We start from the raw sequence: 115,343 nt of genomic DNA, 5'->3' as shown, positions 1-115,343 counted from the left end.
CCAGCTCCTGCTGCAGCTCACCCGGGAATGGGCCGACGAGTTCGACGCCGGGCGCGACCAGGACATTCGTCAGGAACACACCAAGCTCGGCCTCGCCCTTGGCAACGGCCGGCGCGATCAGGGCCGGTGCCGCCTGCACCTTGGTCTTGGCCTTCATTTCTTCCGCGATGCCAAGACGCTCAAACACCTTTGTTACATAGGCGCCGGCGGCGCTTGCGGGCAGGAAGGCGATGGACGGCGCTGCGAGCAGGGCCTTCTTGAAGGCATCGGGCGTCGAAATGTCGGGCTTTGGCGCGCCCGCGCGAACGATGACGCCATAGCCGACGCGGGCAATATCGACGGTCGGCCCGGGCGCAAAGCGCGCTTTGGCCGCGATGTCCTTGAAGACGTCGACGGGAACGACGACCACGTCGAACGGCGTGCCGGAGTTTACCCGGGCGATGATGTTGGGCGTGGAATCGAAATGGATCGACAGCTTATGGCCGGACGCCTTCTCGAACGGCGCGGCAAGGGCATTCATGGACGTGGTCATCGATCCACCGGCGATAACCTTGAGTTCGGCGGCTTGAAGCGAGGAAGTGTGGGTCATGATGAACGCAGCAGACAGCAGGATTGCGACGGATTTCGGCGACGACTTGCTCATAACGTCCTCCCGGTTGTTTCCGGCCCGATGCTAATCCGCAATCGTGACGTCGGCGACAAAGGCTGGCTCGCGCACGGCCTGCCCGGTGAAGGGCGTACCCTCCTCGAACCAGGAGCGCGGCGCGGGCGCGCCCCACAGCGTCTGCCGGCGCGGGTCCTTCAGCGACCAGCGCAGCGGTTCGTGGTCGTGATCGCCCGTAAAATAGTCGCTGGTGTAGAGCTCGAGGCGATGGCCGTCGGGGTCGCGGACATAGAGAAAGAACGCGTTCGAGATGCCGTGGCGGCCCGGGCCGCGCTCGATGTTCTTCAGATAGCCGCTCGAGGCCATGACGTCGCAGAGATGCAGGATGTTCATCGCGGTCGGCGTCCAATAGGCAATATGGTGCAGGCGAGGGCCACGGCCATTGGTGATGGCGAAGTCATGGACATTGCCCTTGCGGTGCATCCAGGCCGCCGCGATCCGCCCGTTCGGCCCGTCTTCCTCGCCATATTCGGTCAGCCGGAAGCCGAGCCGGGCGTAGAAGTCGACCGTGTTCTGCACCTCGGGCGCAAAGACGTTGAAATGGTCGAGCCGCTGCGGATGGCAGCCTTTATATAGGTCGTAGCGCCTGAGCAGATGCGGGCGCTTGTCCATCGTCGCATAGAGTTCGAGCTGGAAGCCGGCCGGGTCGGTGAACTGCAGCGTGCGGCCCTGGAACGGCTGCTCGGCGAAGGCGTAGGCAATGCCGTTCTCGGAAAAGAAGCTGGCGGCCTTGTCGAGATCGCCGTCATTGCCGACCTTGAAGCCGAGCCGGCTGCAGGCCGCAACAGGGGCCTTCTTCAAGACCAGCGAGTGATGCTGATGCTCCTCGCTGCCGCGCAGGTACACCGCCTTGTCGTCGCTGTCCTCGACATGGAGGCCGACGGTGTTCTCGTAGAAGGCGCGGCTCTTGGCGAGGTCCGTCACGTCGAGCACGGCGTGGCTGCAGCGGATGATGTTGAAGGGCGGGTCGAAGATATGTGTCGGCACCGGCATGAGCGTTCCCTTGGTTGGTTCGTTATTCCGGGGCGATGCGCAGGACCGAACCCGGAATCTCGAGGTTCTCAGGTGCGCGAAGCGCACCATAGTTCGCTTCGCGCCCCGGAACGACGGTGATTGCTAGATTCCCAGCTTCTGAATCTTATGCGTCCCACGCGCGAGCGAGACGTGCTTGGTCTCCATGTAGAAGTCGAACGAGTAGTCGCCGCCGTCGCGGCCGATGCCTGACGATTTCATGCCGCCGAACGGCGTCGGCAGATGGCGGACGTTTTCGGAGTTGAGCCAGATCATGCCGGCCTCCAGCGCGTCGGCGACGCGCAGCGCGCGGCCCATGTCGCCGGTCCAGACATAGCCGGTCAGGCCGTATTGGACGCCGTTGGCGATCTCGATCGCGTCCTTCTCGTCCTTGAACGGGATCACGGTCAGGAACGGGCCGAACACTTCCTCCTGCGCCACCCGCATTTTTGAATGCGCTGACGTGACCAGCGTCGGCTGCACGTAATGCCCGCCGCCGGGGCCGTCATGCGGCTTGCCGCCGACCGCAATGGTGGCGCCGTCCTTTTTCGCCACGTCGAAATAGCTGCAGACTTTGGCGAGGTGCCGTTCATGGATCAGCGGCCCGATTTCGGTGGCGGGGTCGAGGGGGTGGCCGACCTTCAGGGCCTTCACACGCGCCGTGAGCTTCTCGATGAACTTGTCGGCAATGCCTTGCTGGACCAATAGCCGGCTCGACGAGGTGCAGCGCTCGCCGTTGAGCGAGTAGATCATGAAGACCACCGCATCCAGCGCCCGGTCGAGATCGGCGTCGTCGAACACGATCACTGGGTTCTTGCCGCCGAGCTCGAAATGCACGCGCTTCAGGGTGGGCGCGCCCTGCGCCATGATCGCGGAGCCGGTCGCGCTCTCGCCGACAAAGCCGATCGCCTTGATCGCGGGATGCTCGGTCAGCGCCTTGCCGGCCTCCTCGCCCATGCCGTGCACGGTGTTGAGCACGCCGTCGGGCAGGCCGGCCTGTTTCGCGAGCTTTGCCAGCAGGTCCGCCGTGACGGGGGACCACTCAGCCGGCTTGTGGACGACGGTGCAGCCCGCGGCCAGCGCCGGGGCAATCTTCCAGGTCGACAGCATAAAGGGCGTGTTCCACGGCGTGATCACGCCGACCGGGCCGATCGGCACCCGGGTCGAGATGTTCCAGTGCTCCTCGCTGGGCGTGTTGAGGCCGTCTCTTGCCTCCGCGCATTTGTCGGCAAAGAAGCGGAAATTCTCGGCGGCCCGGATCGCGGCCTTGGCCATGAATCGATGCGCCTGGCCGGTGTCGACGCATTCCAGCACGGCGATGTCGTCGGCGTTGTCCTCGATCGCGTCGGCGACACGATGCAGCAATTTCTTCCGCGCCGCCGCCGGCATGTCGCGCCAGGATTTGAACGCCGTCGCCGCTGCGGTTGCGGCGCGGTCGATGTCCTCGGCATGACCGCGGGCGACGGATGCCAACACTTCGCCGTCCACCGGGGACTTGGTTTCAAAGGTCTGGCCGGAGATCGACGGTACGGTCTTGCCGTCGATCATGTGGCCGATGCCTTCGGCTTTCAGTTTGGCGAGCAGGGGAGCTGCGCGGTCGCGGTTGGCCTGAAAGACGTCCTTCGGTGTCGCCTTATCCATGGGTAGCCTCCACCTTCAGAGCTTCGTGGATGTTGTTGCGTTTCCAGCTGGTTTCCTTGTCGTTGATCTGCATGTCGAACGACAGCGCGAACTTTTGGTTCGCAAATACCGGATCGAGATAGGCCGACAAGGCCTTGAATATATGTTCGCCCGCCTTCTTCCGGGTGGCGAGGTCGCGGCCTTCGCCGAGCCGCAGCACCATGTCGAGAAAGCTGTAGTTCTGGCGGCCGTCGGCGATCGCATAGTGCTCGCATCTGACGGCGCGGACACGAATACCTCCGAGCGGGAAGATGCCGGTCTCGACCGCGGCTTTCCGAACCAGCTCGACGACCGCGCCCATGTCGACGCGTCCATCGAGATTGCCTGAATATTCAATCGTGAAGTGCGGCATGTTGCGATGACTCCCGTCTTCCCTAACGCATCAGGCGAAATAGCAGCTCACGGAACCGTAAGGTCCGTAGTCGGCCTGGATCGTGTCGCCCTTGCGGGTTTCGATCGGGCGGATGAACGATCCCGCCAGCACCACTTGTCCGGCTTCCAGTGCCAGCCCGTTCGGCGCGATCTTGTTGGCAAGCCAGGCCACTGACGTCGCCGGATGGTTGAGAACGCCGGCTGCAAGCCCGGTCTCCTCGAGCTGGCTGTTGCGGAAACACAGCGCGCCGATCCAGCGCAGGTCGGCGTCCATCGGCCGGATCGGGCGGCCGCCGAGGACGATACCGGCATTGGCGGCATTGTCAGCGATGGTGTCGAAGATCTTGCGGGTTGCCTTGGTTTGCGGATCGACTCGCTCGACCCGGGTATCCAGAATCTCCCTCCAGCGCGGGCACCACAAAATCGGTGGCGTTGAGCACGTCGAACATCGTGCAATCAGGCCCCGAAAGCCGCGACTTCATCACGAAGGCGAGCTCGGCCTCGATGCGGGTCGCGATGAAACGGTCCGACGGCACCAGCCCGCCATCGGCAAAAAACATGTCGTCGAGCAGGATGCCGGAGTCGGGCTCGTCGATGTTGAGCGCGCTCTGCATCGCCTTCGAGGTCAGGCCGATCTTGTGGCCTTTGACGACACGCCCCCCTGCTACTTTCATCTCGACCCAGGCTTTCTGAATGGCGTAGGCATCTTCAATCGTTATGCCGGGGTGTTCGAGCGAAAGCTGCCGGATCTGCGTGCGGGTCTTTTCGGCTTGATCGAGCCGTTCGGCGGCGCTTCGGATGTCGTCTCTGGAAAGGGCCATGGGCGTCCGGCATGCATAAAAAGCGGGTGCTGAAATTTGTTTAACATGTTAAGTTATCCGGCGCAAACTGATTTGGTGCTTGTTGCGCCGCAAAACTTTATCCTTTGCGCAATCGACGATTCCTGATGGCGGACCACTGAAGATGGCAGGCAAGAAATCGCCGAACGGATCGCGTTCGGACCAGGAGGAAACGACTGAGGCCCGCCGCGCACCGATGCGTGAATTCTCCCGGTCGCTGCCGATGTCGCTGCTGCGCGCCCGTGAAGCGGTCATGCGCCAGTTCCGTCCCTCCTTGCGCAATCATGGGCTGACCGAGCAGCAGTGGCGGATCCTGCGCGCGCTGACGGCCGTGGACACCATCGAGGTGACAGAGCTGGCGCGCGTCGCCTTTTTGCTGGGGCCGAGCCTGTCGCGAATCCTGCGTGACCTCGAAGCGCGCGACCTGATCGAGCGGCGGATCGCCAAGGCCGATCTGCGCCGCGGCGAGGTGTCGATCTCGTCCAAGGGGTTGAAGCTGATCGAGGCGGTCGCGCCGACATCGGAAGCGATCTATGCCGAGATCACCAGTCGCTATGGTGCGCGCAAGCTAGCCGAGTTGCAGGACATGCTGGGCGAACTCGAACGCGGCCTTGCCGCGATGGAAGTGGCCGGTGATGGCGACGCCGAGCCCGACGAGTAAGCACAAATTTGCATGATGCTACCGGCCCGATGCATAGCGGGCGGGCAAATGATTGCAATCATTTGGCTAATGCGACTGAGGCGGTAGACACGCGCGCGATTTTTCGCTCAAAGTGCCCGTCAAGCCGGTCATCAAAACCGGTGTGGGAGTTCTCGGGATTCGCCGCTGATATGCAAGGCTTCCCCGATGCAAGGACAGGCTGAAATCCGGATATGGTCACCATACAAGTCAACAATCTGATCGATTTCGTCGCTGAGGTTTTTTCCCATTCGGAATCCACGCCCGAGGAAGCCCGGCGCATCGCGACCTATCTGACGACCGCCAATCTTACCGGCCATGACAGCCACGGCGTGATCCGGGTTCCGGTCTATATCCGCTGGAAGAAGACGGGCAACGTCGTTCCCAACCAGACCCCCGAGATTGTCGTCGATACACCGTCGCTCGCCGTGGTCGATGGCAAGTTCGGCTATGGCCAGACCGTGACGCCATTCGCGGTGCGGACCGGCATCGAGAAGTGCAAGAAGGCAGGGCTTGCTGCAATCGCGCTACGCAATGCCGGGCACGTCGGCCGTGTCGGCGACTGGGCCGAGATGGCCGCTGCCGAAGGGCTGGTGTCGGTCCACTTCGTCAACGCCGCGGGCTCGCTATTGGTGGCGCCGTTCGGCGGCGTGCAGAAGCGGCTCTCGACCGCGCCCTATTGCGTCGGCATTCCGCGCCAGGGGCAGGATCCGATTGTGCTCGATTTTGCCACCTCGATCGTCGCCGAAGGCAAGGTGCTGGTGGCGAGCCGTGGCGGCAAGAAGCTGCCGACCGGCGCGTTGGTCGATGCCGACGGCACGCTGAGCGAGGAGCCGTCCGTGCTCTACGGTCCCTACACGCCGGACGGGCCGCGCGACCATACCAAGGGGACGGGGGCGATCCGCGCGTTCGGCGAGCACAAGGGCTCGGGGCTTGCCTTCATCTGCGAGCTGCTCGGCGGCGCGCTGACCGGCACCGGCGCCACCTCGGGCGGCCGCCAGTTCGCCAACGGCATGCTCGCCTTCTATGTCGATCCCAAGGTGATCGACACCAGCAACTATTTCGACGACGAAATCTCGCGCTACACCGACTTCATCCGGGAGACCAAGCCGATCACCGGCGTCGAGAGCGTGCTGGTCCCCGGAGACCCCGAACGCAAGATGCGCGCCGAGCGCACCAAAAACGGCGTACCACTGCCCGACGACACCTGGGCTGCGATCGTCAACACCGCCCGCGAGGTCGGCGTCAGCGAGGCCAGCATCCAGCGCGCCGCCAGCTAATCAAACTCCGTAAACTCCAACAATCGTAACGATCACAAAGGGAAAGCGATCAATGGCAACCAACAACGTCAAGAAAGTATGGGCCTCCGGTAAGGCCGTAGTGAACGCGTGGCTCGCGATTCCGTCCGGCTTCTCGGCCGAAGTGATCGCACAATGCGGCTTCGACAGCGTCACCGTCGACATGCAGCACGGCGTGCAGGATTACCTCTCGATGGTGCAATGCTTTCAGGCGATGAACGGCCACCCGGTCACCCCCATGGTCCGCGTGCCCTGGAACGAGCCCGGCATCATCGGCAAGGTGCTCGACGGCGGCGCCTATGGCGTGATCTGCCCGATGATCAACACCCCGCAGGAAGCGAAGGATCTGGTTCAGTTCGCCAAGTATCCGCCGAAGGGCACACGCTCCAACGGCCCGATCCGCGCCGGTCTGTACGGTACCGCTGGTTCCTATCAGAAGACCGCGAATGACGAGATCGTGCTGCTGCCGATGATGGAGACCAAGACCGCGGTCGAGAACATGGAAGCGATTCTCGACGTCGAGGGCATCGACGGCGTCTATATCGGCCCGTCCGATCTCGGCTTCTCCTACGGCCTGGTGCCGAAGCTCGACCGCGACGAGCCGGAGATCCTCAAGATCTACGAGAAAATCATCAAGGAATGCGGCAAGCGCGGCCTCAATCCCGGCATCCACTGCTCCGGCGCCGAGGGCGCGGTCCGCGCCATCAACATGGGCTTCAAGCTAGTGACGCTGTCGAACGAAGTCGGGCTGATGTCGACCTACGCCAGGATGCAGGTTAACCAGACCCGGAAGGATTCGGCCGGCAAGGCGTAAGAAGCGATACGCGAATAGGGAGTGGCGAGTAGGGGATCGTTCAATCCGCCACTCGCCGCTCGCCAACCCTGAGGAGGTACCCAAATGACCCCGGCACCGGTGATCCGCCTGCACCCTGACGACGGCGTGCTGATCGCGCGCTCAAGCCTGCCGCCCGGCATGGTGGTGGCCGATGGGGTCACGACAGCCGAGCGGATTCCGGCGGGGCACAAGGTAGCGATCAAGCCGATTGCCGTAGGCGAACCGGTACGCCGCTACGGCCAGATCATCGGCTTTGCCACCGCGCCGATTGCGCCGGGCCAGCATGTTCACACGCAAAACTGCGGCATGGGCGATTTCGCCAAGGACTATGCCTATGGCGTCGACGTCAAGCCGGTGCCCAACTTCGATCTGCCCGCGACCTTCGACGGTATCCGCCGTGCCGACGGCCGGGTGGCGACGCGCAACTATATCGGCATCCTCACTTCGGTGAATTGCAGCGCCCATGTCGCCGGCATCGTCGCCGACATGTTCAAGAAGAATCCATTTACCGGCGATAATCCGCTGGCCGATTTTCCGAATGTCGACGGCGTGGTGGCGCTGACCCACAAGACCGGCTGCGGCATGACGCAGGACGAGCCGCTGGCGCTCTTGCGGCGAACGCTCGGCGGCTACGCGCGGCATGTGAATTTCTCTGCCGTGATCGTGCTGGGTCTCGGCTGCGAGGTCAACCAGATCGGCGGCCTGATGCAGGAGCAGAAGCTCGCCGGCCGCCTGCGCGCGATGGACATCCAGGAAGTCGGCGGCACCCGCAAGACGGTGGAAGCCGGCATCGCCTTCGTGAAGGAGGCGCTGACGGACGCCAATAAAGTGAAGCGCGAACCGGTGCCGGCCAGCGAATTGACGGTGGCGCTGCAGTGCGGCGGCTCCGATGGTTACTCCGGCGTGTCCGCGAACCCGGCGCTCGGCGCGGCGAGCGATCTCCTGGTTGCCCACGGCGGCACCGTGATCCTCTCCGAAACGCCGGAGACCTATGGCGCCGAGCACCTTCTGACGCGCCGCGCGGTTAGCCGCGAAGTCGGCGAAAAGCTCGTCGGCCTGATGCGCTGGTGGGAGGAGTACACCAAACGCGAAGGCGCCGAGATGAACGCCAACCCGAGCCCCGGCAACAAGGCCGGCGGCCTCACCACGATTCTTGAGAAGTCATTGGGCGCAATGGCCAAGGCCGGCAGCACCAATCTGGTCGACGTGCTCAATTACGCCGAACCCATCACCAAGAAGGGTTTTGTCTTCATGGACACGCCCGGCTACGATCCGGTCGCGGCGACCGGGCAGGTGGCCGGCGGCGCCAACATGGTCTGCTTCACGACGGGACGCGGCAGCGTATTCGGCTGCAAGCCCGCGCCCTCGATCAAGCTTGCCACCAACACGCTGATGTACAAGCGCATGGAAGACGACATGGACGTCAATTGCGGCACCATCCTCGACGGCGAGGAAACCGTGCAGCAATGCGGCCAGCGTATCTTCGAGCTGATGCTGAAAACGGCATCGGGCCAGCCGACCAAGAGCGAGAACTTTGACTTCGGCGGCGCGGAATTCGCGCCGTGGGTGCTTGGGGCTACGATGTGAGTGGCGCTATCTAAAGCGTTATCGACAACGCGTGGAAATAGCTCGCCGGGACATGGTCGCTCACCAGATCCGGGATCGCCTCGATTTCGTCGAAGGTGCGAGGATCTATCTTCTCCAGTTCTTGAATGTCGGGCAGGCCGAAATCGAAATCCGGAAATGCCCTCAAGACGGTCAGGATGGGGTGGGGATCGTTGCCGGCGTTCGACGGCGATGGGCTTCCTTGGAAGGTCAAGCCGTGCGGACAATGCAGTATTCGTCCGACGTGGCGGAAGTCGCCCAAGAGGCTCGGCGGGACGGTCGGGACGATATCGTGACCACGGACAAGCCGGAACGTGCGGTCGCCGAGTTTCGGCGTGTATCTGTCGAAGAAGTCCTGACCGCCGGCTCGCGGTCCGCCGAACGTGTAAACGGCGGTCGCTTGGACATCTGCCTCCAGCGCGCGCAACGCTGCGATATTTGCCAGCGCGCCGCCCATGCTGTGCCCGGTAAAGAAGAGTGTTTGTTCGTCGGCGCTGCGGTTTGCGATAACAGATTGGATGTCATGCATGACGGAGTCGACAGCCTCGGCGAATCCCTCGTGAAGAACATTGGGCACAAGCGCGAGCTTGAAATCCGCGAACCAATCCCCGATCTTCAGAGGATCGGTACCGGCAAACATGACAAAGGTCGCGCCGTGCCCGGCAGCGACGATGAAACTGGCCTTTCGCTGCAGCAAGCCTGTGATGGGGCCATTGCTGCCGAGCAGACGCTTCTTCAACTGGAATTTCGCCAGGACGTCGTCAACGTTGCGTTCAATGTCGGTCTCGTAAGCCAGCTGTGACAACCACATCATGGCTCGCGCGTTTCCGGGAGTGAATTGCTGGGTGGCCGTGAAACCATTCAGCGCGTCGTCGCGATAGATCTCCGGCTTGAGGCTGACCAGAACGCTCATGACGATACTCCCTGCACCGGCAGTACACGCAGGGGAAATCAATCACGGGTTGAAGGGATGAGCAAGGTAAAACGCGGTTTTCCGCCTGTCGTCTGGGCAACCGCTGCCCGTTGTTAGTGCTTGATCCGACCCGGAACCGGTGTTCTGCTTAAAAAAGCCGCTGGAGTCTCCGGTCCGTGTCGATCTACGTCGCACTGCATCACGTCACGCACTACAAATACGACCGACCGATCGATCTCGGCCCGCAAACCGTTCGCCTGCGCCCGGCGCCGCATACGCGCACGCCGATCCTGAGCTATTCGCTCAAGGTCACGCCGACAAATCATTTCGTGAACTGGCAGCAGGATCCACAAGGCAACTGGCTGGCGCGATTCGTGTTTCCGGAGAAGGCGTCTGAGCTGAAGATCGAAGTCGACTTCACCGCGCAGATGACGGTCGTCAATCCCTTCGACTTCTTTGTCGAGGGTTACGCCACCGCTTTTCCGTTTCAATACACCAACGATCTGAAGACCGAGCTTGCGCCGTATCTCGCCACGTCAGAGCAGGGGCCGCTGTTTGCGGCGTACTTGAAAGAGATTCCGCGCGAGGCCGACAGCACCGTCAATTTCCTGGTCGAACTCAACGCGCAGCTGCAGAAAAAGATCAGCTATGTCATCCGGATGGAGCCGGGCATTCAGACGCCGGAAGAGACGCTGGCTTCTGGCTCCGGGTCGTGCCGCGACTCGGCATGGCTGTTGATCCATATCTTCCGCCACCTCGGCCTCGCGGCGCGCTTTGTGTCCGGCTATCTCATGCAATTGCGGCCCGATATCGATCCGATCGAAGGCCCGCGCGAGGTCGAAAGCGATTTTACCGACCTGCACGCCTGGGCCGAAGTCTATCTGCCCGGCGCCGGCTGGATCGGGTTCGACGTCACCTCCGGCATGCTGACGGGCGAGGGCCACATCCCCGTCGCCGCCACGCCGCATTATCGCTCGGCGGCGCCGATCTCGGGCACCGCCGGCTTTGCCAATGTCGAATTCGGTTTCGAGATGAGCGTCAAGCGCATCCGCGAGGCGCCACGGATCACGCGGCCGTTTTCAGATGAATCCTGGGCGCGTCTCGATGCGCTCGGTGAACAGGTCGATGCCGATCTCAAAGCGGATGACGTGCGGCTGACCATGGGCGGCGAGCCGACCTTCGTCTCCATCGACGATCTGGAATCGCCGGAATGGAATATCGCCGCCGTCGGCCCGACCAAGCAGGCACTGGCCGACGATCTGATCCGCAAGCTGCACGCGCGCTTTGCGCCGGGTGGATTGCTGCATTACGGGCAGGGCAAGTGGTATCCGGGCGAAAGCCTGCCGCGCTGGGCCTTCGGCCTGTATTGGCGCAAGGACGGCGTGCCGATCTGGAAGAATGCCGATCTGATCGCTGGTATCGACGACCCGCGCAAGGCCGGTATCGCGGACGCTCAAAAGCTGACGGAAGGCATCGCAAGGCGGCTTGGTCTTGCTGCCGAATACGTAATGCCGGCTTATGAGGACCCCGTGCATTGGCTGCAGAAGGAAACCGCGCTGCCCGTCAACGTTGATCCCGGCGACTCCAAGCTCGCCGATCCGGAAGAGCGCTCGCGCATGGCGCGGGTGTTCGATGAAGGGCTGAACAAGCCCAAGGGGTTCGTGTTGCCGGTCCAGTACGCGGGCGTCGATGCCAAGGGATCGATGAAGGGCTGGATGAGCGAGCGATGGCAGCTTCGGCGCAGTCACCTGTTCCTGATACCCGGCGATTCCCCGCTCGGGCTGCGGCTGCCGATGGCATCGCTGCCGCATGTCCCGCCGGAAGAATACCCGTATGTCGTCGAGCAGGATCCGATGGAGCCGCGGCTCGAACTCGCGGCCGAAGACAAGGACGCTGTAGCAGCCGGCGTGCCGGCGAAGCCGGCGCAGAAGCCCAAACCAAAACCGAAGCCGGTTCGCACGGCGACCTCAGTTGAGGTTCGTGACGATGTCTTGTGCGCGTTCATGCCGCCGGTGGAGAAGCTGGAGGATTATCTCGAACTGATCGCGGCGGTGGAGGCGACCGCCGAGGAGATGCAGATCCCGGTCCATGTCGAGGGCTATGGGCCGCCCTACGATCCACGTGTCGAAGTCATCAAGGTGACGCCCGATCCCGGCGTCATCGAAATCAACGTTCAGCCGGCGCAAAACTGGCGCGAGGCGGTCGACATCACCTTTGGCTTGTATGAAGACGCCGCCAAAGTCCGGCTCGGCGCCAACCGTTTTCTGGTCGACGGCCGCCACACCGGCACCGGCGGCGGCAATCATGTCGTGGTCGGTGGCGGCACGCCGCAGGATTCGCCGTTCCTGCGCCGCCCCGATCTGCTGAAGAGCCTCGTTCTGTACTGGCAGCGGCATCCGTCGTTGTCCTACCTGTTCTCCGGCATGTTCATCGGCCCGACCAGCCAGGCTCCGCGCATCGACGAGGCGCGGCACGACGGGCTCTATGAACTGGAAATCGCGCTCTCGCATGTGCCGCCGCCTGGTGTCGAGGCCCCGCTATGGCTGGTCGACCGCCTGTTCCGGCATATCCTGGTCGACATAACCGGCAATACCCATCGCGCCGAAATCTGCATCGACAAGCTCTATTCGCCCGACGGCCCGACCGGCCGCCTCGGGCTGGTCGAATTCCGGGCGCTCGAAATGCCGCCCGATCCCAGGATGTCGCTGGCGCAGCAATTGCTGATCCGCGCGCTGATCGCAAAGCTCTGGCTCGAACCGCAGCAGGGCAAGTTCGTGCGCTGGGGCACGGCGCTGCACGATCGCTTCATGCTGCCGCATTTCCTCTGGGAGGATTTTCTCGGCGTGCTCGATGAGCTCAAGCAGTCCGGCTACGAATTCTCGCCGGAATGGTATTCGGCACAGCTCGAGTTTCGTTTTCCGGTGTTCGGCCGCGTCCATCATGGCGGCGTCGCGCTCGAATTGCGGCAGGCGCTGGAGCCCTGGCATGTGCTTGGCGAGGAGGGATCTGCAGGCGGCACCGTGCGCTATGTCGATAGTTCGGTGGAGCGCCTGCAGGTCAAGGCGACCGGCTTCGTCGAAGGCCGTCACGTCGTCACCTGCAATGGCAGGCGGATGCCGATGACGCCGACCGGCCGCTCCGGCGAGGCGGTCGCCGCGGTCCGCTTCAAGGCGTGGCAGCCGGCTTCGGGATTGCACCCGACCATCCCGGTCCACGCTCCCCTTACATTTGACTTGATTGATACCTGGAACGGTCGCTCGCTCGGCGGCTGCGTCTACCACGTCGCCCATCCCGGCGGGCGCAGCTACGATACCAAGCCGGTCAATTCCTATGAGGCGGAAGCCCGCCGGCTGGCCCGGTTTCAGGACCACGGCCATACCCCGGGCAGGATCGAGCCGCCGCCCGAGGAACGCACAATTGAATTCCCTTTGACGCTCGACTTGAGGACGCCGCTCCTGATCTAATCGGGAGCGACGGTCTCGGGGAATCGGAATGTCAGGCCAAGGCAGCAGTCAAGGCAGCAGTCAGGAAATCAAGGCCCGTCCAGGCCAGCGCCGGATCGCGCAATGGACGCGCGACTATGCGCGGCTGCCCGGCATTCCCGACGAATATATCGGTCAGGACGGCGCGCCCCGCGCGGCGTGGAGCCGTTTTTTCGATGCCTTCGCCGCACTTTCGCCTGCCGATATCGAGCGCCGCTTTGCCTCCGCCGACCGCCATTTGCGCGAGGCCGGCGTAACCTATCGCGCACCCGGCGAGACCGCCGACCGGCTGTGGCCGCTCAGCCATCTGCCGCTGATCATCGACGAGGCCGACTGGCAGCAACTGACCACGGGCATCGCGCAACGCGCCCAATTGTTCGAAATGGTGCTGCGCGATCTCTATGGCGAGGGCCGGCTGGTCGCCGATGGCGCGGTGCCCGCGGCCGCGATTGCCGGCAGCAGCGAATATCTGCGCGCAGTTTGCGGCGTCAAACCGCCGGGCAACCGCTATTTGCATTTCTATGCGGCCGATGTCGGCCGCGGTCCCGACGGCCGCTGGTGGGTGCTTAATGATCGCACCCAGGCGCCATCGGGTGCCGGCTACGCGCTGGAAAACCGCCTGGTGCTGTCGCGCGCCTTTTCCAGTCTCTACAAGTCGATGAATGTCGAGCGTGTCGCGCCGTTCTTCGAGGCGTTCCGCGATTCACTGCGCGCCAGTGCCGACCGCGACGAGCCGCGGATCGGGCTGCTGACGCCGGGCGCCTTCAGTGAAACCTATTTCGAACACGCCACCCTGGCGCGCTATCTCGGCTTTCTGCTGGTCGAGGGCGACGATCTCGCCGTCAGCGGCGACCGCATCTACATCCGCACCGTCGCCGGGTTGAAACGGCTCGACGTGCTGCTGCGCCGGGTCGATTCCAATTTTCTCGATCCGCTCGAACTCGATGCGTCGTCGCATCTCGGCGTGCCCGGCCTGATCGACGTGCTGCGCAAGAACGGCGTCGTCGTCGCCAACATGCCGGGCTCCGGCGTATTGGAGGCGAGGGCGCTGCTCGGGTTCCTGCCGAGCCTGTGCCGGCGGCTGCTCAGCGAGAATCTGATCATGCCGCACATCGCGACATGGTGGTGCGGCCAGAAAGCCGCGCGCGAGGAAGTGCTGTCGCGGCTGGAGGATTTTGCGATCGAGGGCGCCTACGGCCGGGCTGTTCCCGGCTTTTCCAGCCACGGGCCGGTGCTCGCCGCGGAGCTGGCGCCCGCCGAGCGCGACCGGTTGAGAAGCGCGATCACCGATCGCGGTATCGATTATGTCGGCCAGGAAATGGTGCGGCTGTCGACGACGCCGGTGTGGGAGCAGGGCCAGATCACGCCGCGCCCGTTCGTGCTTCGGGTGTTCGCCGCAGCAACGCCGAATGGCTGGACCATCCTGCCCGGCGGCTTTTGCCGGATCGCCGAACAGGCGGATGCCCGTGCGGTGTCGATGGGCGATGGCGCGCGCTCGGCGGACGTCTGGGTGGTGTCCGACAAGGCGGTATCATCGGCGACGCTGCTGCCGGGGGCTGACGCCGTGCGGATCAGGCGGATCGCCGGGGTGGTGCCCAGCCGCGCCGCGGATAACCTGTTCTGGCTCGGCCGCTACCTCGAGCGCGCCGAGGCGACGCTGCGGCTGATCCGTGCGCTCGGAACGTCGACGCGCGACCCGGCCAAGGGGACTTCGACCGGGACTTCGACGGGGGTTTCCACCGCGCTGCATTCGGTCGAGCGCATCCAGCGAATTCTCGTGACCTGGGGCGCCACCTCGCAGGCGACGCGGACGAATCCGGCGCGGGTGATCGCCGAGGCGCTGCAAAGCGAGGAGAAATTCGGCTCGGCGCTGTCGCTGGTCCGGTCCGCCCAACGGACCGCGACCTCGTTGCGTGAGCGGCTTTCGCCGGATGCCTGGCAGATCATCACCGAGATGGTAGACCGCCTCGCTCTGCAGGTCGACGACGACGATAGCATCGTCAGCGCCGCCGAATTGACGCTGCAGGAACTGGCGAGCCTTGCCGGCCTGGCGCAGGAGAACATGAACCGGGCCGCCGGCTGGCGCTTTCTCGAGATGGGCCGCCGCGCCGAGCGCGCCATCAACACCGTGCGGTTCGCGCGGCAGTTCGCCTATGACGAAGCGGGCGAGGATGACCTCGACGTTCTGCTGACGCTGGTGGATTGCCAGATCACCTATCGTTCGCGCTATCTGGTTGGCCCGGCGCTGGCGCCGGTGCGCGATCTCGCGGTGCTCGATCCCTATAATCCGCGCTCGGTCGCGTTTCAGGTGACGACGCTGAACGATCACATCGCCGCGCTGCCGACCCTGAAGGAGCACGGTTTGATCGAGCGGCCGCAGCGTCTTGCTGTCGCCTTGCAGGCCACGCTGGCGACGGCGGAGGCCGCGGCGCTTGACGTCAAAACCCTGTTCGCGATGGAGCAGGACCTGCTCAATCTGGCCGATGCCATCGGCCTGCATTACTTCCCGCACGGACCCAATGCGAGCCGGCCGGAGAAGCTGACGGGCCTCGCGTGATCTACGACATCCGTCACGTCACGACATATAGTTACGAAAGCCCGGTGAGTTTTGCGCGGTGCTCGCTGCGGCTGGAGCCGAAGTCCGGCGACGGGCAGCAATTGATTTCCCACTCGGTCGAGATCCGGCCGCGGCCTGCGGACCGCGCCGTGCGGCGCGATTTCTTCGGCACCCATACCGAGAGCATCCTGATCGAAACCGCGCATCGCAATTTGCGGATCGATTCCCGCTCGCGCGTTTCGGTGTCGCGCAAGGCGCTCGACCGGGCTGCGCCGAGCCCGTCATGGGATGATATCCGCGACGTGGCGTTCGAGGCCACCAGTCTGGGCCCCGTTTCGCCGGTCGGCTATGTCTTTGCGAGTTCGCTGGTGCCGGTGCTGGCGCCGGTCACCGCCTATGCCGTGGCGAGCTTCCCGCCGGGCGGTGGCATTCTTTCAGGTGCCGCCGATTTGATGCGCCGCATCCGCAACAATTTCAGGTACGACCCGAAGGCCACGGTGATCTCGACGCCGCTCCGGGAGGTGTTCGAGAAGCGCCACGGCGTGTGCCAGGATTTTGCCCATGTGATGATTGCGGGTTTGCGCGGGCTGGGTCTGCCCGCGGCCTATGTCAGCGGATACTTGCGCACCATTCCGCCGCCCGGGAAGCCGCGCCTGCAGGGCGCCGACGCCACCCACGCCTGGGTTTCAGTTTGGTGCGGCGCCGAGCTCGGCTGGGTCGGGTTCGATCCGACCAACGACATCATGATCGAGAACGATCACATCATTCTGGCAATCGGGCGCGACTTCTCCGATGTCTCGCCGGTCGACGGCATCATTGTCGGCTCGCGCAAGCAGAAGCTTGGCGTGGCCGTGGACGTGATCCCGGTGGAGTAGTCCAAGACTTGAGCCGCACTTACTGTGATCCGTCATCCTGAGGCGCGAGCGCAGCGAGCCTCGAAGGATGAGCGGCCCGGCCGGTGGCCGTCGCCCTTCGAGACGGCCGCGTTGCGGCCTCCTCAGGGTGACGGATTACGGTTGGGTGCTCTGCATCGGTGAATAGAGCAGGCCTTACGTGCCGGTCTTCCGCACCTGCTCGGACGAATCCGCGCGCAAATCGCGGAAGAATTTTTCGACTTCACGGGACAGCGTCTCGGCGGTGGCCGTCAGTTCGCTGGATGCGGTGAGGACGGAAGCCGCGGCCGTGCTCGTCGTGCCGATGGCGTCGCTGAGCGAGCCGATGTTGACGACCAGCGTTCCGTTGCCTTGCGCTGCCAATTGCGCGTTCGACGATATTTCGCGGGTCGCTGCATCCTGCTGCTCGATCGCGCTGGCGATGATCGAGGTCACCTCGTTGATCTCGCGCACGGCGTTGCCGATTTCGCGGACCGCCTCGACGGAGGTTTTGGTCGACGTCTGGATCAAGCCGACGTTCTGGCCGATCTCGGCGGTCGCTTTCGCGGTCTGCTCGGCCAGCGCCTTGACCTCGTGGGCAACGACCGCAAAACCGCGGCCGGCGTCGCCGGCGCGGGCGGCTTCGATCGTCGCATTGAGCGCCAGAAGATTGGTTTGCTCGGCGATCGCCTGGATCAGGCTGAGCACGCCGTCGATGCGCTGGGTCGCGGCTGCAAGCCCTTCGATTTCCGCGACCGATCTCTCGGTGCGCTGGCCCGCCTGCTCGACGGCGCTGGCCGACTGGCGCACCTGGCGGCCGATTTCCTCGACCGAGGCTGAGAGCTCTTCGGCCGCGCTGGCGACGGCGGAAACGTTGCTGGAGGCCTGCTCGGTCGCGCCGGAGGCAGCCACCGCGCGCCCGCTGGCATCTGACGAGACGCTGGCAATGGTCTGGGCGGTGCCACGCATCGAGGTCGCATTGTCGGTGACGGCGCGCAGCACGCCGCCGATCGCTTCCCGGAAGGCGTCGACCGAGGCTTCGATATGGCGGGTGCGCTCGCCGCGCGCTTTCGAATCCTCCAATACCTGCGAATTGAGGTTGCGGTTGCGGTCCATCGCCTCCTGGAAGATCTTGATGGCGCGGGCGAGCGCGCCGATTTCGTCGGTGCGGCCGGTGTGCGGAACCTCGACGCCTTCAGCGCCGTCGGCGACCTGCTTGATGGTTGCGGTGATGACCGAGAGCGGGCGGGCGATCGAACGGGCGATGATCAGCACGCCCAGCACGACCACGACGAGCGCGAGTACGCCGAGGCAGGTCAGCACAAAGGCCATGGTGTGGTTGGTGTCGGTCTGTTGCGCCAGTCGCTTGCTGCGTTCGGCATAGACCTTGGACAGCGCTTCCAGATCCTTGTTCAGCGCCGTCCGCACTTCGCGGTTGGCGTCATTGTCGCCCCATTCGCGGCCTGCTGCCGCATTGATCTCGACACCGCGGCGAACGAGCTCCTTGCGGAAGTCGACAAACTGTTCGATGCGCTTCTTGAAGGTGGCGAACTGCTGGGCGTCGTCTGCCTGCACCAGCGTCTCCCAGTTCTTGACGACCTCGAGAATGCGTTGGTTGAACTTGAGCAAGCCGTCGCCGTATTTTTTCACTACCGCCGGATCAGTCGACATGTAGACGCCGCGCGATTCCATCACGACGGCATAGACCAGCGAATTGATGCGCTCGACGTTGAGCGCGGCACGGCTGGCGGTCGAGACCGCTTCGGTAAGTTCGGCATTCTGGCGCGTGTTGTAGTCGGACAAGGCGGTGATGGCGGCGACCAGCACCGCGAACAGCGCGAAGACCGAGTACAATTTGGCTGCGAGCGAAAACCGGGATGCCATGGCGCCACCAAAAACAAACTAAGGATTGGACAATTCGGCCGTAACGGCACGCCGGAATGGTTTCCGGCGATTGCCTTCGGCATAGGCAAGTGTGCTCAATTTTGATGGAGATTGTCTTAACGCGCGAAATTCCATGAATTGCAACTAAGCAAAATAATCGAGTAATTTCAGACAATTACAACGCTGTGGCAAGTTGCCTCGCCGGGAAGATTCGGCAGCCGCCCGCGACTGTAACGGGCCCTGATATGCCGGTGCAATTGGAGGTCGCTGTCCTGGCGGCCGGCGCGCGAGGGCCGCGCCTGCCTGCCGCCTGCAAGCGGGAACCTCTTCTGAAGCGGAGTTGGCGTTGGCAAGACAATTGTTGATCGAATCAAGCTAGACAACGAGCACGAGGACGGAACGTGTCGATTTCGTCCTGCCCGGGGCGGCAGGCGCGCAATCCATAAGGCCATCGCCGGAATCGTCGCGACGCCTGTTGAAGGCGCGGCGCTGGTTCGATGATGCCTCAGAGCGGGGACTTGATGGTTCAAAGTGCTGCCTTGCCGGCCAACGCCGATCTCTACCTTCACGTCCGCGTATTGATTGCCATTATCCTCGGGCTCAGCGTCACGCGGTTGATCAGCGGCGTCGCGGCATTGATCCAGCATCCCGGCCGAACCCCGGTCTGGTCTGTTCATCTGGGCTGGGTCGCCTGGGCGCTTCTGAACGTGGTGACGTTCTGGTGGTGGGAGTTTCGCCTGAGCTACGTCCAGCACTGGACGTTTGCCCTGTACATCTTCGTCTGCGTTTACGCGTCGATGTACTATTTCCTGAGCGCACTGCTTTTCCCTCAGGATCTCGACGAATATCAGGGCTTTCAGGACTACTTTCTTTCCCGCCGCCGCTGGTTCTTTGGCTTTGTGGCCCTGACAGAAGCGCTCGATGTGGTCGACACCTTGATAAAGGGCGATGGCCATTTGCAATCGCTGGGGCTGGAATATCTGCCGCGGATCGGAATATTCATCCTGTTATGCGCGGTGGCCGCGACAACACGTAATCTCAGGTTTCATGCGCTGTTCGTGTTCGGCGCGTTCGCTTATGAGCTAAGCTTTTTCGGTCGCTACTACGCGACGCTGAACTAGGCGGCGGCGGTTGGCGGGAGCGGCCAGGCCGCACTTGAAAAAACCTCTTCCGTGCTGCCGCCCGTGTGATGATAGGGTAGCCGAGGCAACGAAGCGGATCCCGCGCGCGGGGAAAGTCAGCATGGTCCATCGCCAGGTCATCGGCGCCACCTCCTACGTATTCGGCGACTTGCGCGAACTGCTCGCCAAGGCGACGCCACCGCGGTCCGGCGACCGTCTTGCCGGCGTCGCGGCCGAAAGCGCGGAACAAATGATCGCGGCGCGGATGGCGCTCGCGGACGTGCCGCTCAAGCAATTCCTCAACGAGGCGGTGATCCCTTATGAGGACGACGAGGTCACCCGGTTGATCCTCGATAGCCATGCGGCGCAGGCGTTTGCGCCCATCGCCTCGCTGACCGTCGGCGGTTTCCGTGACTGGCTGTTGTCCGATGCCGCAACCGGCGAAACGCTGGCGAAGGTCTCGCGCGGCATCACGCCGGAAATGGCCGCCGGCGTCTCGAAGCTGATGCGCAACCAGGATCTGATCCTGGTCGCGAAGAAGTGCGTCGTGACCTCGGCGTTCCGCAACACGATCGGCCTGAAGGGACGGATGAGCGTGCGGCTGCAGCCCAATCATCCCTTCGACAACGCCAGGGGCATTACCGCTTCGATCCTCGACGGCATCCTGCTTGGATCGGGCGATGCCTGCATCGGCATCAATCCCGCCAGCGACGATCCGGCCGTGATCGGAGAGCTGCTGCGGCTGCTCGACGGCATCATCGCGCGGCTGCAGATCCCGACGCAAAGCTGCGTGCTCACCCACGTGACCACGACGCTCGGATTGATCGGGCAGGGCGCCCCGGTCGATCTGGTGTTCCAGTCGATCGCGGGAACGGAAGCCGCCAACCGTAGTTTTGGCGTCAATCTCGCGTTGTTGCGCGAGGCGCGTGAGGCGGGGCTGTCGCTTCGCCGCGGCACGGTTGGCGATCATCTGATGTATTTTGAGACCGGGCAGGGCTCAGCGCTGTCGGCCAACGCGCATCACAATGTCGATCAGCAGACCTGCGAAGCGCGGGCCTATGCGGTGGCGCGCGCGTTCGATCCGCTGCTCGTCAACAGCGTCGTCGGCTTCATCGGTCCGGAATATCTCTACGACGGCAAGGAAATCATCCGCGCCGGCCTGGAGGATCATTTTTGCGGCAAGCTGCTCGGCCTGCCGCTTGGTGTCGATGTCTGCTACACCAACCATGCCGAAGCCGACCAGGACGACATGGACAATTTGCTGACGCTGTTGGCCGCCGCCGGCGTCACCTTCATCATGGGCGTGCCGGGCGCCGACGACGTCATGCTGAACTATCAGTCGACCTCGTTCCACGACGCGCTGTATATCCGCGACCTGTTCGGCTTGAAGCGGGCGCCAGAGTTCGACGATTGGCTATTGCGCACCGGCCTTGCCGATACCAATTTCCGGCTTGCGGGCGACGCGGGCCTGCTGCCCGAATTTGCTTCGCGGCTGATCGCCTGAAGGGGCCACCGACCGCCGGTTTTGATGCAACCATTGGACCTTGCGCGGGTTAGAACCGACTGGTGCACGTGCGAAGGTCGCCACAATCTTGAAGAAATTCTGGCCCAGCTTTCAATGTCGTGCTTAGATTTGTGAAAGCTTTGTCTGAGGAAGTCTGATGAGAGCTGAAGGCATCGGAACGGTACGGCGTATCCTGTGCGTCTTCCCGCGCTATACGTCTTCTTTCGGTACATTCGAGTACGCCTATCCCCTGACCGACGGCGTGCAGGCATTCATGCCGCCGCAAGGCCTGTTGCTGATCGCGGCCTATCTCCCGGAGAACTGGCCGGTCCGTTTCATCGACGAAAACATTCGTCCCGCCACCAAGGAAGATTTCGAATGGGCCGAGGCGGTGTTCGTCAGCGGCATGCACATCCAGCGCCAGCAGATGAACGACATCTGCCGACGCGCTCATGCCCTCGATCTTGCGGTAGCGATCGGCGGGCCGTCGGTGAGCGCGTGCCCGGATTACTATCCCTCGTTCGACTATCTGCATGTCGGCGAACTCGGCGACGCCACCAATGAGCTGATCGCGCGGCTGGCGCGCGACCCGTCGCGCCCCGGGCAGCAGGTGGTGCTGAAGACCAACGATCGCGTGCCGATGACCGAGTTTCCGATCCCGGCCTACCAACTGGCGGAGGTGAAGAAATACTTCCTCGGCAGCATCCAGTATTCGAGCGGCTGTCCCTATCAGTGTGAATTCTGCGACATCCCCGGTCTTTACGGCCGTAACCCGCGCCTGAAGACGCCGGAGCAGATCATCGCCGAACTCGACAAATTACGCGAATGCGGCGTCACCGGCTCGGTGTATTTCGTCGACGACAATTTCATCGGCAACCGCAAGGCGGCGCTGGATCTGTTGCCGCATCTGGTCGAGTGGCAGAAGCGGACCGGCTACGTGATGCGGCTCGCCTGCGAGGCGACGCTGAACATCGCCAAGCGACCCGAGATTCTGGAGAAGATGCGCGAGGCGTTCTTCGTCACCGTGTTCTGCGGCATCGAGACGCCCGATCCCGACGCGCTGAAGGCGATGCACAAGGACCACAACATGATGGTCCCGATCCTCGAAGGCATCCAGACCATCAATTCCTACGGTATGGAAGTCGTCTCCGGCATCATCATGGGGCTCGACACCGACAAGCCGGAAACCGGCGATGCGCTGCTGCAGTTCGTCGAGGAGTCGCAGATTCCGCTGCTCACGATCAATCTGCTGCAGGCGCTGCCGAAGACGCCGCTGTGGGACCGGCTGGAGAAGGAAGGCCGGCTCGTCAATGACGACGACGGCCGCGACTCCAATGTCGAGTTCCTGCTGCCCTACGATCAGGTCGTCGATTCCTGGCGTAAATGCATGGAAGTCGCCTACGAGCCGGCAAGGCTGTTTGAGCGCTACCAGCATCAATGCGACTACACCTATTCGCGGCGGATCAAGGTGCCGGTCAGCCCCGAGCAGAAAAGCTGGGCCAATATCAAGCGCGGCCTGATCATGCTCCGGAACATCTTCTGGAAAGTCGGCGTGCTCGGCGACTACAAAAAAGTGTTCTGGAAGTTCGCTCTGGGCCGGCTCCGCCGCGGCGATATCGAGGGCCTGATCGGTCCGGCGATGATCGGACATCATCTGATCATGTTTGCGCGTGCCGCCTCAGTCGGCCAGCAGAACGCGTCGAACTACTCGATCCGGCTGCGCGAGGCCTCGGTTCCTGCCGAGTAAAAGCCAATGAAAACGCCAGCGCCGCCGTCCCGCCCGCTCGAAGCCCTGCGGGAGTTGACGCCCGCGCGTGTCGGGCTCGGCCGCGCCGGCGCCAGCCTGCCGACCGACGCATTGCTTGCCTTCACGCTCGACCACGCCCGTGCGCGCGATGCCGTTCATGCCGCTTTCGATGCGCCGCATCTGGCTGCCGGATTGGCCGGTCTCGGCCTGCGGGTCGGCGAGGTTTCCAGCCAGGCGCAGAACCGGCGCGACTATCTGCGCCGTCCTGATCTCGGACGCATGCTGGATGCGGATTCACGGCACGCGCTGGAAAAGCAAAACGGCAGCGCGAGCGAGATTGTGATCGTGATCGGCGACGGGCTGTCGCCGGCGGCCGTCAACGTCCACGCGGTCGAACTGGTTCGCCATCTGGCGCCGCGCCTGACGGAGGCGGGAATCTCGCTGGGCCATGTCGTGGTCGCGTCGGGCGCGCGCGTGGCGCTGGGCGACGAGATCGGCGCCGTGCTCGGCGCGCGAATGGTGGTGATGCTGATTGGGGAGCGGCCCGGCCTGTCGGCGCCCGACAGCCTCGGCGCGTATCTCACCTTTGCGCCGCGCATCGGCCTCACCGACGAGAAGCGCAATTGCGTGTCCAACATCCACGGCACGGGCCTGAGCTACGATGAAGCCGCCTTCAAGATCGCGTGGCTGGTGCGTGAAGGCATCACACGCCAGGTCACCGGCGTGGCGCTGAAGGACGAAAGCGGAACCGCGCTGATCGCCGCCAGGCCGATCGACTGAACTCGAAAACGTTTCGACCTGTGGCCGCGCTGCCGTTGTGAGCCAACTCCCGCCTGATATAAGCGGCATGGGGAGCGGGCTGAGACAGGCTATGGGGAAGGCGGGGGCGGTGCCAGGCGCGGCAGGCAAGCATGCGAGCCCGGACGGGTTCCGGCTGGATATCAATGCCCTCCGGGCGCTTTCGGTAATTGCCGTCGTCGGCTTTCACTTCCAGATACCTGGATTTGCCGGAGGCTTCGTCGGTGTCGACGTCTTCCTGGTGATCACCGGCTACCTCATGACGGCGAAGGTTTTGAACGAGCTGAAGCTCGGTCGGTTTTCGCCATGGACTTTCTGGATGATGCGCATGCGCAGGATCTATCCTGCGCTTGCGGTGCTCACCATCGCGTCCGTCATCGCCGGCTGGTTCGTGACCTTGCCGGCCGAATATACACGGCATTTGCTCCAGGCGCTGTCGGCGCTGACCTTCTTGTCGAACTTCGCCTTCAAGAGCGACAGCGGCTATTTCGCCATGGCGGCCCAGACCAAACCACTGCTGCACACCTGGTCGCTGTCGCTGGAGTGGCAGTTCTATTTCTTCATGCCACTGATCGTTGGCCTGGTCTGGCGGCTTGCTTTGCGCGCCATGTCAGGGATCGATGCGGTGGTCGTTGCGCTACAGGTCTTCGCGGCCCTGTCATTGGCGTGGTGTCTGTGGGCAAGCCAGCAAGATGCGACGGGATCGTCCTTCTTCTCCCTGCAGGCGAGAGCCTGGGAGCCATTGGCTGGCGGATTGATCGCTGCAGCAGAGATCCGGCGCCGATCCGAAGGAATCGCCGATCCCTCCTGGCTGCAATCGCCGATGGTTGCTGTCGCAGGCTGGGTGCTGGTCGCCGGCTGCGTCGTCTATCCCTTGCCCGAAGCGCGATGGCCCGGCGTGCTCACGATCCTGCCGATTCTGGGCTCGGCCATCATCATTGCAGCGCGACAGGGGAGCCGCGAAGGCGGCCTGCTGGGGGCGTCTGCGATCCAGCGCGTGGGCGACTGGTCCTACTCGATCTATCTTTGGCATTGGCCGGTCTGGGTCTTTGCCCTGAGCTGGCTATCTGTGCGCGGGTATGGTGTGGACGCCACGCAGAAGACGTTGATGGTACTCGTCTCGCTGGCGCTCGGCGCGATTTCCTACCGCTATGTCGAACAGCCCTTCAGAATTCGCCGAGATTTCTGGACGCCGCGCAGGCTGCTTGGGAGCTCCGCCGTCTCGTTCGCGCTGTTGGCGGGGTTCGTATCGCTGACTTTTCTCAACAAGGGTTTTCCAGGCAGGCTGCCGGAATATCTATTGCCCGCCGAACTGGCGAGAAGAACCAGCACGCCACGGGACGAGTGCTTCAGAAACGCGAACTCCACCAAGAAGGCGACGGAGACCCATTGCCGCTTCGGCAGCGAGCAGGCCGCAGACAGGCCTTCAGCAATCCTGTGGGGCGATTCGTTTGCCAACCAGTATCTCGACCCTGTTTCTTCGGCGGCGCTCGCCCATGGGATACATGGCCTGATTGCGACGCAAAACGGGTGCAGGGCGTTCATCGACGATGCGGCAAGGAACGCCGGTGATGAGCGGCCGTGCCGGGAGTTCAACCGAAGCACGCTGGACTTCGTGCTCGGGCGGACCGAGCCGAGCATCGTGGTGCTCGGAGGTAACTGGGTGGAAGCGACCGAGATCTCCGTGCTCGTAGACAGGCTGCTTTCTGCAGGCAAGACCGTGGTCCTGATTCTGCCGCTACTGCACTTGGGCTTCGACCTGCCGCAGCGTTGGGTCGAAAACCAGATCCGTGCCGGCAGGGCTATCGACGAATGGAAGGTCGAGGCCGGTCCCGTCCTGACGAGGAGCGGCTTGCGGAACGAGATCGCTCGCGTGCTCGACAAGCACGGAGGCAATCTGCGCCTCGTGACGGTGGATCCGTTATCCGTCGTCTGCGAGCACGGCTATTGCCATCTGGTCCGCAACGGGCAGGCCAATTTCCGCGACGCCGCGCACATTTCCAATGTCAATGCGAGCCAGTACAACGGCGTGTTCGGCGCTGCATTCGGAGCCGCGCTGCACGCCGGAACGGAAGCGGACAAGAGGACAGATTGAGCGCCACGTCTCGGCATCCCGCCTCCCTAAAATTTGACCAGTACCGTTGCACCGCTGATTGCAGCCGATGTGGGCGATTTCCGACAGGACACCCCGGGAAGGCGCTTATGGGGTGTGGCAAATCAGAGACTTAACGGGCATTTTCGTCACCTTCGTGCCGATTTGCCCCGCCGCGCGTGCTTGCCGGACGGGGTTCGGCCCTGTAAAACGGCGCCGATTAATTTACCGCGTGATTTCAATGGCTAGCGCCGATCGGATGGGGGCTGGCAAAGCCGCATTCACGCCACCAAACTGCATAAAACCAAGCTGCACAAACAGGCCGACGTGAGAACTGGACAGGGTATGCTCGACAAGAACTCCGAAAGTCGCGTCCACGTCGAAGCCATCGAGGAGCCGCCGCCGGGCAAGAGCATCGCCTTCGGGATCGAGCGCATGGGCCTGATCGCGGTCAAGGCGCCGATCCTCTCCATGATCATTCTCGCCGCGTTGATGGTGGCTGCTCTCTTCGGCATCGAGCGGATCAAGATCGACGACTCGCTGAGCCAGCTGTTCCGTTCCGATTCCAAGGACTACAAGCAATACGAGGCCGTGACCAAGCGCTTCCCGGCGACCGAATTCGACGTGCTGGTCGTGGTCGAGGGCAAGACGCTCCTGGCCCGCGAGAACCTCGAAAAGATCCGCGACATGGTCACCGACCTGCAGCTGGTCGAGGGCGTGCGTGGTCTGGTGTCGCTGTTTTCGGCGCGTCAGGCGCCGGAGCCCGGCAAGCTGCCGGCCGCGCTGTTCCCGCCCGAACTGCCACAGGGCGCCGCCTACGAGAAATTCGCCGAGACCGTCAAATCCAACGAGATCATTCGCGGCAAGCTGTTGTCGGAGGATGGCACGCTGGCGCTGATCGTATTGTCGCTGGAGCCGAAGGTCGTTTCCTCAAACGATCTCGGCAAGGTGGTCGGCGAAATACGGAAGATCATGGCCGAGGATCTCGCCGGCAGCGGTCTCAACGCCCAGCTCTCCGGCGTTCCCGTGATGCAGCTTGAGATCCGCAACGCGGTCAAGCGCGACGGGCTGACCTACAACATCCTCGGCATTCTGGCCGGCTGCATCATCGCGATCATCTTCTTCCGCAAGATATCGTTCATGGTGGTCGCCGCGTTCCCGCCGATCATCGCGATCCTGCTCGCGCTCGGTGGCCTCGGCTGGGCCGGTTTCAACCTCAACATGTTCCTGAACGTGATGACGCCGCTCATCATGGTGATCAGCTTCTCGGACTCGATGCAGCTGACGTTTGCCGCGCGCGATCGCCTGATCGCGGGACAGGACAAGCTCACGGCGTTCACCAACGCCGTGCTGGTGGTGGGGCCGGCCTGCGTGCTGACCCACGGCACCGCCGGCATTTCGTTCATCGCTTTGCAATTCTCCGATTCCGAACTGATCCGAAAGTTCGGCGAGGCCGGACTTGCCGCCACCATCATCGCGCTGATTGCGGTGCTGTCGCTGGTGCCGGTGTTCGGCGTCCTGTTCGTCCGCAACGAAAAGATTTTCGCGGTAAAATTCCAGAGCGCGGATGCCGGCGTGCAGGCGCTGCGCAATTTCTGCTACTGGATCGCGGTGCGCATGGTGGGCCGCCCCGGGCTGTTCAGCCTGCTTGCGTTGGTCCTCGTCGCCGGCCTCGGCTACATCTACGCCACGCTGGAGCCGCGCTACCGGCTTGCCGACCAGGTGCCGGACAAGCGGCAGGCCGTGGCGGCGTCCAGCCGTCTCGACGCCAAGCTCACCGGCGCCAATCCGATCGACGTGCTGATCGAATTCCCCAAGGGCGCCTCGCTCTATGCGCCGGATACCTTGAAGACGATCGCCGAGGTTCACGCGATGGTCGAGAAATCGGCCGGCGTCGGCAACGTCTGGTCGCTCGAAACCCTGCGCCGCTGGCTCGCCGAGAAGGCGGGGAGCAACGATGTCGCGACACTGAAGGAATATGTCAGCGTTATCCCGGAACATCTGGTCCGCCGCTTCATCTCGGCTGATCAGGATGCAGTGGTGGTTTCGGGGCGCGTGCCCGATCTTGATTCCAGCGAAATCCTTCCTGTGATCGACAAGCTCGACAAGGCGCTCGACACGGTGAGGGCCGAGCATCCCGGCTTCGAAATCGCGGTCACCGGCCTGTCGGCGATCGCCGCGCGCAACAGCGCCAACATGATCTCGAAACTCAACCACGGCCTGACGGTGGAATTCCTGCTGGTCGCGATCTTTATCGGCTTGGCATTCCGCTCGGTCGTGGTGATGTTCTCCTGCATCCTGCCCGGCATTTTCCCGGTCGTGGCATCGGGTACGGTGCTGTGGATATTGGGCGAGGGGCTGCAATTCGCCAGCGTGGTCGCGCTGACGGTGTCGTTCGGCCTCGGATTGAGCGCCACCATCCACTTCCTCAACCGGTTGCGGCTGGAGAGCAAGCCGGGCGTCACGCCGGAACTGGCGGTCGAGCGCGCCACCGTGCTGGTCGGTCCGGCGCTGATCCTGACCACGGTGGTGCTGGCCTGCGGCCTCGTCGTCACCGTGTTCTCCGACCTGCCGTCGCTGCGGCTGTTCGGCTGGCTCAGCGCGTTCTCGATGATCGCAGCCCTGGTCGCGGATCTCTTCATCCTGCGGCCGACGTCGATGTTCCTGATCAACCTGTCGAACAGGATTCGCGGCGCCAGTCACGCCAAGCCTGTGGAATAGCGGCCTGCCGAAAAACAGCCGCTACCATAGCGTTTTCGAGCGAAGTGGATCCCGGTTCGCGTAAAGAAAACGCGTCAAACAAGAAGCGAGCGCTCGGTTCTGATGCAGTCAGTCAGAACCGTTAATGCCCGAGCACAACAAAGGGCTGCCGGCTAACGGCAGCCGAGGAGGGGTCGAGGAATGACGTCTGCGGGATTAGCGGCTCGCCCTGCGGCCGATGCTGCCGCCTACCGTGCGGTCGAACACATCTATCATTCCTATCTCACCGGGCTGATCCTGATGCTGGCCTCGCGGGCAGGCGCACCGCGCGCGGCCGAGGTGGTGTTTCGCACCTTTCGGCGGCAGCAACTGGCGCGCTTTCTTCCCGGATTGAAGAAGCTCGGCCTCGACCAACTCCCGCATGCGGTTGCATGCGCCCAGTATCATTATCTGTCGAACCAGGTCGGCGGCGTGAAGGTCGAGTATGTCTATGAGAGCGACACCAAGGCCTGGGTGCGCTATCCGCCGCCGCGCTGGATCTGGTCCGGCACCGCGATCTGCGGCATCCCCTCGGAAGTGTCGCGGGCGATGCTGCGCGGATGGCACGCCAACAACGGCGTCGTGCTCGGCAATCCCAGGCTCGGCTTCGTCTGCACCGGGCAGACCGTCGACGGCCAGCCGGGGCTGGAGGGGTACTACAAGGAGTGGGATCGCGATCTCGCGCCGGAGGAGCGGTTGCAGTTTTCGCCCGGCGAGCGCTGTCCGCCGTTCTGCGCCGATCTCGCGCCGCGCCTGCCCGGGAACACATGGCCGGAAGAGCGGCTGCAAAAGGTGCTTCGCAATTATGCGATGGAATACGTCACCTCGATCGTGCCGGAGACGATCGCCGTGCTCGGCCCGGAAGAGGGCGGCCATCTCGCCGGCGCCGCGGCGCGGCTCGTCGGGATGCACACCTTCGACGAAGTCGCTGCGCTATTGGGCGGCGTGGAAGCGGGGGCGGCGGGTTTCGCCAAAGCCTTCGCCCGGCTTGCCCGCGGACAGGACGACGATGCGGAATTGCAGCTGGAAGGCTCGACCGCAACCGTGCGCCAGACGTCGTGGCGCCTGATGGCGGAACGTGAAGCGCCGTCGCCTGCCGTGTTCGATGCCTGGAACGAATTGTGGGTGGGGGCGGCGCTTGCGCATGACCGCTTCATGCGCGTCGAAGTGACGCAACGCCGTGACCGTGGCGACCCGTGTTGGCGCTGGAAATTCAGCTGAGCGAGCTCATAGCGTTTTCAAGCGAAGTGGACGCCGGTTCGTGTCAAGAAAACGCGTCAAAACGAAAAGCTAGAGCCCGGTTCTGATCCAATCAGAACCGAAATGGCTCTGGTGGCTGTAAAATGAAAAGGCAGCGCCGGGGCGCTGCCATTCACATTGATTCAAGGGGCCGCGTCAGGTCTTCGTCATCGTGATCTTGACGCCGCGGATTTCGCCCTTGGAGTCGATCTGCACGGACTGCTTGTTGCCTGTGGTCCGCAAGTTCAGGTTCGCTGCAAATCCGGAAGCCTCGACGAACACTTCGATCTGGCCGCCGCCTGCGGTGCCCTGCAGATTGCCGAAGATATTCCGGCTTTTCTCGCTCCAGTTTCCGGAGATGCGTTCGCCCTGGCTGGTGACGTCGCTCGACAGGTCGAATTTATAGCTGTCGCTGGCGCAGTGCAGATTTTGCTTCAGGCCGAGCCCGCTGGCGTTGACCTTGTAGTCGGCTTTGCAGCGGATGTTCTCGGTGGTGCCGTTGGAGAGCGCGACCGTGCCGGTGCCGCTCCAGTTTCCGTCAAAGCCGGCAAACGGGCCTCCCGCCTGGGCATGGCTTGCGGTGATCGACAACATGAGCGCGGCGCCGACGCCGGCTGCTGCGAGAGCCTGACCGAACAAGCTGGAACCAAACCGTTTCATTGTGAGTTTTCCCATAAAATAGACGCTTCTCTTGCAAGATACGTCTCGCCGCATCGAAGATTTAGTGTTCTCGCAGTATCTTAGGTTCAAATGACGGGATGTTGTTTCCGGCGATGGCGCCAGGCAAATGGCCGCAGATCGCCGAATAGAATCAAACATTCACATCAGTCCCGTCAGCGCAGCATCTAGCTGTGCGCGGCATCGTCCGCAACAGCCAATTGTCGGGAAAGTGTTGCAGAAATACACATTAAATATCAGTCGGTTATCTAACGTGCTGAGATCGTCGTAAAGATCGCCGCAAATTTGGCCGCATTTGCCATGCTTGTCCTTTATTCATGCTGCGTTACGCGGCGCCTGCCCATCCAGACAGATCCGTTCCGGCAATGCCGAAGTGCAAATCGGGAACAGGATTTCTTGCTGCCGAAATGAAGGAACACGATGCGTAAATTTCTCCTCGCACTCACTCTGTTGTCACTCTCGGCTTCGTCCGGAGCCTTCGCCCAGCAGCAACGCAGCGGAACGGCGGAGGAGCAGAAGGCCTGCACCCGTGACGTGCAGAAGTTCTGCCGTCCGGTCATCGATCAGGGCGATTTCACCATCCTGGCCTGCCTCAAGGAGCATCGTTCCAAGATCAGTGCCGCCTGCGACCAGGTTCTGAAGAACAACGGGCAATAAGCCGCGGCTCGCGTCCGTTAACCCGCGCGGAAAAGCTGTTTTTGGCTCTATGACGCGCGTCACGGGCGGGGCTAGTCAGCCCATATAGCATTGGTTTTGGTGTCGTATTCCCCTATATGGGGCACGCGATCTCCTAGCATGCGCCGAGCATCGGCGCATGCCGCCAATTCCTATTGATGTAGCCAGTTGTTGATGACCAGTGCGAGCGACCTGCGATCCGGAAAGACCCACCGCGACGAGAATTTTCCTGTCGCGTCGTGGATCATTCATCCGCGTCACCGGGCGCTGATCCTTTCATTCTATAATTTCGTCCGGACGGCTGACGACATCGCAGATCATGCGACGCTCAACGCGGACGAGAAGCTGCGCTATCTCGACCTGCTCGAAGCCGAGTTGCTGGGCAAGGGCGACACGCAACCGGAGGCGGTCAGCCTGCGCCGCGCTTTTGCCGAGCGCGCGATGGCGCCGCGCCATGCGCTCGACGTGCTGGTCGCGTTCCGGATGGACGTCACCAAGCTGCGCTACGAGAACTGGGACGACGTCATTCACTATTGCCGCTATTCGGCCATGCCGGTCGGGCGCTTCATGCTCGACGTCCATGGCGAAAGCACCTCGACCTGGGCTGCATCCGACGCGTTGTGCGCGGGGCTGCAGATCAACAACCATTTGCAGGATTGCGCCAAGGACTACAAAAACCTCAACCGGGTCTACCTGCCGCGCGATGCGCTGGCCGCCAGCGGCGCCACCGTCGAGATGCTGGGCGAGGCGAAGTCGCAGCCGGCGCTGTTGCAATGTCTGCAGGCGCTCGCGGCGCGCACCGAGACGCTGCTCGATGAAAGCAAGTCGCTCAGCGCCGAGGTAAAGGATTTCCGACTCGGGCTCGAGATTGCCGTGATCCAGGCCTTTGCCGACAAGATCGTCGGCCTGCTGAAGGTGCGCGATCCGCTCAGCGAACGCGTGCACCTGAGCAAGCCCGAATTGCTAGTGCAGAGCCTCGGCGGCATGGTCAGCGAAATGATCAGGCGCGCCGCGGGACGCAATCCCCTGACAAAACCGGCGGCCGGCGCATGACGTTGCAGACGGCGGCGGCCAACGCAGATTACGGCACCACCGCTTCCGGCAGTTCATTCTACGCCGCGATGCGCGTCCTGCCGCGCAACCAGCGCGAGGCGATGTTCCAGATCTACAGCTTCTGCCGGCAGGTCGACGACATCGCCGATTCAGACGGGCCGCGGCCCGAGCGGCTGGCCGCCCTGCAGCAATGGCGCGACGACATCGATGCGCTATATCACGGTCATCCGCCGCCGCGCCTGCAAGATTACGCCGCCTCGGTGAAAACCTTCGGCCTCAAGCGAGAGGATTTTCTCGCCATCGTCGACGGCATGGAGATGGATGTGCCCCAGGACATTCGTGCGCCGGATCTTGCCACGCTCGATCTCTATTGCGATCGCGTTGCCAGCGCCGTCGGGCGTCTGTCGGTCAGGGTGTTCGGCATGCCGGAGGAAGACGGCATCCTGCTCGCCCACCATCTCGGCCGCGCGCTGCAATTGACCAATATCCTGCGTGACATCGACGAAGACGCCGGCCTCGGCCGCCTCTATCTGCCGCGCGAAAGCCTGCTGCTTGCCGGCATCACCAGTGACAATCCGCAGAAGGTGACCGCCGATCGCGCACTTCCCAAGGTTTGCCTGCCGCTGGCCGAGCGGGCGAAAAAGCATTTCGAAAAGTCCGACGAGATCATGAAACGCAATTCGCGTCGCGTGGTGCGCGCGCCGCGGATCATGTCGAAATATTACCGTGCGATCCTGGACCTGCTGCTGGCCCGGGGCTTTTCCGCTCCGCGCGAGCCGGTCCGCGTCCATAAATGGGCGAAGATCGCCATCCTTCTCCGTTACGCGATCATCTGATGCAGAAAAACGCTCATATTATCGGCGCCGGCATTTCCGGCCTCTCGGCCGCCGTACGGCTGGCCAACGCCAATTACCGGGTGCATGTCCACGAGGCCACGCAGCAGGCCGGCGGCCGATGCCGGTCCTATTTCGACGCCGCCACCAATCTCACCATCGACAACGGCAACCATTTGCTGTTGTCCGGCAACCGCCATGCGCTGGCCTACGCCAGATCGATCGGCACCGAGGCCGGGCTGGTCGGGCCGAAGGTTGCGCAGTTTCCCTTCGTCGACATCATGACCGGCCAGCGCTGGCAACTCGACCTCGGCGACGGCAAATTGCCGCTATGGGTGTTCGACGAGGCGCGCCGCGTCCCCGATACGAAACTGCTCGATTATCTTGCATTGGCGCCGCTGATCTGGGCAGGCACCGGCAAACTGGTCGGCGATACGATCCCCTGCAAGGGCACGCTGTACCAGCGGCTGGTGCAGCCGCTGCTGCTTGCCGCGCTCAATGTCGACCCGCCCGAGGGTTCGGCGGGCCTGGCCGGCGCGATCGTGCGGGAAACGCTGCTGGCGGGTGGGCAGGCCTGCCGGCCGCTGATCGCACGCGATGGCCTCAGCGCAGTGCTGGTCGAGCCGGCGATCAAGCTGTTGCAGGACAAGGGCGCCTCGATCCAGTTCGGCCATGAGCTGCGCGAATTCGCGATGACGGGCGGCAATGTCGGCGAACTGAAATTCGGCAGCGACGCGATTGCGCTCGGCCCCGACGACGTCGTGGTGCTCGCGGTGCCGCCGCGCCCGGCGGCGGCGTTGCTGCCGGGCCTGAAGACGCCGTCGAAATTCCGCGCCATCGTCAATGCGCATTTCCGCTTCGATCCGCCCCGCGATGCCGTGCCCATCCTCGGCGTGGTCGGTGGTCTCGTGGAGTGGCTGTTCGCATTCCCGCAGCGGCTGTCGGTCACCATCAGCAATGGCGACCGACTTGTCGACATGCCACGCGAAGAACTCGCGCTGGCGATCTGGCGGGATGTCTGCAAGGCCGCGGGCCTGCAGGGTGATTTGCCGTTGCCGCCCTGGCAGATCGTGCGCGAGCGCCGCGCGACGTTCGAGGCCACGCCGGAGCAGAACGCGCTGCGCCCGGGGGCGGTGACATCATTCAAAAACCTGTTTCTCGCCGGCGACTGGACTGATACGGGATTGCCGGCAACCATCGAAGGATCGATACGGTCGGGCGACCGCGCCGCCGATCTGGTGCTGGCCAGGCCTTAAGGCCGGACAGGACTTGTTGCGTGACCGGCTTCACAGAGCCCGCGCGCGAATAGAGGGATGTCTAGCGAATGCTTTCCGTAGACAAAACAATTGCAGTCGATCCCGTCGCGACAGTCGACTCCGTCGCGACAGTCGACCCCGTCGCGCTGGAGAAGAGCATCTCGTCCGCGACCGAAGCGCTGCTCGGCTACCGGCAATCCGATGGACACTTTGTGTTCGAGCTGGAAGCCGACAGCACCATTCCGGCGGAATACATCCTGCTGCGCCACTATCTCGGCGAGCCCGTCGACAGCGCGCTGGAAGCCAAGATCGCGAACTATCTGCGCCGCACGCAAGGCAATCACGGCGGCTGGCCGCTGGTGCAGGACGGTCCGTTCGACATGAGCGCCAGCGTCAAATCCTATTTCGCGCTGAAGATGATCGGCGATTCCGTCGATGCGCCGCATATGGTCCGCGCGCGCGAGGCGATCCACAGCCACGGCGGCGCTGCCCGCGTCAACGTCTTCACGCGATTCCTGCTGGCTTTCTACGGGGTGCTGAGCTGGCGCGCGGTGCCGGTGCTGCCGGTCGAGATCATGCTGCTGCCGATGTGGTCGCCGTTCCACATCAACAAGATTTCCTATTGGGCGCGCACCACGATCGTGCCGCTGATGGTGATGGCGGCGCTGAAGCCTTTGGCGAAAAATCCCAAGGGCGTCGGTATCGACGAGTTGTTTCTGCAGGACCCCAAGTCGGTCGGGATGAACGCGAAGGCGCCGCATCAAAGCTGGGGCTGGTTCACGCTGTTCAGCACGCTCGACAAGATCCTGCGGGTCATTGAGCCGTTGTTTCCGAAGAAGCTGCGCCAGCGCGCGATCGACGCCGCGCTGGCTTTCACCGAAGAGCGGCTCAACGGCGAGGACGGCATGGGCGCGATCTATCCGCCGATGGCCAACATCGTCATGATGTATGAGGCGCTCGGCAAGGGACCGGATTTTCCGCCGCGTGCGGTCACCCGCAGGGGCATCGACAAGCTTCTGGTGATCGGCGAGCACGAGGCCTATTGCCAGCCCTGTGTCTCGCCGGTGTGGGACACCGCGCTGACCTGCCACGCGCTGGCGGAAGCCGGCGGCGAAGATACGATCAAGAAGATGGAGCAGGGCCTCGACTGGCTGAAGCCGAGGCAGGTGCTTGACCTCAAGGGGGACTGGGCGGTGAAGGCGCCCGATGTCCGTCCGGGCGGCTGGGCGTTCCAGTACAACAATGACTATTACCCCGATCTCGACGACACCGCCGTGGTGGTGATGGCGATGGACCGTGCGCGCCGGGCCTCGGGCAGCAAGGAATACGACCAGGCGATCTCGCGCGGCCGCGAGTGGATCGAGGGCTTGCAGAGCCGCGACGGCGGCTGGGCCGCCTTCGACGTCAACAACCTCGAATACTACCTCAACAACATCCCGTTCTCCGACCACGGCGCGCTGCTCGATCCGCCGACCGAGGACGTCACCGCGCGCTGTATCTCGATGCTGGCGCAGCTTGGCGAGACCGCAGAGACCAGCAAGGCGGTGGCGGACGGGATCGCCTATCTTCGCCGCACGCAGCTCCCGGAGGGCTCGTGGTATGGCCGCTGGGGCCTGAATTATGTCTACGGAACCTGGTCGGTGCTCTGTGCGCTAAATGCCGCAGGGGTGAGCCACCAGGACCCGATGATTCGCAAGGCGGCGGATTGGCTGCTCTCTATCCAGAATGGGGACGGTGGCTGGGGCGAAGATGCGGTCAGCTACCGACTCGATTACAAGGGATTTGAGGGCGCCCCATCGACCTCCTCGCAAACGGCATGGGCCTTGCTTGGACTGATGGCGGCAGGAGAGGTCGAAAACCCGGCCATTGTGCAGGGTGTGGAGTACCTAAAAGCCACACAGACCGAGAAAGGGCTGTGGGATGAGGCGCGATACACGGCAACAGGCTTTCCGCGGGTGTTTTACTTGCGTTATCATGGCTACTCGAAGTTCTTTCCGCTCTGGGCGCTGGCGCGGTACCGAAATTTGAGAAGCACCAACAGCAGGGTGGTAGGGGTCGGGATGTGACTTGGAGGGCGGGGGCCGCCGCGATCGTGGACAGTTCGGTTGATCGCAATTCGAATGATCCGCGGCCGGTTTTGATCGTAACAGGATTGGTGCAGGAGGCCCGCATCGCGGCCGGGCCCGGCATGATTGTCATCTGCAGTTCCAGCGACCCGCAGCAATTGCGTGCACTGCTGGCAACGCTGGATTCCACCACTTTCAGGGGTGTCATCTCGTTCGGCGTCGCTGGCGGGCTCGATCCGTCTTTGAAATCGGGCGACGTGGTGGTGGCGACCGAGGTGCTGGCCGGCGATACCCGATTTCTGGCAGGTCTGGCGCTGAACGAGGAAATGATCGCCCGTGCCGCGCTGCACCGCCGGCGCGTGGTCCGCGGCGGCCTGGCCGGCGTGGAGCAGGTGATTGCGGCGACCGCCTGCAAGGCCGCGCTGCATTCGGAGACGGGCGCAGCGGCGGTTGATATGGAGAGCCATATTGCCGCAGCCTATGCGGCCGAGGCCGGCCTGCCGTTCGCGGCGCTGCGGGTCATCTCCGATCCCGCCAGCCGGGCGCTTCCGGCACTGGCCAAGAGCGCCATCAAGCCGAACGGCGACATCGACCTCCGCAAGGTGCTGCGCGGGGTGGCGCGCAATCCGAGGTCGCTGCGCGCGCTGGTCTCGACCGGAATCGATTTCAATCGTGCGCTGCGCTCCCTGCGCGGCTGCCGCGGCTTCCTGCACGGCGAAGAGGGGCTTGCCACCGCGGAGATCTGATCCGCGCCGGCTCTTGAATTCAGAAAGCACCAAACAAAGAGAAGGGCTTCGGTTCGTCGAACCGGGGCTTGAAAATAGCTGCCTTGCCCTGAGGCGCGGATGGGCGGCCGGCTCCGATGACGTTCCTCATTCCATTGCACCGGTGATCGTCGGCCGTCGGCTGGCGCTGAACTAGAGCATTATCGGTTCTGATTGAAGCAGAACCGAAAGCTCCAGATTCTGCGTTTTGACGCGTTTTCTTCACGCGAACCGGTATCCACTCCCGGATCAAGTCCGAGGGCATGCTTCGCTCGAAAACGCTATGGTTCACCGTATTCAGGTGGGGGCTTGGTATGCGCGTTCCTGTCCCTGGGGCTTCTGAGCGTGGCCTTGGTCTCAGGCACGCATTGATCTCGGGCGACACGTCGCAGCTTTCCTGGCAACTGGCGTCGTTTTGCAGACCGCAGGACCTGCCAGATACTTGACAAGCGCCGGCATTCGACCAAAAATGAATAGTGATCCTGTATTCATGAATTAAGGTTCATTATGGCAATAGCCGCTATTCGCCTCAATCAACTCGTTGAAACCAAAGCGCGCATTCTGGATGCCGCACGAGACGCCGTGGCGCTGAGTGGGTGGAAGGATGCCCAGATCGCCCTGATCGCCGCACGGGCAGGGGTGGCAACAGGCAGCGTGTACCGCTACTTCGACTCCAAGGCGGATCTGTACGCGCAAGTGCTCGGGCTGGTCTCCGAGCGCGAGGTGGCCGTGGTCGCCGCGATCGTCGACGCGGAGGGATCTGCGTCCCAATGTCTGGTGGACGCGATTTACACCTTCTCGATACGGGCGATGCGCGGCCGCCGTCTGGCCTACGCGCTGATCGCCGAACCATGCGAGCCGGAGATCGACGCCGCACGCCTGAAATACCGGGCGGCCCTGGCCGATCAAATCGCCAGGCTCGTCCGGCGCGGCATCGCCAGCGGCGAATTCGTCCAGATCGACGCGAACGTCGCGGCATCGTGCGTGACCGGCGCTTTCATGGAGGCCCTGGTCGGTCCTCTGGCGCCGGAAGCGGCCCCCGATTCCGACGCAGCGAAGGCGATCGCACAGGCGATCGCAGGGCTTTCCGCGCGCATGCTGTTTCGGCGCGCCACGCCTGAATTGACATTCGTATCGAAAGTCTCCGCATGAACGTGCGCGTCCAGCCGGTTGCTATCGTGGAAGCGAAAACCACTCCGATTGCGACCCACGAAGTCCGCAATCAGGCGCGGCCACCCCTCGGTTTCAACGCGTTCGATGGCGACCGGGCGCTGAGCAGCCTGATCGCAAAGATCGCGCCGTGGGCGAAGGACAAGCTTTCCGCGCTCGGAGCCCACGCCGGCTGCGAATCCGTGCAGGAGGCCGCGCGACTTGCCAACGAGCACGAACCGAAACTTGTGACCCATGACCGGTATGGCAACCGTAATGATTGGGTCGAGTTTCATCCGGCCTGGCATCAACTGATGGCGCTGGCGTTCCAAAGCGAGGTCCATAGTCTGGCGTGGTCGACGAGCGAGCCGAATGGACATTTGGCGCGCGCGGCGCTGAGTTACCTCTGGAATCAGATCGAGAACGGCGTCGGTTGCCCCACCGGGATGGCTTACGCCGCAATCGCCGGATTTTCCGGCAAGCCGCAATTTGCGATGTGGCGGGAGCGAACGCTGGTGGCGGACTACGATCCGCGTCGTCTTCCGATCGACGCCAAGCGTGCGGCGGTCATCGGCTATGCGATGACCGAGAAGCAGGGCGGCTCCGATCTGCGTGAAACCCAGACGACAGCACATTTCATCGAACGCGGCGCTCACGGCGAGATCTATTCGCTCACCGGCCACAAATGGTTTTTCTCGGTGCCGGTGGCCGACGGGTTCTACACGCTGGCGCGAACCGAATCCGGCGTAAGCTGTCTGTTCGTGCCGCGCCTGCTGCCCGATGGCAGCGCCAACCGCATCTTCATTCAGCGTTTGAAGGACAAGTGCGGCAACCGTTCAAACGCTTCGAGCGAGATCGAGTACCACGACACGTGGTCGATCCTTGTCGGCGAAGAAGGGCGCGGCATCAGGGAAATCCTTTCGCATGCTCATCTGACCAGGCTGGATTTTGCGGTCGGCTCCGCCGGACTTATGCGGCAGGCCTTGAGCCTGGCATTGAACCACGCGCAAACGCGAACGGCGTTTGGCAAGCCCATGTCCGAGCTTCCCATGCAACGCAATGTGCTCGCCGACCTCGCACTCGAGAGCGAGGCGGCGATGCTTGGCGCACTTCGGATCGCGCGTGCGACTGACGGCCTGCAGATCAGCGAACACGAACGGCTCCTGGCGCGGGTTGCCACGCCCGTGGTGAAGTTCTGGAATTGTCAGCGCGCGCCGTCTTTCAGCTACGAGTGCCTGCAGGTGCACGGCGGCAATGGCTTCATCATGGAGAACGCGATGGCGCGCCTTTACCGCGAGGCGCCGCTGAATTCGATATGGGAGGGCACCTCGAACATGATGTGCATGGATGTTCTGCGGGCAATGCAACGGGATGCACGCTGCCGGGACGCATTTGTCGACGAACTGCGTGCGAGCAGGGGTGTCAGCCGGATATACGACAGGAGCACGGAAGATCTCGCCGATCGATTGCGTGCACGATACCCGGATGATGGGCATGCGAGGGCGCTGGTCACCCGAATGTCGCATGCGTTGCAGGCTGCCGAGATGTTGCAGCATGGCGATGCCGATGCCGCCGATCTCTTCGTGAAATCCAGGCTGGACATGGATGGGATGCACGTATTCGGCGCTCTTCCGTCGTCGGAAGGTCTTGCCCGGATCGTGGAGCGCGCCTCCGTCATCCGTCACTAATAAGAGGGGCCGCGGTTGCGGCCAGGTAACATGCATCAAACCGAAATTCGCTCCGTCAACGACATCCGGGCCGCCGTGGGGGAAGAGGAGTGGGCGACCCGCGTCGATCTCGCGGCGTGTTACCGATTGGTGGCGCTCTATGGAATGACCGACCTGATCTACAACCACATCAGTGCACAGGTCCCGGCGCATGACGACCAATATCTGATCAATCCATATGGCATGCTGTACGAGGAAATCACCGCGTCGAGCCTCGTCAAGATCGATATCGATGGCCGGACCTTGCTGCAGCCCGATCACGGCTACAATGTCAACGTGGCCGGATTCTATCTGCATGCCCCAATCCACCGGGCGCGGCCCGACGTAAAATGCGTTCTCCATACTCACACCAGGGCCGGCACGGCCGTCAGTGCGCTCGCCGAAGGGCTGCTTCCGCTGTCCCAGACGGCGATGCGGTTTCACGGGCGGATCGGCTATCACGACTTCGAGGGACCGGCGATCGATCGGGACGAATGCGACCGGGTTGTCGCCGATCTCGGCCGAAACAACGTGCTGGTTCTACGCAATCATGGCCTGCTGGCCTGCGGCAACACGATTCCGCAGGCGTTCAATGCCATCTATTGGCTGGAGCAGGCTTGCCGGATACAGGTCGACGCGCTCGGCTGCGGACGGCCGCTTCACGCGCCGACCGAAACGGCGATCGACAACACCGTGACCTGCTTCGCGGGCACCGAGATCACGCTGGACAACGAGCGCGATACCAATCCGGTATTGAACGAAGCGGCGCAAAATCTGCAAGCCGGCTACGGCCTGCTGGAATGGCCGGCGCTGTTACGAAGGCTCGATCGCATCGACGGGAGCTATGCTCAATGAGCACGGCGCTGGCGGCGTTGAGAATCGGCTTCATCGGCGCCGGTCGTGTGGCGCAAACGCTCGCGCCGGCGTTTGACCGCGCCAACCTGAACATCACGGCTTTTTACAACCGTGGCCCCGATGCGGCGCGTCGCCTGGGATCCCGGGTACCGTCAGCCCGGCCGATGACCCATGCGCAAGAGGTCGTGGACATCTGCGATGTGGTCTTCCTGGCGGTGAGCGACGACGCGATCCTGCCGGTCTGCCGCGATTTGCGGTGGGAGGCGCGTCACCGCGTCGTCCATTGCAGCGGAGCGACCGAACTGGCGGCGCTGGATCACGCGAAATCCGCAGGCGCCCTAACCGGCGGATTTCATCCGATGCAGATGTTTGCAAATCCCGACGTCGCGCTCGAGGGGTTGCGCGGATGCACCGTCGGCATCGAAGCAGAACCCGATTTCAGGCGTGAGCTGGAAATGCTCGCGACCAGCATCGGGTGCGAACCGCTGGCGCTGCCGGCTGGCGTGCGAGCGCTTTATCATGCCTCGGCCTACTATGTCGGTCCGTTCCTGATCGCTCTGCTCAAGGAAGGCGTCGAACTCTGGAAGAGTTTTGGCGCCAGCGAGGCAGACGCGCTGCGTGCCATGATGCCGCTGCTGCGGGGGACGGTCGCAGCCGTTCTTGACGGCGGACTGGCCAACGGCATGGGCGGGTGCGTGGCGCGCGGGGACGTTGGAACGATCCTCAAGCACCTCGAAGCATTGGACGCGCGCTTTCCTTCCTCGGGCGCGTTGTACCGCGAACTGGCTCTCCGCAATGTCCCGCTCGGAGTCGAGCGCGGCACACTCAGCTCCCGGCGCGCGGCAGAGATCGAGAATCTGCTTCTGCGGACTCGGACGAATTAGCGGCGTTCCACGACGGTCCGAGAAACACGAAAAAGAAAGGGCCCGGTTCGCTGAGAACCGGGCCCTAATCTTTTCTCCGCCCCGCTCAGGCGGCGGTGGAGGCTTTTTCTTCTTTCGCTTGCTGCTTGGCGGCGGCAGCCGCCGCCTCGTCGCGGCGGATCTCGGACAGGCGCTTCTGCACCTCAGCCGAGAAGATGTACTGCGCCGGGCGCTGCTTGGAGAGATCGATTTCGGGTGCCATCGGCCCCGTGGTGCGGACGCCGCGGAGCGCGACCCACATCGCTTTCAACGGATTGACCAGGGCGGCGTTGGCAGCCGTCGGCTCGTAGCCGCAATGCGCCATGCAATCGGCGCACTTCTCGTACTTGCCGGTGCCGTAGGTGTTCCAGTCCGTCGTCTCCATCAGCTCCTTGAAGGTCTTGGTGTAGCCTTCACCGAGCAGATAGCAGGGTTTCTGCCAGCCGAAGATGTTGCGGGCCGGCATGCCCCACGGCGTGCATTCGTAGCTCTGGTTACCTGCGAGGAAGTCCAGGAACAGGCCGGAATGCATGAAGTTCCACTTCTTGCCCTTGCCGAGCGCGAACACGTCGCGGAACAGTTTCTTGGTCTTGGTGCGGTTGAGGAAGTGCTCCTGGTCCGGGGCGCGCTCATAGGCGTAGCCCGGCGACATCGAGACGCCGACGCCGAGTTCGGTCGTGAAGTCGAGGAACTTGGCGATCTCTTCAGCCGGATGGCCGTCGAAGATCGTGGCGTTGACGTTGACGGTGAAGCCGCGCGCTTTCGCGGCCTTGATCGCGGAGACGGCGCGATCGAACACGCCCTTCTGCGACACCGCCTTGTCGTGGTGGTCCTTCAGGCCGTCGAGATGCACCGAAAAGAACAGATAGGGCGAGGGCTCGAACAGATCGAGCTTCTTTTCCAGGAGCAGCGCGTTGGTGCACAGCGAGACGAACTTCTTGCGCGCCACGAGGCCGCGCACGATCTCGCCGATCTCCTTGTGAATCAGCGGCTCGCCGCCGGGGATTGCCACCATCGGCGCACCGCATTCGTCGGCCGCGTCCCAGCACTCCTGCGCCGACATGCGGCGGTTGAGGATCGCGTCGGGATAGTCGATCTTGCCGCAGCCGACACAAGCGAGGTTGCAGCGGAACAACGGTTCCAGCATCAGCACGAGCGGATAACGTTTCCGGCCAAGCAGCTTCTGCTTGATCAGATAGCCGCCGATACGCATTTCCTTGAAGAATGGTATTGCCATTTGAGAGATTTTCTTTCTGGACCTGGGTCTGGGCCTGGGGCCCAGACTTGGAATCTTGAAGTGGATCAACCCGCAGTCAGTTCGGCCGGAAGCCGGAACTCGATGTTCTCCTCTCGGCCCGGAAGCACCGACACCTTGACGGGTCCGATACGCCTCAAAGCCTCGATCACGTCATCGACCAAAACTTCGGGCGCCGAGGCGCCCGCCGTAATGCCGACGGCTTTCGCATCCTTCAGCCAATCGGGATTCAACTCGCTCCCGTCGGCAATGAGATAACTCGCGACGCCGACCTCGGTGCCGATTTCGCGAAGCCTGTTTGAGTTGGAACTATTGGCGGCGCCCACCACCAAAATGACGTCCACTAGCTTACTTAGGTCCCTTACCGCAGATTGCCGGTTCTGTGTCGCATAGCAGATATCCCGGATGTCGGGGCCTTGAATATCTGTAAATTTGGCTTGAAGGGCCGCAATTATGTCCTTTGTGTCATCCACGCTAAGGGTGGTCTGGGTGATATAGGCCACCGGGGCGTCGGTCGGCAGCGGCAGGACCGCCACGTCGTCGACGTTCTGGACCAGCAGAACCGGCCCCGGAACCTGGCCCATGGTGCCCTCGACTTCGGGATGGCCGGCATGGCCGATCAGTACCAGGGTACGGCCTTTGGACATATACCGCTTGCCCTGATTATGGACCTTGGTGACCAGCGGGCAGGTGGCATTGAGGACGGGCAGGCCGCGGGCGGCGGCCTCTTCCTCGACGCTGCGGGCCACGCCATGGGCGCTGAAGACGGTTACCGCGCGCGGCGGAACCTCCGACAGATCTTCGACGAAGATCGCGCCCTTGGCCTTGAGGCTTTCGACCACGTATTTGTTATGCACGATCTCGTGCCGGACATAGACCGGCGGACCGTATTTCTCGAGCGCGCGCTCAACGATTTCGATGGCACGCACGACGCCCGCACAAAATCCGCGGGGCTGCGCTAGATACACTTCCATGGGATTATCCATCACGATAGTTGCACTAGGTACTGAATTCGCAAATTCACCCGAAGGTCTCCGTGCAGCCGGTCACATCCGGATATTTGCAATATCCGCACCACGACCGGAACCCGCAGGTAATCCCCACCCAAGTAGATGGAAGCGCAGGACTATGTGTCAAAAATTGTGTGGCTAGAAAAGGTGCATCGCGCAATGGTTACCGGGCAATAGGTAATAAAATACCTAAAAGCGCGCTGGACAACCATTGCTCCTCACCGGTTCGTCACTTTATCGCCCATTCGGACGGGGTATACCGGCCCCGAACACCCGTTCCGGTCGGTTTTGGCGGCTTCGCTTGAACCCTCGGGCAAGTAACCAAAACAACATTAGATCGGCTTCGGGAACTCCGCTAGACAGCGGGCGTTTTCGCCCAGCTCTCCTTTGAGATTTAGAAAGAAACGAAGTGCTGACCAGTATTGTTGTCTCCGTTGTCAGAACCTGTACGCGGTTTGCCACTCTCGTCGTCATCGTCGCCCTGCTTCTGGCAGTTGGAGCGAGCTACTATGCCGCCCGGCATTTCGCCATCAACACCGACATCAACACGCTGATTTCGCCCGACCTCGACTGGCGCAAGCGCGACAACCAGTTCGAGCAGGCGTTCGACCGCGAAAAACTGATTCTTGCCGTCGTCGAGGCGCCGACGCCCGAACTCGCCAGCGCCGCGAGCAAGGCGCTGGCCGCAAAACTCACCGGCGACACCAAGCATTTCGAATCGGTGCAGCCGCTGGGTTCCGGCGAGTTCTTCGAAAAGAACGGGCTGTTGTTCCTGCCGGTGGAAGAAGTCGGCAAGGTCACCGGCCAGCTCGAAGCCGCAGCCCCCCTGATCGAGATCATGGCCGGCGATCCCTCGATCCGCGGCCTGACCGGTGCGCTGGAGACCGGGCTTGCCGGCGTCAAGCGCGGGCAGGTCAAGCTGGACAATACCGAACGGCCCTTCAACCTGATCAGCCAGACGGTCGAGGACATCCTGAACAAGGGGACGGCGACGTTCTCCTGGCGCGAACTTACCAGCGACAAGCCTTTGACCGATGCCGACCGCCGCGCCTTCATCGAGTTCAAGCCGAAGCTCGACTACAGCGAGTTGGAACCCGGCAAGAGTGCGACCGATGCGATCCGGCAGGCCGCGACCGATCTCAATTTCGCGGACCAGTACAAAGCGCGCGTGCGGTTGACCGGTCCGGTTCCGATCGCGAATGAGGAATATTCGACCGTGCAGGACGGCGCGATCCTCAACGGTATCGTAACCGTCCTCATCGTCCTCGTAATTCTCTGGATGGCGCTGCATTCCGCGAAGATCATCTTCGCGGTGTTCGTAAACCTGTTCATCGGCCTTTCGCTGACGACCGCGGTCGGTCTGATGATGGTGGGGTCGCTGAACCTGCTGTCGATCGCCTTTGCCGTGCTGTTCGTCGGCCTCGGCGTCGATTTCGGCATCCAGTTCAGCGTCCGCTACCGTTCCGAGCGTTTCAAGAACGAGGATCTGGCGCTCGCGCTGGAGAGCGCGGCCAGACGTTGCGCGGTCCCGCTATCGCTCGCCGCGATGGCGACCGCCGCCGGCTTCCTGTGTTTCCTGCCGACCGACTACAAGGGTATTTCCGAACTCGGCAAGATTGCCGGCGCAGGCATGCTGATCGCGTTCATCACCAGCATCACGGCGCTGCCTGCCATGCTGAAGCTGCTTCACCCGCCCGGCGAAAGCGAGCCGGTCGGTTACGCGTTTCTGGCGCCGGTGGACGAATTCCTCGAAAGGCATCGCGTCATCATCGTCGTTGGCACGCTGCTTCTCGTCGTGGCCGGTCTGCCGCTGCTCTATTTCATGAAATTCGACTTCAACCCGATCAACCTGCGCAATCCGAAGGCTGAATCGATCGCGACCTTCCTCGACCTGCGCAAGGACCCCAACACCGGCGCCAATGCCATCAACGTGCTGACCACGTCGGAAGCGGAAGCGAAGAAGATCGAGGCGCGGCTGGAAAAGCTGCCGGAAGTCCTGCGCGTGATGTCGATCGACAGTTTCGTGCCTGAGGATCAGCCGGCCAAGCTGCAGTTGATCGCGAAGGCGGCGAGGGTGGTGGGGCCCGCGCTCAATCCCGATTCCGTCGATGCGGCGCCCACCGATCAGGAGAACGTGGAGGCGCTGAAGAGTTCCGTCGACAGCCTGCGCAGGACCGCCGGCGACGGCAAGGGGCCGGGCGCGGTTGCCTCGCGAAGGCTGGCGGATGCGCTGTCGAAATTGGCCGGCAGCAACCAGGCGACGCGCGACAAGGCGCAGAACATTTTCGTCACCCCGCTCAAGATCGTATTCGATCAGCTCAAGAACACGATGCAGGCAGGCCCCGTCACGCTGAAGACGCTGCCGCCGGAACTGTTGAACAGCTGGAAATCCAGGGACGGGTTGATTCGCGTCGAGGCGTTGCCGAAGGGCGATCCCAACGACAACGAAAACCTGCGCCGATTTGCCGATGCGGTGCTGGCGGCCGAGCCGAATGCGATCGGCGGGCCGGTGTCGATTCTCAAATCCGGCGACACCATCGTGAAGGCGTTCATCCATGCCGGCATCTGGGCGCTGCTGGTGATCAGCCTGTTGCTCTATTTGACGCTGCGGCGGGTCAGCGACGTGCTGATGACGATGGTGCCGCTGCTGGTGGCCGGTGCCGTGACGCTGGAACTTTGCGTGCTGATCGAGCTGCCGCTCAACTTCGCCAATATCGTCGCGTTGCCGCTGCTGCTCGGCGTCGGCGTCGCCTTCAAGATCTACTACGTCACGGCCTGGCGCGAGGGGAGGACGAATCTGCTGCAGTCGAGCCTGACGCGCGCGATCTTTTTCTCGGCGCTGACGACCGCGACCGCGTTCGGAAGCCTGTGGCTATCCAGTCATCCCGGCACCGCCAGCATGGGTAAACTGCTGGTGCTGTCGTTCATCATCACGCTGGCCGCGGTGCTGTTGTTCCAGCCTGCCCTAATGGGCAAACCGCGCGATGTCGGGGAGTAGGCAGATATCGCCGATATCGGCGGGCTGACCCGGCTGGCCGGCCGCCTGCTTCTGAGCGGGCGCGGCTTTCGGCGCGGGCGCAGGGCTGGCAGGTGCGGGATTCGCTGCACCCGTGGTCTTCGGTGCCGCCGGTGCAGGAGCCGGTGCTGCGGTCTTGGGCGCCGCGCCGGGCGCTCCCTTCGGCGCACCCTTGGCCATGCTGTTGGTGGGGCTCGAGGGAATCGGCGGTCCGGCACGGGTCCAGGTTTCACCGCCGCAAAGGAAGCCGAGCACGCAGCCCTGAATCTCAAGCTGGTCGGCGCCGACCGGCTTGATCGTCGAGCTGTAGAGCTGTCCGTCCTTGGCGTTATAAACTTGGCCTTCCCAGGCATCGACGCCGGGCTTTTTCTTCATGTCGATCAGGATCGGCATGCCCAAGGTCGGCCGGCTCTGCTTGGCGACATCCGGATTATTCTTGTCCTTGCCGCCCGGCACCTTTTCCCAGGCGACGACGCCCCACATATTGCCGCTACATTGGGCGACGCGAATATTGGCCACACCATCGGCTACTTTCCAGTCCCCGGTGGGATCGGCGGCAAGCGCAGCATTAAGACCTGTGGCTAAAAAAACTCCCGAATAAACTATTGTACGCGCGATGGTTCTTGGGCAGTGCAACATGGTTCAAACCTATGTTTAAGTAGCTGATCCAAAGCGGCGGTCAAAACGCCGCATTGAGTGTTTTCAGTTGACGAAATGGCCATCAACCGACGTATGTAGCGAATGCCAAGTTCATATCTAGACGTTTCCGAGATGTTTGTGGAGCGGCAGGCGCAGCGCAGTTCCCTGCATGCACGCCATCTGAATGAGCAGCTCGTCAGGGTGCTCAAGACCATCGGCTACGATGTGGGCTTTCAGAAGGGTCAAGGTCAATACCTGTTCGATCGTGACGGGGCGCGCTACCTTGATCTACTGAGCGGATTTGGCGTTTTTGCGATTGGCCGGAATCATCCGGTGCTGCGTCAGGCGCTGAAAGGCGTCCTCGACAGCGATTTTCCCAATCTGGTTCAACTTGATGTGTCCACGCTCGCCGGCGTGCTGGCGGAACGCCTGCTGGAACATGTGCCATATCTGGACAAGGTGTTCTTTGCCAATTCCGGCGCCGAGACCGTCGAGGCCGCGATCAAGTTCGCGCGTGGCGCGACCGGCCGTCCGGGAATCGTCTCCTGTTCCCATTCCTTCCACGGCCTGTCTTACGGCGCACTCTCGCTGATGGACGACGCGAACTTCCGCTCCGGATTCGAGCCGCTGCTGCCGGGCTGCACGCAAATTCCTTTCAATGATCTTGCCGCCCTCGAGCAGGCGCTGTCGTCGCGCCAGGTCGCCGCCTTCATCGTCGAGCCGATCCAGGGCAAGGGCGTCAACTTGCCGTCGGATGAATTTTTGCCGGGCGCCGCCGCGCTGTGCAAGAAATATGGCACCATCTTCATCGCCGACGAAATCCAGACCGGCATCGGCCGCACCGGAAAATTCCTCGCGGTCGAGCACTGGAATGTCGAGCCCGACATGGTGCTGCTGGCCAAGGCATTGTCCGGTGGTCACGTGCCGGTCGGCGCGCTGCTGACGCGCAAGAGCATCTTCGACAAGATCTTCAACCAGATGGACCGCGCGGTCGTGCACGGCTCGACCTTTGCGAAGAACGATCTGGCGATGGCCGCCGGCATCGCAACCCTTGACGTGATCAAGCATGAAAAGCTGGTCGAGCAGGCCGCCAAGCGCGGCGCCGAACTTCGCCTCGCGCTCACGCGCATGGTGCCGGGCTATGAATTGCTGAAGGAAGTGCGCGGCAAGGGATTGATGATTGGCATCGAGTTCGGTCCGCCGAAATCGCTGCGGCTGAAGGCTTCCTGGAATCTCTTGGAGACTGCCAACAAGGGCCTGTTCTGCCAGCTCATCACCGTGCCGCTGTTCAAGGATCACAAGATCCTGACGCAGGTCTCCGGCCACGGCAGCCACACCATCAAGCTGCTGCCGCCGCTCGTGATCACGGAAGAAGATTGCAACTGGATCGAAAAGTCGTTCGACGACGTCATCGCCGCCAGCCACAAGGTCCCCGGCGCGATCTGGTCGCTCGGCAAGACGCTGGTCGACAACGCGGTGCGGAAGTCGGCGTAAGGCGAGAAGTCAATCACCTTAGCCCGCAATAGCGAAGCCGGTTGCACCAAGCAACGGCTCCAGCCTATGCGCCTTTGCCCTTGAAATTAGGGTAACATATGTGTTACTAACAGCGTATGCTGGAAATCCGCTACTACATCTCCGCGAGTGGAAAGAGTCCGTTCGCCGAGTGGTTCGCGGAACTGGACGCGACGGCTGGCGCCAAGATCGCCCGCGCAGTTGTCCGCATGGAGCAGGGCAATTTCTCCAATGTCAAAAGCGTCGGAGAGGGCGTGCTCGAGTATCGGATCGATTTTGGTCCTGGCTATCGGATTTATTTCGGACGGGATGGCGAGACGTTGGTCATTCTGCTGACTGATGGCACCAAGAAGCGACAGCAGCGCGATATCGATGCGGCGCATGCTTACTGGCGAGACTACAAGCGCGGTCGTAGTTGAACGGAGACAAGGCAATGGCGAAAACCAAGAATTTCAAGGATTTGGTGCAAGGCCGGGTCAAAACCGATAAGAAATTCGCCGAGGCGCTTCTTCGCGAAGGCATTGATGCGTTGTTGAGTGGCGATGTCGATACCGGCAAGACGATCCTGCGCGACTACATCAAGGCGACTGTCGGCTTTGAAGAGCTAGGCGAAGCAACCGGCGCGCCTCCCAAGAGCTTGATCCGCATGTTCGGGCCGCGCGGTAACCCGCAAGCCAAGAATCTGTTCAGCGTGATCGGTTATCTGCAAAAGCGTGCAGGCCTTAGCCTGCACGTCGCAGGCTGATCTATCGTCCCGCGTTTCAACGGTGCATTGACTGCCTCGCTCACGGCGCTGATCCCTGCGCATTATCCGACCACCCGTCAGGCTCGCATTGGCCCAGGCGTTCTGGATCGTACGGCGGCCAGGTCCCGGCGATCTGGCCGCGGCAAGACGCTGGTCGACAACGCGGTGCGGAAGTCCGCTTAGTCACGCGACAGTAAGACGCAATGGCAAGGCCATTGCGCCGTTGAATCGCCAATCTCCGAGCCTATCTCCGACGCAAGCGGCAACAGCCGCATCGATCGGGGAGAGAAGCATGAGCAACATCGCTGGCGGCTGTCATTGCGGCGCCATCCGCTACCAGATCGAAGGCAAACCCATCGTGCATGCGCTGTGTCACTGCGCGGATTGCCGCCGCCACGCCGGTGCGCCGATGGTCGGATGGACGATGTACACGGAGGACGCGCTCAAGGTGACGAAGGGGACGCCCAAAGTGTACGAGTCCTCCGAACACGGCCGGCGGCAGTTTTGTGCCGACTGCGGCACGGGTCTCTTCTACACCAACGCGAATGTACTGCCCGGCATCGTCGACATTCAGAGCGGCACCTACGACGACCCCGACGCCGTGCCGGCGATGGTGCATATCCAGACGGCAGAGCGGCTTGGCTGGATGGAGCGTGCCCACGAACTGCCGAGCTTCGAGCGCTATCCGCCGCAGACATAGCAGCGCTGCAAGTTCAGATGCCGTAGCCCGGGTGAGCGAAACGATATCCGGGATCGTGCGACGGCTCGAGCCGAGTTCGCTTCTGCCGCAGGCGGCAAATAGCGAAAGGCGTTGCTGCCGGTCGTTTCATTTGTAGACGAATATTCTGCGCATTTGCCGGTGAGAATATTCTGCGCGTTCACGCCATCGGACGTTTTCAAACGGTGCCTTTCAAATCGCGGTGAGAGCCGTCGCACGGCTATCGGCTTTTGCGGTGCGATACCCAATTGAGCGAGGAGACTTCATCACCACCGAGAGGATCTTTCCGATGACCAAATCCATCCCGACACTCGCGGCCGCGTTTCTGATGACGGCGATCGCAACGCCCGTGTTTGCACAGGCCGCGATCCAGGAGCCCGGCGCTTTCGCGTTCTATCATCCCAACGCTGACGTGCTCGGCGGCAGGCCGGCCTATCGACCGTTCGATCAATCGAATGCCTACTATTATGGTCAATCGAACGCCTATTACGACGGGGCTGTGCCGGCACGTCATCAACAGCAGATTGCGCCGCGACGTCATCGCAAGGCGCGATAAGGAACACGGCTTGATGCCTGTTGCGCGGGGCCGGGTGCGTCAGCGTGCCCGCGCGCCCTGCGATTTTTATCCTGGTGCGCGTATCGCGCTCTCGAATTTCTCGCCGAAATCCGCAAGCTCGTCCTTTGCGAGATCGCTGACCGCCCAGTAGTTCAGCCCGCGATCGCTCCAGTGCCGGATGTTGAAGCCCTGGATCGTGTCGATCTTCGCGGGGCGCCGTTCGGTGCTCGACGTCTGCGACACGAACAGGTTGATGACGTGCTGGCGCCGCTTGTAAACCACGGCGCCGATGGCGCGGGCATCGACATAATCGAGCCGGCCGCCGATCAGCGTAAAGCCCTGCGCGGTGAGATCGATCACCGGCGGGGAGACGTCGAGCTTGCCGTTGAACCATGGTTTGACCGTGTGCTGGTCGGTGGAGATCACGTCGGTGAGATGTCCGGCCTGCAGCGAACGCAAATGCGCCGAGACCACTTCGGACTGGATGCGCTCGACATCGTCATTGCGCAGCACGATCGCGACCAGGCCGGTTGCCGCCAGCGCCGATACCGCCGAGCCCATCGCAAAGCCGCGCAGCACGGCGCGGCGATTTGGCACCCGGCGCGGCTGCGGCAGCGCAGCCTCGATGCGCCGACGCAACGCTGCGGGCGCGGTGTAGCCCACGCCGGCTTCCGCAATTGCCTTGCTCATCGTGCGATAATCCCGTAGCGCTGCCGCGCAGCGCGGGCAGCCGGCGATATGGTTTTCCACCTCGCGCGCGTGCCCGGCGTCGAGCTCGCCGTCGATCAATGCGTGAAGCAGCACTTCGGCTTCGTCGCAGGTCATTTTTGTTGCTCCTCTTCCGCCAGCCACGCCGATCGCAGCATGGCGCGGGCGCGGGCGAGACGTGACATCACGGTGCCGACGGGCACTGCCGCGACATCGGCAATCTCGCGGTACGACAGGTTCTGAATTTCACGCAGCACAAAGGTCTCGCGGAACGGTTCGGCCAGCGCCGCCACCAGCCGGCGGATGGTGTCGGCGTCCCAGCGGCGCTGTAGCTGCACCTCCGGTGTTTCCTCGGCCTCATGCCACAGCGGCGCCTGCTCGGCGCTTTCGGGCACGTCGTCGATCGCGCTGGTCGGCGTGGTGGCACGACGGGCATATTCGGCGCGGCAGACATTGCGCAGGATCGCGAACAGCCACGGCTTCATCGCCGGCCCGCGATAGCTGTCGAAATGCCTGAACGCACGCAGATAGCATTCCTGCACCGCGTCCTCCGCATCGGCGGCATTGCGAAGCAGGTAGCGCGCCAGCGTGTAGGCGTCGTCCAGGTACGGCAGCGCGGCCTCGCGAAACCGTCGGGCCTTTTCGGGATCGTGGTCGGATGCTTTGATCGGCATCGCCTTTCGTCCGGCTGCTGCAGAACAGGATTCCGCCCGGCCGGGTTCGGTCCACCGGCCGGGCAGGGTTGTGATGCCTTGCTTTGGCGCGCTACTCAACCTTGACCATCCCCGTCATATGCGGATGCAGCGAACAAAAATACTTGTAGTCGCCCGGTGCCGCGAACGTGAACGAGAAGGTGCCGTCGGTATCCATCGTCTTTGACCTGAACTTGCCGGCGCATACCACGGTGTGGGGAATGTCGTCGCGGTTGGTCCAGGTCACGGTCTGGCCGACCTTCACCGTGAGTTGCGCCGGCTCGAACACGAAATTGTCGATGTGAACAGCCACATCCTCGGCGCGGGCGGTGGCGATCGGCAGGAGCATGGTCGCGACCACGGCGATGCCGAAGTCGCGGCGATTGATCGAACTCATCGTAGTATTCCCTACCTTAGCCCTGCAGCGGCGTGTCGATGATCGCCAAGGGTTGATTGTTCTGCTTGAAGTTGATGCTGGCGACGCCGAGCAGGCTGCGGAGCTTGCTGTCTTCCACTTTCATCGGGCCGGGGGAGGGGGCCGAGCCCGGCGCCGGCTGCGGGAAAGCCGTCGAGCGCGCGGTGTGGAAGGTGACGTTGCCTTCGACCTTCTGCATCACCTGGTGGATGTGGCCGTTCAGCACCGTGACCGAGCCGAATCCTTTGACGTATTCGAGCGCCCGCGCGCCGTCCTCGGTGCCCCAGCCCCATTGCGGATAGACCGTCCACAGCGGGATGTGCGCGAACAGCACGACCGGCGTGGATTTCGAACGGCCCTTCAGGTCGTTCTCCAGCCATTCAAGCTGTTCGTTGCCGAGATTGCCGAGGCCGCCGCCCTTGAGGTCGACCACATTGACGAGGCCGACGAAATGCACGCCGCCGGCGTCGAACGAATACCAGCCGGCGCCCTTGGTGCCGCGGCCGTAGCGTTCCTTGTAGAGCTTGACCTCCTCGTCGATGAAATCGTGCTCGCCCGGCACATAATGCACGTCGAGCTTGGCCTGCGAGATGATGCGGTCGGCGTCGTCGAACTCGGATGCCTTCGACAGATGCGTGATGTCGCCGGTGTGGATCATGAACGACGGCTTCTTCGGCATCGCGTTGATCTTGTTGATGGCTTCCTCCAGCGTCCCGAGCGCATTGGGATTGGCCGGCTTGTCGAAGCCGACATGGCTGTCGCTGATCTGCAGGAACGTCATCCCGGCGGGTTCGGCGGCCAGCGCCGAGTCGACAATGCCGAGCGAACGCGGCACCCCGCCGGTAATGGTCCAGAGCACGCCGGTGCCTGCCCAGGTCATGCATTCCAGCACGCGGCGGCGGCTGACACCGTCACCGTGGTGATCGTGATCGCTCATGGCAAATCTCCCTGAGCCCTTGATTGGGCTTGCAGGGACGTGATCGGGTGGGGGCGGGGTTTATTCCCGGAAGTCCCGCGTCAGTGGCCGGAACAGATGACGTTTTCGTGAGGGAGCGGCCATGGCCTGTCTCCAGGCATTCCCTTGCAACGAAGGAGTGCCTTGCTTGAAATTCTTGGTGCCTATGTTCGAGGTCATCTAGGAAAAATATGGCGGAGGAGCCATCGAGGTTCGTGACTGCGACTCGAGATGGCCTGTGCTGTTTAAAGAGGAACGCGCGCGCCCGCGGGATGTATTCGGTCCGATCGTCGCGATCGAGCACATCGGAAGTACGTCGGTGCTAGGTTGGCGGCCAAGCCGATCATCGATCTGTTGGTCGGCGTGCGGAGCCTCACTGAAGCAAAGTCTGCTTGCGTGCAGCCTCCTGGGCTACACCTTACATACCGGAGTATGAAGCGTGGCTACCGGCCGAAGTTTTCTTCCGCAAGGGAATACCCAGATCTGGACGCATCAGGTCCAAGTCATGGATCCGTTCAATCTGCGTTGGCAGGACTTTCATCTGCTTTCGAGATTATCTGCGTTTGCATCCGAAGACGGCGAGCGCCTACAGCGGTTTGAAGAAGTCGCTTGCACTGCTTTCAAGACGACATCGAAGCATTTCGTAACGGGAAGCATCAATTCGTCGAGACTGAAACTGAGAAGGCACGCACTGAACCCTAGAGTGCTTTGACCAGATCGTCGATGCCTTGCTTCACCTTGGCTCTATTCTCTTTTGACGCCGCGTTCAGCACGGTCTGGGCAAATCCCATGATCTCTACGGCCTTGTCCCAGAGTTCTTTCGTTGTAGCCGGCGGCACCTTGTCGTTGGCGATCTGATCCAGCTTTCCAGTGATCGCCTTCAGCTTTTCACCGGTCACATCCGGTGGAGCGTCGGCAAGCTGGTCATAGTCATCGGCAGTCTTGAGCAGCGATGCGATCTTGTCCGCATAGAACGCGGACGTCACCGACATGCATTTGATGAAGTTGTCGGACGGCCGGCCATCGTTGACGATGAGCTTGTCGTCCTTGAATGAAGACTTGCAGGCTGGTTCCTTGTTGAGGTCGAGCGTGTCGCCGCGCAGGATGACGACCTGCTCCACAAATTGCCCGACCTTCTGATAACGATATGCATTCAGCGAACTCGAGAGCTCGGAGTCGACGGCTTGAGCGGCAGCGGTGATGTTCTTGATGGTTCCCGGCTTCTTCAGGTAAGCGAGAATCGCCGCCTTGCGCGCTTCGGCGTCGACAAGCTTCGCGCCAGCCTCCGCGACTGGGGTTACGATGTCGATGACAAGTTTGACAAGCGAAGAAAACGGAGAGAAAATGTCTTCGATTGCAACGGTGCTGCCCGCAAAGGCGTAGTTATAGTAGCTCTTCGGAAATTTCTGATAGTCTATTTGACAGTTTCCGAGCGCGAGCTCCTGAGCCTTCTTTAGTTTTCCGTCCACCGTCGCAACATCTACCGAATATGTCTTGAAGAGCGTCGTGATTGCCGCCGTCAGGCCGTCGATTTTTGCGGTCGTCGCGGTCTTCTTCAATTCGGAAGATACGGCGGTCAGGTAGTTTTGAGAGGCCGAAACCTTGATGAAGTCTTTGCGCGGGTTGCAGAGCAGCGCTTTGACGGCGTTGTCGTCCAGTGCGACGCTGGCGGCGTCTCCCTTTGAGCTGATGACCGATTGGACCAGGGCTGCGCGAATGGTGCCGTAGCGGTTCTCGGATCGCCAAAGACCGATGCGCTTGTCCTCAGCATTGGTCAACGCGGCGATGGCGCCGACCAGGGCGTCGGCTCCGGCAGGGTACGCGGTCGGGGCTGGGTCGTCGGCGCGTGCCGCTGTAAAACTCACGCAGGCAAACAGGATAACCGTCAGATGACGCATCATAAATGTGTCCCCGCAGTAATATCATTGGTAAATATGAGCCAACTTGACTCGCAATACTCGCTCGGTCAAGCTCTGGATGCATTTTTTTTAAAGACAATTTCTTGTTTATGAAGGCGGATCGCGCATGTTTCGCACCCGCGTATTGCTTACGGTAAAGCTGTGGCTTTGTTCTTCCCAGTTTTTGATTGGTTGGCTGTCAACAACTTGCGCTCAGGCCGGGTCTTTGGACTTTCATCCAGTGTCGAAGCATCGGCAGTCCGGACAACGGCCCTTCATCGTTGATGGAATAACGATCGTCGACACCGACAACTGGAAGGCTTCGCTCCGTGCCAACGCCAACGGGCTCAACTGCACCGCCACCGCCATCGCGCCGTATGCGATATTGACTGCCGCGCACTGCCTGCAGAGGGGAAGCCGTATCACCTTCGAGTTCGGTGGGCACGCCGGCAGCGCCGATTGCACGGCTGCGCCCAAATATCTGGATGGAAGCAGGCTGGATTCCGATTATGCACTGTGCAAGCCGACAGCCGCGCTGACCAACGTCCCGTTCGAACTCTTAGCGTTCAACCCGAAAGACATCACGCGCGTTAAGCAATTGACGTTAGCCGGATTCGGCTGCGTGAATTTTATCAGCGAAAAGGTGCTCGGATTCGGCATCGGCGATGCGGACGTATGGAAGTTGCCCGGGGAGATTCCTGGTGCGCCCAACACCGTGAAGACAAAGGGGGGCGCATCGTTGTGCCTCGGCGACAGCGGCGGAGGGGCCTATATCGTCAAACCGCCGTCGGGCCGGCGGTTTCTGGCGGCCGTGAATGCACGGTTGGACTTTATGGATGGCGCGTCCCAGATCCCGGTATCGAGCTTCTCAAGTATCAGCACCCCCGACTTCCTGTGTTTTGCTAGCGCGTGGTCGAAGAAGAATCGTGCGCCCATTGCGGACCTTCCGAAACAAGAGTGCCCCGACTGATGGCATGGCGGAGTTCAATCGCGATCCTGCTTGCGGCTATATCGCATTGCACCCCTGCGTTTTGTCTCGACGACATCGTGATACGCGCAAACTCGTCGCTACCTGATGCTCTTATTGCCTATATCGCCGACATCGCGGTCCCTTCGTCGTATGAGCGTAAGGGATTGCCGATCGATGTGATTACCCGAACGGTCTGCGGTTTCTGGAATGGCAAACTCGATGAGAAGGTGAGGGAGCTCAATCCGCTTGCTCAAGGCGATAGCTTTCCGAACAAGATTCTGCTGCCCGCCTGTGTCTATTCCAAACGGAACGCGGCCGTGAGCGTGATCGAGGAGGACAATCTCGATGTCTTGCTCCGCCGCGAATCCAACGTTTGGCCTACATTTGGGTTGAAATGCAGCAAGGAAGTGAGTAGTCCGCGTTGCGGTGAGGCGATCGAGAAGCTGGTCGGTGAATTGAATCCGGGCATCGATCTTGCGAAGCTGAAGGTCAACTCCACGATAGTCATCCCGTTTCGAACACGGGAATCGTCGATCAAGTTGAAACCTGGTCTCGAACCTAATATCGTCCTCAAGACAATCCGGACTCTCGCCGAAGGTACGGCAATTGCAAGATTGTCATCGGCGCCGGCGCTGGTCACGCCGATGAACAAGGACAACGTTACGGATCCCGACTGCAATGCCGCGAGCGCGCGCTCCTACTGTCCCTGGCCGTTTGATGTCAACGTCCTCAGTGCCATTCTCGCGCGCAATGTCAAGACGGCGGAGAAGCGGAAGCTCAAGCTGGTGCCGTCCGTGGTTGCCGTTCTCGATACCGGTATCGTTGGCAAGGGAGATTTCCTGCCCAACAGATACTTCGCCATCAACTTCAGGGAACGCGAAAGTCCTCTCAAGGATTGGGACCGCAACGGATACGATAATGATGTAATTGGTACCGATGTGGCGGCGCGCTATGGCGATGTAACCGCCTATAACGACGATCCGTACAAGGAGCATGGCTCTGAAGTTGCGAACCTTGTGCTCGGCGGAAGGATGTTTCGTACCCAATTTACCGATCTTGAGAAACTGATTCAGCTCAAGATCGTAAAAATCGTTAAGAAATCGAAAGAGCAGGATCAGAATCAATTCGACATTCCCGAAACTGCGATTCATGCCGGGCTCAAATACGCCAAACGTGTGGGGGCATCGGTAGCAAATATCAGCGCAGGTGGGAGCCGCAAGAACACGGAAATTTTGCCGCTTTTGGAGTCGTCCGGCATCGTGGCTGTCGTTGCCGCGGGGAACAGTCCTCAGCCACTCGACGACGATCCCAAATATCCGGCGAATTTTGGCGGTTTCGTTGGCAGGATCCGTAACGTAATAACGGTGGCCGCCCACGACAGTTCGGGTAAGCGGGCCTCGTTCACCAACTATGGATCGCACTTTGCGGACATTGCCGCCCCGGGCTGTGATCTTCCCTACAAGGGCACGGGCTCCGTTTTTGGCACGTCTTTCGCCACTCCGCTCGTGAGTTTCACGGTTGCGCTTATGCGCTCGTTCTGGAATTTCGACAGCGCGAACAGTCCATCAATCAAGGAGCGACTCGAGGTCTCCGTCGATTTCGACAAGAAGCTCCGAGATGATGTGGCGTTTTCGGGTCGCCTCAACGTCATCAAGGCGGTGAGCGTCTTCGACGACGTCGTCAAATTCAATGATGAGACTGTACCGGCCAAGGTTGAAGGAGGGCCCTCGCAGGTCGTGCCCGGGAAGTATCTGTTTGGGACCTGGAACGCCGGGCTGGAGCTGTGCGAGGAAGTCTCCGATTTCGGCCTCCACATGATCGACGTCAAGAAGATCACGCCCACGGACAACGGAGCCCAGCTAAGGGTCCTCTACCACGCGCCGGCCGGAAACCTGAACGAGAAGATTTGTAAGCCGGCCAGTCCGACGTTCGAGTTTTCTGATGAAAACCAGCGTGCCACGATATTGAAATGGTCGAGTGTCGCTGACCTCGTACCGAGAATGCGAAAGGACGTCCTGGTGCAAGGTGCTGGAAGCACAAATACGCTCCAGTAATCCGACCGCTGTCGGTCGAGTAGCCGTGTCGGATGCCGCCGTGAACGCAGACCCGCCTCTGGACGATGATCTGTTTCGTCGCGACCTATCTGCTATCCTCCAGAATCATCGCAGCACCTTTTTCCGCGATCATCGCCGTCGGCGTGTTGGTATTCCCTGACGTAATCGTCGGCATCACGGAAGCGTCGGCCACACGTAGCCCAGCGATCCCGTGAAAGCGCAGGCGTTCGTCAACCACGGCAAGCGGATCGGAAGCCGTTCCCATCTTCGCGGTCCCCACCGGATGGAAGATCGTGGTGCCGATATCGCCGGCGGCTTTTGCCAGCGAGGCGTCGTCGTCGCCGACGCCGGGGCCGGGCAGGTACTCCTGCGGGCGATAGCGTTCGAGCTGCGTCTGCTTCATCAGCCGCCGCGTGGTGCGGATGGCATCGGCCGCCACCTGGCGGTCGTCGTCGGTGGACAGATAATTCGGCGCGATCGATGGCGCCTCGTCGGGTCGCGCCGAGCGGATGCGCACGGTGCCGCGCGAGGTCGGCTGCAGATTGCAGGCGCTCACCGTGATCGCGGGAAAACGGTGCAGGGGGTCGCCGAACTTGTCGAGCGACAGCGGCTGCACGTGGAACTGGATGTTGGCGCGTTCGCGCCGCGGATCGGAACGGGTGAAGATGCCGAGCTGCGACGGCGCCATGGTCAGCGGCCCGCGACGGCGGAAGGCATAATCGAGCCCCATCATGCCGCGCCGGACCAGATTGTAATAGGTTTCGTTCAGCGTACGCACGCCAAAAACCTTGTAGATCGCGCGCTGCTGCAGATGGTCCTGCAGATTCCGCCCCACGCCCTGCTTGTCGAGCGCGACATCGATGCCGAGCGGCGACAGCCAGTCGGCGGGGCCGATGCCGGACCGGTGCAGGACCTGCGTCGATCCGATTGACCCCGCACACAGAATGACTTCGCCTTTGGTGCGGGCCTCGACCATTTCGCCACCTTGCATGAAGCGCACGCCGACGGCGCGGCCATTCTCGATGATCAGGCGGTCGACCAGCACGTTCTTTTCCAGCCGCAGATTGGCGCGGTTCAGCACCGGCTTGAGGAAGCCGCGCGCCGAAGACCAGCGTCGGCCGCGCTTCTGGTTGACGTGGAAATAGCTCGTGCCCTCATTGTCGCCGGTGTTGAAATCGGCAATGCGCCTGATGCCCATTTCCTCGGCGGCGTCGCCGACCGCGTCCAGAACCTCCCACGACAGCCGCGGCGCCTCGATCCGCCAGCCGCCACCGGTGCCGTGATGTTCGCTCTCGCCCAGAAAATGGTCTTCGAGCCGTTTGAACAGTGGCAGCACGTCGTCATAGCCCCAGCCGGTGAGGCCAAGCTGGCGCCAGTGGTCGTAATCGGCGGCCTGTCCCCGCATCGAGATCATGGCGTTGATGGCGGAGGAGCCGCCGATCACCTTGCCGCGGGGATAGGCGAGGGAGCGGCCATTGAGCCCGGGCTCCGGCTCGGTTTTGAACATCCAGTCCGAGCGGGGATTGCCGATCGCGAAGAGGTAGCCGACCGGGATGTGAAACCAGATCCAGTTGTCGTTGCCGCCGGCTTCGAGGATCAGCACGCGGTTTTTCGGATCGGCCGACAGCCGGTTGGCCATGATGCAGCCGGCGGTACCCGCACCGACGACGATGTAGTCGAAATCGCCTTCAAGGCTTCGCGGCATCTTTGGTTTCGACCCTTAACGTCCTTTCCGTCCTAATAGTCAGACGAGGATGGCCGGGACAAGCCCGGCCATGACGGCCGGGAATGGGCGGCGTCTCCGGAGGCCGCTGGGTGGACCGCCCCTTGCATGCTACAGGGGCAGAAGCGCTCAAATCCGGAAGGCTTGCTATCTCCATGCCCATCGTCAATCGCGTCGCCGAGTTTCAACCCGACATCCAGGCCTGGCGCCGGGATATTCATGAACACCCGGAACTGCTGTACGACGTGCACCGCACTGCGGCATTGGTGGCGGACCGTTTGCGGGAATTCGGCTGCGACGAGGTCATTACCGGTCTCGGCCGCACCGGTGTCGTCGGCGTCATCAAGGGCGACAAGCCCGCCGGCAAGGGTGACGTGAAGGTCATCGGGCTGCGGGCGGATATGGACGCGCTGCCGATCGAGGAGGCGACCAATCTGCCTTACGCTTCCCGGACGAAGGGCTTGATGCACGCCTGCGGCCATGACGGCCACACCGCCATGCTGCTGGGTGCGGCGCGCTATCTCGCCGAGACCCGCAATTTTGCCGGCGATGCGGTCGTGATCTTCCAGCCGGCCGAAGAGGGCGGCGCGGGCGCGGTCGCGATGATCAAGGACGGGCTGATGGACCGTTTCGGTATCGAGCAGGTCTACGGCATGCATAACGGTCCGGGCATTCCGGTCGGCTCGTTCGCGCTTCGGCCCGGTCCGATCATGGCCGGAGGCGATGCCGTCGTCATCAGGATCGAGGGGCGGGGTGGGCACGCCGCGCATCCGAACGATTGCATCGATTCCGTCCTTGTCGGCGCGCAGTTGATCACGGCGCTGCAGTCGATCGTGTCGCGCAGCGTCGATCCGCTGGAATCGGCTGTCATTTCGATGTGCCAGTTTCACGCCGGCAACGCCCGCAATGTGATCCCGCAAACCGCTGAGCTGCAGGGCACCGTCCGTACCCTGAACGGCGACGTGCGAAAAATGGTGGAAAGGCGGGTCCGCGAGGTCGTTGACGGCGTGGCGCAGGTCACCGGCGCCAGGATCGATCTGACGTACGATCGCGGCTATCCCGTAACGGTCAACCATATCGGGCAGACGGAAGTCGCGACGCGGGCAGCCAGAGAAATCGCCGGCGATGCCAATGTGCATGTGATGCCGCCGCTGATGGCCGGCGAAGATTTCGCCTTCATGCTGGAGCAGCGGCCGGGTGCGCTGATCTTCTGCGGCAACGGCGACAGCGCGGGGCTCCATCACCCCGCCTACAATTTCAACGACGAGGCGATCGTGTTCGGCACCTCCTACTGGATCAAGCTGGTCGAGAACACGCTGGCCGCGTGAGGCCCACCTTACGGACATTGCCGTTCGGCGGCGCGTCAAAGCTAGCACTTGATTTCCTGGTGCGACGGGCGACAATGACGTCGCGCCAGCTTCCGGTACCGAGCTTCATATAAGACGGGGAAAACCCGCTTGGCCACGGCAAGACCGTCGCTGCGCGGGAGGGACCGTTATGACGGTAGGGTTCATGCGCGGGCAGCAGCGCCGACGCGATCCAGGCCGCCGGTGGTATCGCCGTTACGACGGGGAGCGATGTAATCGCGCCGTTGTTCTGCAAATAATTCGCCCTGTTTCGCGGCGAACTCGCCACCACGGCGCTGCAAGTGGAACACCAACAAATGACCATCGAGCCAACGTATTGCGCACGCGTGCGCATGCGTTGAACCACGGAGGCGCGATAGACTGAAAGGGACTCCAAGCCGGCGTAAGACTGGCCAAAGGGCGTCAGCTCAGACACACCGAGGGAGGAATGCATGACGACAGTAACCCGACGTCACGTCCTCAAGAGCGGTACCGCGCTCGTGGGCGGCATGGCCGGCATCCTGGCCACCGGCCGCGCGCCCGCTTTTGCACAGGGCACCACGGTACACTGGCTGCGCTGGACCGACTTCGTTCCGGCGTCAGATCAGCTTCTGCGCAACGAAATCGCCAAGGAGGGCGAGAAGGCGCTCGGCATAAAGCTCAATATCGAGACCATCAATGCCAACGACATCCAGGCCCGCGTCACCTCGGCGATCCAGTCGGGGTCAGGCCCCGACGTCGTCTGCGTCCTCAACAATTGGGGGCAACTTTACGGCGAGAGCGTCATAGACGTCAGCGACATCGCTGAGGAACTCGGCAAGGGCCAGGGCGGCTTCTACGAAACATCCCGCGCTGTCGCCAATGACGGCAAGAAATGGATCGCCGTGCCGTGGTGCATCGTCGGCCTGCAGATCGCATACCGAAAGTCCTGGTTCGCCGAGATCGGCTACGCGGACGGAAAATTTCCCCAGACGTGGGAAGAGTATCGCGAGGCCGGCAAGAAGCTGAAGGCAAAGGGACGGCCCATCGGCCAAACGCTGGGTCACACCTTCGGCGATGCGCCCGCCTTCACTTACCCCTACCTGTGGTCCTGGGGCGGCAAGGAGGTCGAAGCAGACGGCAAGACGGTTGTGCTGAACAGCCCAGCAACGGTCGAGTCGGTGAAGTTCATGGTGGCCTTCTGGAAGGATGCCCACGATGAAGGCGGGCTCGCCTGGGACGATTCCAACAACAACCGCGCTTTTCTGTCCGGGACGTGCAGCGCCACGCTCAATGGCGCCTCGATCTACATCGAGGCTCTGCGCAAGCCGGATACCTACAAGACGGAGGCTGGCGGGCAACTGAAGGACGACATCCTGCACGCCGCGCTGCCCAAAGGCCCCGGCGGGCAGTTCAGCTATCACGTCCCGTTCTCGAACCTCCTGATGCGTTATTCGAAGAACCAGGATGCGGCGAAGAAATTCCTTGGCTGGATTCACTCCAGGGACGTCTACGACAAGTGGTTCGTCTCCCAGAAGGGCTTCTCGGTCGGCCCGACCACGGATTGGGAAAAGCACAAGCTGTGGGGCGACGACCCGATCATGCTGCCCTACAAGCAAGCGGCGCGCACAGGGCGCTTCGCTGGCTACCAGGGGCCCTCTACGCGCAAGGCAGCCGAGGTCGTAACCAAGTACATCATCATTGATATGTACGCAAAGGCCGTCCAAGGCATGCCCGCCGAGGATGCCGTGAAGTGGGCAGAGGCTGAGCTCACGAAGGTCTACGTCTGAGGTTAAGCCGTCCCTCTCCCCATTTTTCGTGGGGAGCAAGGGAATCTTCCGGCCGGCGAGGATCGAACATGGCGATAAGCGCGGTTTCCGCCACCACGCTCCGCGAGGCGCCCCCGCCGCGGCGACAGCGGCTGCTCGAGGACGAGCGCTGGCTGGCGTTCGTGCTGCTGGTGCCGACCATGGTGCTGCTCGGCATGTTCATTGCCTATCCCTTTATTCGAGGGATATTGCTGTCGGTCACCAGCTCGCGCGTCGGTATGCCCGGCGACTTCGTCGGCCTCGCTAACTTCTACAAGATATTCAATGACGGGATCTTTCGCACCTCCGTTTACAACACCTTCGTCTATACGGGCGTGACCACCGTCTTCAAGCTGGCGCTCGGGCTGTGGCTGGCCATGCTGCTCAACCGTAATTTCCGCGGCAAGGCTTTTACCCGTGCTTTCATCCTACTGCCTTTCATTATCCCGACCGTGCTCTCGACTTTCGCCTGGAAGTGGATGTTCGACCCGACGTTCAGCGTTCTCAATTGGCTCCTCTACCATTTCGGCTTGATCACCGGTCGGATCAACTGGCTGGGCGATCCCGACCTCGCCATGATCTCGATTATCATCGTCAACATCTGGCGCGGGGTGCCGTTCTTCGCCATCAGCCTGCTCGCCGGCCTGCAGACCATCAGTCCCGAACTCAACGAGGCCGCCGCCATCGACGGTGCCAAGCCGTGGCAGCGGTTCTGGCACATCACCTGGCCGCTGCTGCTGCCCGTGACCATGGTCGTGGTGCTGTTCTCGGTGATTCAGACGTTCGCCGACTTCCAGATCGTCTATGTGATGACGGGCGGCGGACCAGCCAACGCAACGCACCTGTTCGCCACCTACGCCTATCAGATCGCCATCGGCACCGGCCTGCTGAGCGAGGGCGCCGCCATCGCGCTCGCAATGTTTCCAGTCTTGTTTCTGGTCGTCATCATCCAACTTCTCTACATCCGCCGCGTGGAGGTCCGCTGAGCCATGATCGAAGGTGCAATCTGGCGAAAGTGGGTGTTCTTCTACGTCCCCATGGCGCTGTTCCTGCTTTTCCTGCTGTTCCCGTTCTACTGGATGGTGATCACTTCGGTGCGGCCGGACGGCGAGCTTTACCGGCCCTGGAATTCGATCAACTACAATCCGTTCTGGACCTGGAAACCGACCTGGGACCATGTCAGGTACCTGTTCGAGGAGACGCTGTTCGCATCGTGGCTGTGGAACACGACGTTCATCGCGCTCGCGTCAACCGCTATCTCGCTCGTGTGCGGCGTGTTCGCCGGCTATGCCCTGTCGCGGCTGAACTTTCCATTTGCCGGCAGCCTGGGTACCGGCATCTTCATCACCTATCTGGTGCCCCAGACGCTGCTGTTCATTCCGCTGGCCGAGATGATCCGCAACTATCGGCTGGGTGATACGCCCTGGGCACTGATTCTAACCTATCCGACCTTTCTTATTCCGTTCTGCACCTGGCTCATGATGGGCTACTTCAAGGCTGTGCCCAGGGAGCTCGAGGAATGCGCGCGCATTGACGGCGCCTCGCGCTGGCAGGCCATGCTCTACATCATCATCCCGGTGGCGATCCCGGGCATCCTCTCGGCCGGCATCTTCGCTTTCACGCTGTCGTGGAACGAGTTCATCTATGCGCTTGTCTTCCTGTCCTCGCCTGAGCAGAAGACTGTGCCGGTCGGCGTCACATCGGAGCTGATCCGCGGCGATGTATTCTACTGGGGACCGCTGATGGCTGGGGCCCTGCTTGGATCGGTACCGGTTGCTATCGCCTATTCGTTTTTCGTCGAACACTACGTCGCAGGATTGACCGGATCGGTGAAGGGCTGACAGCACCACGGATCAAGGGGATTCGAAAGCGCGCATGCAGATCGCGCATAGGCCGTTGGGAGGCAGGTGGAAGCGAATGGGCCAGGTCGTCCTCAAGGGGATCAACAAGTTCTTTGACAGCGTGCACGCTGTCAAAGACGTCAATCTGCAGATCCGCGACAAGGAGTTCGTGGTGTTCGTCGGACCGTCCGGCTGCGGCAAGACCACGACGCTCAGGATGATCGCCGGGCTGGAAGCAATCAGCTCCGGCGATATCTCAATCGACGGCAACGTGATCAACGCACTTGCGCCCATGGATCGCGACATCGCCATGGTGTTCCAGAACTACGCGCTCTATCCGCATATGAGCGTATACGACAACATGGCATTCGGCTTGAAGATGCGCAAATTCGAAAGGCCCGAGATTGAGAAGCGCGTGCGCGACGCGGCCGACATCCTCGGCATCGGCGAATTGCTGATGCGCAAGCCGCGGCAGCTCTCCGGCGGTCAGCGCCAGCGGGTGGCTTTGGGCCGTGCCATCGTGCGCCACCCCCGCGTGTTCCTGTTCGACGAGCCGCTGTCGAACCTCGATGCCAAGCTGCGGGTGCAGATGCGCGTTGAGCTCAAGAAGCTGCATCTGCGTCTCGGCACCACCGCCATCTACGTTACCCACGATCAAGTCGAGGCGATGACGCTGGGTGACCGGGTCGTCGTCATGAAGGACGGCGTGGTGCAGCAGGTGGGGGAGCCGCTCGAGCTGTATAATCAGCCCGCCAACAAGTTCGTCGCCGGCTTCATCGGCTCCCCGGCCATGAATTTCGCCGCCGTTACGGTGACCGAGGCGGACGGATCGCTGATCGCCGAGAACTCCGGCCTGCGCATCAAGCTGCCGGACGAGATCGCGCAGCGCCTGCGCGGCCATATCGGGCGCGAGGTCATACTCGGTGTGCGGCCGGAGGACCTCACCGTGGCGGGTAGCGCTGATCTCGACCACCCGTGCTTCGATGCTGTGATTGAGGTGGTCGAGCAACTCGGCTCGGAAATCCTGCTCGACATGAAGGTCGGCGAGAATATCATGGTGGCGAGCGTCGAGCCGACCGCGAGGGTGAGGGTGGCCGACAAGCTGCGCGTTGCCATGCGGCGTTCCAGGCTTCACGTTTTCGACGCGCAGACCGAGGCGGCCATCTAATGCCGGTGGTTGGCCACTTTTCAACTGGTGAGGGGGAATCCTTCACTTTGGGGCCCCCAAGCTTCGCCGGGTTTTCCGGCCCTGGCCGGTCAAGCGCCCGGGTGGATGGGGGCTCTGCGGCATAGTGCTGGGTGGACCGTCGCTTGCATGCTACAGAAGCCCTAGCGTTCCAACCTTTGAGGCCAGAGAAGTCCCATGCCCATCGTCAACCGCGTCGCCGATCTGCAACCCGATATTCAGGCCTGGCGCCGCGATATCCATGAAAACCCCGAATTGCTGTATGAAGTCCACCGCACCGCAGCATTCGTGGCAGACCGCTTGCGCGAATTTGGTTGCGACGAGGTCGCGACCGGCCTCGGCAAGACCGGCGTCGTCGGCGTCATCAAGGGCAAGCAGCCCGGCAAGGGCGAAATCAACGTGATCGGGCTTCGCGCCGACATGGACGCGCTGCCGATCGAGGAAGCGACCAATCTGCCCCATGCCTCCAAAACGCCGGGCCTGATGCATGCCTGCGGCCATGACGGTCACACCGCCATGCTGCTGGGCGCGGCCCGCTATCTTGCCGAGACGCGGAATTTCGCCGGCGATGCGGTCGTGATCTTCCAGCCGGCCGAGGAGGGCGGGGCGGGCGCCGCCGCCATGATCAAGGACGGGCTGATGGACCGGTTCGGCATCGAGCAGGTCTATGGCATGCATAATGGCCCGGGGATTCCGGTCGGCTCCTTTGCCATCCGCCCCGGTCCGGTCATGGCCGCGACCGACTCGATCGACATCAAGATCGAAGGGCTCGGCGGCCACGCTGCGCGCCCGAACAAGTGCATCGATTCCGTGCTGGTCGGCTCGCAGTTGATCACCGCCCTGCAGTCGATCGTCTCAAGGACCATCGATCCCCTGGATTCGGCCGTGATCTCGATCTGCGAGTTCCACGCTGGCAACGCGCGCAACGTGATCCCGCAGACCGCCGAACTCCGCGGCACCGTGCGGACGCTGACGCCGGAAGTCCGCGAAACGGTCGAGCGGCGCGTCCGCGAGGTGTGCGAGGGCGTAGCCAAAATGACCGGCGCCAAGATCGACCTGGTTTACGAGCGCGGCTATCCCGTGACCAAAAATCACGCCGAGCCAACCGACTTCGCCACGCAGGTGGCCAAAGACGTGGCCGGCGCCCAGAACGTTCACGAATGCCCGCCGCTGATGGGCGCGGAGGATTTCGCCTATATGCTGGAGGCAAGGCCGGGCGCCTTCATCTTCTGCGGCAATGGCGATAGCGCGGGGCTCCATCACCCCGCCTATGATTTCAACGACGAGGCGATCGTGTACGGCACGTCGTACTGGATCAAGCTGGTCGAGAACAAGCTGGCGGCTGCATAGCGTTTTCGAGCGAAGTGGTCGCCGGTTCGCGTCAAGAAAACGCGTCAAAATTGAAAACTGGAGTTCGGTTCTGCTTCACAGAACCGAACTCCACATCGTTAATCTTCGATCGCTTGCCAAGTTCGACGGCAAATCAGGAAAGGCCTGCATCTTCACGGCAGGCCTTCTCTATTTGCAGCTAAGGCTGGACGTGAAGTTGTCCCGGTCCGCACTGCGGCTGTTAATATCTGAGCGTGGTGGTCACGCCGAACACGGCGGCGTCCCCGATCCGGGAGATGCCGCTCGGATCGCTGGGGTTGGGGATGCCGCCGGATGGACGCCAGACATACTGAAAATACGGCGCCAGCAGCCATCCGGGCTTGAGGTGAGCCTCGTAGATCAGTTCGAGTAGCGTCTCGTTGCTGCGCACCGGGCTCGGCAGGCCGGCAAAGAACTGGCTGTCGCGATCGAGATTTCGCGCCGAATCTGAAATCCGCATATAGGCCACCGCCATCCCGAACCGGTCGAGCGGGCGGCCGGGGGCCAGGCCGCTGACGCCGATGCCGCCGTCGATATAGAGGTCGATCAGATTTCGATCCGGCGGGCTGTAGGCGATCCGCGCGAAACCCGTCACCCCCGGCAATGACGCCGACACGCCCTTCTCGGTCACCGATGGCGGCCGGTAGAGCGTCTGCTCGACGACGGCAAAGATGCCGAAATTGCCGCCAAGTTTTGCGGCGATGCCGGAGCCATTGGGATCGGCGATCGAGGCGCCTTGCGCGGTAAAGCGCTGATCGTCGAACTGTCCGGTGTGATACCAGCCGCCCGGCGTGAAATTGCCGGCCAGCGGACCCCTGCCGAAATCGAGGTCATAGCTCAGGCGCACCTGGCCGATAAGCCACGGCGGATCGTTGACTCGGAACGCAAGGCCATGATTGTCGCGGAGCTGCGGGTCGCCGTCGCCCGGCCGCGCGGCATTGCCGTTAAACACCGCGCCGAACACGGTGACCTGGTCCGACAGGGTGGCCTTGACGCGAATGCCGGGCACCGCGATCGGCGGCGCCGGACCCCCGGAGGGAAGATTGTTGGCCTTGTTCGCCGGCCAGCCGAACGTGCCGTTGATGAAGAGGTCGTCGGTCTGGCTGTCGAAGAACTCGACGTCGGCCGCCTGCTGCCCGATCCGGAAGTTGAGCGCGTTGCTGTAGAAGCCTTGCTCGAAATACGCATTGTAGAGGCGGGCCTCGGGCAGGGCCTCGATCTCGCTGATGGTGGCGAGGTTGTGGACATAGTTGCGCGACAGACCGCGGCCGTAGATGCCGAGCGCGTTGACGTAGAATTTGCCGCCGGTCCAGCCGACCAGTTTCTCGAGGTCGCCGTCGACGGAGAGATCAAACCGGCCGAAATGGATGGCGCCGCGGCTCGATCCTCCCGAGACATTGGTGATGTTGTCGCCGATCCAGACGGCGCCGAAATTCAACCCCTTGGCCGCAAGCCCGTCATGCCATTCGTTGAGCCATTTCGGGGCCAGCCATTCGGCGGCATTTTCGTCCTTGGCGCCGGCGAACGCGCTTGGGCTCGCCGTGGCGCCCACAACACACGCTGCCGCCACCGCCAATCTGCGCATCCGCATGGTCCCGCCCCGTGACCAGGCTACCTGATGATCCCGATGCGCTTCATGATGAAATAAGCGGCGACCGACGACAGAACCAAGAGCAATGAAGCCCACAGGAAGGCCGTTTCGAGATCGGTGAACGGCAGTCCCTTGGTATTCATGCCGAAAATGCCGGTGATGAGGGTCGGCGGCATCAGCAGCGCCGTCAGCACCGAGAGCACCCGGATATTGTTGTTGCCCTGTTCCTCGATCTTCAGGTGCAGCTCTTCCTGCAGCAATCGGCTGCGCTCGCGCATCTCGACGATGGTGTGGTCGAGGCCGTCGAGCCGCTGGGCGAGCTTGCCAGCGCGGAGCCGCAAGGCGGGCTTCAGATCGTCGAGATGTTTCTGCTCGAACCGGTGGAACACGATCCGCAGGCCCGACAACTGCCGGTGCAGGCGGCCGCAGGTGCGCCGCAGCCGGCCGAGGGTTTGGCGCGGATCCTTCGCGCTGTCCGACAGCACCTGCTCCTCGACCTCGTCGAGGGCCTGCGCCACGCGATCGGCGATGCCGTCCATGGTGTCGGCGACATGCTCGACGATCGTCTCCATCAACGCAGCCGCGCTTTCGATCCGGCGGCCCGCCTCGAGCGCGCGGCGGGTGGCGTCGACCGCGCACAGCGCATGATGCCGGCCGCTGACCAGGATCTGCTCGGTCATGACGAAGCGGAGATATCCGGTATCCTCGGTCGCCTCACCGACGTCGCGCAACAGATCGGAGATCACGCCGTAGACGCAGTCATCGACGGTATGAAGCTGCTGGTAAGTGTCCTTTGACAGCAGCAGACCGCGCGCCAGGGCCGGAACCTGGAGGTTGGCGGCGGTCAGCCACTGCAGCGCGCGGGCATCGGCCAGGTTGAAGTGCAGCCAGAGCAGCCCGTCATGGGAAAGCGCAATCGGCTGGTCGATCGGGAGCGATTCCGGGGTACCGTCCGAATGGATGCGGAACGCCCAGACGAGGCCCGGGACCGACATGAGCGGCGACCGCGCCGTGTCGCTGGCGGCGATGGCATCGGCAACTGACGTATCACCTCGCATCGAACACCGCAGAAACGTTGTCGCACGCCAAAATCACGGGGTGCGCCCACCACAAGGACAAATCAGGTTCTGGAGGCAGCCGTTCGACCGCCGCCAGCCCCCCAATAGGCTTCATAGAATGACACCCCTGTTACAGCAGTGTGTCATTCGCCGTTATTCTGCGGCTTCCGCCAGGTCTTCGTCTTGCTTGTTGTAGTCGTAAACGACGCGGCCATAGGGCAGCGTCAGGTCGGCGAGAAAATGATGCGCGCCGACGACACGCCGGACCGGAAAATCGGCCACCGGCGCGTTGACATGGGGCACGAGGTGAAGCCGGCCCGGGCCGATCCATGAACCTTTGACGACGATATCGGTCAGGTTGATGGCGACGAGCTGGCAGACTTCGGCGCGGCCATCGACACCGGGGATCAGCTTGAGATTGATCTGGGTCTTCGACAGGGTGGCGCGGGTTATCTCGCCGTTGCCGGCCATCGATTCATGCTTGTAGCCCATGGTCCCCATGGCGACGAGCTGGCCGGCATATTCGAGGGTGCCGGTCAGCGTATCCTTGACCACCTCGAGCTTCGGGTGGGCGTATTTCTTCGGAAAGCCCCAGATCTCGCGGCCGGCTGCGATCGGCGGATCATCGTCGAGATACATCTGGGAGACGAAATTGACCTCTTCGCCATTGAGCCGCGCAGGGATCACCAGCCCGGATTCGGTGTAGCTGCCGAAACCGGAGCTGTCAGGCATCTTGATCCATTCGTAATGCACGACCGGTTGCTCGACCGGCTCCAGCGGTTCGGGCAGGCCGGCGCGGATCAGGTCGGGATCGGTCTCGTAGCTGATGACCAGGAATTCCCGGTTGATGAAGCGATACGGTCCCGCCGGATAGCTTGGACCGGCCATCGGCATCGACGGAAGCTTGAGCACGTCTGCCTTGCGCATCGAAAATCCCCCTTATTCTCAGTGAGCGGTCCAGCCGCCGTCGACCGGCAGCGCAGTCCCCGTGATCGACCGGGCGTTGTCGGTGCAGAGAAAGTTCACCAGCGCCGACAGCTCTTCCACGGTGACGAAGCGCTTGGTCGGCTGGGCCGCGAGCAGGACGTCGGAGATCACCTGCTGCTCGGTGATGCCGCGCGCCTTGGCCTGTTCGGGGATCTGCTTCTCCACCAGCGGCGTCATGACGTAGCCGGGGCAGACCGCATTGACGGTGATGCCGTGTTCGGCAAGTTCGAGCGCCGCGGTCTTGGTCAGGCCGGCGATACCGTGCTTGGCGGCGACATAGGCCGACTTGAAGGGGGAGGCGACCAGCGCGTGCGCCGAGGCGATGTTGACGATCCGACCCCACGACTTCTTCTTCATGCCGGGTACCGCGAGGCGCGTGGCGTGGAATGCGCTGGAAAGGTTGATGGCGAGGATCGCATTCCATTTCTCGACCGGGAATTCCTCGATCGGAGCGACGTACTGGATCCCGGCATTGTTGATCAGGATATCGACGCCGCCGAACGCATCCTCGGCTTCCGCGATCATGCCGGCGATTTCGTTGTCGTCGGCCATGTTGGCCCCGCTATAGAGCACCTTGATGTTGTGACCGTTGGCGAGGTCCTGGCGAATGGTCTCGGTCTCATGCGAGTCGCCGAACCCGTTCAGCATGACGTTCGCGCCGCCGGCGGCGAGGCCGCGCGCAATGCCGAGACCAATTCCGCTGGTCGAACCGGTCACGATGGCGGATTTTCCGGAAAACATGGCAATGACTCTTCGGATGAGAATGAAATGCCCGCACGAGGCCGTGCGATTGCAGGTGCCTCGTCGGCCGCAATGCGCAATTGCTAGCGATGGTCGGCGACAGCAATGTGAGACATTTTCTTCACACGTGTGACAGCGGCCGATGCGCGTGAGCACGGTGCCTGCGCATTGTCATACCGGTGTCACCGCTGCCCTGGATTCTGCGGGGCGATCCTTCATTTCGTTTCTCGCGGGGTATTGCCATGGACGCGCGCGCACCACATTCAGCCACTTCCACCGCTCCCGGCTGGCGGCCCGATCGCTGCGACAGGATCGCGCTGGTGCTGCAGGGCGGCGGGGCGCTCGGCGCCTATCAGGTCGGGGTCTATCAGGCGCTGCACGAAGCGGGCATCGAGCCGGACTGGGTGTGTGGGGTGTCGATCGGCGCGATCAATTCGGCGATCATCGCAGGCAATCCGCCCGAGCGTCGTCTGGAGCGGCTTCAAATCTTCTGGGAGCGCATTACCGCGCGCAGGGTTTGGCACTATACGCCGGACGGCGACATCTACCGCAAGACCCGTAACCTCGCGAGTTCATTCCTGACGACCACGCTCGGCCAGCCCGACTTCTTCAAGCCTCACGACATCAATCCGTGGTTCAGCCTCGCCGGCGCCAGGACCGCGACCAGCTATTACGACACCAGCCCCTTGCGTGAAACATTGGTCGAACTGGTCGACTTCGATCTCATCAATTCGCGCAAAGTCCATTTCGCGGTCGGCGCGGTCAACGTGCTCAGCGGAAATTTCCTGTACTTCGACAACAAGAACGAAGCGATCGGCCCCGAACATGTGATGGCAAGTGGCGCGTTGCCGCCGGCGCTGCCGATGGTCAAGATCGGCACCGATCATTTCTGGGACGGCGGCATCGTTTCCAACACCCCGCTGCAGCATCTATTGGACCAGGACGACAGGCTGAATTCGCTGGTGTTTCAGGTCGACCTGTTCAGCGCTCGCGGCGCGCTGCCCCGCGACATCCAGGAGGTGCTGGCGAGGCACAAGGACATCGTCTACTCGTCCCGCACCCGGCATAATACCGATGTCTACAAGCAGATGAACAATCTCAAGACCGATCTCTGCAAGGCGCTGCAGAAGGTGCCGGACGACCGGCTCAGCGACGATGAACGCGCCTTGCGCGACCGTCTCGCCGACCTGCCGGAAATCACGATCCTGCAGATGATCTATCAGCAGAAAGCCTATGAAGGCGATTCCAAGGATCATGAATTCTCGGCCACGTCGATGCGCGAGCATTGGCAAAGCGGTCTGGAAGACACCCGCCGCACGCTGAAGCGTCGGGACTGGCTGGAATTGCCGGAACAGGGCACGGGCATCGTGATCCACGACGTGCACCGCGAGCGCGACTACTGAAATCGCGCGAGCGCAGCGGGGACGGCGCGCTCAGTAGCGCGCCGGCACGTACAATTCGGGCGGAACCGGCCCGCGGTGATAATCCGGGTTGCGTACCCGCGCCGGCAGAACCACCGGGTCGTGCGTGACTTCCTGGTAGCGAATTTGTTCGAGCAGATGCGCGATGCAGTTCAGCCGCGCCCTCTTCTTGTCGACGGCCTCGACCACATGCCAGGGAGCTTCCGCAATGTGGGTATGCTCCAGCATCGCTTCCTTGGCCTTGGTATATTGCTCCCAGCGGCTGCGCGCTTCGACATCCATCGGGCTCAGCTTCCACTGCTTGAGCGGATCGTGGATCCGCATGGTGAAGCGCAGATGCTGCTCCTCGTCGGTGATGGAAAACCAGTATTTGATCAGGATGATTCCGGAACGCACGAGCATGCGCTCGAATTCCGGTACCGACCGGAAGAATTCGTTGACGTCGTCTTCGGTGCAGAAGCCCATCACGCGTTCGACGCCGGCGCGGTTGTACCAGCTGCGGTCGAACAGCACGATCTCGCCGCCGGCCGGCAGATGCGAAACGTAACGCTGGAAATACCATTGCGTGCGCTCGCGCTCGTTCGGTGCCGGCAGCGCCGCGACGCGGCAGACCCGCGGATTGAGCCTTTGGGTGATGCGTTTGATGACGCCGCCCTTGCCGGCGGAATCGCGACCCTCGAAAATCACCACCACCTTGAGCTTCTGGTGCTGCACCCAGCTCTGCAATTTCACCAGTTCGCCCTGAAGGCGGAATAATTCCCTGAAGTAGACCCGCCGATCGACGGTCTCCTTCGCGGTATGGTCGGAGAATTCATTGGTCAGCGCATCGAGGCGATCGTCGTCGATCTCGAGCTCCAGTTCCTCGTCGAAACTGTCGAGCATTTCCGCGTGAATGCGATCGTGAATCGGTGTGGCGCCGTTGAGAGGCATTTTGGTCATGGGCGGCTCCGGCTGCAGACCTTTTTGGGTCGCGTGGTGTGAATACTGATGTGCGGCAGGCCGGCCGGGGCGGCAGGCACTTCGTGGAAAACAGAAGGCCGGAGTTGGCTCCGGCCTTCCGCTACCCGTCGAGGCTGCTGCCTGTATGGCAGCGGCTCCACCGCACCGCCGATACTCAGAACAGATTCGAGAACAGCACGTAGAGGCCTGCCGACAGGCAGATCGCGGCCGGCAGCGTCAGCACCCACGCCATCAGTAGATTGCGAATGGTCGCCATCTGCAGGCCCGAACCGTTAGCCGCCATCGTGCCGGCGACACCGGACGACAGCACATGGGTGGTGGAAACCGGCAGACCGAACACGTCGGCGGCGCCGATCGTGGCGGCGGCAACCAGCTCGGCAGAGGCGCCCTGCGCGTAGGTCAGATGCGTCTTGCCGATCTTTTCGCCGACGGTGACGACGATGCGCTTCCAGCCGATCATGGTGCCCAGCCCGAGCGCAATCGCCACCGCGATCTTGACCCAGAGCGGGATGAACTTGGTGGCTGAGTCGAGTGAGCCCTTGTAGGCCTTGAGGGTATCGACCTCATCCTTCTTCAGATCGTTTTCCTTGTCCTTCATCAGGAAGCGGATCGCTTCCGAAGTCAGGTACATGTCGTTGCGGGTATTGCCGACGGCTTCGGCCGGCACCTTGTTCAGCGAGCCGTATTTCAGGACCTGCTCGCCGACGTCCTTCACCAGCACGGACAGCGAGGGATAGGTGCCTTCGCTGATCTGGCGGGTGGCGACGTATTGCGTCACCGCGGGCCTGGGATCGCCGATGATGCTGTGGCCGGCACCCTTGGCGGCGACCACCTTGGAGGCGGCGTCCGAGGTCTTCTGGAACTGTGCTATCTGGGATTCCGGCAGCGCGCGGTTCAGCGCATAGGCGGTCGGCACCGTGCCGATCAGGATCAGCATGATCAGGCCCATGCCTTTCTGGCCGTCGTTGGAGCCGTGCGCGAAGCTGACGCCGGTGCAGGTCGCAATCAGGATGCCACGGATCCACAGCGGCGGCGGCTTGTTGCCTTCCGGCGCAGCATACAGTGCCGGATTGCGCACGATGAACTTCAGCACCAGCAGCAGGATCGCCGCCATGATGAAGCCGAACAGCGGCGAGAGCAGCAGCGCATAACCGATCTCGGTCGCCTTGCTCCAGTCGACGCCCGAGGTGCCGTCACGGCCGCGCATCAGCGCATTGGCGATGCCGACGCCGATGATCGAGCCGATCAGCGTGTGCGAAGAGGATGCCGGCAGGCCGAAATACCAGGTGCCGAGGTTCCAGATGATGGCCGCGATCAGCAGCGCGAACACCATCGCGAAGCCGGCGCTGCTACCGACCTGCAGGATCAATTCCACCGGCAGCAGCGAGACGATGCCGAAGGCGACCGCGCCCGAGGAGAGCAGCACGCCGAGGAAGTTGAAAAAGCCCGACCACATCACGGCGAATTCCGCCGGCAGCGAATGGGTATAGATCACGGTCGCGACCGCGTTGGCGGTGTCGTGGAAACCGTTGACGAATTCGAAGCCGAGCGCGATCAGGAGCGCCACGAACAGCAGGACATAGGGCAGGTAGGCGGTGACCCGCATGCCGGTCGCGTCGATGTCGGCGTAGATGCTGTAGGCGACGTACAGCAGTCCGGCGGCAAGGATGCCGAAGAACAGGATCATGGTCAGCGGATTGAACCCCTTGTCGAGGTTCGGCCGCGAGGCAGGCTGGACAGGCGCCGCGTCGTCGGCCATCGATGAATTGAGTGCAATGTCGGTCATTCTGACCCCCCGTCGTAATATTCTGAGAAGAGGGGCATCTTTGACCGAGGGACTTGAAGGTTAGATGACAGGCGCAAGCATTGCCCTGGCCGGTCGGATCAGGCGATCGCGCGCACGTCAGCGCAGCGTTGGAGGCTTCCTGTTGGAATCGTTGGGGCTTTGCGGGCGCGTGCTGTCGATTGTTGGCGCGCCGTCGCGTGTCATGCGGGAACTCGCGTCGCAAGAAAGTGGGTCGCGCGCTGCACGGCGCCGGGGCTGAAGTGGACCGCGCAGCGCGTCGACCGTATGGGAGCGTCGTGGCGTGACCAGACGTCCCACATTCCCTTGAGAATGCGATTGCGTCTCCCATCAATTAACGGTTGCAGATGCGATTGTCAATTTCCTCGTTATATTTCTCGGGAAATTGCGGCTGCCGGGTGCCGGAAATTCAGGCCGCGCGCGCCGATCTTCGCAGCAGGTCGGCCGCCATCTTCAGATCCTCGACGAAGCGCTGGTATTCCAGCGCCTTGGCCTCGGCGTCGGGCAATCGCAACAGGTAGGACGGGTGCACCGTCACCAGTGCCCTGGTGCCGTCGTCGAGATCGATCGGGCGGCCCCGGTTCTTGTTGATCGGAGTAATTTTCCCGAGCACGCTTTGCGCCGCGGTGGCCCCCATTGCCACCACCAGATCGGGCCTGATTGCGGCCAGTTCCCGTTCATACCATTGCCGGCACGCTCTGATCTCCGGCGTATTCGGCTTCTGGTGCAGGCGGATTTTTCCGCGCGGCACAAACTTGAAATGTTTGACCGCATTGGTGACGTAAACTGTGCGGCGGTCGATCCCGGCCTCTTCCAGCGCGCGGTCGAGCATCTGGCCGGCGGGTCCGACGAACGGTTTGCCGGCGAGATCTTCCTTGTCGCCCGGCTGCTCGCCGACCAGCATCATCCGCGCCGTCTGTTGCCCTTCGCCGAACACGGTCTGGGTGGCATCCTTGTAGAGAGGGCAGGCGCGGCAATCGGCGGCTTCCTCGCGCAGTTTCTCAATATCGTCAGCATGTTTGCGTGCCATTTCGTCTGCCTTGGCCGGTTCCAGCCGTTTCTGCGGCTTGTGCGGTTTGGTCGCCGGGTTCGCGATCATCGCGCTTGCGGTGCGTCCGGCGCCTTCGATCAGGGGCTTAATCAACGAGGCTTCCGGCAGGTTCCTCCAGTATTTACGGGGCATCTCCTTCTGCATGGCCTGAACTTTCAGCCGGGCAGGATTGAAAATGCTGGCGTAATAGCTCCGCCAGGTTTCTTCCAGCCGATCCGCGCTCGGAGCTTCGCTCTTGGCCACGCCCGGCGTGATAGTGACGGCATGGCCGTCCCAATGCGCGCAGACATCGGGCGTCAGGATCGACCAGGGCATGTCGGCGAAGCGGCGGGCGAAGAACGGCGCGGCCAGTTCGACGATGTGGTGCTCTGGTTCGAACCAGGCGACGAAGTGCGAGTTCTGTTCGCGGCCGACTTCGCGGAAGCGGACAAAGGCATGCATCTTGTGCTCGTCGCAGCGCACGGTCTTGGCCATCGCCGTGACTTCGGCCACATCGGAATCGGTCGCGATATCAAGAAGATCATGGTGACTTCGTAGCCGGTATAGCAGGCGGTAGAGGAGGGCGAACCGCTCCGGGTTGCGGTGCAGGATTGCGACCTCCGTCAGTTCGACGAATCTGGCCGATACGCTGAAGGTACCCTGCGGCTCCAGCGGTGGCGTCGGCGCGAACAGTTCCGGCGCATCTCCCGCCACGCGCCATATCACGTCGGACGGTTTTACATCGTTCAGCGCCAACGCGCGGGCCGCTTTGCGCCAGCCATCGAAATCGGTTTCGCTGTCGAGGGTGGTGTGGTGCATGTTTCTCCTCCTCGCAATGACGTCAAAACCCAAATCCCAATTGCGTCGCCTTCGGCTTGAATCTTTCCGCCAGCCCCGCGCCATCGAGCAGATGCGGCGAGGGGCGGTGATCGCTGAGCACGATGAACGGCAGCGTCCTCTTCTGGGGGATATGCAGCCGCACCAGGTCGGCCAAGCGGATCGAGGTCAGGCGGCGCGTGGCGATGATGCGGTCGACAGCCCTGGTGCCGAAGCCGGGCACGCGCAATAGATCCTCGCGGCTTGCGGTTGCGACATCGAGCGGGAAGCGGTCGCGGTGGCGCAGCGCCCAGGCCAGTTTCGGATCGATGTCGAGCGGCAGCATGCCGGCGGTCTCCTCGACGATCTCGCCAGCGTCAAAACCGTAAAACCGCATCAGCCAGTCAGCCTGGTAGAGCCGGTGCTCGCGAAGCAGCGGCGGGGGAACGAGTGGCAGCGCGCGGCTGGCGTCGGGGATCGGGCTGAAGGCCGAATAATAGACTCGCTTGAGCCGGTAGGAGCCGTAGAGATTGGCGCTGGTATCGAGGATGGTTTTGTCGCTGGCGGTATCAGCGCCGATGATCATCTGCGTGCTCTGCCCGGCGGGGGCGAAGCGCGGCGGCTTTGCTTGCGTTGCGGCCAGGTTGTTCTCCTGCGCCTCGTCGAGCTTCAGCCGCAACCGGCCCATGGTGCGACGGATCGCGCGCACGTCCTTTTCCGGCGCAAATTTGGCGAGGCTGTTCTCCAGTGGCATTTCGATGTTGATGCTGAGGCGGTCGGCATATTTGCCGGCCTCCGCGATCAGCGCATCGTCGGCCTCCGGAATGGTCTTGAGATGAATGTAGCCGCGGAAGTGATGCTCCTCGCGCAGTTTTCGCGCGACAGAAACCACTTGCTCCATGGTGTAGTCGGCGCTGCGGATGATGCCGGAGGAGAGAAACAATCCCTCGATGTAGTTGCGGCGATAGAAGTCGATCGTCAGCTTCACCACCTCGTCGACGGTGAAGCGCGCCCGCGGCACGTTCGAAGAAGTGCGGTTGACGCAATATAAGCAATCGTAATTGCAGGCGTTGGTGAGCAGTACCTTCAACAGCGAGATGCAGCGTCCGTCCGGCGCGTAGGAATGGCAGATGCCCATGCCCGGCGCGGTCGAGCCGAGGCCCTTGCCGTCACTGGAATCCCGCTTTTCTGTCCCTGAGGAAGCGCAGGAAGCATCGTATTTCGCAGCATCCGCCAGGATTTCCAGCTTACGTTGCACGTCCATCCCAAGATCCCTTTGATTCCACTCATGAATCGTCAAAGTGTCGATCCCGATTGACTCTGCCGGGCCGGTTAGCTTTATATTAGAACATATCATGAACAAATGAGCCAGCCGCGGGTTCATAGGAAAAAGCGGTAAAGGCCAAAATTTCCGAGGAGCGGGGCATGAGCACCGCACGTACAAGCACGCTTGCAACTTTGCGCGGAAGCATCGAGCGCCTGGAGACGCATGGCGATGCGCATGACCTCAACAAGGTCGCGCTCGGCCATGCGGCAGCGGATTCTGTGCTGTGCGGCGGGCTTGCGGTCGCAGCGGTGCATGAAGTGTTCGCCGAGGGCCATCAGAGCGCGGCGGCCACGGGCTTCATCGCAGGACTTTCGGGAAGGGTATCGCCGCGCCGGCCGCTGGTCTGGGTACGACAGGATTTTTCGGAAATTGAATCCGGCGCGCTGTCGATGAGCGGGCTTTGCGAATTGGGTCTCGATCCGCGGTTACTGGTGACCGTGCGCGCCGCCGACACCGACGCCGCGTTGCGGACCGCCGCCGACGCGCTGGCCTGCGATGCGCTCGGCGCCGTCGTGCTGGAAGTCTGGGGGCAGGCGCGCCAGCTCGATCTCGTCGCCAGCCGCAAGCTCACATTGGCCGCGGCAGCCTCCGGCGTCACCGCCTTGCTGCTGCGGATGGCGGCGGAGCCGCGGCCCTCGACCGCGGAAACCCGATGGATCGTGCGCGCGGCGCATTCGCCGCCGTCTACGCCCTGGCACGCCTGGGGCGCGCCTGTTTTCGACGCGCAACTGGTTCGTAACCGTCATGGCCCGGTCGGCCGCTGGATCATGGAATGGAAATGTGATGAGTGCCTCTTCAGCGAACCGGCGTCGTATCCTCAGCCTGTGGCTGCCACGCCTGCCCATCGACCGCATCAAGCGGCGGCTTATGCAGGCCAGCGCCGCGCAAGCTGAAAATTCCAAAACAGTTGCGAGCCACGCTGCTTGCAATACGAACGGTGCGCCCCCTCTCCCGCTTGCGGGGGAGGGTTGGGGTGGGGATGCGATCCGACCTCCCCCGCAAGCGGGAGAGGTGACTCAAACCTTCCCCAGCGTCGTCGTTGCCAAGCAGCATAACGCTATCCTGATCCATTCGCTCGACGATCTGGCCGTACAGGCCGGCCTCTCGATCGGCCTGCCACTCGCCAATGCCCGCGCGATCTGCCCCGAATTGACGGTGTTCGACGCCGACGAGGTCGCCGACCGCAAGATGCTCGAAGACATCGCCGACTGGTGCGACCGCTTTACCCCATTGGTGGCGCTCGATCCGCCGCATGGGCTCTATCTCGACATCACCGGCTGCGCCCATCTGTTCGGCGGCGAGCGCGCGCTGCTGCAGATCGTGAGCGGCGCGCTGAGCCGCCGCGGCTTTGCCGTCAGCGCCGCGATCGCCTCGACCTCGATCTGCGCCCGGACCCTGACGCGGCATGGTGCGGGACAAATCATTGCCGATGGCGAGGAGGCGGAGGCCGTCAGCCCGCTGCCGGTCTCCACGCTCGGCGCCGGTGACGCCATCACCGGCGGCCTGCGCCGTGCGGGGTTAAAGACCATCGGCGACGTCGCCTCGCGCGGGCGCCACGAAATCACGGCACGGTTCGGCGCCGGCTTCACCACATTATTGGAGCAGGCGCTGGGCGAGGGCGATGCGCCGATCAGCCCCCGAAAACCGCCGCCGGATTACATCGTCGAAAAACGCTTTCCCGAACCGGTCGCCACCGACACCGTGATCGCAATGAACCTGTCCGCGCTCGCTGCCATGCTGGTCACGGCGATGGACAAACAGGGCAAGGGCGCGCGGCGGCTGGAAGCCAGTTTTTTTCGCACCGACGGCGCGGTGCGCACGATCTCGGTCGATACCGGCCGTCCGGTGACGAAGGCTGATATGATCGACCGCCTGTTTCGCGAGCGGCTCGATGCGCTCAACGATCCCCTCGATCCCGGCTTCGGCTTCGATCTGATCAGGTTGTCCGCCAGCCGCACCGAAATCGTGGTGCAACAGCAGCGCGATCTCGACGCCAATGTCCATGACAATGATCAACTGGCCGCGCTGATCGATCGCATCGCCGCGCGCATCGGGGGCAAGCGCGTGGTCGTTCATCTGCCGCAGGATACCCACATCCCTGAAAGCGCCGTGTTGGCCGTAACAGCGCAGCACCATCTGGCGGCCGCAGCGCAGGCGGCTTGGCCGGAGCGTATCGAAAGCGAACCGCCGCTGCGGCCGTTGCGGCTGTTCGAAAAACCGGAGCCCATCAAGGTGCCGTTTGCAACGGTGCCTGATGGTCCGCCGCATCAGTTCACCTGGCGCCGCGTGACGCATGCGGTGGTGCGGGTGGAGGGCCCCGAACGCATCGCCATGGAATGGTGGAAGCAAAACGGCGACGGCCCGACGCGGGATTATTTTCGCATCGAGGACGAGGCGGGACTTCGTTTCTGGATCTTTCGCGACGGGCTCTATGAAAGCGAGCTGGCAGACGCGGAAGGCGAGCCCGCGCCGGTCAGATGGTTCGTGCACGGGCTGTTCGCATGAAAAACCTTGCGAACATTCCCGGTTATGCCGAAATCGGCATCACCACCAATTTCTCGTTCCTGCGCGGCGGTTCCGATCCGCGCGCCTATGTGCATCAGGCCAGTGAACTCGGCATTCCCGTCATCGGCATCGCCGACCACAACACGCTGGCCGGCGTGGTGCGCGCCTGGAAGGAACTGGATAACCCCGAGGTCACGCATAAGCCAAAACTCCTGATCGGCACGCGGCTCGTCTTCATCGACGGCACGCCCGACATCCTGGTCTATCCGCGTGACCGCACAGCCTATGGCCGGCTCTGCCAGTTGCTCACCCGCGGCAAGCGCGGCGACGACATCACGCGGATCGAGAAGGGCGAATGCCATCTTAAGCTCGATGATCTGCTTGAATTCGCCGAGGGCCAGCTTCTGGTGCTGGCGCTGCCGCATCGTTTCGACGCGGCGAATGCGCAAGAAATTCTGCGGCAACTGAACAACAGCCGCGCCGATGGCGTCTGGCTTGCCGCAAGCCTGCTCTACCGCGGCGATGACAAGCGTCGGCTGGCCCGGCTGCATCGGCTGGCGCTGGCCGCTAAAGTGCCGCTGCTGGCGACCAACGAGGTGCTGTACCATCATCCCGCGCGCCGCCCGCTGCAGGACGTGCTCACCTGTATCCGCGAGAAGACGACGATTGACGCCATCGGCAGGCGGCTCGAGGCCAATGCCGAGCGGTACCTCAAGCTGCCCCACGAAATGGCGCGGCTGTTTCGCGATATTCCGGAAGCCATCGCTGAAACCATGCGCTTTGCCAAGCGCATTTCGTTTTCGCTCGACCAACTCAAATACCAGTATCCGGACGAGCCGGTGCCGCCGGGCAAGACCGCGCAGCAGCATCTGGAGGATCTGACCTGGGCCGGCGTCGACAAATATTTCGACGGCGAGATCTCTGACACGTTGCGCGCCACCTTGTGCAAGGAACTCGCGCTGATCGCCGAGCTCAAATACGCGCATTATTTTCTCACCGTGCACGACATCGTCCATTATGCGCGCAGCCAGAACATCCTGTGCCAGGGCCGGGGCTCGGCGGCCAACTCGGCTGTCTGCTACGTGCTCGGCATCACCTCGGTTGACCCGACCAAGGTTGATCTCCTGTTCGAGCGCTTCATTTCCAAGGAGCGGCTGGAGCCGCCCGACATCGACGTCGATTTCGAACATTCGCGGCGCGAGGAGGTGATGCAATATGTCTATCGCCGCTACGGCCGCCACCGCGCCGCGATTATCGCCACCGTCATCCATTATCGCCCGCGCAGCGCGATCCGTGACGTCGGCAAGGCGCTGGGGCTGACGGAAGACGTCACCGCGGCGCTCGCCGACACCGTGTGGGGAAGCTGGGGCAAGGGCCTCAACGAAATGCAGGTCCGGCAGGCCGGGCTCGATCCGCAAAATGCGATGGTTGAGCTTGCGGTCGAGCTCGCCACCGAGCTGATCGAATTCCCGCGTCATCTGTCGCAGCATGTCGGCGGCTATGTGCTGACGCAGGACCGGCTCGACACCTATGTACCGATCGGCAACGCGGCGATGGACGACCGCACCTTCATCGAATGGGACAAGGACGACGTCGACGCGCTTCATATGATGAAGGTCGACGTGCTGGCCTTGGGCATGCTGACCTGCATCCGCAAATGTTTTGATCTCATCGCCGACCACAAAGGCCAGCGCTGGGAGCTCGCCAGCGTCGAGCAGGACGACGAAAAGGTCTACGACATGCTGTGCCGCGGCGAATCGCTCGGCGTGTTCCAGGTCGAGAGCCGCGCGCAGATGAACATGCTGCCGCGGCTGAAGCCGCGCACCTTCTACGATCTCGTCATTGAAGTGGCGATCGTGCGCCCCGGCCCGATCCAGGGCGACATGGTGCATCCTTATCTGCGGCGGCGAAACGGCGTCGAGAAGGAAAACTATCCGTCGCCGTCGCCCGAGCACGGGCCGCCGGATGAACTGCACAAGGTGCTGCACAAGACGCTCGGCGTGCCGCTGTTCCAGGAACAGGCGATGCGGATCGCGATCGAGGCGGCGAGGTTTTCGTCGGAGGAAGCCAATGGCCTGCGCCGCGCGATGGCGACCTTTCGCAACGTTGGCACCATCGGCAAGTTCGAGGACAAGATGATCGGCAACATGATCGCGCGCGGCTACGCGCCGGAGTTTGCCAGAAGCTGCTTTGACCAGATCAAGGGCTTTGGCTCCTACGGTTTTCCGGAAAGCCACGCCGCCAGCTTCGCCCAGCTCGTCTATATCTCCTCATGGCTGAAGCATTATCACCCTGATGCCTTCTGTTGCGGCCTGCTCAATTCGCAGCCGATGGGCTTTTACGCCCCGGCGCAGATCGTCGGCGACGCCCGCACCAACGGCGTCGAGGTGCGCGAGATCGATGTCTCCTACAGCTTTGCACAGAATACGCTGGAGGAGGGGAGTGGGAAATACTGCGCGGTACGCTTGGGCTTCCGCCAGATCGACGGATTTAGCTGGGTTGATGAGGATGAGGAGAGGTTGAAGCAGAGCCAGTTGTCGTTCCGGGGCGTCGCGTCAGCGACGAACCCGGAACCTCGAGATTCCGGGTTCACGCTTCGCGTGCCCCGGAATGACGGCGGAGAGACCGACTGGGCCGACCGCATCGTCGCCGCCCGCAAACGCCGTCCCTTCACCTCGCTGGAAGAATTCGCCCGCGACACCGCCCTGCCGAAGCGCGCGCTGATCCTCTTGGCGGACGCCGATGCCTTTCGTTCCATCGGGCTCGACCGCCGCGCGGCGCTGTGGGCGGTGCGGCGGCTGCCCGACGACGTGCCGTTGCCGCTGTTCGAAGCCGCGGTCGCGCGCGAGCAGCCCGACGAGAACGCAAAACCGCTGCCTCTGATGCCGCTGCCGGAGCAGGTGGTCGCCGATTATCAGACGGTGCGGCTGTCGCTGAAGGGGCACCCGATGGAATTCCTGCGCGAGAGGTTTACGAGCGAGCGCGTCGTCACCTGCCAGGATGTCAACCATAAGAACGACAAGCGCCGCGTTCGTTGCGCCGGCGTGGTGCTGGTGCGGCAGCGGCCGGGCAGCGCCAAGGGCGTCGTCTTCATGACGCTGGAGGACGAGACCGGCATCGCCAATATCGTGGTGTGGCCCAAGGTGATGGAGCAGTACCGGAAAGAGGTGATGGGCGCCCGCCTCATCCTGGTGGAAGGCTATATCCAGAGCAGCCCGGAGCACGTCACGCATCTGGTGGCGCAGCGCATGTTCGACCGCTCCGGCGACCTGATCGGCCTCGCCAATGATGCGCCGGGCCGCAGGCATCCGGTCCCGGCCGGCCCCGCGCTGATCGAGCCGCTCAACGATGACCGCCGCGACCACCCGGATAGTCCCGCACAAAAAATCCGCCACCCGCGCGACGTCCGCATCCTGCCGCCGTCACGGGATTTTCATTGAGCTGATCGGGGACGTGAAACCCATAAATTCAAAGGTCGGCGAAGGCTGTGACCAAATGACCGGCGACGGGCAGGCCGACGTCCAGGTCTCGGGGCCAGGGTGGGCAATAGTCCGGCGATCACGGCTCAGCTATGCCAAGGCGCGTTGCGGATCCGAGCGCATGCGTTTGGCCGGTGAAATGTGGGGTCGTGTTCCCAGATGTAGTCGAAATTGACGGTGCCGAACGTCGTGTGAGGCTTCTTCAAGGCCGAGCAAGTCTGGACCTGGATAAACTCATTCTTGAAATTTTCACCGCGGGGAAATGCGGCGAGGACCTGGTTGCGTTGCTCTGGCGTGTACTCATCATATCCAATTCCGACCACGTCCACCAAGACACCCGCGTTTGTGAGCGCGATCTCGGGCCGCATGTATTGGGGGATGCCAGGCGTGGTATGCAGGGCGATGGCTTCCCACACCAGATCCGCATTCGGGTCGGAAATGCCGTGGCTGCGGAGGAATTCGCGCGCTGCATCGGCGCCGTCGACCTCAAACCGCTTTGTCTCGGTATGATAGGCGTCGACAAGGCCCAAGTCGTGAAACAGCGCCGCGACATAGAGCAGTTCGGAGTCGAATTTGAGATTTTGCCGGACGCCTTTCATTGCGCCGAACACGAAAACGCGAACCGAGTGGTTGAACAACAGCTCGGATTCATGTTGCCGCACGAGTTCGGCGGCTTCGCGCGCGATCTTGCTATCGGGAATCTTGATGCCAGATAAAATGTCGGCCATTGTCGAACTCCTGCCTCCATGCTTGCGATCTGCGCTGTCTGTATTGACCGGGGCTCCCACGAAGCCTGATGCATCGGAATCGCTCCGGTCGCTGGTGTTAGCGAATAGATGAGCTGCGCCTGGTCATAAAACAGTACAAAGATTGCCAATTTTTTGACTGTACCATCGCGCGATGGCGGCCATCCCATCTAACTTGATCGTGACAGATTTTATTCGGCGATCCGAGAGGGAATGGAGAACGGGTGGCTCGCCTCGCGCGCGGTTACCCTCTTCACAGGATATGGCCGCTCAGCTCGGCGTCGTGAGACCCGGCGGGCTGCGGCGGTCGCTATCTATAGCAGCTCTGCCTTCAGGGGAAGTCCGACGCTACTCTTGACTACGCATTCATCTTTTGCGTTCTCTCGGCTGCTGCGGCGAAGATCGCTTCGACATTCTCCGGCGCAAAAAACTCCGTCGGCGATATCGTCCCGGCGTTGACGCGCGCAAAGCCGTCCATGGCTGCCTGGTTGCCGTGAACCGCGCCAAGGATCCGTTGCAGCTCGGGTGGCGGCGGCTCAAGCGTTGCGAGGTCGCAGGTGAAATCGTACATCGCCCCAACGTCGGCGTCGCGGATGCGCTGGTACTCGCCCATGGCATCCTCGAATGGTCGCGCGCCGGACAATGATTGGTCGATTGCCGTGGCGCAGAGTTCGGCGTCCCGGAAAGCATCGAGAATTCCCTGCGCCGTTACGAAGTCCCTGTTGTAGCCGGCGTCGCCTGCGAGAGCCCAGCCAGGGCCGTAAGGCTTGCGAAAATAATTCGGTACCGCTGCGCCGGCGAACGGCGCTTCGCGCGTGGCGCCGTGCAGCCTTTTGGCAAAGTCCGGCGCCAGTTCGATTGTCTTCAGGTAATTGCCCTCGATATCCTTCTTGTTGTCCGCAAACTCTGCGTAAGGCCATCCGGCGATGACGAGCGTCAGATCGTCATGGGTCGGCATTGCCGCAAATGCGCGCTTGTCGCGAACATAGGTTTCAAAGCGGCCGTCGGTCGGCAGTCCGCGCCAATAGCTGTAGTAACCCACCAGCAAAGGCGGCTTCTCGCGGTACTGCTCGGGATGAACCGCCTCGCTCAGCATGGAGTGCCGGCCGTCGGCGCCCACGATCACGTCGGCAAGTTCCGTGACGGCGCCGCCGTGCTTCGATCGGCCCTTGACGCCGACGACACGCCCGCTCTCGATCATTATTTCCTCGACGACAAAACCCTGACGGATCTCCGCACCGGATTCGGCCGCGGCATCGACCAGCAGCTTGTCGAGGATTGTCCGCCGCGGGCAGTAGGCGACGGCATCCTTGTCCGTGCCCGGGGCGCCGGTAATGGTGAAAGCGCCGAAGTCGAAGGCGTAGGTGTGGATCGGCGGGCAGCCGGTCGCCACCAGTCGGTCGAGCAGCCCCCATCGCGATAACGCATTCACGGCGCGGGGATGCACAAGATGGGTTGAGACGGTGTCGCTCGGGAAAGAAGCGCGGTCGACCGCCAGCACGCGGTAGCCCTTGCGCGCCAGCAACATCGCTGTTGGCGAACCCGCGCAACGCGCACCCATGACGATCACGTCGAATGCCTTGCCCATCGCGATCTCCTTGCAAAGTCGTTCCGTTCCGTTCACGGCAGCCAGGCTGACTGATCGCGGCCGGGCCCACGGCAATCGAATCTAGCGGGAAGCCGAAGCCCCAACTTTGCCGAAACTCCGTGGTTCTTTGCAGGTTGTTCGGGGGCCACGATCGACGGAGCAAGGAAATGGATGCTCTATCGGAGGCACTGGCGTCTGTGCGCATGACCGGCGCCATCTTCTATCACGCGGAGTGCACGGCTCCCTGGGGGTTCCGGGTGCCGTCCCTGGAAGACGTCGCCCACGTGCTCGCCCCCGGAACCGAGCGGCTGGTCAGCTATCATCTGGTCACCCACGGCAAGGCGGTCGTGTGCTTCCCCGGGCCAAGCAGACATCCCCGTCACGGCAGGCGATATCCTCATCATCCCCCACGGCGATGCCCATACTGTCTCGAACGGCTCGCCTTCGGCCTTCATTGACAGCGGGGCTTCGCTTGGCAGTTTTCTGGCGGGCGATCTGACGACGATGCGATTGGGCGGCGGTGGCGAATTGACCCAATTCGTCTGCGGCTATTTCGGCTGCGAACGTCATGCCGATCGGCTCTTCCTTGCCGGCCTGCCGCTGATGATCAAGATCAACCTCCGCGGCGACCCGGCCGGCGAATGGCTGGAGAGCTCGGTTCGCCATCTGGTCTCCCAGGCTGGGTCCGCGCGACCGGGACAGTCGGTCCTGCTCTCCAAGATGGCGGAGGCGCTCTTCATCGAAACCATTCGCCGCTATATGGAGGCGTTGCCGCCTGAACAGACCGGCTGGCTGGCAGGTGCGCGGGATCCGGTCGTCGGCGGTGCATTGGCGCTGCTGCATCGAAAACCCTGTCATCATTGGACCGTGGAGCAACTTGCCGCCGAGACCGGCGTTTCACGCTCGGTCCTTGCCGAGAGGTTCTCCCGGTTTCTAGGCGAGCCGCCGTTGACCTATCTTGCGCGGTGGCGATTGCAACTCGCTGCCAGGATGCTGCAGACCACGCGGGAGGCCGTGATACAGGTGGCCTCCGAGGTAGGCTATGACTCGGAAGCGTCGTTCAACCGGGCGTTCAAGCGCGAGTTCGGTATTCCGCCAGGAAAATTCAGAGGCCAATTCAGGCGATCGCGCGCGGGGTTGAGCCTGGCTGGCAGCAACGGGCCAGTTCGCATTCCCTCAGGGACCGCGTGAAGGGAATCAAAAGCTATTCCGTGGAAACCTCTGTGGCGCAATCCCCGATCCGCCGGTGCCGGTCTACCAGTAGATCAATCCCCGTCGCGTCTTTCCGGCGCCGCTTCTGGCAAATGCCGCTGCGAGCCTTTGCTTTTCGGCGCAATGTGCAGCCAGGGTCTCGTATAGCCTTGCCTCCATGAACGGAGTGTGTTCGCTGCTGGTGGACGCTGCATCTGCGGTTGCGGATATCAGCGCGCTGATCTGGCGTATCAGCAGATCGTCTGTCGATGGCTGCATAACCTTCTCCTTCGATCTCGGTCCGACAAGATGATTCCTGATTTCGGTTGACCGCAAGTCTGCAAGCCACAGGAACCGCAAATGCCGCCTGCGACAGATTGCTCGCGCTTTACCAGTTCAGCGAGCAAAGCTGATCTTGCGCATCTCCTGCAGCCGAGCGAGACAATATTCCCGGTAGAGTAGATCGATGATCATCCACATGATCGACTCCTTGTCTGATCACGGGAACGCTACGACTGTATCGTTTCGGGATTTCTTCCTCGGCCGGGAAAATGGCTTCGCGTAAGGCGCGGAATATTTCATGCCATCCGCAAGCGGCGAAACAGCCTCACGGCGCGGTGATTGGTATGCACCGTTCGCGACCTGTCGCGTTATAATCGAACCTTGGCTCAATCCGACCTGGTATCGCTCTTGCGATCGCCACCGTCCTTGAGGTCGTCCTCTTCCTTGACCAGCGTCAGCAGTCTCAGCGTCAGGCGTGAACACGGCAACCGTCACCGCGACGTCGTAGCTACCGAGCCCGACAGAAACGCCGAAGCGGGCGCGCAGCGCGGGCCTGCGCACAGGCGGCCGCCAGCGCCAGAAAATGAACGCCTATCTGAAATCTGTCCAAAGCTCGCCTCGCTGAACCAAAGCCCCACGACGGCGATAGACGAACTCCCGTCACGCCGCCATGCGACGTAAGGCTTCAGCGGGCAACCGCGATGGAGCTACGGCGCAGCGTTCTTCTTCGACGCATCGTCCACTGCGGAAACGTTCAACACCGGCACGGCGCCGGTCGCACCATGACGAGCCGCTGCATCAGGCGACACGCCGACGATCGCCGCTTCGGTTCGGTATTGCGGCAGATGATTTTCGAACGAGTAGAACACGCAAAGCGCAAGGCTCGACCAGACCGCCAGGCTGAAATAAAGCGACATCCAGGCAATCTCGTCCTTCCACTCGGCAAGGTCGTGCGTCACCACCCAGCGCGTGCTGACGTCGCGCAGGCCCTCGCGGGGCGTCAGGCGCTTGTCGCCATCGGCATCTCCGGTCCGCCAGCGCTTCAGGTACATCGGGACGTCGATCGTCATCAGAAAAGCGAGAAAGCCCGCAATGCCTGCGATGGCGACGGCCAGGACCACGCGAACCACGCCATGGAATTCCGGCAGCAGGCGGCAAAGACCGACGCCGATGACAAAAAAGGCAACCGCCCACAGCGAATTTTCGATGGCGTTGCCGAGATAATTCCTGGTCAGCACCGCATACCATGAGAGGCATTCCGCGATCAGGATCAAAGGTACGATCACCCACGCGGCATTCACGGTCGTTTCCGCGCCCGTCATCGTGCCGAGCTGGTGCAGGAGAATAGCCCACTGCGCTACAAAACAGATCTCGGCCACGGTCGCCACCGACCGTCCGACCAGAACGCTCGACCACCAGGTGTCGAACAGACAGATCCGCTGAACGTCCGCGCGCGGCAGAAACGATCGGAAGGCGCAGCCGAAAACATAGGCCGCACAGAAAAGCAGCATGATCCCGACGCCGGCCGTGCCGCCGGCAGCTCCGGGCGGCTGGAGGGGGAGCTCGCGATACAGCGCGAACCAGACGGCGATATTAACGCCGCTCACCAGCGTCAGCAGGCCCCACCACCAGGACACGGGATTCGACCAGGCCAGGCTGCCTGACCGTGCCTGCTGCCATTCCAAGCTCATTTCGTCGCTCCGCTGTAATCGAACTGACATTTAACTGTAATAATGCAGTCACGTGTCAAGGCGAATCACGACATAGATATGTCCGCGGAGGATGGCCGTGCGGGGCGTGGGAGTTGCCGGTCGGATCGGCCGCTGGTCCGGCCCAAGTCAGAACCGGCCGGACCCGACCGATCTCAGAGTCTCACTCGAAAATCGGCCAATGGAAGCAGGGCCTTGCTGAGCATTCGTCACGGCTCGGATAAAGCTGCAAAGCGCGTCTTCGCGCTGATGTCCCGAGCATCCACACTCTCGTTCGAAGGCAAAGGATGCGGATGGCCGGGACAGCCCGGCCATGCCAAAAATCAAATCAAGTTCATGCGGTTTGAAACGCCTGACAGTGTCTGCCGCTTTTTTCCGGCCAGGCTCTCAGGACAGGAATTTGACGCCGTAGGTCTTGCCCCGACGCCAGACCACTTCGCACGACTGGCGCGTCGTGTGTTCGGGCACCAGCGCCAATTCAAAGCTGTCTCTGACGTCCAGCGCGGTATCGGTCGCGATCTTGGCGCCGCCCGGCGAGACGTCCAGGACGAAGCATTCAATTTTCGTCACCCCGTCGTCGACCGTCAACCATGTCGGCCGTTTGCGCAGTTCGCGCCGCGGTTCGCGCTGCACCTTTGTCCTTTGCTCGTCGACAATCATCCTGCCCATCCGTCGTTGGACCCAGTCGGCCGGGTCTTTGAAGCAGGCCTGAGAATGAAGGGTAACTTCGTAAAGTTCCCTTAGTTTATCGTTTCAAATTTACCGGTTTGGTTCGCGAGTTGTAAGCTGAGCTCTTGCAATCATTCCCGTGTCGTCGGGGGCATCGAAGAGAAGTCATCTCGCTCTGGCGCGATACGCACGCCCAAATTGAGTTTCAACCAGCCTGGAAAACGCCTACTGTCGACGTCAGTCGGGCAGCGCAGGGGGGACGGCCCGGCCGCAACATAATCAATACCCCCATAATCAATATCCTTGGGAGGAAGACATGCGTCACAGGACATTGGCGGTTCTTGCGGCTTGCGCGGCCGTGACGATCTGCGGCCAGGCTCAGGCCCAGCAGCCGGCAGCCGCCCCGGCGGCGGTGCCCGATCAGATGCCGTTCGACATCCCGTACGGAAATTCGATCACTGCCGATCGCGCCGCTGACATCGTGAAGGCGGTCGTCGCCGAGGCCACGAAGTCTCCCCGCAACTGGAAGCTCGCCATTTCCGTCGTCGATACGCATGGCGAGCTGGTCTATTTCTACAAGATGGACAATACGCAGCAGGGATCGGTGACGATCTCGCAGAACAAGGCGCGGACGGCGGCGCGCCTTCGCCGTCCAACGCAGATCTTCAGCAACGCGATGCAGACACCCGCCGGCGCCTATGTCGCCACCTTGGATTCGCCCCCGCCGACGGCATCTCCCGGCGGGGTTCCGCTGATCGAGGGCGGCAAGATCATCGGCGCGGTCGGTTGCAGCGGCGCCATGGGCGATCAGGATGCCGCTGCCTGCAAGGCCGGCGCGGATACGGTGAAGTAGCGCCTGCAGTAACTGAACAGGAATCGGAGGGTGGGCAATGCGCAAGCGTGCCCACCATTCAGCGAGTTATGTGGATAGATGGTGGGCACGGCGCTCGCGCGCCTTTGCCCAACCTACGCACGATCCTCAGAAATTCACCCGGTTCGAGATCGCGCCGTCGACGACGAGGTTCGAGCCCGTCGTGAACGAGGAGGCCGGGCTCGCCAGGAACACGGCGGCATTGGCGATCTCCTGCGGCGTTGCCATGCGGCCGGTCGGGTTGCGCGCCAGCGCATCCTGATAGCGCTTCGGCATGTTCTGCTCGACCATGTTCCAGATGCCGCCCTTGAAATAGACCGTGCCCGGCGACACCACGTTGACGCGGATTTTCTTGGCAGCGTATTGCCGCGCCAGGCCTTTGGCCATGTGGATCAGCGCCGCCTTGATCGGGCCGTAGGAGCTGGCGCTATCCGCCTGCGCCGCCGAGACTGATGAAATCATGATGAAGGCCGCGTCGCCGGTCTTGTCGCCGCTGGCTTCGAGCAGGGGACGCGCAGCCTCGAACGCGTTGACGGCGCCGAGCACGTCGAGCCGAAAGTTCTGCTCCCATGAAGCAGGATCGCCGCCTTGCGCCATGGCCCCGGCATTGGAAAACAGCATGTCGATGCCGCCGAGCTCCCTGGCAGCGTCCGATACCCATGATTTCAGCGCGTCGGCGTCGGTGACGTCCACCGGCGCACCGGTCGCCTTCACGCCCATCGCCTGCAGCTCGGCAACGGTGCCGGCGACCTGATCCGCGTTGCGGGCGCACACCGCGACGCCCGAGCCTTCGCCGGCAAGCGTATTCGCAATCGCCCGCCCGATGCCGCGCGTTCCGCCGAGCACGACGGCGTTTCTTCCCTTCAAACCCAAGTCCATTCTGCATTTCCTTATGTGATCCCCGCCGCATTGTAGCGGCCAAGTTGACCCGGGAGAAAGCTCAAATCGCCGACATCCCTCTCGCATTGCGAGCGAAACGATCCACGTCTCCCAAACCTCGGACGCAATGCGCCGCGAGATCGCGAAGTCATACTCAGTTCGTAGCCCGGATGAGCGAAGCGAGATCCGGGACCACTCTAACACCGCCCCGGATATCGCTTCGCTCATCCGGGCTACAAGCTTCGCTCTCAATGACGGACAATCTACTCCGGCGCGGCTCCCACCGGCGGGCCGCCAGGCGGGCGGTGCAGGAAGGTGATGGTCGCGTAGGCGCCCACCCAGGAGCCGACGGCTGCGAAGGCGACGTAAACCCAATTCTCGGTGTAGCTGATGACGGCGTAGGACGAGAGCAAATACCAGACGCTGCTCCAGGTCGCCGCCGGCACGCGCTTGCGCGCGACCACCGCCGAGGTGAACATGACGTAGACCGCGTCCGTTGCGGCAGTCGCAAGCAAAACGGCTCCTGCCGTCAGGGGATCGATGGCAGCCATTGCAACTCCTCTGGGGTTAAGCACGTAGCCCGGATGGAGCCAACGGGTCGCGCGAATGCGCGCCCGATGACAAGCTCCGCGCAATCCGGGTAGAGCGATCCGCCTGGCAAGAGCTTCCCGGATTTCGCTTGCGCTCCATCCGGGCTACGCTTGCGTGCGATGTTGAAAAAGAACGTTAGGGAAGAGACCCGCCGATGCAAAGCCCCAGGCAAATCCTCTCCGATAGCTGGACCTCGGCCGGCGGCGAAGCTTCCGCGCTCGACGCGCTCACGCTGACCGGCGATGAGCCGCAACTGCCGTCGTCGTTTCGTGTCGCTGTCGCCGCACAGGTCAGCGTCGCCGCGACCGGGCTGGCGGCGGCCGGGATCTGGAAAATGCGGAGCGGGCAAGCGCAGGACGTCGCGGTCGACATGCGCCATGCCGTGGTCGAATGCCGTAGCGAACGCTATCTGCGTGTCGACGGCAAGCCGCCGCCGCCGGCCTGGGACGCGATCGCCGGTGTCTATAAAACCCGCGACGGCTTCGTGCGGCTGCACACCAATTTTCCCCATCACCGCGACGCCGTCTGCAAGGTGCTGAACTGCAAGCCGGAGCGTGACGCGGTTCAGGCCGCGCTGATGCGATTGGACGGCGAAGCATTCGAGACCGCCGCCTATGCCGGCGGGCTGTGTCGTCGCCTTCATGCGCTCGCACGACCAATGGTCGGCAACCCCGCATGCCAAGGCGCTCGCCGCATTGCCGCTGATGTCAATCACGAAGATCGGCGAGGCGGCACCGAAGCCGTGGCCCAAAGGCGATCGGCCGCTGGCGGGCATTCGTGTGCTTGATCTGTCGCGCGTGATCGCGGGTCCGGTGGCGGGGCGGACGCTCGCCGCGCATGGCGCTGATGTGCTGCTGATTTCCGGCCCCGAACTGCCGGCGATCCCGTGGCTCACCATCGATACCGGCCGCGGCAAGCTGACAAGTTTTGTCGAACTCAAGAACGAGCAGGGCCGGGCAGCCTTGCGCGATCTGCTGGCTGAGGCGGATATCTTTTCGCAAGGCTACCGGCCGCGCGCGATTGCTGGCCTGGGTTTCTCGCCGGAAGATGCCGCGCGCATCAATCCCGGCATCATTTACGTCACGTTGTCGGCCTATGGTCATGCCGGGCCGTGGGCGGAGCGGCGCGGCTTCGACTCTTTGGTGCAGACCGCGACCGGATTCAACCATGCCGAGGGGCAGGCCGCGGGGGTCGATGGACCGAAGGAATTGCCCGCACAGATGCTCGACCACGCCACCGGCTACTTCATGGCGTTCGGCGCCATGATGGCCAAAGCGCGCCAGGCGCGTGAAGGCGGAAGCTGGCACGTCCAGGTTTCGCTGGCGCAGACCGGACGCTGGCTCTGGAATCTCGGGCGGGTCGCCGATGGCCTCGATACCCGTGATCTTACGGGGGAAGCGGTAACGCCCTTTATCGAGGAGGTGGGCTCGGGCTTTGGTGCGCTGCGGGCGGTCAGGCATTCCGCGATTTTGTCGAAAACACCGGCATTTTGGGTCCGTCCGGCGATGCCGCTCGGCAGCCATCCGCCGCAATGGCCGGCACGCGAATGAGGCAGTCATCCGCCGTTCAGCTTTCCTTCTCCAAACTTTAACCTCGCGGCCAAGCCAATTTTCGTTTTTTAGGTTGTGTAAAATGCGATTTGGGCACTATTAGCGCCCAGGTGAGGCAAAACGTCGCTGAGTGGTCCGGGCTGCATGCTGAACGAATTTACAAAGCAATGGCAGATGCTTAGCCGGCGGCGATGGACTATGGTCGTGGCGCTGGTGGCGCTCGCGGGCGCGGGCCTCTACGGCTTTGCGCAGATCGGCGACACAAAGGGCGGGCATTCCGAAGTCTCGAGCCAGTCCCGCAAAGGATTGCAGCGCTACACGCCGAGCGCCGCCGAATGGGCCAGCCTGACCATTCAGCCCGTCACCGAACGCGGCTTCCGTTCCGAAAACGTCACCGAAGGCAAGATCGCGATCGATGAAGATCGCTCGACGCCGGTGTTCTCGCCCTACGCAGGCCGTGTCACCAGGCTCCTGGTCCGGCCGGGCGATCAAGTCGTCAAGGGCCAGCCGCTGTTCGTGATCGAGGCCGCCGACAACGTTCAGGCACAAAGCGATTTCATCGCGGCGATGAGCGCCATGAACAAGGCAAAGTCCGCGCTAGACCTGGCGCAGTTGCAGGGAACGCGCGCCAAGGATCTGTTCGAAGGCAAGGCCGTTCCGCTCAAGGACTACCAGCAAAGCCAGGCGACGCTGATCCAGGCGCAAAACGACATGCGCGCCTCGCAGACGGCGATGGAAGCCGCACGCAACAAGCTGCGCATTCTCGGTCTAACCGATGAAGACATCGCGACCTTCCAGGAAAAGGGCCGCATCAATCCGGAGATCACCATCTTCGCGCCGCTCGCCGGCACCGTGGTCCAGCGCAAGATCGGCCCCGGCCAGTATGTCAATGCCGGCGCCAGCGACCCCGTCTATGTGATCGGCGATCTCTCCACCGTCTGGATGACGGCCTTCGTCCGCGAGAGCGATTGCGCAAACGTCGCTGTTGGGCAGGAGGTGACGTTCAACGTGCTGGCGCTGCCGGGCCGTCCGCTGTCGGCGCGGCTCAACTACGTCGCCACCGCGATCGATCCGGCGACGCGCCGGCTGCTGGTCCGCGCCACCATCGACAACAAGGACTTCGTGCTTAAGCCGGAGATGTTCGCCAACGTCACGATCTATTCGGCGGGTGACCGTCCGGCGGTCGGCGTGCCGAAGCAGGCATTGATCTATGAAGGCGATCAGGTGCGGATCTGGGTCGCGCATCCCGACAAGACGATTGAATTGCGTCAGATCAAGCCTGGCCTCACCAATGGCGATCTCGTCGAGGTGGTCGGCAATCTGAAACCCGGCGAGCACATCGTCACCAAGGGTGCGCTATTCATCGACCGCGCCGCATCCGGCAGCTGACCTCCTCATTGAAAGCTCCGATCTGAATGGATCGCCTGGTCGCCCTAGCAGTCAGCCGCCGCTATTTGATGGTCGGCATGTTCGTCGCCGTGCTGGTCGGCGGCCTGATCGCGTTCAAGCAGCTCAACATCGAGGCCTATCCCGATCCGACCCCGCCGATGGTCGACATCGTGACCCAAAGTCCGGGCCTGTCGTCGGAAGAGATCGAACGCTACATCACGATCCCGATCGAGACCCAGGTCGCCGGCATCAAGAACCTGCGCACCATCCGCACCATCTCGCTGTACGGATTGTCCGACGTCAAACTGCAGTTCTCGTTCGATTACACCTATGAAGAAGCGCTGCAGCAGGTGTTGAACCGGCTGTCGCAGCTCGCGCCGTTGCCGGGCAACGTGCAGCCGGGCATTTCGCCGCTGAGCCCGATCGGCGAAATCTATCGCTACCGGCTGAAGGGGCCGCCGAATTACAGCGTGCTCGATCTCAAGACGCTGCAGGATTGGGTGTTGCAGCGCCGCTTTCGCGCCGTGCCCGGCGTGATCGACGTCACCGGCTGGGGCGGCAAGACCAAGACCTACGAGCTGCAGGTCGACTTCAACAGGCTGGTCGCCAACGGGCTGACGCTGCCGCAGGTGCTGCAGGCCGTCGGCAACGCCAACATCAATGTCGGCGGCAACACCGTTAACATCGGCGCGCAATCCGCCGTCGTGCGCGGCGTCGGCCTGATTCGCTCGATCGAGGACCTCAACAATACCATGGTGTCGCAATCGGGCGGCAATCCGGTGCTGGTGAAGGACATCGCCTCGGTCACGGTCGGCGAGAAGCCGCGGCTCGGCATCGCCGGCATCGACCAGGACGACGACATCGTGCAGGGCATCGTGCTGATGCGGCGCGGCGAGCAGAGTTCACCGACCATTGCCCGCGTCGAAAAGCTCGTCCACGACATCAATAATTCCTCGATCCTGCCGCCCGGCGTCAGAATCGAGCGGATCTACGACCGCAAGGACCTGATCGACATCACCACCCACACGGTGCTGCACAACATGGTGGTCGGCATTCTCCTGATCGTGCTGCTGCAATGGGTATTCCTCGGCGACCTCCGAAGCGCGCTGATCGTCGGCGCGACGATTCCGTTCGCGCTGTTTTTCGCCGTCATCATCCTGGTGCTGCGCGGCGAATCCGCCAATCTGCTGTCGGTCGGCGCGATCGATTTCGGCCTGATCGTCGACGCCACCGTGATCATGGTAGAGGCAATCTTCCGGCGCCTGACGCAGACGATCGCACTGTCGGAAGCCGAGCAGAGCCATATTTCCTACGACACCAGTATGGGCATGAAGAGCCATGCCATCCTCTCGGCCTCCGCCGACGTGTCGCGGTCGATTTTCTTTGCCGCCGCCATCATCATTGCCGCCTTCCTGCCGCTGTTCACGCTGAGCGGCGTCGAAGGCAACATCTTCGGGCCGATGGCGCGGACCTACGCCTACGCGCTGGCGGGGGGACTGCTCGCGACTTTCACCGTGACGCCCGCGCTGAGCGCGATCATCCTGCCCGCGCACATGCACGAAACCGAGACCCGCATCATGGCGTTCCTGCATCGGGTCTATATGCCGGTCCTGAACTGGGCGGTCGGAAACCGGAAACTGGTGATGGCTGGAGCGGCCGCGCTCGTGGTTATGACCATCGTGTTCGGCCGCCTGCTGGGGCTGGAATTCCTGCCCAAGCTGGAAGAGGGCAATCTGTGGATTCGCGCTACGCTGCCGCCGACCATCTCGCTCCAGGAGGGTAACGCCTACGTCAACGAGATGCGCAAGGTGATCCGCAGCCGTCCCGAGGTGGAATCGGTGGTGTCGCAGCATGGACGGCCCGACGACGGCACCGATGCCGCTGGTCTCTTCAACGCCGAATTCTTCGCGCCATTGAAGCCGGCCAGCGAATGGCCTGATACCCATGACAAGGATGAATTGACGGCGCAATTGCTGGGGCAATTGCAGGACAAGTTCCCGGGCGTCGAATTCAACTTCTCGCAATATCTGCAGGACAACGTCTCGGAGGCGGTCTCCGGCGTCAAGGGCGAGAATTCGATCAAGCTCTACGGCAACGATCTGCAGGCGCTGACCGACACTGCCAACAAGATCAAGGCCCAGCTCGCGACCGTGCAGGGCGTCACGGATCTGGCGGTGTTCACCTCGCTCGGCCAGCCGACCATCCAGATCGATATCGACCGCGCGCGCGCGGCGCGTTACGGCCTGTCGCCGGGCGATATCAACGCCACCATCAAGGTCGCGGTCGGTGGCGACAGCGCCGGTGATCTCTATGAGCCCGGCAGCGACCGGCATTTCCCGATCATCGTTCGGCTCGCGCCGGAATACCGCAAGAGTGCGGAAGCGATCCACAACTTGAGGATCGGCGTGGCCGGGCAGGGCGGCGCGATCACGCAGATACCGCTTAGCGAGGTCGCCTCGATCAACCTGATCTCGGGCGCCGCCTACATCTATCGCGAAGGGCAGGAACGCTATTTGCCGATCAAGTTCTCGGTCCGCAACCGGGATCTCGGCAGCGCGATCCAGGAAGCACAGGACAAGGTCGCCAACCAGGTGCAACTCCCGCCGGGATCGCGGGTCGAGTGGGTCGGCGAATTCGGCAACCTGCAGGACGCCATCAAGCGGCTGTCGATCGTGGTGCCGATCAGCCTCGCGCTGATTGGGGTGCTGCTGTTCTTCAATTTCGGCTCGATGGTCGATACGCTGCTCGCGATGAGCGTGATCCCTATGGCGATCTTCGGCGGCGTGCTGGGGTTGTTGATCACGGGCATTCCCTTCAGCGTGTCGGCGGCGATCGGCTTCATCGCGCTGTTCGGCATCGCCGTGATGGACGGCATCATCATCCTGTCGCAGTACAACCAGCTCATCGACGAAGGCTATGAGCGGATACGGGCGGTGATCCGCACCGGCGAACTGCAGTTGCGACCAGTGCTGATGACCTGCGTGGTGGCGGGCGTCGGGTTGTTGCCGGCGGCGATCTCGGAGGGGATCGGTTCGCAGGTGCAAAAGCCGCTGGCGATTGTGGTCGTCACCGGCATGATGCTGGCGCCGATCGTCATCCTGGTGACGCTCCCGGTGCTGATCTCCGTGTTCTCGCGCCGCGCGCGGTAAATTCGCCTGTGGGCACATGCCCATTTTTTCTGCCCACTCGGTTTGTGGTTGACGCAATCCGGCGGCCGTCCCTTGATATCAGCAGGGACAACCGCAGGAGACAGCCATGCGGATCGAGGAAAGCCAAGGATCGAACGTCGGATCGAACGGCGGGCAGAACGGCCACGCGCAGCCGGCGAAATCGGCGCCCACGGCTGAGCAGATTCTCGGCGAAATCCGCGACTATTGCCGCCAGACACAGACCGCCGAATCGACCTTCGGGCGGCTGGTGGTCAACGACGGCAAGCTGGTGTCGCGGTTGCGCGACGGCGCCAGGATCACGACCGGCACCCTCGACAAGGTCCGCGCCTATCTCGCCGAGCGTCGGCCGGCTTCGACCGAAGCGCCAACCAATTCACCATCGGCCAAACCGCTGAACGGCGTGGGCGCCGCCAACGCCGTCGCGCCGCCGGGTTTCCGATTCTTCGACAACCGCCAAAAGTACCTGCTGTTCGTCTCGACCTGCAGCGAGAAGACCGAGGTCGGTCACCGCATCTCGCTCGAGCTCGGCAATCTGCAGCCGGCGCCACCGGCGCTTCGCATCTTCGACGCTGGCGTTGGCGACGGCACCGTGCTGTCGCGGGTAATGCGGGCGGTGCATGCGCGATTTCCGACCATGCCGCTCTACGTCGTGGCGAAGGAGATCAGTTACGAAGACGTCCGCCTGATGCTGGAGAAGATGGCGGATCGCTTGTTCGAGCATCCCGCCACCGTGCTGGTCGTGACCAATCTCTATTACGCGGAGGCACCGTGGCTGACGCCGCGTTCGGTGACGTCAGCGCAAGGGCTGATCTGGAAAGATGTCACGCTGACCGGCAACACCGCGCACGGTTTTGCCGAGCAGATCGGCGAGCTCGAAGGCTTCCTCGCCGAGAACTGGCGCGCGGGCATCAGCCCGACCACCGGCAATCCGGTCTACCAGCGCCCGGTCATCCTGACGCTGCGGCGCGAGGATCATTCGTTCCTGCTTGATCCGATCATGCCGCGGCCCGGCCGGGTGATGGCGGATTACGATCTGGTCATTGCCTCACAGCCCTACCGGGCGCGGGCGAGTGTCGAGTTCAAGGCCTCGAAAGTGGTGACGCCGCTGGTCAAATCGCTGCGGCCGGGCGGGCGGTTGATCGGCATCCATTCGCACGGCCGGGATCCCGGCATCGAGATCATCGACCAGGTCTGGCCGGGTGATGATCCCTTCAAGACCGACCGCTACGCCATCCTGCGCCAGGTCAAGCACGAGCTCGGCGCGGCGGCCCGGCACTACAATTTCAACGCCTCCTCCGACGCGCGCTCGATCTTCCGCTACCACATGCACACGCTGCCGGACGAAGTCAGCGGCCCGATCGGGACCTCGACGCTGTTCGCGGCCTGGAACGCTGCGATCTACGTGGCACAGATCGAGGACAACAGGCTGTCGGAAGTGGTCCGCGACGGCCGCTACCTCGAAGCCACCGACCGCGTGCTGAAGAAGCATGGCGGCCTGTGGTTCAACGACGAAACCTATGTGATCTCGCGCCGCCGCGCGCCGGCGTGATTTTGGGAGGCGCCCGTGACCGTCTCCGATCAGTCATCCCCCAGACTAGCCGCGCTGCTGCCGTCGGCATCCGTCGAAATCTCCTCGCGGGGGCATCAGATCGCGCAACTGGGCGACCATTTCGCCGCCGGCACGGATGCCACCATTACGTTCCTGCCGGGCGACCACTATCGCCACAATGTCGAAACCGCCACGGCGCTGCGCCGCGCCGGCTTCAACCCGGTGCCGCACATCGCGGCGCGCGAAATGGCCTCGCGGGAGGCGCTCGACGATTTCCTGGCGCGGGCGCGGGGTGAGGCCGCCGTATCGCGGATCCTCTTGATCGCGGGCGATGTTGCGGCGGCCAGGGGCCCGTTCAAGTCGACGCGCGAGGTCTGCAGCAGCGGCTTGCTCGAGGCGCATGGGATCGCGTCCGTCAGCTTGGCCGGTCATCCCGAAGGCCATCCCTATCTCGAACTGCCGGAGGCGCTGAACGGCCTGAAGGCCTGGCGCGACTGGGGACGGCGGACCGGAACGCGGGTCGATATCGTCACTCAATTTTGCTTCGAGAGCGCACCGATCCTGCAATGGATCGCTGCACTCGATCGCGCCGGCATCGATCTGCCTGTCATCGTCGGTCTGGCCGGTCCGGCCACGCCCGCGACACTGACCAAATTCGCGCTCCGCTGCGGCATCGGCAATTCCATGCGCGCGCTGCGGGCCCAGATCGGCCGGTTCGGCCGGCTGCTGACGGATACCGGGCCGGACGACGTCGTCAGGGGATTGCGCTGCGCGCCTGCGGCCGCAACGGCGTCGATCGCGGGATTTCACCTGTTCCCGTTCGGCGGGCTGCGCAAGGCCGGCGACTGGCTGCGCAACTATGACCGCGACCCGCTCGGACCTGAGCGGGCCGCGATGTCGAGCACCGGGGTTCAGAACCCGTAAAGCTGCGCCGGATTGTCGACCAGAATCTTCTTCCGAATCGCCGCGTCCGGCGCCCACACGGGCAGCTGGTTCAAGAGCCGCCCATCGTCGATCTGGAACAGCGGCGTCACATCGCTGATCTGCTTACCGGGCGGCGTGACGGAATCCGGATGCGGCCAGTCGGTGCCCCAGACGATGCGGTCGGGATTGGCGCCGATCAGCGCCTTCGCGAGCGGGATGCAATCGGCATAATCGGGCCCGAGCTTCGAAGCGCGGTAGGCGCCGGAGATCTTCACATAGGCCTTGCCCGCCTTGATGAGATCCACGAGGTCGGCAAAGCCGGGCTGCTCGACGCCAAGTTCCGCCTGTGCGCCGCCGAAATGATCGAACACGACTGGCACCGGCGAGGCCATGATCAGATCCTTGACCGCTGTGATCATCGGCATGTTGGTATAGATCTGCACGTGCCAGCCGCGCGCCTTCATGCGCTCGACGGCATTCGTGAATCGCGGACGCGCGATGTTCGGATCGTTGACGCCGCCAGTTGCGAGGTTGAGGCGGACGCCGCGAATGCCGGCCTTGCCCATCAGGTCGAGATCGCTCTCCGACGTCTTGTCGTCGATCACGGCAACCCCGCGCGCGGTCGATCCGCGGGCGGCCATGCCGAACAGCGTGGGCGAGTTATCGGTGCCGTAGATCGAGGGCGTCACGATCACCACGCGCTCCATCTTCAGCGCCTTGTGCAGGGCGGTCATTTCCTCCGGCGAGGCCAGTTCGGGCGTATAGACGCGGCCGGCGAAGAACGGGAATTTCGCCGGGTCCGGATGGATGTGAGTGTGACAGTCGCAGGCGCCGGCGGGGATGTCGAAATTGACCGGCGTCGCCGGCTGCGCGGCCTTGGCGGCGGCGGTTCTGTTGTTCATCAATACCCCGGCTGCGATGGAGGCAAGCATCATACTGCGTCGCGTCAGCATTGGTGTTCTCCCTGGATAATGTTGTTGATTGTTGGTGTCCGAACAGGCCGTGGCGCCCATCGACTTCAGCGTTCCTCCGCGTCGCCGGGCCTTGTTTCGCCGGTGGTTCGGCCGGCAGATTATCTTGCCAAATCGATCAAGTCGATGAAGGTGATGCTGGCTGATGGTTCGTTGCAGACGGTGTCGGCAAACGAGAACAAGGATCAGTTCAACCTGGTGGTCGGCGGCTACGGCCTGTTCGGCGTCATCGTCGATAATACCGGGAGAAAATACAACCTACTGCCCCGACGGCGTCCGCAGGCCGTGCCAGGCGTCGCGCACCTGATGGTAGTGCACTTCCGGCAGATAATCCGGCGTGTTGAGGCCGAGATTCTTGACGTCGAGCCGGCCGATCGCGCTGAGCAGGGTATAGGAGGCGATCACGCGGTCGCGCAGCGCGCCGATCAGCCGGGCCTTGGCCAAAATCAGGTCCTGCTGCGCGTTCAGGACGTCGACGGTGGTACGCTGGCCGCCGGCGGCCTCCCGCTGCACGCCCTGCAGGGCGACGGTGGCGGCGCGGACTTCGGCTTCGGATGCGGTGACCGCGATCTTGGCGCCTTCATTGGCGACCCAGGCGGCGACCGCGGCGGTGCGGGACTGGTTGCGGACCTGATCCAGCACCAGCCGGCTTTGGGTCGCGACTTCCTTGGCCTGCCGGGTCTGCGAGGCCGCCATCCCGCCGTCGTAGATCGGCTGGGTGAGCTGGCCGGTGACCGAGGCCTGGTCGGTCCCTGCGCTGCTGAGGGTAGGATCCGACTGCCTGCTGCGGCTGGCGCTGCCCTGCAGCGTGATGGTCGGCATCAGACTGCTTTCGGCGACGCGAATCGAGGTGGAGGCGACGTCGAAGTCGAAACTGGCCGCCATCACCGCCGGATGCTCGCGGAAGGCAAGCCCGGTGGCGTCATCGCGGCTGCGCGGCAGCAGGCGGTCAACGGTTTCGGCAGGGCGGAGCAGGGTGGGTGCGTTGCCGATCACCTGGGTATAGGTCGCCTGGCTGACGGCGAGGTTGACCTCGGCGGCGTTCAGATCGGCGCGGCCCCGGCTCAGGCGCGCCTCGGCCTGCGCGGTGTCGGTGGGCGTGACGTCGCCGGCATTGAGACGCTTCTGGGTGATGCCGAGCGTTTCCTGCAGGAACGCCACATTGGAGCGCTGCGCGTCGACCAGCGATTGGTTGGCGAGCACGTTGGTATAGACGGTGACAGCGTCGAGCAGCACGCCCTGGCCGACATTGCGCAGCGCCTCGCGGCCGGACTGCACCTGCAGTTCCGCCACGCGGACGCTGTTGGCGGTCTTGAAACCGTTGAACAGCGTCTGGCTCACGGTCACCCCGATGGTCCAGGGCTTCAGGTTCGCCAACTGGATGGTGTTGTCGGGCTGCAGGTTGCGCACCGCCTGAAAGCCGGCGGAGAGAGTAGCGAGGATCTGCGGCCGATAACCCGAAAGGGCCTGCGGCACGTTCTCGTCGGTGGCGCGCTGGCGGGCGCGTTCGGCATTGAGCGCGGGGTTGGTCTGGTAGGCCTTTGTCAGCGCCTCCGGGAGGCCTTCGCCATGCGCGGCCGGCGCCGCGAACGCAAAGCAAGCCGCCGCAAGGCAAATGCCCGACCGAAGCAACCGCCTTTCAACGTGGCCAACCTTAGCAGCACGCCTAGCCATTTGATCCCGTAGCCAACCCAAGAACGTGATAACCCTGCTTTGAGCTATCCCGCTCTATCTGCTTGTTTGAGCATGATCTTCAGGGAACGCCGGTCACCCGTCATTCCAGATCATGCGTTGCTTGTCCGCCCCCGCCGACAGTCTCGGCTCGTCTACCTGTTTAGGGGGCGTCGCCGCCACAGGCAAACTGCCGCGCGACATCAGTTCATTAATTCACCGAAATCAGCGCTTGGCTGTTGCCGGTTCGTCACAGACGAAGTTCGGCGGCAAATGCGCTATAGCTTCGCTGGCTGGCGTCCGACTCAGGGCGGTTGGCTTCCCAGCTATGCCCGGGTCTGCAACTTGATGCCAAAGCTGTTCACCGACCCCGAAGCGATCGCGGAGGATATCGTCCGCGATGTCGGAACCAACCTCGTGGTCGGCTTGCCGCTCGGGCTTGGCAAGGCCAACCATGTCGTCAACGCGCTATACGCGCGCGCCGCCGCCGACCGTTCGATCAACCTGACGTTCTTTTCGGCGCTGACACTGGAAAAGCCGCGGCCCTCGAGCCTGCTCGAACGGCGCTTCATCGGCCCGGTGATCGATCGCCTGTTTGGTGGTTATCCCGACCTGACTTATGCCAGCGCGCTGCATGCCGGCGAGCTACCGCCCAACATCCAGGTGATCGAGTTCTTCTTTCTGGCCGGCAAATGGCTGCACGTGCCGTACGCTCAGCAGCATTACATCTCCGCGAACTATACCCATGCCTCGTCCTGTCTGCTGACGCGCAGGCTGAACGTCGTCACCCAACTGGTCGCGAAACGTGTGGTCGATGGCGTGACCCGCTACAGCCTGAGCTGCAACACTGACACCACGCTCGACATCCTGCGCGCACGGAGCGAGGGTCGGGCGTCGTTCAAGCTGATCGGCCAGGTCAATTCCGAGCTGCCGTTCATGCCGGGTGCCGGCGATCTGCCAGCGGATGAGTTTTCCGCTGTTCTCGACAGCCCCGCCACGGATTTTCCGCTGTTCGCCCCGCCGGCCGAACCCGTCAGCGACACCAAATACGCGATCGGGCTTCATGCAGCGGGCCTCGTGCCCGACGGCGGCACCTTGCAGATCGGCATCGGCCAGGTCGGTGATGCACTGGCGCAGGGGTTGATCGTTCGCCACCGCGACAACGGGCAGTTCCACGCCATCATGAAGCGGCTTGCGCCGGGAGCGCCGCCTGCGGAGAGCGGGCCGTTCGCGAAAGGGCTTTATGGGGTCAGCGAAATGCTGGTCGAGGCGTTTCTCGGCCTGATTGAGGCAGATATTCTCAAGCGCGAGGTCGATGGCGTGATGCTGCACGGCGCGTTCTTCGTCGGGCCGAAATCGTTCTATCGTGCGTTGCGCGAGATGGCGCCTAAGCAACTCGCGCGCATCCAGATGATGCCGGTATCCTTTACCAACCAGCTCTATGGCGAGGAGGACGCCAAGCGCCGGGCGCGCGTCGGCGCCCGCTTCATCAACGCCGCGATGATGGCGACGCTGATGGGGGCGGCGATTTCGGACGGCCTCGAAGACGGCCAGGTCGTGAGCGGCGTCGGCGGCCAGTACAATTTCGTCGCGCAGGCGTTCGCGCTTGAAGGCGCACGGTCGGTGCTCGCGCTGGAATCGACGCGGCAGGCGGGTCGCAAGACGCTTTCCAACATTCGCTGGAATTACGGCCACCAGACCATCCCGCGGCATCTGCGCGATGTATTCGTGACCGAATACGGCGTTGCCGACGTCAGGGGCAAATCGGACGCCGAGACCATCGCGGCGATGCTGGCGGTCACGGATTCCCGTTTCCAGGATGAACTGGCCGGGATCGCCAAGGATGCCGGCAAGCTGCCGAAGCGTTTTGAAATTCCGCGAGTCCATCGCGAGAACTTTCCGGAGCGGATCGCACAAGCCTTAAAACCTGCACGCGATGCGGGGCTGCTGCCTTCATTCCCGTTCGGCAGCGATTTTGACGGGGTCGAACAACGGCTGATCCCTGCGCTGCAGTTGCTGCGGGAAGCGCAGCGGACGCCGCTGCGCTTGCCCGGGTTGCTGTGGCAGGGGATGAGGCAGCCACCGGACGCCGCAAACCGCGAATGCCTGGCGCGGCTGGGTCTCGATCATCCAACGAGTTTTGCAGAACGCGGCTATCGCGCGCTGGTCAACGCGGCGCTGGCGCGGAGCCGCATGCAATAATCTAGCGTCGTCCCTGCGAACGCAGGGACCCATAACCACAGGGCCTAGTTGCTCAAAGAAGACGTCTGCCGAGGGCGCTTCAACACGACGGCCGCGGCGTATGGGTCCCTGCGTTCGCAGGGACGACACCACTATCTGTTCTTGTTCACCGGCTTGCGCTTCTCGATGAACGCCGCCATGCCTTCGGAGCGGTCTTCCAGCGCAAAGGTCGAGTGGAACAAATTGCGCTCGACATTCATGCCTTCCGACAATGGCGTCTCGAACGCGCGGTTGATGGCCTCCTTGGCCATGGCGGCAGCCGGCCGCGACATCGAGGCGATCTTTTCCGCAGCCGAGAGCGCCTCTTCCATCAACTTGTCCGCCGGCACGACGCGGCTGACGAGGCCGGAGCGCTCGGCTTCCGCCGCATCCATCATCCGCCCGGTGAGACACAGATCCATCGCCTTGGACTTGCCGATCGCGCGCGTCAGCCGCTGGGTGCCGCCGATGCCGGGGATGGTGCCGAGCGTGATTTCCGGCTGGCCGAATTTGGCGGTGTCGGATGCGATGATGATGTCGCACATCATGGCAAGCTCGCAGCCGCCGCCGAGCGCATAGCCGCTGACGGCGGCGATCGTCGGTTTCCGGCAGGTGGCGACGCGGTCGCCGCCGATCGCGGCGAAATCGCTGGAGAACATGTCGATGAAGGTTTTCGGCTGCATCTCCTTGATGTCGGCGCCGGCGGCGAACGCCTTTTCGCTGCCGGTGAGCAGGATGCAGCCGATCTTGTCGTCGGCCTCGAGGTCGTCGACGGCCGCCGCGATCTCGCGAAACACGCCGAACGACAGCGCGTTGAGCATTTTCGGCCGGTTCAGCGTGATGATGCCGACCGCGCCCTTGCTCTCGACAATGATGTATTCGAACGTCGCCATGATCCACCCCGGGTACCGTTGTTGCGGGCAATGTGCCCGCTGCCGGGGTGGGCTTCAAGTGGGGCGTGAACGGATCCCGGACGCGGGGCGTGGCCCGCGTCCCGATGCGCCGAAACCTATGCCATGAACATGCGCGCGGCCGACGCCATCGTCAGCAGGGCGCCGAAGGCGATGAAGATCTTTCCGATCAGCGAGGTCTTGTCCAGGGTGGTACTGTCGTTGTTCGCGGCCTGAACGGTGCCGTCCGCTGCCGGTTTGGCCGAGGCCATCGCAACCGTCTGCGAGGAGGGGTGCAGCGCCCGATCGCCATCGTTGAGCTGGTCGGGGGCAGCTACGGCGGTATCGGCCGGCGCCTCTGCCGCATCAGCCTTGTCCATCGCCGCGTCAGCCGGCTTGTCCGCCGCGGACTGCAGGACCGTGGTGGCTTTCTCCGACATGGCCGCCGACATTCCCTTGGCGCTATCGGGGGGCGCATCGGCGGCAGTCATTTGCGCGTTGGCGTTGGCCAGCCATTCGGGAAGCGCGGGCGAGGTGCTGCCGCTCGCATCGACGACCTGCTTTTCGTCGGCTTTCTTGCTCTCAGCGGATTTCGTTGCCGTGCGCGTGGATTTGCGATGGGCGTAGCGCTTCTTCAGGTAACGGGAACCTTGCCTGACGGACTTGCCGGACGTTGCATTCTCCGACGTCGAGACCGCGGCACTATCCGCATCCGCGCCGGCGGCCATCGCCGGCGGTGGTCCTGCGAAACTTACCAAAAGTCCTGCTGCGATAATCAAGGCCGACCGCGCGCGGGCTTTGATCGTCATATAGAAATCTCCCATTGGCCGCCGCCCAACCACGGAAAAAGACCCCGCGCCGTGTCCTCAGCACGGCGGAAAAAGGGAATCTTCGGGCAACACCCGGCAAAAGCTGGGCAATCGTGTTGCAGCGGATGTGCGCCGGGATGCGAGCCTGTGAAATCGATGTTATGAGCCTGCCGTCGGCGCAGCTGGCCGTCCCGATTCCCGGACAGGGACCGCTCGGCCGGTGGCGCTGGGGCCTTCTGCGTCAAGCTTTTGATCACGACTTCGTGATCGGGTCGTCCTGACGTAACAAATTGAAAGATCGACCGAATTGCAGGGTAGGAGCGCTCTTGCGCGAACGGGATGACGAATGGACCGGCCTGATGCGGTCGGCCATTGCAGGCGACAGTGCGGCGTATCACCGCCTGCTCAAGGCCGTCACGCCGGTGCTCCGGGCCGCGGCGCGCCGTGGTCTGGCGCGGGCAGGGCAACCGGTCGATCAATCCGAGGACATCGTGCAGGACATTTTGCTGGCGGTCCATCTGAAGCGGCACACCTGGGATGTCAGCGCTCCGTTTGCGCCTTGGCTGTTTGCGATCGCCCGCAACAAGCTGATCGACGCGTTGCGCCGCCGCGGCCGGCGCATTTTTGTCGACATTGACGATTTCGCCGAGACGCTGCCAGGCGAAGCGCCGGCCGAGACCGCCTCGGCGAGCGAGGTCGCCGCGCAGCTCCAGACGCTGCCGGCGCGGCAGCGTGACGTGCTGCAGTCGATCGCGGTCGACAGCGCCTCGATCAAGGATACCGCCGCGAAATTTTCGATGACAGAGGGGGCAGTGCGGGTGGCGCTGCACCGGGGGCTGGCCAGCCTGACGACGAAGCTACGGGAACAATGAGGATGGATACCGATCAGCTCATTCGAACGTTAGCGGCCGACAATCCGCACCGGGCTCGGCCCGTCGGCTTTGCGCTGATGCTGGCGCTTTTGGCCGCGGCGCCGGTCTCGCTTCTAATGTTCTTTACCGAACTCGGTGTCAGGCCCGACGTGATGGTTGCGATGCGCAATCCGTTCTTCGACCTGAAATTCGCGGTGACACTGGCGCTGGCGATCGCAGCGATTGCCGTCAGCCTGCATCTGTCGAGGCCGGAAGCCTCGCTGCGCGGTTTTGGCTGGTTGCTGCTGGCCCCAGTCGGGATCCTGGCCGCAGGGATCGGTGGCGAGATGATGATGCCGCAGCGGTTGCCGATGATGACGCGGCTGGTCGGCAAGAATTCCTGGATCTGCATGACGGCGATCCCGGCGCTGTCGCTGCCGATTTTGGCCGGTGCGCTGATCGGGCTGCGGCACGGCGCGCCGGCGCGGCCGGCGGTCGCCGGCGCCATCGCGGGCCTGTTATCGGCGGGACTGGCAGCGACGCTCTACGCCTCGCATTGCACGGACGATTCACCGCTGTTCGTGGCGGCCTGGTACACGATCGCGACCGCGCTGGTGACCGTAGTCGGCGCGCTCGCCGGGGCAAGGCTGCTGAGGTTTTGAGGGTGCGGGCTACCGGCTTGAAATCCCAGCCGCTCAAGCCGGCACGTTCTGCTGCATGCGGTGGAAGCGCAGAACCTGCTGCGCGGTCGATGGCCGCAGCCGCTCATAGGTGTCCTGGCAGGCGGCTAGATCGGTGGGCTCCGCGCCGGACAATTGGTCGCGCATCCTGATAATGTTCCTGACCGTCGACCAAGACAGTCCCGCGACCTTCGCCAGGATCATCACGCCTTCGGCCCGGCTTTCGATCATCATGTTCTCGGCGATCGCCACCGGCACGTTGGCGAGCGCCGCGATCGAGGCATTGGCTTCGTCGAATTTCCCGGCCGCGGCAAACGACGCCACCTCGGATTCGTCGAGCCGGCCGTCCTCGTACAGCGACTTGACCAGCGCGTGCGCAATCTCGGTATTCTTGGTGATCGTCGCGGTGGCCGAGCGCGCGCGCCGCGTTGCTTCCTTGACCACGTTCGGCACTTCGGCCGCCTGCTGCGGGTTGGCGGCCTCCAGCCGCTGCCGCACCGTGTCCGAGGCCTTGGCCAGCAGTTTCAGATAGAGATGCCGCGGCACCGACGGGTGCAGGCCGATGCAGCTCGTGAGATTGTCGTCGCCCTCGGCGCGGCTGACGAGGCGGGTAAAGCCGCGCTCGGTGAACTCCGCGCCCGGATTGTTCACGGTCGACTGGATCACCTCATCGTTGCCGCGCTGGACCAGCACGTCGGTGACCGCGCCGCTCAGGGTCCTGCGGGTCGAAATCGCCATCAAATGCGCCTGACTCTTGCTGCGCGCATTCTCGATCAGGGTCTTGTCGTCGAGCCGCATCGACTGCGACAGCACCGGACCTGCCACCTCGATGACGTCGTCGAAGGCAAGCGCGCGGATGGTGAGCGGCGGGGCGGTGTCGATCGGGGCGAGACGATTGGCCAGCAGCATCTTGGCCGAGGTTTCGATGTGGTCGATCAGGCACTGGAAGACGTCGTCGAACAGCCCGACCTGCTCGTCCGAATAGTCGACCGCGCCGTTGATGAAGAGATCGGTTACCCGGCGCAGGGTCTCTACCCGGCGCGCGACGGTACCGTGCGCAAGGGTGGACTGCAGCTCATCGAGCAGACTTCCGGGAGAAGGAGACTTGGCGGCTTTCGAAATCATGACTCTGTCCTGGAGCAAAGACCGGCGCGGCTTCTCCGCCACCGGAGCTGGAATATGTCGGATCAGGCGCTGGTAATGCGGTTGCGTCCCCGCGCCTTGGCTGCATAAAGCGCGCTGTCGGCGCGCGCGAGAAATGTGTCTGACGTTTCGTTCGAATTCAGTGTGGCAACCCCTGCCGACATCGTCACTTTCATGCCGGGCGAGAACGCGCTCCAGTCGAGATCGGCAATAATCGCGCGCAAGCGGTCGAGCGCCCGCGCCGCGCGCTCGGTGTCCATATCGGGCAGCACCAGCAGGAATTCCTCGCCGCCATAGCGGCCGAACCGGTCGATGCTGCGGATGTTGGCGAACATGGTGATCGAGAATGTCCGCAACACCTCGTCGCCGGTCGGATGGCCGTAGGCGTCGTTGATGCGCTTGAACCAGTCGAGGTCGATCAGGGCGATGGAGCAGGCCGAACCGCCGCGGGTCGCACGGGCGATCTCCTCCTCCAGCATTCGCATGATGCAGCGCCGGTTGGACGCTCCCGTCAATTCATCGAGTTCGGCAAGCTCCTCGATCCGCTTGTACGCCGCTTTCAATTCGAAGCTGCGGTCGTAGAGCATCTTGCGCATGGTGCTGCCATACAGTCCCACGAAGGCGCACTGTCCGATCGTGAGGACAAAGGAAAGCATGGCCGCGACGCGTTCGGTCTGGGTGGTAATCGGCAGGCCGATCGGGGTGCTGCTAAAGAGGAAGATCGGCGCCAGGCCGATCATGGTGAGCGTCCAGGAAATGATCGCCTGCCGCGAGGTCATTCGCAGCGCGCCGAACCCGAATATGAGAAATACCACGCTCAGGAAGGCAAACCCGATTTCGGGCGCCGCCAGCAGAAAACAGAGCTGCAGCGCGACGTGGCCGGCAACCTGGAAGATCGTCAGATAGTGGTCTTCGAACCGGTCGTTGAAGTGGGCTTCCGACAACACGACAAAGACCGAGACCAATCCGATGCCGGAAAGGAAATAGGCCGACGGTATGACGATCGGGACAGTACCGGCGTAGCAATAGGCCAGCAGCACCGAGGTGATGAGTGCGTAGCTGACGCCCTGGACGGCCAGCATGTGCCGGCGCTGGCCGACCCGGCGCTTCAATACCTCCGGCCGCAGTCGGACGGGCGCGACCGTACTGTGGGGGCCTTGCCCCTGAAGCAATGAAGCCGCGCTGCTCATGTCCCGTCGCTATTGGAGTATGCCGGACGAAACTTTAGGGAATAAAGCCTTTAGGTTTGGTATCTTTTGAAGTCGAATCGGGTCCGTTAAAACCCTGCCATTGCACTGTTTCGTAACGGAAATCTGCCGGATTCCGATAGCGCGGAACCCGCCATTGCGGGAAACCTTGTGCGCACGCAGATGCTGCCCCGCCGGCGAAGCCTTGCTAAGGTTGTGGGGTGGCGTGTCTTTAAGAAAGTGCTTCCGTATTATGGTACCAATTCTTGGGTTCAGCTCGTCCTTGCCGGGAAAATGGCTGGGTAACGTCCGTCTGTGCGGTAGGTCACACATGCAATCCGGACATTGCCGTAATGTGAAGAATCTCACTCTTCACATCGAACCGCCGGCCTCCCCCGTCAGACCAACTCTGCGAGACGGCCATTGAACGCGTCACAGGCGGCTTCAGACGAAGTTCTGATCGCTAGGATCGCTCAAGGCGACCGGCTCGCCATGCAGGTGCTTTTCGGAAGGCACCATGTGAGGGTGTTCCGTTTCGGGCTTCGACTCGTAAGGGACGAACAGGTTGCGGAAGACCTCATCAGCGAGGTTTTTCTCGATGTGTGGCGTCAGGCTGGCAAGTTCGAAGGTCGGTCCGCCGTCACCACCTGGCTCCTGGCGATTACGCGGTTCAAGGCCCTGTCGGCGCTTCGGCGCCGCAAGGATGTTGGACTGGACGAGGAAGCCGCGAACGCGATCGAGGACACGTCCGACGATCCGGAAGTGGTGGCGCAGAAGAAGGATACGGGTGAAGCGTTGCGCAAGTGCCTGACGGCACTTTCGTCGGAGCACCGGGAGATCGTCGATCTTGTCTACTACCACGAGAAGTCCGTGGAAGAAGTGGCTGGAATCGTTGGCATTCCGGAGAACACCGTGAAGACGCGCCTGTTTTATGCGCGCAAGAAGTTGGCCGAGTTGCTGAAGGCAGCCGGTATAGAGCGAGGTTGGCCATGATGGCAACGAGCAGGAAAATGCTGGATCAAGAGCCCAGCGAAATCGAGATGCTGTTGCCGTTCCACGCAGCCGGCACGCTGAGCACGCGCGATGCACGCCGTGTCGAGGATGCGCTCGCCGGTGATCCCGAGCTGGCCCGGCAGTACGCCGTCATCCGCGAGGAATATGCCGAGACGATCCGCCTCAACGAGAGCCTGGGTGCGCCGTCGGTGCGCGCCATGCAGAAGTTGTTTGCTGCGATCGACGGAGAGCCCGTGCGCAAGCCATCGCTTTCGGTGAATTTGTCAGCCCGGATATCGGAGTTTTTCGCAAGGCTGTCGCCGCGTACGCTGGCCTGGTCGGCGAGCGTCGGCGCGGTGGCGCTATTGCTGCAGGCCGGCGTGATCGGCGCAGTGCTGATGAAGAACCAGACCGCTTCGTTCCAGACGGCATCGCTGAGCGTGAACGAGCCGTCTTCGGCGCCCATCACCCGCGATCTCGGCGTTGCAGCGGCGCCGCCGCGCGCGCTGGTGCGGTTTGCGCCGGAAGCGCGCATCGCCGACATCACCGCGCTGCTCGACACCTACCAGGCCTCGATCGTCGACGGCGCCAAGGGCGGCATGTTCCGGCTGCAGTTCGGCAACAGGGCGATGAGCAAGGACGAAGCGGCAAGCCTGCTCGCCAGGCTGCAGCGTGAGAAGATCGTCAGCCTTGCGGTGGCAACGCCGTAAAGCCGTCTCGGCGCGTGCCGGGCAAGACGAGGTCCCATGGTTCATGATGGCGCGAACTGGCGGTTAAGGACGCGGCGTGCGGCGCTGGTGTTGTCGGCGGCGCTGTTGCCGCTGATCGTTTTTGAACCC

The 115,343-nt window shown here is 62.8% G+C and carries 93 protein-coding genes and 2 pseudogenes (2 of these 95 only partly in view); 57 read left to right on the top strand and 38 right to left on the bottom strand.

Going from position 1 to position 115,343, the window contains the following annotated elements:
• The 5 genes and pseudogenes from V1283_RS22525 to hpaH all read right to left on the bottom strand — a co-directional run.
• Positions 1-643, bottom strand: partial view of a molybdate ABC transporter substrate-binding protein gene (locus tag V1283_RS22525; protein ID WP_334388651.1) — the 5' portion only. Its footprint begins 122 nt before the window's first position; 643 of the gene's 765 nt are visible here — the first part of the coding sequence; the start codon lies at positions 641-643; its stop codon lies off the left edge, out of view.
• A 30-nt stretch (positions 644-673) separates the two neighbouring features.
• A complete protein-coding gene (gene hpaD / locus V1283_RS22520; RefSeq protein WP_334388650.1) occupies positions 674-1,657 on the bottom strand; it encodes a 3,4-dihydroxyphenylacetate 2,3-dioxygenase in 984 nt (327 codons plus the stop codon).
• A gap of 123 nt (positions 1,658-1,780) precedes the next feature.
• Positions 1,781-3,316 carry a 5-carboxymethyl-2-hydroxymuconate semialdehyde dehydrogenase gene (hpaE, locus tag V1283_RS22515; RefSeq protein WP_334388649.1) on the bottom strand — a complete coding sequence of 512 codons (1,536 nt, stop codon included), beginning with the start codon at positions 3,314-3,316 and terminating at the stop codon, positions 1,781-1,783.
• Complete coding sequence (locus V1283_RS22510; protein WP_334388648.1) at positions 3,309-3,707, bottom strand: 5-carboxymethyl-2-hydroxymuconate Delta-isomerase; 399 nt, start codon at positions 3,705-3,707, stop codon at positions 3,309-3,311. The genes hpaE and V1283_RS22510 overlap by 8 nt, the downstream gene beginning before the upstream one ends.
• 30 nt (positions 3,708-3,737) lie before the next feature.
• Positions 3,738-4,548: pseudogene (gene hpaH / locus V1283_RS22505) on the bottom strand (2-oxo-hept-4-ene-1,7-dioate hydratase).
• Between the two features lie 142 nt (positions 4,549-4,690).
• Between hpaH and hpaR the strand changes: the two are divergent.
• From hpaR to V1283_RS22485, 4 genes are all read left to right on the top strand, one after another.
• Positions 4,691-5,227: a homoprotocatechuate degradation operon regulator HpaR gene (hpaR, locus tag V1283_RS22500; RefSeq protein ID WP_334388647.1), complete on the top strand. Its 537-nt coding sequence runs from the start codon at positions 4,691-4,693 to the stop codon at positions 5,225-5,227.
• A 212-nt stretch (positions 5,228-5,439) separates the two neighbouring features.
• A complete protein-coding gene (locus V1283_RS22495; protein WP_334388645.1) occupies positions 5,440-6,525 on the top strand; it encodes a malate/lactate/ureidoglycolate dehydrogenase in 1,086 nt (361 codons plus the stop codon).
• A gap of 52 nt (positions 6,526-6,577) precedes the next feature.
• The gene (locus tag V1283_RS22490) at positions 6,578-7,357 is read left to right on the top strand and encodes an HpcH/HpaI aldolase family protein (RefSeq protein WP_334388644.1); all 780 of its coding nucleotides are present in this window, start codon (positions 6,578-6,580) and stop codon (positions 7,355-7,357) included.
• An 84-nt stretch (positions 7,358-7,441) separates the two neighbouring features.
• Complete coding sequence (locus V1283_RS22485; protein ID WP_334388643.1) at positions 7,442-8,965, top strand: UxaA family hydrolase; 1,524 nt, start codon at positions 7,442-7,444, stop codon at positions 8,963-8,965.
• 10 nt (positions 8,966-8,975) lie between these two features.
• On the opposite strand, the gene V1283_RS22480 is transcribed toward V1283_RS22485, so the two are convergent.
• On the bottom strand, positions 8,976-9,896 hold the full coding sequence (locus V1283_RS22480; RefSeq protein WP_334388642.1) for a lipase family protein: 921 nt from the start codon (positions 9,894-9,896) through the stop codon (positions 8,976-8,978).
• 176 nt (positions 9,897-10,072) lie between these two features.
• Here V1283_RS22480 and V1283_RS22475 point away from each other — a divergent pair, with 176 nt between their 5' ends.
• Genes V1283_RS22475 through V1283_RS22465 form a run of 3 tightly spaced genes read left to right on the top strand, consistent with a single transcriptional unit; the run spans position 10,073 to position 16,810 of the window.
• Positions 10,073-13,360 (top strand): transglutaminase family protein, encoded by a 3,288-nt coding sequence (locus V1283_RS22475; RefSeq protein ID WP_334388641.1) that lies wholly within the window; start codon positions 10,073-10,075, stop codon positions 13,358-13,360.
• Between the two features lie 28 nt (positions 13,361-13,388).
• A complete protein-coding gene (locus V1283_RS22470; protein WP_334388640.1) occupies positions 13,389-15,935 on the top strand; it encodes a circularly permuted type 2 ATP-grasp protein in 2,547 nt (848 codons plus the stop codon).
• Positions 15,932-16,810, top strand: a complete 879-nt coding sequence (locus V1283_RS22465; protein ID WP_334388638.1) for a transglutaminase family protein — start codon at positions 15,932-15,934, stop codon at positions 16,808-16,810. Before V1283_RS22470 ends, V1283_RS22465 begins: the two co-directional genes overlap by 4 nt.
• A 174-nt stretch (positions 16,811-16,984) precedes the next feature.
• Here the strand turns inward: V1283_RS22465 and V1283_RS22460 are convergent, their stop codons facing one another.
• Positions 16,985-18,691, bottom strand: a complete 1,707-nt coding sequence (locus V1283_RS22460; RefSeq protein WP_334388637.1) for a methyl-accepting chemotaxis protein — start codon at positions 18,689-18,691, stop codon at positions 16,985-16,987.
• 539 nt (positions 18,692-19,230) lie between these two features.
• Between V1283_RS22460 and V1283_RS22455 the strand changes: the two genes are divergently transcribed.
• The 7 genes from V1283_RS22455 (at position 19,231) to V1283_RS22425 (ending at position 29,913) form a co-directional block, all read left to right on the top strand.
• Positions 19,231-19,812: a hypothetical protein gene (locus tag V1283_RS22455; RefSeq protein WP_334388636.1), complete on the top strand. Its 582-nt coding sequence runs from the start codon at positions 19,231-19,233 to the stop codon at positions 19,810-19,812.
• Positions 19,813-19,933: 121 nt separating this feature from the next.
• Positions 19,934-21,316, top strand: a complete 1,383-nt coding sequence (locus tag V1283_RS22450) for an ethanolamine ammonia-lyase subunit EutB (protein WP_334388634.1) — start codon at positions 19,934-19,936, stop codon at positions 21,314-21,316.
• 157 nt (positions 21,317-21,473) lie between these two features.
• Positions 21,474-23,063, top strand: coding sequence for a B12-binding domain-containing radical SAM protein (locus V1283_RS22445; RefSeq protein WP_334388633.1), 1,590 nt, complete (start codon positions 21,474-21,476; stop codon positions 23,061-23,063).
• A gap of 6 nt (positions 23,064-23,069) precedes the next feature.
• Entirely contained in the window at positions 23,070-23,843 is a 774-nt protein-coding gene (gene eutC, locus V1283_RS22440) for an ethanolamine ammonia-lyase subunit EutC (RefSeq protein WP_334388632.1), read from the top strand.
• A 91-nt stretch (positions 23,844-23,934) separates the two neighbouring features.
• On the top strand, positions 23,935-25,956 hold the full coding sequence (locus V1283_RS22435) for an acyltransferase family protein (RefSeq protein ID WP_334388631.1): 2,022 nt from the start codon (positions 23,935-23,937) through the stop codon (positions 25,954-25,956).
• Positions 25,957-26,298: 342 nt separating this feature from the next.
• Entirely contained in the window at positions 26,299-28,674 is a 2,376-nt protein-coding gene (locus V1283_RS22430; RefSeq protein WP_334388630.1) for an efflux RND transporter permease subunit, read from the top strand.
• Between the two features lie 180 nt (positions 28,675-28,854).
• Positions 28,855-29,913 (top strand): hypothetical protein, encoded by a 1,059-nt coding sequence (locus tag V1283_RS22425; RefSeq protein WP_334388629.1) that lies wholly within the window; start codon positions 28,855-28,857, stop codon positions 29,911-29,913.
• Positions 29,914-30,087: 174 nt separating this feature from the next.
• Here the strand turns inward: V1283_RS22425 and V1283_RS22420 are convergent, their stop codons facing one another.
• Entirely contained in the window at positions 30,088-30,591 is a 504-nt protein-coding gene (locus tag V1283_RS22420) for a hypothetical protein (protein WP_334388628.1), read from the bottom strand.
• Between the two features lie 438 nt (positions 30,592-31,029).
• Here V1283_RS22420 and V1283_RS22415 point away from each other — a divergent pair, with 438 nt between their 5' ends.
• The 10 genes from V1283_RS22415 to V1283_RS22370 all read left to right on the top strand — a co-directional run bounded on the left by V1283_RS22415 (position 31,030) and on the right by V1283_RS22370 (position 41,850).
• On the top strand, positions 31,030-31,266 hold the full coding sequence (locus V1283_RS22415; protein WP_334388626.1) for a hypothetical protein: 237 nt from the start codon (positions 31,030-31,032) through the stop codon (positions 31,264-31,266).
• Positions 31,267-31,458: 192 nt separating this feature from the next.
• A complete protein-coding gene (gene hpnC, locus V1283_RS22410) occupies positions 31,459-32,337 on the top strand; it encodes a squalene synthase HpnC (protein WP_334388625.1) in 879 nt (292 codons plus the stop codon).
• Entirely contained in the window at positions 32,334-33,173 is an 840-nt protein-coding gene (hpnD, locus tag V1283_RS22405; RefSeq protein ID WP_334388624.1) for a presqualene diphosphate synthase HpnD, read from the top strand. The genes hpnC and hpnD overlap by 4 nt, the downstream gene beginning before the upstream one ends.
• On the top strand, positions 33,173-34,426 hold the full coding sequence (gene hpnE, locus V1283_RS22400) for a hydroxysqualene dehydroxylase HpnE (RefSeq protein WP_334388623.1): 1,254 nt from the start codon (positions 33,173-33,175) through the stop codon (positions 34,424-34,426). Before hpnD ends, hpnE begins: the two co-directional genes overlap by 1 nt.
• 68 nt (positions 34,427-34,494) lie before the next feature.
• Positions 34,495-36,492: a squalene--hopene cyclase gene (shc, locus tag V1283_RS22395; RefSeq protein ID WP_334388622.1), complete on the top strand. Its 1,998-nt coding sequence runs from the start codon at positions 34,495-34,497 to the stop codon at positions 36,490-36,492.
• A 26-nt stretch (positions 36,493-36,518) separates the two neighbouring features.
• Positions 36,519-37,238 (top strand): phosphorylase, encoded by a 720-nt coding sequence (locus V1283_RS22390; RefSeq protein WP_334393141.1) that lies wholly within the window; start codon positions 36,519-36,521, stop codon positions 37,236-37,238.
• A gap of 525 nt (positions 37,239-37,763) precedes the next feature.
• A complete protein-coding gene (locus V1283_RS22385; RefSeq protein ID WP_334388620.1) occupies positions 37,764-38,408 on the top strand; it encodes a TetR/AcrR family transcriptional regulator in 645 nt (214 codons plus the stop codon).
• On the top strand, positions 38,405-40,093 hold the full coding sequence (locus tag V1283_RS22380; protein WP_334388619.1) for an acyl-CoA dehydrogenase family protein: 1,689 nt from the start codon (positions 38,405-38,407) through the stop codon (positions 40,091-40,093). The genes V1283_RS22385 and V1283_RS22380 overlap by 4 nt, the downstream gene beginning before the upstream one ends.
• Positions 40,094-40,123: 30 nt before the next feature.
• A complete protein-coding gene (locus V1283_RS22375) occupies positions 40,124-40,966 on the top strand; it encodes a class II aldolase/adducin family protein (protein ID WP_334388618.1) in 843 nt (280 codons plus the stop codon).
• The gene (locus V1283_RS22370; protein ID WP_334388616.1) at positions 40,963-41,850 is read left to right on the top strand and encodes a Rossmann-like and DUF2520 domain-containing protein; all 888 of its coding nucleotides are present in this window, start codon (positions 40,963-40,965) and stop codon (positions 41,848-41,850) included. The genes V1283_RS22375 and V1283_RS22370 overlap by 4 nt, the downstream gene beginning before the upstream one ends.
• Positions 41,851-41,935: 85 nt before the next feature.
• Here V1283_RS22370 and hpnH read toward each other — a convergent pair whose 3' ends face one another.
• Both hpnH and ispH read right to left on the bottom strand, forming a co-directional pair.
• Complete coding sequence (gene hpnH / locus V1283_RS22365) at positions 41,936-43,105, bottom strand: adenosyl-hopene transferase HpnH (protein ID WP_334388615.1); 1,170 nt, start codon at positions 43,103-43,105, stop codon at positions 41,936-41,938.
• Positions 43,106-43,170: 65 nt separating this feature from the next.
• Positions 43,171-44,097, bottom strand: coding sequence for a 4-hydroxy-3-methylbut-2-enyl diphosphate reductase (ispH, locus tag V1283_RS22360; protein ID WP_334388613.1), 927 nt, complete (start codon positions 44,095-44,097; stop codon positions 43,171-43,173).
• Positions 44,098-44,542: 445 nt separating this feature from the next.
• Here ispH and V1283_RS22355 point away from each other — a divergent pair, with 445 nt between their 5' ends.
• Positions 44,543-47,131: an MMPL family transporter gene (locus V1283_RS22355; RefSeq protein ID WP_334388612.1), complete on the top strand. Its 2,589-nt coding sequence runs from the start codon at positions 44,543-44,545 to the stop codon at positions 47,129-47,131.
• On the opposite strand, the gene V1283_RS22350 is transcribed toward V1283_RS22355, so the two are convergent.
• On the bottom strand, positions 47,099-47,788 hold the full coding sequence (locus V1283_RS22350; protein ID WP_334388611.1) for a DUF2147 domain-containing protein: 690 nt from the start codon (positions 47,786-47,788) through the stop codon (positions 47,099-47,101). The two genes, V1283_RS22355 and V1283_RS22350, sit on opposite strands and share 33 nt — an antisense overlap.
• A gap of 102 nt (positions 47,789-47,890) precedes the next feature.
• Here V1283_RS22350 and hpnO point away from each other — a divergent pair, with 102 nt between their 5' ends.
• From hpnO to V1283_RS22325, 5 genes are all read left to right on the top strand, one after another.
• A complete protein-coding gene (hpnO, locus tag V1283_RS22345) occupies positions 47,891-49,282 on the top strand; it encodes an aminobacteriohopanetriol synthase HpnO (protein WP_334388610.1) in 1,392 nt (463 codons plus the stop codon).
• A gap of 116 nt (positions 49,283-49,398) precedes the next feature.
• Positions 49,399-49,719, top strand: coding sequence for a type II toxin-antitoxin system RelE/ParE family toxin (locus V1283_RS22340; RefSeq protein WP_334388609.1), 321 nt, complete (start codon positions 49,399-49,401; stop codon positions 49,717-49,719).
• Positions 49,720-49,733: 14 nt separating this feature from the next.
• On the top strand, positions 49,734-50,045 hold the full coding sequence (locus V1283_RS22335) for a transcriptional regulator (RefSeq protein ID WP_334388608.1): 312 nt from the start codon (positions 49,734-49,736) through the stop codon (positions 50,043-50,045).
• 292 nt (positions 50,046-50,337) lie between these two features.
• Entirely contained in the window at positions 50,338-50,745 is a 408-nt protein-coding gene (locus tag V1283_RS22330) for a GFA family protein (RefSeq protein WP_334388607.1), read from the top strand.
• A gap of 307 nt (positions 50,746-51,052) precedes the next feature.
• Positions 51,053-51,319, top strand: coding sequence for a hypothetical protein (locus V1283_RS22325; RefSeq protein WP_334388606.1), 267 nt, complete (start codon positions 51,053-51,055; stop codon positions 51,317-51,319).
• 66 nt (positions 51,320-51,385) lie between these two features.
• Here the strand turns inward: V1283_RS22325 and V1283_RS22320 are convergent, their stop codons facing one another.
• The 4 genes from V1283_RS22320 to V1283_RS22305 all read right to left on the bottom strand — a co-directional run bounded on the left by V1283_RS22320 (position 51,386) and on the right by V1283_RS22305 (position 54,071).
• Positions 51,386-52,144: an anti-sigma factor family protein gene (locus V1283_RS22320; RefSeq protein ID WP_334388605.1), complete on the bottom strand. Its 759-nt coding sequence runs from the start codon at positions 52,142-52,144 to the stop codon at positions 51,386-51,388.
• Positions 52,141-52,701 (bottom strand): sigma-70 family RNA polymerase sigma factor, encoded by a 561-nt coding sequence (locus V1283_RS22315; RefSeq protein WP_334388604.1) that lies wholly within the window; start codon positions 52,699-52,701, stop codon positions 52,141-52,143. Before V1283_RS22315 ends, V1283_RS22320 begins: the two co-directional genes overlap by 4 nt.
• A 91-nt stretch (positions 52,702-52,792) precedes the next feature.
• Positions 52,793-53,116 carry a cupredoxin domain-containing protein gene (locus V1283_RS22310; protein WP_334388603.1) on the bottom strand — a complete coding sequence of 108 codons (324 nt, stop codon included), beginning with the start codon at positions 53,114-53,116 and terminating at the stop codon, positions 52,793-52,795.
• 16 nt (positions 53,117-53,132) lie between these two features.
• Complete coding sequence (locus V1283_RS22305; protein ID WP_334388602.1) at positions 53,133-54,071, bottom strand: metallophosphoesterase family protein; 939 nt, start codon at positions 54,069-54,071, stop codon at positions 53,133-53,135.
• Between the two features lie 256 nt (positions 54,072-54,327).
• Between V1283_RS22305 and V1283_RS22300 the strand changes: the two genes are divergently transcribed.
• Positions 54,328-54,525, top strand: coding sequence for a hypothetical protein (locus V1283_RS22300; RefSeq protein ID WP_334388601.1), 198 nt, complete (start codon positions 54,328-54,330; stop codon positions 54,523-54,525).
• Between the two features lie 262 nt (positions 54,526-54,787).
• Here the strand turns inward: V1283_RS22300 and V1283_RS22295 are convergent, their stop codons facing one another.
• A complete protein-coding gene (locus tag V1283_RS22295; RefSeq protein ID WP_334388600.1) occupies positions 54,788-55,990 on the bottom strand; it encodes a hypothetical protein in 1,203 nt (400 codons plus the stop codon).
• A 124-nt stretch (positions 55,991-56,114) separates the two neighbouring features.
• On the opposite strand from V1283_RS22295, the gene V1283_RS22290 reads away from it, so the two are divergent.
• Positions 56,115-56,957: a trypsin-like serine protease gene (locus V1283_RS22290; RefSeq protein ID WP_334388599.1), complete on the top strand. Its 843-nt coding sequence runs from the start codon at positions 56,115-56,117 to the stop codon at positions 56,955-56,957.
• Entirely contained in the window at positions 56,945-59,011 is a 2,067-nt protein-coding gene (locus tag V1283_RS22285; protein WP_334388598.1) for a S8 family serine peptidase, read from the top strand. Before V1283_RS22290 ends, V1283_RS22285 begins: the two co-directional genes overlap by 13 nt.
• A gap of 85 nt (positions 59,012-59,096) precedes the next feature.
• On the opposite strand, the gene V1283_RS22280 is transcribed toward V1283_RS22285, so the two are convergent.
• The gene (locus V1283_RS22280) at positions 59,097-60,716 is read right to left on the bottom strand and encodes a GMC family oxidoreductase (protein ID WP_334388597.1); all 1,620 of its coding nucleotides are present in this window, start codon (positions 60,714-60,716) and stop codon (positions 59,097-59,099) included.
• Positions 60,717-60,889: 173 nt separating this feature from the next.
• Here V1283_RS22280 and V1283_RS22275 point away from each other — a divergent pair, with 173 nt between their 5' ends.
• From V1283_RS22275 to V1283_RS22250, 6 genes are all read left to right on the top strand, one after another.
• Entirely contained in the window at positions 60,890-62,062 is a 1,173-nt protein-coding gene (locus tag V1283_RS22275; protein ID WP_334388595.1) for a M20 aminoacylase family protein, read from the top strand.
• A gap of 470 nt (positions 62,063-62,532) precedes the next feature.
• Positions 62,533-63,849: an ABC transporter substrate-binding protein gene (locus V1283_RS22270; RefSeq protein WP_334388594.1), complete on the top strand. Its 1,317-nt coding sequence runs from the start codon at positions 62,533-62,535 to the stop codon at positions 63,847-63,849.
• A gap of 68 nt (positions 63,850-63,917) precedes the next feature.
• Entirely contained in the window at positions 63,918-64,853 is a 936-nt protein-coding gene (locus V1283_RS22265) for a carbohydrate ABC transporter permease (protein WP_334388593.1), read from the top strand.
• A 3-nt stretch (positions 64,854-64,856) separates the two neighbouring features.
• Positions 64,857-65,708, top strand: a complete 852-nt coding sequence (locus V1283_RS22260) for a carbohydrate ABC transporter permease (protein ID WP_334388592.1) — start codon at positions 64,857-64,859, stop codon at positions 65,706-65,708.
• A 76-nt stretch (positions 65,709-65,784) separates the two neighbouring features.
• A complete protein-coding gene (locus V1283_RS22255) occupies positions 65,785-66,876 on the top strand; it encodes an ABC transporter ATP-binding protein (RefSeq protein WP_334388591.1) in 1,092 nt (363 codons plus the stop codon).
• A 195-nt stretch (positions 66,877-67,071) separates the two neighbouring features.
• Positions 67,072-68,244 carry a M20 aminoacylase family protein gene (locus V1283_RS22250; RefSeq protein ID WP_334388590.1) on the top strand — a complete coding sequence of 391 codons (1,173 nt, stop codon included), beginning with the start codon at positions 67,072-67,074 and terminating at the stop codon, positions 68,242-68,244.
• A 220-nt stretch (positions 68,245-68,464) separates the two neighbouring features.
• Here the strand turns inward: V1283_RS22250 and V1283_RS22245 are convergent, their stop codons facing one another.
• The 4 genes from V1283_RS22245 to V1283_RS22230 all read right to left on the bottom strand — a co-directional run bounded on the left by V1283_RS22245 (position 68,465) and on the right by V1283_RS22230 (position 72,639).
• Positions 68,465-69,853, bottom strand: a complete 1,389-nt coding sequence (locus tag V1283_RS22245) for a carbohydrate porin (RefSeq protein ID WP_334388589.1) — start codon at positions 69,851-69,853, stop codon at positions 68,465-68,467.
• A 20-nt stretch (positions 69,854-69,873) separates the two neighbouring features.
• Positions 69,874-70,848: a transporter gene (locus V1283_RS22240; RefSeq protein WP_334393140.1), complete on the bottom strand. Its 975-nt coding sequence runs from the start codon at positions 70,846-70,848 to the stop codon at positions 69,874-69,876.
• Positions 70,849-71,064: 216 nt separating this feature from the next.
• On the bottom strand, positions 71,065-71,838 hold the full coding sequence (locus V1283_RS22235) for an acetoacetate decarboxylase (protein ID WP_334388588.1): 774 nt from the start codon (positions 71,836-71,838) through the stop codon (positions 71,065-71,067).
• A gap of 18 nt (positions 71,839-71,856) precedes the next feature.
• The gene (locus tag V1283_RS22230) at positions 71,857-72,639 is read right to left on the bottom strand and encodes a 3-hydroxybutyrate dehydrogenase (RefSeq protein WP_334388587.1); all 783 of its coding nucleotides are present in this window, start codon (positions 72,637-72,639) and stop codon (positions 71,857-71,859) included.
• Between the two features lie 242 nt (positions 72,640-72,881).
• Between V1283_RS22230 and V1283_RS22225 the strand changes: the two genes are divergently transcribed.
• Entirely contained in the window at positions 72,882-74,042 is a 1,161-nt protein-coding gene (locus V1283_RS22225) for a patatin-like phospholipase family protein (protein WP_334388586.1), read from the top strand.
• 30 nt (positions 74,043-74,072) lie between these two features.
• Here V1283_RS22225 and ppk2 read toward each other — a convergent pair whose 3' ends face one another.
• From ppk2 to V1283_RS22205, 4 genes are all read right to left on the bottom strand, one after another.
• Entirely contained in the window at positions 74,073-74,990 is a 918-nt protein-coding gene (gene ppk2, locus V1283_RS22220) for a polyphosphate kinase 2 (RefSeq protein WP_334393139.1), read from the bottom strand.
• Between the two features lie 184 nt (positions 74,991-75,174).
• Positions 75,175-76,806 (bottom strand): inorganic phosphate transporter, encoded by a 1,632-nt coding sequence (locus V1283_RS22215; protein WP_334388585.1) that lies wholly within the window; start codon positions 76,804-76,806, stop codon positions 75,175-75,177.
• Positions 76,807-77,233: 427 nt separating this feature from the next.
• A complete protein-coding gene (locus V1283_RS22210; protein WP_334388583.1) occupies positions 77,234-78,673 on the bottom strand; it encodes a UdgX family uracil-DNA binding protein in 1,440 nt (479 codons plus the stop codon).
• A 22-nt stretch (positions 78,674-78,695) separates the two neighbouring features.
• Positions 78,696-79,934 carry a putative DNA modification/repair radical SAM protein gene (locus tag V1283_RS22205; RefSeq protein WP_334388582.1) on the bottom strand — a complete coding sequence of 413 codons (1,239 nt, stop codon included), beginning with the start codon at positions 79,932-79,934 and terminating at the stop codon, positions 78,696-78,698.
• A gap of 161 nt (positions 79,935-80,095) precedes the next feature.
• On the opposite strand from V1283_RS22205, the gene V1283_RS22200 reads away from it, so the two are divergent.
• From V1283_RS22200 to V1283_RS22190, 3 genes are read left to right on the top strand one after another with little or no spacing between them, the layout of a single operon-like run.
• Positions 80,096-80,890, top strand: a complete 795-nt coding sequence (locus V1283_RS22200; protein WP_334388580.1) for an ImuA family protein — start codon at positions 80,096-80,098, stop codon at positions 80,888-80,890.
• On the top strand, positions 80,781-82,502 hold the full coding sequence (locus V1283_RS22195) for a Y-family DNA polymerase (protein WP_442895771.1): 1,722 nt from the start codon (positions 80,781-80,783) through the stop codon (positions 82,500-82,502). Before V1283_RS22200 ends, V1283_RS22195 begins: the two co-directional genes overlap by 110 nt.
• Positions 82,499-85,942: an error-prone DNA polymerase gene (locus tag V1283_RS22190; protein WP_334388578.1), complete on the top strand. Its 3,444-nt coding sequence runs from the start codon at positions 82,499-82,501 to the stop codon at positions 85,940-85,942. The genes V1283_RS22195 and V1283_RS22190 overlap by 4 nt, the downstream gene beginning before the upstream one ends.
• Positions 85,943-86,067: 125 nt before the next feature.
• Here V1283_RS22190 and V1283_RS22185 read toward each other — a convergent pair whose 3' ends face one another.
• Both V1283_RS22185 and V1283_RS22180 read right to left on the bottom strand, forming a co-directional pair.
• A complete protein-coding gene (locus V1283_RS22185) occupies positions 86,068-86,709 on the bottom strand; it encodes an HD domain-containing protein (RefSeq protein ID WP_334388577.1) in 642 nt (213 codons plus the stop codon).
• Positions 86,710-87,085: 376 nt separating this feature from the next.
• Positions 87,086-88,315 (bottom strand): NAD(P)/FAD-dependent oxidoreductase, encoded by a 1,230-nt coding sequence (locus tag V1283_RS22180; protein ID WP_334388576.1) that lies wholly within the window; start codon positions 88,313-88,315, stop codon positions 87,086-87,088.
• A 167-nt stretch (positions 88,316-88,482) separates the two neighbouring features.
• Between V1283_RS22180 and V1283_RS22175 the strand changes: the two genes are divergently transcribed.
• Positions 88,483-88,773: a cupin domain-containing protein gene (locus tag V1283_RS22175; RefSeq protein WP_334388575.1), complete on the top strand. Its 291-nt coding sequence runs from the start codon at positions 88,483-88,485 to the stop codon at positions 88,771-88,773.
• Complete coding sequence (locus tag V1283_RS22170; RefSeq protein ID WP_334393138.1) at positions 88,688-89,506, top strand: AraC family transcriptional regulator; 819 nt, start codon at positions 88,688-88,690, stop codon at positions 89,504-89,506. The genes V1283_RS22175 and V1283_RS22170 overlap by 86 nt, the downstream gene beginning before the upstream one ends.
• Before the next feature lie 63 nt (positions 89,507-89,569).
• Here the strand turns inward: V1283_RS22170 and V1283_RS22165 are convergent, their stop codons facing one another.
• From V1283_RS22165 to V1283_RS22155, 3 genes are all read right to left on the bottom strand, one after another.
• Entirely contained in the window at positions 89,570-89,785 is a 216-nt protein-coding gene (locus V1283_RS22165) for a hypothetical protein (protein ID WP_334388574.1), read from the bottom strand.
• A gap of 710 nt (positions 89,786-90,495) precedes the next feature.
• A complete protein-coding gene (locus tag V1283_RS22160; protein WP_334388573.1) occupies positions 90,496-91,479 on the bottom strand; it encodes a hypothetical protein in 984 nt (327 codons plus the stop codon).
• A gap of 405 nt (positions 91,480-91,884) precedes the next feature.
• A complete protein-coding gene (locus tag V1283_RS22155; RefSeq protein ID WP_334388572.1) occupies positions 91,885-92,157 on the bottom strand; it encodes a PilZ domain-containing protein in 273 nt (90 codons plus the stop codon).
• A 325-nt stretch (positions 92,158-92,482) separates the two neighbouring features.
• On the opposite strand from V1283_RS22155, the gene V1283_RS22150 reads away from it, so the two are divergent.
• Positions 92,483-93,019: a GlcG/HbpS family heme-binding protein gene (locus V1283_RS22150; protein WP_334388570.1), complete on the top strand. Its 537-nt coding sequence runs from the start codon at positions 92,483-92,485 to the stop codon at positions 93,017-93,019.
• Positions 93,020-93,145: 126 nt separating this feature from the next.
• Here V1283_RS22150 and V1283_RS22145 read toward each other — a convergent pair whose 3' ends face one another.
• The gene (locus V1283_RS22145; RefSeq protein ID WP_334388569.1) at positions 93,146-93,916 is read right to left on the bottom strand and encodes an SDR family NAD(P)-dependent oxidoreductase; all 771 of its coding nucleotides are present in this window, start codon (positions 93,914-93,916) and stop codon (positions 93,146-93,148) included.
• A 263-nt stretch (positions 93,917-94,179) separates the two neighbouring features.
• A complete protein-coding gene (locus V1283_RS22140) occupies positions 94,180-94,467 on the bottom strand; it encodes a hypothetical protein (RefSeq protein ID WP_334388568.1) in 288 nt (95 codons plus the stop codon).
• Between the two features lie 194 nt (positions 94,468-94,661).
• Between V1283_RS22140 and V1283_RS22135 the strand changes: the two are divergent.
• From V1283_RS22135 to V1283_RS22115, 5 genes and pseudogenes are all read left to right on the top strand, one after another.
• A pseudogene (locus tag V1283_RS22135) lies at positions 94,662-96,057 on the top strand (CoA transferase).
• A gap of 144 nt (positions 96,058-96,201) precedes the next feature.
• Complete coding sequence (locus V1283_RS22130; protein WP_334388567.1) at positions 96,202-97,446, top strand: efflux RND transporter periplasmic adaptor subunit; 1,245 nt, start codon at positions 96,202-96,204, stop codon at positions 97,444-97,446.
• Between the two features lie 26 nt (positions 97,447-97,472).
• A complete protein-coding gene (locus tag V1283_RS22125; RefSeq protein ID WP_334388565.1) occupies positions 97,473-100,595 on the top strand; it encodes an efflux RND transporter permease subunit in 3,123 nt (1,040 codons plus the stop codon).
• Between the two features lie 106 nt (positions 100,596-100,701).
• Positions 100,702-102,165, top strand: a complete 1,464-nt coding sequence (locus V1283_RS22120; RefSeq protein WP_334388564.1) for a hypothetical protein — start codon at positions 100,702-100,704, stop codon at positions 102,163-102,165.
• 15 nt (positions 102,166-102,180) lie between these two features.
• Positions 102,181-103,089, top strand: a complete 909-nt coding sequence (locus V1283_RS22115) for a hypothetical protein (RefSeq protein ID WP_334388563.1) — start codon at positions 102,181-102,183, stop codon at positions 103,087-103,089.
• On the opposite strand, the gene V1283_RS22110 is transcribed toward V1283_RS22115, so the two are convergent.
• Positions 103,077-104,042, bottom strand: coding sequence for an amidohydrolase family protein (locus V1283_RS22110; RefSeq protein WP_334388562.1), 966 nt, complete (start codon positions 104,040-104,042; stop codon positions 103,077-103,079). The two genes, V1283_RS22115 and V1283_RS22110, sit on opposite strands and share 13 nt — an antisense overlap.
• A 276-nt stretch (positions 104,043-104,318) precedes the next feature.
• Positions 104,319-105,734: a TolC family outer membrane protein gene (locus V1283_RS22105; protein ID WP_334388560.1), complete on the bottom strand. Its 1,416-nt coding sequence runs from the start codon at positions 105,732-105,734 to the stop codon at positions 104,319-104,321.
• A gap of 345 nt (positions 105,735-106,079) precedes the next feature.
• Here V1283_RS22105 and V1283_RS22100 point away from each other — a divergent pair, with 345 nt between their 5' ends.
• On the top strand, positions 106,080-107,933 hold the full coding sequence (locus tag V1283_RS22100) for an acetyl-CoA hydrolase/transferase C-terminal domain-containing protein (protein ID WP_334388559.1): 1,854 nt from the start codon (positions 106,080-106,082) through the stop codon (positions 107,931-107,933).
• A gap of 131 nt (positions 107,934-108,064) precedes the next feature.
• Here the strand turns inward: V1283_RS22100 and V1283_RS22095 are convergent, their stop codons facing one another.
• Both V1283_RS22095 and V1283_RS22090 read right to left on the bottom strand, forming a co-directional pair.
• Positions 108,065-108,844 (bottom strand): enoyl-CoA hydratase, encoded by a 780-nt coding sequence (locus V1283_RS22095; RefSeq protein ID WP_334388558.1) that lies wholly within the window; start codon positions 108,842-108,844, stop codon positions 108,065-108,067.
• Between the two features lie 116 nt (positions 108,845-108,960).
• Positions 108,961-109,650 (bottom strand): hypothetical protein, encoded by a 690-nt coding sequence (locus V1283_RS22090; RefSeq protein WP_334388557.1) that lies wholly within the window; start codon positions 109,648-109,650, stop codon positions 108,961-108,963.
• 326 nt (positions 109,651-109,976) lie between these two features.
• Between V1283_RS22090 and V1283_RS22085 the strand changes: the two genes are divergently transcribed.
• Positions 109,977-110,522 (top strand): sigma-70 family RNA polymerase sigma factor, encoded by a 546-nt coding sequence (locus tag V1283_RS22085; protein WP_334388556.1) that lies wholly within the window; start codon positions 109,977-109,979, stop codon positions 110,520-110,522.
• 2 nt (positions 110,523-110,524) lie between these two features.
• Complete coding sequence (locus V1283_RS22080) at positions 110,525-111,163, top strand: DUF1109 domain-containing protein (RefSeq protein ID WP_334388555.1); 639 nt, start codon at positions 110,525-110,527, stop codon at positions 111,161-111,163.
• 33 nt (positions 111,164-111,196) lie between these two features.
• On the opposite strand, the gene V1283_RS22075 is transcribed toward V1283_RS22080, so the two are convergent.
• Both V1283_RS22075 and V1283_RS22070 read right to left on the bottom strand, forming a co-directional pair.
• Positions 111,197-112,306 (bottom strand): DUF2336 domain-containing protein, encoded by a 1,110-nt coding sequence (locus V1283_RS22075; protein WP_334388554.1) that lies wholly within the window; start codon positions 112,304-112,306, stop codon positions 111,197-111,199.
• A gap of 62 nt (positions 112,307-112,368) precedes the next feature.
• Positions 112,369-113,514 (bottom strand): GGDEF domain-containing protein, encoded by a 1,146-nt coding sequence (locus V1283_RS22070; protein WP_442895770.1) that lies wholly within the window; start codon positions 113,512-113,514, stop codon positions 112,369-112,371.
• Positions 113,515-113,934: 420 nt separating this feature from the next.
• Between V1283_RS22070 and V1283_RS22065 the strand changes: the two genes are divergently transcribed.
• The 3 genes in view from V1283_RS22065 to V1283_RS22055 are tightly spaced (at most 36 nt apart) and all read left to right on the top strand, a layout consistent with a single transcriptional unit that may run on beyond the window.
• The gene (locus V1283_RS22065; protein WP_334388553.1) at positions 113,935-114,504 is read left to right on the top strand and encodes a sigma-70 family RNA polymerase sigma factor; all 570 of its coding nucleotides are present in this window, start codon (positions 113,935-113,937) and stop codon (positions 114,502-114,504) included.
• Positions 114,501-115,214, top strand: coding sequence for a hypothetical protein (locus tag V1283_RS22060; RefSeq protein WP_334388552.1), 714 nt, complete (start codon positions 114,501-114,503; stop codon positions 115,212-115,214). Before V1283_RS22065 ends, V1283_RS22060 begins: the two co-directional genes overlap by 4 nt.
• A gap of 36 nt (positions 115,215-115,250) precedes the next feature.
• Positions 115,251-115,343, top strand: partial view of a S8 family serine peptidase gene (locus V1283_RS22055; RefSeq protein WP_442895769.1) — the beginning only. Its footprint extends 1,617 nt past the window's final position; the window shows 93 of its 1,710 coding nt (coding positions 1-93); its start codon is at positions 115,251-115,253; its stop codon lies off the right edge, out of view.

This window comes from Bradyrhizobium sp. AZCC 2262, assembly GCF_036924535.1.
In the GTDB taxonomy this organism is placed as follows: Bacteria; Pseudomonadota; Alphaproteobacteria; order Rhizobiales; family Xanthobacteraceae; genus Bradyrhizobium.
This window is presented reverse-complemented; position numbering and strand designations above follow the sequence as displayed.

What these genes read in the sequence shown, in the direction of transcription:
- hpnH (WP_334388615.1), bottom strand. Translation starts at nt 43,105, where the DNA reads ATGGCAATACCATTCTTCAAGGAAATGCGTATCGGCGGCTATCTGATC.
- V1283_RS22225 (WP_334388586.1), top strand. Translation starts at nt 72,882, where the DNA reads ATGGACGCGCGCGCACCACATTCAGCCACTTCCACCGCTCCCGGCTGG.
- V1283_RS22370 (WP_334388616.1), top strand. Translation starts at nt 40,963, where the DNA reads ATGAGCACGGCGCTGGCGGCGTTGAGAATCGGCTTCATCGGCGCCGGT.
- V1283_RS22190 (WP_334388578.1), top strand. Translation starts at nt 82,499, where the DNA reads ATGAAAAACCTTGCGAACATTCCCGGTTATGCCGAAATCGGCATCACC.
- V1283_RS22200 (WP_334388580.1), top strand. Translation starts at nt 80,096, where the DNA reads ATGAGCACCGCACGTACAAGCACGCTTGCAACTTTGCGCGGAAGCATC.
- V1283_RS22105 (WP_334388560.1), bottom strand. Translation starts at nt 105,734, where the DNA reads ATGGCTAGGCGTGCTGCTAAGGTTGGCCACGTTGAAAGGCGGTTGCTT.
- V1283_RS22245 (WP_334388589.1), bottom strand. Translation starts at nt 69,853, where the DNA reads ATGCGGATGCGCAGATTGGCGGTGGCGGCAGCGTGTGTTGTGGGCGCC.
- V1283_RS22435 (WP_334388631.1), top strand. Translation starts at nt 23,935, where the DNA reads ATGGGGAAGGCGGGGGCGGTGCCAGGCGCGGCAGGCAAGCATGCGAGC.
- V1283_RS22280 (WP_334388597.1), bottom strand. Translation starts at nt 60,716, where the DNA reads ATGCCGCGAAGCCTTGAAGGCGATTTCGACTACATCGTCGTCGGTGCG.
- V1283_RS22140 (WP_334388568.1), bottom strand. Translation starts at nt 94,467, where the DNA reads ATGGCTGCCATCGATCCCCTGACGGCAGGAGCCGTTTTGCTTGCGACT.
- V1283_RS22375 (WP_334388618.1), top strand. Translation starts at nt 40,124, where the DNA reads ATGCATCAAACCGAAATTCGCTCCGTCAACGACATCCGGGCCGCCGTG.
- V1283_RS22485 (WP_334388643.1), top strand. Translation starts at nt 7,442, where the DNA reads ATGACCCCGGCACCGGTGATCCGCCTGCACCCTGACGACGGCGTGCTG.
- V1283_RS22315 (WP_334388604.1), bottom strand. Translation starts at nt 52,701, where the DNA reads ATGCCGATCAAAGCATCCGACCACGATCCCGAAAAGGCCCGACGGTTT.
- V1283_RS22330 (WP_334388607.1), top strand. Translation starts at nt 50,338, where the DNA reads ATGAGCAACATCGCTGGCGGCTGTCATTGCGGCGCCATCCGCTACCAG.
- V1283_RS22415 (WP_334388626.1), top strand. Translation starts at nt 31,030, where the DNA reads ATGCGTAAATTTCTCCTCGCACTCACTCTGTTGTCACTCTCGGCTTCG.
- V1283_RS22460 (WP_334388637.1), bottom strand. Translation starts at nt 18,691, where the DNA reads ATGGCATCCCGGTTTTCGCTCGCAGCCAAATTGTACTCGGTCTTCGCG.
- V1283_RS22175 (WP_334388575.1), top strand. Translation starts at nt 88,483, where the DNA reads ATGGATGCTCTATCGGAGGCACTGGCGTCTGTGCGCATGACCGGCGCC.
- V1283_RS22125 (WP_334388565.1), top strand. Translation starts at nt 97,473, where the DNA reads ATGGATCGCCTGGTCGCCCTAGCAGTCAGCCGCCGCTATTTGATGGTC.
- hpnO (WP_334388610.1), top strand. Translation starts at nt 47,891, where the DNA reads ATGCCAAGTTCATATCTAGACGTTTCCGAGATGTTTGTGGAGCGGCAG.
- V1283_RS22235 (WP_334388588.1), bottom strand. Translation starts at nt 71,838, where the DNA reads ATGCGCAAGGCAGACGTGCTCAAGCTTCCGTCGATGCCGATGGCCGGT.
- V1283_RS22075 (WP_334388554.1), bottom strand. Translation starts at nt 112,306, where the DNA reads ATGATTTCGAAAGCCGCCAAGTCTCCTTCTCCCGGAAGTCTGCTCGAT.
- V1283_RS22325 (WP_334388606.1), top strand. Translation starts at nt 51,053, where the DNA reads ATGACCAAATCCATCCCGACACTCGCGGCCGCGTTTCTGATGACGGCG.
- V1283_RS22215 (WP_334388585.1), bottom strand. Translation starts at nt 76,806, where the DNA reads ATGACCGACATTGCACTCAATTCATCGATGGCCGACGACGCGGCGCCT.
- shc (WP_334388622.1), top strand. Translation starts at nt 34,495, where the DNA reads ATGCTTTCCGTAGACAAAACAATTGCAGTCGATCCCGTCGCGACAGTC.
- V1283_RS22110 (WP_334388562.1), bottom strand. Translation starts at nt 104,042, where the DNA reads ATGCTGACGCGACGCAGTATGATGCTTGCCTCCATCGCAGCCGGGGTA.
- V1283_RS22090 (WP_334388557.1), bottom strand. Translation starts at nt 109,650, where the DNA reads ATGACGATCAAAGCCCGCGCGCGGTCGGCCTTGATTATCGCAGCAGGA.
- V1283_RS22240 (WP_334393140.1), bottom strand. Translation starts at nt 70,848, where the DNA reads ATGTCGGTCCCGGGCCTCGTCTGGGCGTTCCGCATCCATTCGGACGGT.
- V1283_RS22275 (WP_334388595.1), top strand. Translation starts at nt 60,890, where the DNA reads ATGCCCATCGTCAATCGCGTCGCCGAGTTTCAACCCGACATCCAGGCC.
- V1283_RS22470 (WP_334388640.1), top strand. Translation starts at nt 13,389, where the DNA reads ATGTCAGGCCAAGGCAGCAGTCAAGGCAGCAGTCAGGAAATCAAGGCC.
- V1283_RS22080 (WP_334388555.1), top strand. Translation starts at nt 110,525, where the DNA reads ATGGATACCGATCAGCTCATTCGAACGTTAGCGGCCGACAATCCGCAC.
- V1283_RS22320 (WP_334388605.1), bottom strand. Translation starts at nt 52,144, where the DNA reads ATGACCTGCGACGAAGCCGAAGTGCTGCTTCACGCATTGATCGACGGC.
- V1283_RS22495 (WP_334388645.1), top strand. Translation starts at nt 5,440, where the DNA reads ATGGTCACCATACAAGTCAACAATCTGATCGATTTCGTCGCTGAGGTT.
- V1283_RS22150 (WP_334388570.1), top strand. Translation starts at nt 92,483, where the DNA reads ATGCGTCACAGGACATTGGCGGTTCTTGCGGCTTGCGCGGCCGTGACG.
- V1283_RS22350 (WP_334388611.1), bottom strand. Translation starts at nt 47,788, where the DNA reads ATGTTGCACTGCCCAAGAACCATCGCGCGTACAATAGTTTATTCGGGA.
- V1283_RS22230 (WP_334388587.1), bottom strand. Translation starts at nt 72,639, where the DNA reads ATGTTTTCCGGAAAATCCGCCATCGTGACCGGTTCGACCAGCGGAATT.
- V1283_RS22450 (WP_334388634.1), top strand. Translation starts at nt 19,934, where the DNA reads ATGGTCCATCGCCAGGTCATCGGCGCCACCTCCTACGTATTCGGCGAC.
- V1283_RS22420 (WP_334388628.1), bottom strand. Translation starts at nt 30,591, where the DNA reads ATGAAACGGTTTGGTTCCAGCTTGTTCGGTCAGGCTCTCGCAGCAGCC.
- V1283_RS22060 (WP_334388552.1), top strand. Translation starts at nt 114,501, where the DNA reads ATGATGGCAACGAGCAGGAAAATGCTGGATCAAGAGCCCAGCGAAATC.
- V1283_RS22165 (WP_334388574.1), bottom strand. Translation starts at nt 89,785, where the DNA reads ATGCAGCCATCGACAGACGATCTGCTGATACGCCAGATCAGCGCGCTG.
- ispH (WP_334388613.1), bottom strand. Translation starts at nt 44,097, where the DNA reads ATGGAAGTGTATCTAGCGCAGCCCCGCGGATTTTGTGCGGGCGTCGTG.
- V1283_RS22180 (WP_334388576.1), bottom strand. Translation starts at nt 88,315, where the DNA reads ATGGGCAAGGCATTCGACGTGATCGTCATGGGTGCGCGTTGCGCGGGT.
- hpnE (WP_334388623.1), top strand. Translation starts at nt 33,173, where the DNA reads ATGCAGAAAAACGCTCATATTATCGGCGCCGGCATTTCCGGCCTCTCG.
- V1283_RS22100 (WP_334388559.1), top strand. Translation starts at nt 106,080, where the DNA reads ATGCCAAAGCTGTTCACCGACCCCGAAGCGATCGCGGAGGATATCGTC.
- V1283_RS22145 (WP_334388569.1), bottom strand. Translation starts at nt 93,916, where the DNA reads ATGGACTTGGGTTTGAAGGGAAGAAACGCCGTCGTGCTCGGCGGAACG.
- V1283_RS22210 (WP_334388583.1), bottom strand. Translation starts at nt 78,673, where the DNA reads ATGCACCACACCACCCTCGACAGCGAAACCGATTTCGATGGCTGGCGC.
- V1283_RS22270 (WP_334388594.1), top strand. Translation starts at nt 62,533, where the DNA reads ATGACGACAGTAACCCGACGTCACGTCCTCAAGAGCGGTACCGCGCTC.
- V1283_RS22155 (WP_334388572.1), bottom strand. Translation starts at nt 92,157, where the DNA reads ATGATTGTCGACGAGCAAAGGACAAAGGTGCAGCGCGAACCGCGGCGC.
- V1283_RS22380 (WP_334388619.1), top strand. Translation starts at nt 38,405, where the DNA reads ATGAACGTGCGCGTCCAGCCGGTTGCTATCGTGGAAGCGAAAACCACT.
- V1283_RS22255 (WP_334388591.1), top strand. Translation starts at nt 65,785, where the DNA reads ATGGGCCAGGTCGTCCTCAAGGGGATCAACAAGTTCTTTGACAGCGTG.
- ppk2 (WP_334393139.1), bottom strand. Translation starts at nt 74,990, where the DNA reads ATGCCTCTCAACGGCGCCACACCGATTCACGATCGCATTCACGCGGAA.
- V1283_RS22070 (WP_442895770.1), bottom strand. Translation starts at nt 113,514, where the DNA reads ATGAGCAGCGCGGCTTCATTGCTTCAGGGGCAAGGCCCCCACAGTACG.
- hpaR (WP_334388647.1), top strand. Translation starts at nt 4,691, where the DNA reads ATGGCAGGCAAGAAATCGCCGAACGGATCGCGTTCGGACCAGGAGGAA.
- V1283_RS22430 (WP_334388630.1), top strand. Translation starts at nt 26,299, where the DNA reads ATGCTCGACAAGAACTCCGAAAGTCGCGTCCACGTCGAAGCCATCGAG.
- hpaE (WP_334388649.1), bottom strand. Translation starts at nt 3,316, where the DNA reads ATGGATAAGGCGACACCGAAGGACGTCTTTCAGGCCAACCGCGACCGC.
- V1283_RS22130 (WP_334388567.1), top strand. Translation starts at nt 96,202, where the DNA reads ATGCTGAACGAATTTACAAAGCAATGGCAGATGCTTAGCCGGCGGCGA.
- V1283_RS22385 (WP_334388620.1), top strand. Translation starts at nt 37,764, where the DNA reads ATGGCAATAGCCGCTATTCGCCTCAATCAACTCGTTGAAACCAAAGCG.
- hpaD (WP_334388650.1), bottom strand. Translation starts at nt 1,657, where the DNA reads ATGCCGGTGCCGACACATATCTTCGACCCGCCCTTCAACATCATCCGC.
- V1283_RS22480 (WP_334388642.1), bottom strand. Translation starts at nt 9,896, where the DNA reads ATGAGCGTTCTGGTCAGCCTCAAGCCGGAGATCTATCGCGACGACGCG.
- V1283_RS22445 (WP_334388633.1), top strand. Translation starts at nt 21,474, where the DNA reads ATGAGAGCTGAAGGCATCGGAACGGTACGGCGTATCCTGTGCGTCTTC.
- V1283_RS22340 (WP_334388609.1), top strand. Translation starts at nt 49,399, where the DNA reads ATGCTGGAAATCCGCTACTACATCTCCGCGAGTGGAAAGAGTCCGTTC.
- hpnD (WP_334388624.1), top strand. Translation starts at nt 32,334, where the DNA reads ATGACGTTGCAGACGGCGGCGGCCAACGCAGATTACGGCACCACCGCT.
- V1283_RS22335 (WP_334388608.1), top strand. Translation starts at nt 49,734, where the DNA reads ATGGCGAAAACCAAGAATTTCAAGGATTTGGTGCAAGGCCGGGTCAAA.
- hpnC (WP_334388625.1), top strand. Translation starts at nt 31,459, where the DNA reads ATGACCAGTGCGAGCGACCTGCGATCCGGAAAGACCCACCGCGACGAG.
- V1283_RS22260 (WP_334388592.1), top strand. Translation starts at nt 64,857, where the DNA reads ATGATCGAAGGTGCAATCTGGCGAAAGTGGGTGTTCTTCTACGTCCCC.
- V1283_RS22490 (WP_334388644.1), top strand. Translation starts at nt 6,578, where the DNA reads ATGGCAACCAACAACGTCAAGAAAGTATGGGCCTCCGGTAAGGCCGTA.
- V1283_RS22265 (WP_334388593.1), top strand. Translation starts at nt 63,918, where the DNA reads ATGGCGATAAGCGCGGTTTCCGCCACCACGCTCCGCGAGGCGCCCCCG.
- V1283_RS22120 (WP_334388564.1), top strand. Translation starts at nt 100,702, where the DNA reads ATGCGGATCGAGGAAAGCCAAGGATCGAACGTCGGATCGAACGGCGGG.
- V1283_RS22310 (WP_334388603.1), bottom strand. Translation starts at nt 53,116, where the DNA reads ATGAGTTCGATCAATCGCCGCGACTTCGGCATCGCCGTGGTCGCGACC.
- V1283_RS22095 (WP_334388558.1), bottom strand. Translation starts at nt 108,844, where the DNA reads ATGGCGACGTTCGAATACATCATTGTCGAGAGCAAGGGCGCGGTCGGC.
- V1283_RS22510 (WP_334388648.1), bottom strand. Translation starts at nt 3,707, where the DNA reads ATGCCGCACTTCACGATTGAATATTCAGGCAATCTCGATGGACGCGTC.
- V1283_RS22250 (WP_334388590.1), top strand. Translation starts at nt 67,072, where the DNA reads ATGCCCATCGTCAACCGCGTCGCCGATCTGCAACCCGATATTCAGGCC.
- V1283_RS22195 (WP_442895771.1), top strand. Translation starts at nt 80,781, where the DNA reads ATGAGTGCCTCTTCAGCGAACCGGCGTCGTATCCTCAGCCTGTGGCTG.
- V1283_RS22305 (WP_334388602.1), bottom strand. Translation starts at nt 54,071, where the DNA reads ATGAGCGATCACGATCACCACGGTGACGGTGTCAGCCGCCGCCGCGTG.
- V1283_RS22205 (WP_334388582.1), bottom strand. Translation starts at nt 79,934, where the DNA reads ATGGACGTGCAACGTAAGCTGGAAATCCTGGCGGATGCTGCGAAATAC.
- V1283_RS22290 (WP_334388599.1), top strand. Translation starts at nt 56,115, where the DNA reads ATGTTTCGCACCCGCGTATTGCTTACGGTAAAGCTGTGGCTTTGTTCT.
- V1283_RS22295 (WP_334388600.1), bottom strand. Translation starts at nt 55,990, where the DNA reads ATGATGCGTCATCTGACGGTTATCCTGTTTGCCTGCGTGAGTTTTACA.
- V1283_RS22160 (WP_334388573.1), bottom strand. Translation starts at nt 91,479, where the DNA reads ATGAGCTTGGAATGGCAGCAGGCACGGTCAGGCAGCCTGGCCTGGTCG.
- V1283_RS22185 (WP_334388577.1), bottom strand. Translation starts at nt 86,709, where the DNA reads ATGGCCGACATTTTATCTGGCATCAAGATTCCCGATAGCAAGATCGCG.
- V1283_RS22425 (WP_334388629.1), top strand. Translation starts at nt 28,855, where the DNA reads ATGACGTCTGCGGGATTAGCGGCTCGCCCTGCGGCCGATGCTGCCGCC.
- eutC (WP_334388632.1), top strand. Translation starts at nt 23,070, where the DNA reads ATGAAAACGCCAGCGCCGCCGTCCCGCCCGCTCGAAGCCCTGCGGGAG.